This window comes from Thermostichus sp. MS-CIW-26 (genome assembly GCF_054059115.1).
This window is the reverse complement of sequence record NZ_JBSSBV010000007.1, coordinates 1-91,149: the sequence shown is the minus strand read 5'-3', so window position 1 is coordinate 91,149 and position 91,149 is coordinate 1. Positions and strand designations below refer to the sequence as shown.

Annotated in this window: 75 protein-coding genes, 1 tRNA gene and 1 pseudogene; 47 read left to right on the top strand and 30 right to left on the bottom strand. The window is 58.8% G+C overall.

Translation table 11 applies throughout. The annotated features are described in order from the left end of the window. From ACVWZU_RS04385 to ACVWZU_RS04375, 3 genes are all read left to right on the top strand, one after another. The coding region (locus ACVWZU_RS04385) for an RNA-guided endonuclease InsQ/TnpB family protein (RefSeq protein WP_457443557.1) at positions 1–738 on the top strand (738 nt) is incomplete at its 5' end. A 325-nt stretch (positions 739–1,063) separates the two neighbouring features. After that, the gene (locus ACVWZU_RS04380; RefSeq protein WP_457404329.1) at positions 1,064–2,779 is read left to right on the top strand and encodes a succinate dehydrogenase/fumarate reductase flavoprotein subunit; all 1,716 of its coding nucleotides are present in this window, start codon (positions 1,064–1,066) and stop codon (positions 2,777–2,779) included. Positions 2,780–2,918: 139 nt separating this feature from the next. Continuing rightward, positions 2,919–4,316, top strand: coding sequence for an aspartate aminotransferase family protein (locus ACVWZU_RS04375; RefSeq protein WP_011429583.1), 1,398 nt, complete (start codon positions 2,919–2,921; stop codon positions 4,314–4,316). 33 nt (positions 4,317–4,349) lie between these two features. Here the strand turns inward: ACVWZU_RS04375 and ACVWZU_RS04370 are convergent, their stop codons facing one another. Further along, positions 4,350–5,006: a hypothetical protein gene (locus tag ACVWZU_RS04370; protein WP_414342310.1), complete on the bottom strand. Its 657-nt coding sequence runs from the start codon at positions 5,004–5,006 to the stop codon at positions 4,350–4,352. Positions 5,007–5,351: 345 nt separating this feature from the next. On the opposite strand from ACVWZU_RS04370, the gene purF reads away from it, so the two are divergent. The 14 genes from purF (at position 5,352) to ACVWZU_RS04300 (ending at position 19,029) form a co-directional block, all read left to right on the top strand. Beyond that, the gene (gene purF, locus ACVWZU_RS04365; protein WP_457404326.1) at positions 5,352–6,980 is read left to right on the top strand and encodes an amidophosphoribosyltransferase; all 1,629 of its coding nucleotides are present in this window, start codon (positions 5,352–5,354) and stop codon (positions 6,978–6,980) included. 52 nt (positions 6,981–7,032) lie between these two features. After that, positions 7,033–7,560: a peptide deformylase gene (gene def / locus ACVWZU_RS04360; protein WP_457443555.1), complete on the top strand. Its 528-nt coding sequence runs from the start codon at positions 7,033–7,035 to the stop codon at positions 7,558–7,560. A gap of 10 nt (positions 7,561–7,570) precedes the next feature. After that, positions 7,571–7,993, top strand: a complete 423-nt coding sequence (locus ACVWZU_RS04355; protein WP_457443553.1) for a thiol-disulfide oxidoreductase DCC family protein — start codon at positions 7,571–7,573, stop codon at positions 7,991–7,993. Between the two features lie 230 nt (positions 7,994–8,223). Beyond that, complete coding sequence (locus tag ACVWZU_RS04350; RefSeq protein ID WP_457439328.1) at positions 8,224–8,598, top strand: DUF1257 domain-containing protein; 375 nt, start codon at positions 8,224–8,226, stop codon at positions 8,596–8,598. Positions 8,599–8,607: 9 nt separating this feature from the next. Further along, the gene (locus ACVWZU_RS04345; RefSeq protein WP_457439326.1) at positions 8,608–8,817 is read left to right on the top strand and encodes a DUF2997 domain-containing protein; all 210 of its coding nucleotides are present in this window, start codon (positions 8,608–8,610) and stop codon (positions 8,815–8,817) included. A 59-nt stretch (positions 8,818–8,876) separates the two neighbouring features. After that, complete coding sequence (locus ACVWZU_RS04340; RefSeq protein WP_457443551.1) at positions 8,877–9,509, top strand: helix-turn-helix domain-containing protein; 633 nt, start codon at positions 8,877–8,879, stop codon at positions 9,507–9,509. Beyond that, positions 9,506–11,035: an Hsp70 family protein gene (locus ACVWZU_RS04335; RefSeq protein WP_457443549.1), complete on the top strand. Its 1,530-nt coding sequence runs from the start codon at positions 9,506–9,508 to the stop codon at positions 11,033–11,035. Before ACVWZU_RS04340 ends, ACVWZU_RS04335 begins: the two co-directional genes overlap by 4 nt. An 8-nt stretch (positions 11,036–11,043) precedes the next feature. Continuing rightward, positions 11,044–12,372: a pentapeptide repeat-containing protein gene (locus ACVWZU_RS04330; RefSeq protein WP_457443547.1), complete on the top strand. Its 1,329-nt coding sequence runs from the start codon at positions 11,044–11,046 to the stop codon at positions 12,370–12,372. A gap of 57 nt (positions 12,373–12,429) precedes the next feature. After that, entirely contained in the window at positions 12,430–13,407 is a 978-nt protein-coding gene (locus ACVWZU_RS04325; RefSeq protein WP_457443545.1) for a pentapeptide repeat-containing protein, read from the top strand. 45 nt (positions 13,408–13,452) lie between these two features. Further along, complete coding sequence (locus ACVWZU_RS04320; protein WP_457443543.1) at positions 13,453–15,087, top strand: AAA family ATPase; 1,635 nt, start codon at positions 13,453–13,455, stop codon at positions 15,085–15,087. 341 nt (positions 15,088–15,428) lie between these two features. After that, entirely contained in the window at positions 15,429–15,818 is a 390-nt protein-coding gene (locus tag ACVWZU_RS04315) for a hypothetical protein (protein ID WP_148202750.1), read from the top strand. Between the two features lie 188 nt (positions 15,819–16,006). Further along, positions 16,007–16,243 carry a gas vesicle protein GvpG gene (locus ACVWZU_RS04310; protein WP_011433717.1) on the top strand — a complete coding sequence of 79 codons (237 nt, stop codon included), beginning with the start codon at positions 16,007–16,009 and terminating at the stop codon, positions 16,241–16,243. A 107-nt stretch (positions 16,244–16,350) separates the two neighbouring features. Continuing rightward, positions 16,351–16,956 carry a DUF3727 domain-containing protein gene (locus ACVWZU_RS04305; protein WP_011433718.1) on the top strand — a complete coding sequence of 202 codons (606 nt, stop codon included), beginning with the start codon at positions 16,351–16,353 and terminating at the stop codon, positions 16,954–16,956. Between the two features lie 243 nt (positions 16,957–17,199). Next, on the top strand, positions 17,200–19,029 hold the full coding sequence (locus ACVWZU_RS04300) for an Rqc2 family fibronectin-binding protein (RefSeq protein ID WP_457443541.1): 1,830 nt from the start codon (positions 17,200–17,202) through the stop codon (positions 19,027–19,029). Between the two features lie 47 nt (positions 19,030–19,076). Here ACVWZU_RS04300 and ACVWZU_RS04295 read toward each other — a convergent pair whose 3' ends face one another. The 5 genes from ACVWZU_RS04295 to ACVWZU_RS04275 form a co-directional block, all read right to left on the bottom strand. Further along, positions 19,077–23,879 (bottom strand): alpha-2-macroglobulin family protein, encoded by a 4,803-nt coding sequence (locus ACVWZU_RS04295; protein WP_457443539.1) that lies wholly within the window; start codon positions 23,877–23,879, stop codon positions 19,077–19,079. Between the two features lie 72 nt (positions 23,880–23,951). Further along, the gene (locus tag ACVWZU_RS04290) at positions 23,952–25,178 is read right to left on the bottom strand and encodes a type II secretion system F family protein (protein WP_457403363.1); all 1,227 of its coding nucleotides are present in this window, start codon (positions 25,176–25,178) and stop codon (positions 23,952–23,954) included. Positions 25,179–25,375: 197 nt separating this feature from the next. Further along, positions 25,376–26,518 (bottom strand): type IV pilus twitching motility protein PilT, encoded by a 1,143-nt coding sequence (locus tag ACVWZU_RS04285; RefSeq protein ID WP_414352159.1) that lies wholly within the window; start codon positions 26,516–26,518, stop codon positions 25,376–25,378. 131 nt (positions 26,519–26,649) lie between these two features. Further along, positions 26,650–28,713: a GspE/PulE family protein gene (locus ACVWZU_RS04280; protein WP_457443537.1), complete on the bottom strand. Its 2,064-nt coding sequence runs from the start codon at positions 28,711–28,713 to the stop codon at positions 26,650–26,652. A 156-nt stretch (positions 28,714–28,869) separates the two neighbouring features. Next, complete coding sequence (locus ACVWZU_RS04275) at positions 28,870–30,507, bottom strand: acetolactate synthase large subunit (RefSeq protein ID WP_457443567.1); 1,638 nt, start codon at positions 30,505–30,507, stop codon at positions 28,870–28,872. A 178-nt stretch (positions 30,508–30,685) separates the two neighbouring features. Here ACVWZU_RS04275 and ACVWZU_RS04270 point away from each other — a divergent pair, with 178 nt between their 5' ends. From ACVWZU_RS04270 to ACVWZU_RS04245, 6 genes are all read left to right on the top strand, one after another. Next, entirely contained in the window at positions 30,686–31,738 is a 1,053-nt protein-coding gene (locus tag ACVWZU_RS04270) for a dipeptide epimerase (RefSeq protein ID WP_414342327.1), read from the top strand. After that, a complete protein-coding gene (locus ACVWZU_RS04265; RefSeq protein ID WP_457410730.1) occupies positions 31,738–32,799 on the top strand; it encodes a DUF1611 domain-containing protein in 1,062 nt (353 codons plus the stop codon). Before ACVWZU_RS04270 ends, ACVWZU_RS04265 begins: the two co-directional genes overlap by 1 nt. Positions 32,800–33,363: 564 nt before the next feature. After that, complete coding sequence (locus ACVWZU_RS04260; protein ID WP_457443534.1) at positions 33,364–33,525, top strand: hypothetical protein; 162 nt, start codon at positions 33,364–33,366, stop codon at positions 33,523–33,525. Between the two features lie 157 nt (positions 33,526–33,682). After that, entirely contained in the window at positions 33,683–34,252 is a 570-nt protein-coding gene (locus ACVWZU_RS04255; protein ID WP_457443532.1) for a DUF2062 domain-containing protein, read from the top strand. Between the two features lie 195 nt (positions 34,253–34,447). Continuing rightward, positions 34,448–35,236 carry a type I methionyl aminopeptidase gene (gene map / locus ACVWZU_RS04250; protein ID WP_457384586.1) on the top strand — a complete coding sequence of 263 codons (789 nt, stop codon included), beginning with the start codon at positions 34,448–34,450 and terminating at the stop codon, positions 35,234–35,236. 7 nt (positions 35,237–35,243) lie between these two features. Beyond that, positions 35,244–37,115 carry a chloride channel protein gene (locus ACVWZU_RS04245; protein WP_457443530.1) on the top strand — a complete coding sequence of 624 codons (1,872 nt, stop codon included), beginning with the start codon at positions 35,244–35,246 and terminating at the stop codon, positions 37,113–37,115. Between the two features lie 16 nt (positions 37,116–37,131). Here ACVWZU_RS04245 and ACVWZU_RS04240 read toward each other — a convergent pair whose 3' ends face one another. From ACVWZU_RS04240 to ACVWZU_RS04225, 4 genes are all read right to left on the bottom strand, one after another. Next, on the bottom strand, positions 37,132–37,770 hold the full coding sequence (locus tag ACVWZU_RS04240; RefSeq protein ID WP_457443528.1) for an endonuclease III domain-containing protein: 639 nt from the start codon (positions 37,768–37,770) through the stop codon (positions 37,132–37,134). Between the two features lie 120 nt (positions 37,771–37,890). After that, entirely contained in the window at positions 37,891–38,994 is a 1,104-nt protein-coding gene (murG, locus tag ACVWZU_RS04235) for an undecaprenyldiphospho-muramoylpentapeptide beta-N-acetylglucosaminyltransferase (RefSeq protein WP_414356779.1), read from the bottom strand. Between the two features lie 30 nt (positions 38,995–39,024). After that, a complete protein-coding gene (locus tag ACVWZU_RS04230; RefSeq protein WP_414389242.1) occupies positions 39,025–40,014 on the bottom strand; it encodes a photosynthesis system II assembly factor Ycf48 in 990 nt (329 codons plus the stop codon). Between the two features lie 8 nt (positions 40,015–40,022). Then, entirely contained in the window at positions 40,023–40,328 is a 306-nt protein-coding gene (locus ACVWZU_RS04225) for a rubredoxin (RefSeq protein WP_457384587.1), read from the bottom strand. 338 nt (positions 40,329–40,666) lie between these two features. Here ACVWZU_RS04225 and ACVWZU_RS04220 point away from each other — a divergent pair, with 338 nt between their 5' ends. The 3 genes from ACVWZU_RS04220 (at position 40,667) to ACVWZU_RS04210 (ending at position 43,303) form a co-directional block, all read left to right on the top strand. Then, the gene (locus ACVWZU_RS04220) at positions 40,667–41,077 is read left to right on the top strand and encodes an FHA domain-containing protein (RefSeq protein ID WP_414342337.1); all 411 of its coding nucleotides are present in this window, start codon (positions 40,667–40,669) and stop codon (positions 41,075–41,077) included. 217 nt (positions 41,078–41,294) lie between these two features. Then, positions 41,295–42,092, top strand: a complete 798-nt coding sequence (tpiA, locus tag ACVWZU_RS04215) for a triose-phosphate isomerase (protein ID WP_457443565.1) — start codon at positions 41,295–41,297, stop codon at positions 42,090–42,092. A gap of 17 nt (positions 42,093–42,109) precedes the next feature. Then, positions 42,110–43,303, top strand: coding sequence for an RNA-guided endonuclease InsQ/TnpB family protein (locus tag ACVWZU_RS04210; RefSeq protein ID WP_457443563.1), 1,194 nt, complete (start codon positions 42,110–42,112; stop codon positions 43,301–43,303). A 44-nt stretch (positions 43,304–43,347) separates the two neighbouring features. On the opposite strand, the gene treY is transcribed toward ACVWZU_RS04210, so the two are convergent. Then, complete coding sequence (gene treY, locus ACVWZU_RS04205; protein WP_457443526.1) at positions 43,348–46,149, bottom strand: malto-oligosyltrehalose synthase; 2,802 nt, start codon at positions 46,147–46,149, stop codon at positions 43,348–43,350. A gap of 175 nt (positions 46,150–46,324) precedes the next feature. Between treY and ACVWZU_RS04200 the strand changes: the two genes are divergently transcribed. The 3 genes from ACVWZU_RS04200 (at position 46,325) to ACVWZU_RS04190 (ending at position 49,076) form a co-directional block, all read left to right on the top strand. Continuing rightward, positions 46,325–46,993, top strand: coding sequence for a hypothetical protein (locus ACVWZU_RS04200; protein ID WP_457443524.1), 669 nt, complete (start codon positions 46,325–46,327; stop codon positions 46,991–46,993). Positions 46,994–47,027: 34 nt separating this feature from the next. Further along, positions 47,028–47,897 (top strand): M48 family metallopeptidase, encoded by an 870-nt coding sequence (locus ACVWZU_RS04195; protein ID WP_011433741.1) that lies wholly within the window; start codon positions 47,028–47,030, stop codon positions 47,895–47,897. Between the two features lie 240 nt (positions 47,898–48,137). Further along, entirely contained in the window at positions 48,138–49,076 is a 939-nt protein-coding gene (locus tag ACVWZU_RS04190; protein ID WP_457443522.1) for a PfkB family carbohydrate kinase, read from the top strand. Here the strand turns inward: ACVWZU_RS04190 and ACVWZU_RS04185 are convergent. Both ACVWZU_RS04185 and ACVWZU_RS04180 read right to left on the bottom strand, forming a co-directional pair. Beyond that, a complete protein-coding gene (locus ACVWZU_RS04185; RefSeq protein ID WP_011433743.1) occupies positions 49,070–50,794 on the bottom strand; it encodes an ABC transporter ATP-binding protein in 1,725 nt (574 codons plus the stop codon). The genes ACVWZU_RS04190 and ACVWZU_RS04185 overlap by 7 nt on opposite strands. A 36-nt stretch (positions 50,795–50,830) precedes the next feature. Further along, positions 50,831–52,846 carry a diguanylate cyclase domain-containing protein gene (locus ACVWZU_RS04180; protein WP_457443520.1) on the bottom strand — a complete coding sequence of 672 codons (2,016 nt, stop codon included), beginning with the start codon at positions 52,844–52,846 and terminating at the stop codon, positions 50,831–50,833. Positions 52,847–53,521: 675 nt separating this feature from the next. Between ACVWZU_RS04180 and ACVWZU_RS04175 the strand changes: the two genes are divergently transcribed. From ACVWZU_RS04175 to ACVWZU_RS04160, 4 genes are all read left to right on the top strand, one after another. Continuing rightward, positions 53,522–53,881 (top strand): hypothetical protein, encoded by a 360-nt coding sequence (locus tag ACVWZU_RS04175; RefSeq protein ID WP_011433745.1) that lies wholly within the window; start codon positions 53,522–53,524, stop codon positions 53,879–53,881. Positions 53,882–54,130: 249 nt separating this feature from the next. Then, the gene (locus ACVWZU_RS04170) at positions 54,131–55,051 is read left to right on the top strand and encodes an L-lactate dehydrogenase (protein WP_414416634.1); all 921 of its coding nucleotides are present in this window, start codon (positions 54,131–54,133) and stop codon (positions 55,049–55,051) included. Between the two features lie 92 nt (positions 55,052–55,143). Further along, on the top strand, positions 55,144–55,863 hold the full coding sequence (gene trmB, locus ACVWZU_RS04165) for a tRNA (guanosine(46)-N7)-methyltransferase TrmB (RefSeq protein ID WP_414343030.1): 720 nt from the start codon (positions 55,144–55,146) through the stop codon (positions 55,861–55,863). A gap of 98 nt (positions 55,864–55,961) precedes the next feature. Next, the gene (locus tag ACVWZU_RS04160; RefSeq protein ID WP_457443518.1) at positions 55,962–57,545 is read left to right on the top strand and encodes a CPBP family intramembrane glutamic endopeptidase; all 1,584 of its coding nucleotides are present in this window, start codon (positions 55,962–55,964) and stop codon (positions 57,543–57,545) included. A 12-nt stretch (positions 57,546–57,557) separates the two neighbouring features. Here ACVWZU_RS04160 and ACVWZU_RS04155 read toward each other — a convergent pair whose 3' ends face one another. The 3 genes from ACVWZU_RS04155 to ACVWZU_RS04145 form a co-directional block, all read right to left on the bottom strand. Continuing rightward, a complete protein-coding gene (locus ACVWZU_RS04155; protein WP_457443516.1) occupies positions 57,558–58,619 on the bottom strand; it encodes a J domain-containing protein in 1,062 nt (353 codons plus the stop codon). Next, positions 58,577–59,434 carry an ABC transporter substrate-binding protein gene (locus ACVWZU_RS04150; protein ID WP_457443514.1) on the bottom strand — a complete coding sequence of 286 codons (858 nt, stop codon included), beginning with the start codon at positions 59,432–59,434 and terminating at the stop codon, positions 58,577–58,579. The genes ACVWZU_RS04155 and ACVWZU_RS04150 overlap by 43 nt, the downstream gene beginning before the upstream one ends. A gap of 437 nt (positions 59,435–59,871) precedes the next feature. Next, complete coding sequence (locus ACVWZU_RS04145; RefSeq protein WP_457443512.1) at positions 59,872–60,744, bottom strand: inositol monophosphatase family protein; 873 nt, start codon at positions 60,742–60,744, stop codon at positions 59,872–59,874. Positions 60,745–61,017: 273 nt separating this feature from the next. Between ACVWZU_RS04145 and ACVWZU_RS04140 the strand changes: the two genes are divergently transcribed. From ACVWZU_RS04140 to ACVWZU_RS04130, 3 genes are all read left to right on the top strand, one after another. Beyond that, the gene (locus ACVWZU_RS04140; protein WP_457443510.1) at positions 61,018–61,593 is read left to right on the top strand and encodes an FHA domain-containing protein; all 576 of its coding nucleotides are present in this window, start codon (positions 61,018–61,020) and stop codon (positions 61,591–61,593) included. 350 nt (positions 61,594–61,943) lie between these two features. Next, a tRNA-Gln gene (locus tag ACVWZU_RS04135) sits at positions 61,944–62,015 on the top strand. A 203-nt stretch (positions 62,016–62,218) separates the two neighbouring features. Further along, the gene (locus tag ACVWZU_RS04130; RefSeq protein WP_457443561.1) at positions 62,219–63,718 is read left to right on the top strand and encodes a cobyric acid synthase; all 1,500 of its coding nucleotides are present in this window, start codon (positions 62,219–62,221) and stop codon (positions 63,716–63,718) included. Between the two features lie 129 nt (positions 63,719–63,847). Here the strand turns inward: ACVWZU_RS04130 and ACVWZU_RS04125 are convergent, their stop codons facing one another. Both ACVWZU_RS04125 and ACVWZU_RS04120 read right to left on the bottom strand, forming a co-directional pair. Further along, positions 63,848–65,053 carry an RNA-guided endonuclease InsQ/TnpB family protein gene (locus tag ACVWZU_RS04125; protein ID WP_457443509.1) on the bottom strand — a complete coding sequence of 402 codons (1,206 nt, stop codon included), beginning with the start codon at positions 65,051–65,053 and terminating at the stop codon, positions 63,848–63,850. 331 nt (positions 65,054–65,384) lie between these two features. Continuing rightward, positions 65,385–66,695 (bottom strand): (Fe-S)-binding protein, encoded by a 1,311-nt coding sequence (locus ACVWZU_RS04120; RefSeq protein ID WP_457443507.1) that lies wholly within the window; start codon positions 66,693–66,695, stop codon positions 65,385–65,387. A gap of 173 nt (positions 66,696–66,868) precedes the next feature. Between ACVWZU_RS04120 and ACVWZU_RS04115 the strand changes: the two genes are divergently transcribed. Beyond that, positions 66,869–67,213, top strand: a complete 345-nt coding sequence (locus ACVWZU_RS04115) for a hypothetical protein (protein WP_457443505.1) — start codon at positions 66,869–66,871, stop codon at positions 67,211–67,213. A gap of 13 nt (positions 67,214–67,226) precedes the next feature. Here the strand turns inward: ACVWZU_RS04115 and ACVWZU_RS04110 are convergent, their stop codons facing one another. After that, a complete protein-coding gene (locus tag ACVWZU_RS04110; protein WP_457443503.1) occupies positions 67,227–69,107 on the bottom strand; it encodes an AMP-dependent synthetase/ligase in 1,881 nt (626 codons plus the stop codon). A gap of 623 nt (positions 69,108–69,730) precedes the next feature. Between ACVWZU_RS04110 and ACVWZU_RS04105 the strand changes: the two genes are divergently transcribed. Further along, on the top strand, positions 69,731–70,465 hold the full coding sequence (locus ACVWZU_RS04105) for a protein-L-isoaspartate(D-aspartate) O-methyltransferase (RefSeq protein WP_011433763.1): 735 nt from the start codon (positions 69,731–69,733) through the stop codon (positions 70,463–70,465). Here ACVWZU_RS04105 and ACVWZU_RS04100 read toward each other — a convergent pair. After that, positions 70,462–71,202 (bottom strand): glycerophosphodiester phosphodiesterase, encoded by a 741-nt coding sequence (locus ACVWZU_RS04100; RefSeq protein ID WP_457443501.1) that lies wholly within the window; start codon positions 71,200–71,202, stop codon positions 70,462–70,464. The genes ACVWZU_RS04105 and ACVWZU_RS04100 overlap by 4 nt on opposite strands. 447 nt (positions 71,203–71,649) lie before the next feature. On the opposite strand from ACVWZU_RS04100, the gene ACVWZU_RS04095 reads away from it, so the two are divergent. Continuing rightward, a complete protein-coding gene (locus ACVWZU_RS04095) occupies positions 71,650–71,835 on the top strand; it encodes a hypothetical protein (RefSeq protein ID WP_414344512.1) in 186 nt (61 codons plus the stop codon). 4 nt (positions 71,836–71,839) lie between these two features. On the opposite strand, the gene ACVWZU_RS04090 is transcribed toward ACVWZU_RS04095, so the two are convergent. The 5 genes from ACVWZU_RS04090 to ACVWZU_RS04070 all read right to left on the bottom strand — a co-directional run bounded on the left by ACVWZU_RS04090 (position 71,840) and on the right by ACVWZU_RS04070 (position 75,475). Beyond that, positions 71,840–72,325, bottom strand: a complete 486-nt coding sequence (locus tag ACVWZU_RS04090; RefSeq protein WP_414417500.1) for a peroxiredoxin — start codon at positions 72,323–72,325, stop codon at positions 71,840–71,842. Positions 72,326–72,541: 216 nt separating this feature from the next. Then, complete coding sequence (locus tag ACVWZU_RS04085) at positions 72,542–73,000, bottom strand: GNAT family N-acetyltransferase (protein WP_457384573.1); 459 nt, start codon at positions 72,998–73,000, stop codon at positions 72,542–72,544. A gap of 308 nt (positions 73,001–73,308) precedes the next feature. Next, positions 73,309–73,467, bottom strand: a complete 159-nt coding sequence (locus ACVWZU_RS04080) for a hypothetical protein (RefSeq protein ID WP_414329361.1) — start codon at positions 73,465–73,467, stop codon at positions 73,309–73,311. A gap of 825 nt (positions 73,468–74,292) precedes the next feature. Then, positions 74,293–75,048, bottom strand: coding sequence for a precorrin-2 C(20)-methyltransferase (locus tag ACVWZU_RS04075; RefSeq protein WP_414350039.1), 756 nt, complete (start codon positions 75,046–75,048; stop codon positions 74,293–74,295). A gap of 13 nt (positions 75,049–75,061) precedes the next feature. After that, complete coding sequence (locus ACVWZU_RS04070) at positions 75,062–75,475, bottom strand: STAS domain-containing protein (RefSeq protein WP_011433770.1); 414 nt, start codon at positions 75,473–75,475, stop codon at positions 75,062–75,064. 296 nt (positions 75,476–75,771) lie between these two features. On the opposite strand from ACVWZU_RS04070, the gene ACVWZU_RS04065 reads away from it, so the two are divergent. Next, complete coding sequence (locus tag ACVWZU_RS04065) at positions 75,772–80,625, top strand: translocation/assembly module TamB domain-containing protein (protein WP_457443498.1); 4,854 nt, start codon at positions 75,772–75,774, stop codon at positions 80,623–80,625. An 80-nt stretch (positions 80,626–80,705) separates the two neighbouring features. On the opposite strand, the pseudogene ACVWZU_RS04060 reads toward ACVWZU_RS04065, so the two are convergent. After that, a pseudogene (locus ACVWZU_RS04060) lies at positions 80,706–80,951 on the bottom strand (Mo-dependent nitrogenase C-terminal domain-containing protein); the annotation flags it as partial. 721 nt (positions 80,952–81,672) lie between these two features. On the opposite strand from ACVWZU_RS04060, the gene bchB reads away from it, so the two are divergent. The 4 genes from bchB to coaD all read left to right on the top strand — a co-directional run bounded on the left by bchB (position 81,673) and on the right by coaD (position 85,168). Beyond that, the gene (bchB, locus tag ACVWZU_RS04055) at positions 81,673–83,205 is read left to right on the top strand and encodes a ferredoxin:protochlorophyllide reductase (ATP-dependent) subunit B (protein WP_457403330.1); all 1,533 of its coding nucleotides are present in this window, start codon (positions 81,673–81,675) and stop codon (positions 83,203–83,205) included. 56 nt (positions 83,206–83,261) lie between these two features. Beyond that, a complete protein-coding gene (gene galE / locus ACVWZU_RS04050; protein WP_457443559.1) occupies positions 83,262–84,266 on the top strand; it encodes a UDP-glucose 4-epimerase GalE in 1,005 nt (334 codons plus the stop codon). A gap of 66 nt (positions 84,267–84,332) precedes the next feature. Further along, positions 84,333–84,668 (top strand): divalent-cation tolerance protein CutA, encoded by a 336-nt coding sequence (gene cutA, locus ACVWZU_RS04045; RefSeq protein WP_457403328.1) that lies wholly within the window; start codon positions 84,333–84,335, stop codon positions 84,666–84,668. A 20-nt stretch (positions 84,669–84,688) separates the two neighbouring features. Then, the gene (coaD, locus tag ACVWZU_RS04040; protein WP_011433776.1) at positions 84,689–85,168 is read left to right on the top strand and encodes a pantetheine-phosphate adenylyltransferase; all 480 of its coding nucleotides are present in this window, start codon (positions 84,689–84,691) and stop codon (positions 85,166–85,168) included. A gap of 29 nt (positions 85,169–85,197) precedes the next feature. On the opposite strand, the gene ACVWZU_RS04035 is transcribed toward coaD, so the two are convergent. Further along, positions 85,198–85,557, bottom strand: coding sequence for a pentapeptide repeat-containing protein (locus tag ACVWZU_RS04035; protein WP_414344503.1), 360 nt, complete (start codon positions 85,555–85,557; stop codon positions 85,198–85,200). Positions 85,558–86,044: 487 nt separating this feature from the next. Between ACVWZU_RS04035 and ACVWZU_RS04030 the strand changes: the two genes are divergently transcribed. Beyond that, positions 86,045–87,157, top strand: a complete 1,113-nt coding sequence (locus ACVWZU_RS04030) for an ATP-dependent 6-phosphofructokinase (RefSeq protein ID WP_457443496.1) — start codon at positions 86,045–86,047, stop codon at positions 87,155–87,157. On the opposite strand, the gene ACVWZU_RS04025 is transcribed toward ACVWZU_RS04030, so the two are convergent. Both ACVWZU_RS04025 and ACVWZU_RS04020 read right to left on the bottom strand, forming a co-directional pair. Then, the gene (locus ACVWZU_RS04025; RefSeq protein ID WP_457403325.1) at positions 87,109–87,504 is read right to left on the bottom strand and encodes an AtzH-like domain-containing protein; all 396 of its coding nucleotides are present in this window, start codon (positions 87,502–87,504) and stop codon (positions 87,109–87,111) included. The genes ACVWZU_RS04030 and ACVWZU_RS04025 overlap by 49 nt on opposite strands. Positions 87,505–87,945: 441 nt before the next feature. Then, positions 87,946–88,962: an FHA domain-containing protein gene (locus tag ACVWZU_RS04020; protein ID WP_457443494.1), complete on the bottom strand. Its 1,017-nt coding sequence runs from the start codon at positions 88,960–88,962 to the stop codon at positions 87,946–87,948. Positions 88,963–89,146: 184 nt separating this feature from the next. Here ACVWZU_RS04020 and ACVWZU_RS04015 point away from each other — a divergent pair, with 184 nt between their 5' ends. Both ACVWZU_RS04015 and ACVWZU_RS04010 read left to right on the top strand, forming a co-directional pair. Continuing rightward, entirely contained in the window at positions 89,147–89,632 is a 486-nt protein-coding gene (locus tag ACVWZU_RS04015) for a CGLD27 family protein (protein ID WP_457443492.1), read from the top strand. A 33-nt stretch (positions 89,633–89,665) separates the two neighbouring features. Beyond that, positions 89,666–90,598: a bifunctional riboflavin kinase/FAD synthetase gene (locus tag ACVWZU_RS04010; RefSeq protein WP_414384440.1), complete on the top strand. Its 933-nt coding sequence runs from the start codon at positions 89,666–89,668 to the stop codon at positions 90,596–90,598. 6 nt (positions 90,599–90,604) lie between these two features. Here the strand turns inward: ACVWZU_RS04010 and ACVWZU_RS04005 are convergent, their stop codons facing one another. Further along, entirely contained in the window at positions 90,605–91,063 is a 459-nt protein-coding gene (locus tag ACVWZU_RS04005; protein WP_457443490.1) for a molybdenum cofactor biosynthesis protein MoaE, read from the bottom strand. Positions 91,064–91,149 lie beyond the last annotated feature (86 nt).

The following is a 91,149-nucleotide window of genomic DNA, read 5'->3' as shown; positions in this document are numbered from 1 at the left end:
TCCTACTCCATCCAGATTTGTGTCGAGGCAGAGCCCCCCAAGCAACAGAACACCGACAAGGTGATTGGTGTTGACCTGGGACGGCGAGACATTGCCCATACCTCCGAAGGAGACAACTGGAATGGACAGCAGCTGAACAAAGTCCGAGATCACTACTGTCGGTTAAGAGCGTCTCTTCAGCGCAAGGCCAGTAAGGGCACCCGCAGTTGCAGGCGGCGATGCCGTCAACTGCTGCAACGGCTGTCTGGCAAGGAGAGACGCTTTCAAGCTTGGGTGAACCACAGTATCGCTAAGCGCATCGTTAAAGCAGCTCAATCTCTTTCTGCCTGCATTGGGATTGAGGACTTGAGCGGCATTCGAGAACGCACCAATCAACACCCCCGCAGTCGTGAGGAGCGGCGGCGTAGCAATAGCTGGGCGTTCTACCAGCTGCGGCGGTTTATCGAATACAAGGCTGTGAGGGCGGGTGTCAAAGTGGTAGCTGTCCCTGCGGCCTATACCTCGCAGATCTGCCACAAGTGCCTGCATATTCATCCCGACTCCGCTCAATCCTATCGCAAGGGTAAGCAGTTCAAATGCGGGCACTGCGGTTGGGAAGGGGATGCGGATTTTAACGGTGCGAAGGTGATTGCGCTTTTGGGGGCTGCCGTAAACCAGCCTAGAGGTTCGGGCCTGTTTTGTTCTCTGGTAGAGCAGAGCAGGCTCAGGGCTACTGAAAGCCTGCTCCGTACCGCTTAGCGGTCGGAGCCGGGTAGTTTACAGATCAGAGCTTTGCGGGATACTGCCATTCTGTTTGGCAACGAGCAGGATGCAATCGCTGCAGCCCTGGGCAACAGTGTATGGCTTCGCCATGCAAGCCATAGCCATTCCAAACTGGATTGGGACACTCCCCAAGCGTTCCGCGCTGCTTCCGCGACCACTCCCAGGGGAAGAGGGAAGTTAGGAAGCGATGCAACTTAAAGCTGTTCGTCAGCTGCTGCTGGAGAGGCTGCTGGGGCCGGCCATAATGGGAAAACGCCATCCTGGCTGTGGCGGAATCCTTTGCGAGAGCTTGCCTGCATCCATGCTGGAACACGACATTGTCATCATTGGGGGAGGGCTGGCCGGTTGCCGAGCGGCTTTGGAGGTTATGCGACGGGATCCCAGCCTCGACCTGGCCTTGGTGTCCAAAACCCATCCCATTCGCAGCCACTCGGTAGCAGCCCAAGGGGGCATTGCCGCCGCCTTACAAAATGTTGATCCGCAAGATTCCTGGGAGGCTCATGCCTTCGATACCGTCAAGGGATCCGACTACCTAGCGGATCAAGATGCGGTGGAGATTCTAGCCCGGGAAGCCCCTGAGGTGATCATCGACCTGGAACACCTGGGGGTCTTGTTCTCCCGCCTGCCGGATGGCCGCATTGCCCAGCGGGCCTTTGGGGGACACAGCCACCCGCGCACCTGTTATGCCGCCGACAAAACCGGGCAAGCCATTTTGCACGAGTTGGTGAGCAACCTCAAGCGTTTTGGGGTCAAGCTCTACAGCGAATGGTATGTGCTGGATCTGATCCTGGCAGAAAACCAAGTCCAGGGCGTGGTGATGTTGGAGCAGGCCAGCGGGCGGCTGGAAGTGCTGCGGGCCAAGGCGGTTATGTTGGCTACAGGCGGCTATGGGCGCATCTACAACTCCACTTCCAACGACTTTGCTTCCACCGGCGATGGCATGGCGATGGTGGCGCGGGCCGGCCTGCCTCTGCAGGATATGGAGTTTGTGCAGTTTCATCCCACGGGCCTGTATCCGGTGGGGGTGTTGATCTCAGAGGCAGTGCGTGGAGAGGGGGCCTATCTGATCAATGGGAAGGGGGAGCGCTTCATGGCCGCCTATGCCCCCAGCCAGATGGAATTGGCCCCACGGGATATCACGTCGCGGGCAATTGTCACGGAGGTGCGGGCCGGGCGCGGTATTGACGGCAAAGATTTTGTCTACTTGGATCTGCGGCATCTGGGGGCAGAAAAGATCCACACTCGGCTGCCCTTCTGTTGGGAGGAGGCCCATCGCCACTTGGGCATCGATGCGGTTGTCGATCCCATTCCGGTGCGACCGACGGTGCACTACTGCATGGGTGGGATCCCGGTGACGGTGGATGGGCAGGTGTTGCGGGATGTCCAAACCCGTGTGGAAGGGCTGTTCGCTGCCGGTGAAACGGCCTGTGTTTCGGTGCATGGGGCCAACCGGCTGGGCAGCAACTCTCTCCTGGAGTGCATTGTTTTCGGGCGGCGCACAGGGGCAGCCCTGGTAGAGGCCGTCAGAGGTCGAGCCTTGCCGAAAGTGGACGAGGGATCCCTACTCAAACAGGCCGCCAGCCGGATTGCCGGGCTCCTGGAACGATCAGGGAAGAGCCGCATTGATCAGGTGCGGCGGCAATTTCAAGATTGCATGACCGAGCATTGCGGCGTCTACCGCACCGAATCGGTTCTCCAAGAAGGGATCCAAACATGGCAACAGATCCGCCAGCGTTACGAGCGGGATTTGCATTTGGACGATCGGGGCAAGGTGTGGAACACCGAGCTGATCGAAGCGCTGGAGCTGGACAACCTCATGACGGTGGGGGCTTTGATCCTCGCCAGCGCCCTGGAACGGCGGGAAAGCCGTGGCTCCCACGCGCGGGAAGATTACCCCCAACGGGATGATCAACGGTTTTTACAACACACCTTGGCTGCCTTTCGCGAGGGATCCCCTCAGATCAGCTATCGCCCCGTGGTGATCACCCGGTTTCCCCCTCAGGAGCGAAAATACTAACTTTCCAGAGGCCTCCCAGGCCGATTAGGATTGCTCTATCGTTCCCGTTAGCAGGATGGAGCCCCTTTCAAAATTATCCAATATCTAGGGATTCTATCTTCGCCAGCTTGAAATCTCGTCTACTGCCGGAGGGCCAGCCATGCAAGAAACCCTGGAGAAAGCAGCCGTCGCCCTGCAAGCGGAGCTGAATCTGGAGCCTTTTTGGATGCCCTTTACGGCCAATCGGCAATTTAAAGCCAACCCGCGCCTGTTGGTTGCCGCCCGAGACATGTACTACACCAGCCACGATGGCCGCCAAATCCTAGATGGGACTGCCGGGCTGTGGTGTGTGAATGCTGGCCACTGTCGTCCCCCGATTGTGGAAGCAATCCAACAGCAGGTGGCCCAACTGGACTACGCCCCAGCTTTTCAAATGGGCCATCCCAAAGCCTTTCAACTGGCAGAGCAGCTCATCCAGCTCACTCCTGCCGGACTGGATCACGTTTTTTTCACCAACTCTGGCTCTGAGGCGGTGGATACGGCCCTGAAAATGGCCATCGCCTACCATCGCTTACGCGGACAGGGATCCCGGCAGCGGCTGATTGGCCGGGAACGGGGCTACCACGGCGTTGGCTTTGGGGGCATCTCGGTCGGGGGCATCTCCAACAACCGCAAGTTTTTTGGCAGCCTCATTCCCGGCGTAGACCACCTACCCCACACCCACAACCTGGAGCAAAACGCCTTTAGCCGCGGCCTGCCTCGCTGGGGATCCCACTTGGCAGAAGACTTGGAGCGGATCGTCGCTCTCCACGATGCCAGCACGATTGCAGCGGTGATCGTAGAGCCGGTTGCCGGTTCAACGGGGGTGTTGCTGCCGCCGGTGGGCTATTTGGAAAAGCTGCGGGCCATTTGCGACAAATACGGCATTCTGCTCATCTTCGATGAGGTGATCACCGGCTTTGGGCGTCTGGGATCCCCTTTTGCGGCCAATTACTTTGGGGTGGTGCCGGATCTGATTTGCTGTGCCAAGGGCCTCACCAATGGCACCATCCCGATGGGCGCAGTGATCGTCAAGCAAGAGATCTACAGCGCCTTCATGGAGGCTGCTGGTTCCGCTGATGACCTGCACCGTCCAGGGGACAACAGCAGGACGCTGTCCTGGAGCCCCATCGAGTTTTTCCACGGCTACACCTACTCCGGCCACCCAGTTGCCAGTGCCGCCGGCTTGGCTACCCTGAACCTGTATCGAGAAGAAGGCTTGTTCGAGCGGGCTGCCAACCTCGCTCCCCTCTGGGAGGAGGCTCTCCATTCCCTGCGCGGCTTGCCTCATGTCATCGATGTGCGCAACCTCGGCTTGGTGGGGGCAATTGAATTGGAAGGGATCCCTGGCCGACCGACAGCGCGGGCTTTTGAAGCTTTTTTGCGCTGCTACGAACGTGGGGTATTGATTCGCACTACAGGTGATACCATTGCCCTTTCCCCGCCTTTGATCATCGAGGAAGCCCATATTGAACACCTGATCGCCACCCTGAAGCGAGTTCTTCAAGAGCTACCTTAGTCCTGAATCGACAAGAGAGACTGCCTGAGGGAGTTAGAAGCTTCTGGGGCTGGGCGTCGGCGAAGGACTGGGAGAGGGACTGGGTCTGGGCGAAGGGGATACCGAGGGAAAGGGATTGGGGGTGCCGGTCGGCGTTGGCGAGGGGGAGGGACTGGGCGCAGGCAACACCCGCAAGGGAGCTTTGGCCGAAGCAATTCGGCCCTGGGTATCCGCCACCATTGCCGTCACCTCATAATCCCCGGTGGGAGCAGAAGTGGGAATGGTGATGGGGATGGTGCCAATGCAGGCTCTGCTGTTGGGCTGACAGCCGACGGCAGCGGCAGTGAAATCAAAGGTGAGGGTGAGGGGGCTTTGTCGGATTTCCACCCGGAAGCTGATGCCGGCCCCCAAACCTGCAGGAGTCGTCACGGCCACCAGCACGTTGAAGGGTACCGTCTGTCGCGCGTCCGTCAGGGCCACCACGGCAATCGAAGGCGGCTCTGCTGCAAAGGAAGCAGTGGGAGAGGGGCTGGGAGTGGGGAAAGGATTCAAGAGGGGAGTGGGGGTCGGGGTAGGCAGAGGGGTGGGCGGCGGCGTAGGGACAGGACTGGGGATGAGGAAAGGAGTGGGCGTTGGAGCCACCACCGCTATCGGCGTGATGGTAACCGCAGGCTGTTCGCCGGCATCTTCTTGGCAAGCCACCAGTGACAACGACAGAAGAGCGGCTACACTGGCCCTTATTACAGAGGAGGCTGCTAACGTCCAGCTCTGACGGAACCTATGGGGCTGCTGTCTCATGGGGTTTGACTCCTCACAACACAAAGCTTTGGGATCCTGCCGGTTCTGGGAGAGCCGAGCCTTGGTGGTGTCCAACTCAAAAACTCGGCCAGGCTGCTTCTCAGCCACAGCAGCGCTTACACGCTGCTAACACTATAGATAGAGTCTTAGCTTTTTGCAAACCCCACCTGTGGACTCCCCCTTTGGGGGTGAAGCCAGATAGAGGGGAATGACCTGGGCCGAGTTAGACTGGTAAGCGTGACAGCAAGACGAGGATCCATGGCAGCAAGGGCGGGAGCAGAACCATCTTCTGGCTGTGGAGAAGCAGAGGGGCAGACTGCCGTTGGCGTTGATGCCCTGTACCCCTCAGAAAACATCAGCGGGGCGGGGTATGCCCGGGAAGAGCTGCAAGAGGCTTGCGGGGTCTTTGGCATCCTGGCTCCAGGAGAGGAGGTGGCCAAGCTGGCCTACTTTGGCCTATTTGCCTTGCAGCATCGCGGCCAAGAATCGGCAGGGATCGCCACTTTTGAGGGATCCTTTTGCCGGGTTCACAAGGCGATGGGCTTGGTCTCCCAGGTCTTCGACGAGGTGAACTTGGCCCAACTGACCGGGGATCTGGCGGTTGGTCACACCCGCTACTCCACCACTGGATCCAGCCGCGTGGCCAATGCTCAGCCGGTGATCGTGGAGACTCGCCTGGGGCCGCTGGCTCTGGCCCACAACGGCAATTTGGTCAATGCGGAAGAGCTGCGGAAGGAACTGGAGGCCGCCGACCGGCACCTAACCAGCAGCACCGACTCCGAGTGTATTGCCCACGCCATTGCCCAGGCGGTGAACCAAGGTCAAGATTGGATCGCGGCCACTTGCCAAGCTTTGCGCCGCTGTCAGGGGGCTTTTAGTCTGGTGATCGGCACGCCAGAGGGCCTGATCGGGGCACGGGATCCCTATGGGGTGCGTCCGCTGGTGTTGGGGCTTTTGAGCAGCAACCCCGCTCTGGATGAGCTGCTGCAGTCAGAGATGCTGGAGATCATCTGCAGCGACGGCACCCTCAGCCACCCCGAGGCCGAGCCGCTGCATTACGTGTTGGCTTCAGAAACCTGTGCTTTGGATATCATTGGGGCCGACCCTCTGCGGCAGGTGGAGCCGGGAGAGTTGGTGTGGATCAGCCGTCAGGGGCTGCAATCGGTGCGTTGGGCGGAGGCCACCCCCAAGTTGTGCATCTTCGAGATGATCTACTTCGCCCGCCCCGACAGTTGGATGCATGAGGAAAGCCTCTACTCCTACCGGGTGCGTTTGGGAGAACAACTGGCCAAGGAGGCCCCGGCAGAGGCCGACTGGGTGATCTCCGTTCCCGATTCCGGCACGCCGGCAGCCATTGGCTATGCTCGCCAGTCGGGGATCCCTTACACCGAAGGGCTGATCAAAAATCGCTACGTGGGCCGCACCTTTATCCAGCCCACCCAATCCATGCGGGAGCGGGGCATTCGCATGAAGCTCAACCCCCTGGAGGACGTGCTGCGGGGGAAGCGGATTGTTATTGTGGACGACTCAATTGTGCGGGGCACCACCAGCCAGAAAATCGTCAAGGCCCTGCGCCAGGCGGGGGCTACCCAGGTCCACATGCGCATTTCCAGCCCCCCGGTCACCCATCCCTGCTTCTACGGCATCGATACCGATAGCCAGGATCAGTTGATTGCTGCCCAGCATTCCGTAGAGGAAATCGCCGAGAAGATTGGAGTGGATTCTTTGGCCTACCTGAGCTGGGAAGGCATGCTGGCTGCCACGGGCCGGGATCCCAACTCGTTCTGCTCCGCTTGCTTTACCGGCCACTACCCCATCCCCATCCCAGAAGGGCTGAAGCGCTCCAAGCTGGCCCTGGAACTGGTGGCTACTGGCAAGAGCCGCTAGGCTGCTCATGGATCCCCGCTAGACTGAGAAGAAGAATTGCTTGGGGCAAGCCATGACTTTTCGCCTACGCCAATTGGGGGATCCCATCCTGACGCAAGTGGCCGAGCCGGTGACGGAGTTCAAAACGCCGGCCTTGCAGGATCTTATAGAAGGTATGCTGGCTACCCTGAAAGAGGCGCAGGGGGTGGGCTTGGCTGCTCCTCAGGTGGGATTCCCCCTCCAGGTCATCATCGTAGCCTCCCGTCCCAACCCTCGCTATCCTGATGCACCCCAGATGGAGCCGCTGGTCATGGTTAACCCCCGCCCCCTAGCTTGCAGCGAGGAGCAGGTGCTGGGGTGGGAAGGGTGCTTGAGCGTGCCCAACTGCCGCGGCCTGGTGGCCCGTTCCCGCGAGGTGGAGGTGGAGTACCACACCCCTGAGGGATCCCGGCAGCGGGTGGTCTGGCGGGATTTTCCGGCGCGCATCTTCCAGCACGAATACGATCACCTCAGGGGCCGATTGTTCCTAGATCGGCAGCCGCAGCAACTGCTCTCTGAGGCCGACTACCAAGCCCAGATTTTGGCCCAGCCCCCTGCCTGAGGATCCCAACATGCCCTACCTGGTCATCTACGACGGCCTGTGCAACCTCTGCGCCAGTGGAGTCCAGCTCTTGGAGCGCCTGGATCGCGGCCAGCAGTTTCGCTACGCCCCCATGCAGGATGGAGCTACCCTGGCCCAGTGGGGGATCCCGCCAGAGCAGATGGAATTGGGGATGATCCTGATCGACCTGGAGCAGCCGCAGCGCCGCTGGCAGGGATCCGCTGCCATTGAACAAATTGCCGCCCTTTTGCCGAGCGGGGAGGTGTGGCTGGCTCTGTACCGCAACTTTCCTGGCTTGAAGTTTCTGGGGGATCGGGGCTACGAACAGATCCGGGATCACCGCTACGAGTGGTTTGGCCGCCGTAACACCCCATACCTATCTGTCTACCCTGCTTGTGTTTCCTGCCGGGATCCCTTGGCTGACAACCCATAATGCTTGGTAATGCTTGCCCTTATCCAGCTACCTGAACTGAAGGAGGCCGATAGGAGAGGGGCTGTACTTAAGGGATCCCTTGACGAGGGATACATTACTCCTGAGTGTTTAATAATTTTTAACTCACCTCATTGGTAAACAGGATGTGTTTGTGTGTCAGGAACACCTTTTCGGCCCTGAGAAAGCTGGCCTAGGATGGGGCTGTACCTCTTTGCCGAGGGATCCCTGCTGTGTCTCACTTTACTAGCATCAAAGTTCAGTTCAAAAACAAGGAAATCCTCAAAGATGTTTTGGTTGCCCAAGGCCACGAAGTCCTAGAGAACACCTACGTCCGGGGCTATCAAGGGAATCGCACCCGGGCAGACCTTGTGGTCAGGCGCAGCAACGGCTATGACATCGGCTTTCGCCAGCAAGGGGACAGCCTGGAAATGGTTGCTGACTTCTGGGGGCTAGGGATAAGCGCTGAGTCCTTCCTAGCACCGATCCGCCAAGAGTACACCCGTAGACAGCTCCTGGCAACGGCAGCAGAGAAAGGATTCACCGTAGAGTCGGAATCTGTGGATGAACAGGGTCAGATCAAGATCGTACTGGGGCGCTGGGCATAGGGAGGCATTATGGCTGAGTATCAACAGGTGGAATATACGATTGACAAGGAAGGCAATCTGATTGAGCGAGTGCTGAATGTCAGAGGGAAAGGTTGTCTTGAATTAACCGAAGAAATAGAGAAGGCTTTGGGTAGGGTCGAAAAAAGAGAGCTTCTGCCCGAATACAACCAGGTGCCCAATGTTGAGGAAATTGAAGAGCGCCAAAAGGAGTGGTTATGACCTTCTGGAACTCCTTTTTGCACTTTCGGAGTTTACTTACAAAGCTCAGCAGCCCTAGCATGAAGAGTCACGATGCTTTGTTGCGCAATCTAATGCAGAATGCTGGCATTACTGCCTGGAAAGAACTCCGAAAGAGGGCAAAGCTAGGTCAGGGTGCTCTTAATGCTTTACGCAACGGCCAAGCCGAAAAGCTAAAGCTGGCCGATCTGGATCGAGTGGCCACTGTCTTGGGTGTGCCGCTCTTGAGTCTAATTCAGGACTTTGGCACGACTGATACTCCATTCCCAGAATTTCAGGAAACCCTCCAGGAAGTACAGCGGCTGCGTAAACAGCTAGAGACGCAGGAAAAACATCTGCGCCATCAAATGCAGACTGAGCTTGTCGAGAAGCTTAAGCCCTTGCTGATACAATACCCCACCTTACAACAGGTTGTTGAGCGGCGACCAGATTATCCTGCTCAGCAAGTTTTGGCTTTGCTAGCCTCTCTTGGCAATTTGTTAGAAGATTGGCAGCTAGAACCCATTGGCCAGGTGTGGCAGCAGGTGGCCTACGATCCCGAAAGCCATCAAGCTGATGAAGATGATATTCAAGTGGGCGAGCCAGTTTATGTTCGATTTGTAGGATATCGGGCTAGGGATCAAGTTTTGGTTCGGGCCAAAGTAAGTCGCACCTTACCTTCCGTAGCAGTATGACGACACTCGCAATCGACTTTGGCACCTCAAACACTGTGGTCTGTGTCTATGAAAATCAAAAGCCTACCCTCGTAGATCTGCAGGGATTAACCCACCGCTACGACGGCAGCCCCCCTCTAACTCCCTCGGTTCTCTTTGTCGGCCAAAATCAGCAATTTTTGATTGGGGCACCTGCCCAGGCCAAACGGGATCCCAAGCGCCTATTCAAAGGCTTTAAGCGGGATCTCTCTCAACAATTCCAGCCGGCTCCAACCTATGTGGATGGACAGGCCTACACAGCCCAAGAGGCCACGCGGATCTTTCTGCAGCAGCTTCTTGCCAAACTCCAGGCAGAGGGCTGGCAGCCCGATAAGGTGATCTTGACCGTGCCGGTGGGAGCCTACGAGGGCTATTTGCACAACCTGCAAGAGGTGTTTGGCTCCCTAGGGATCCAACAGGTCGTGTTCCTCGACGAGTCCACCGCGGCTGCTTTGGGCTACGGGATCCAGGAGCCGGGATCCCTGATTTTGGTGATCGATTTGGGGGGCGGAACTCTCGACCTCTCTTTGGTCAAAATCTTGAAGCCAGAGCAGGGCACTGCTTACCGAGCTGAGGTCATTGCCAAAACTGACCGGGCCTATGGCTGTGGCGGCGTCGATATCGATATCTGGATTGCCGAATGGGTGCTGGAGCAGTTGGGCCGCAAGCGACAGCAGGTCCCGGCCAGCAGCTTCCAGGTTCTGTGCGAGGTTGCCGAGCGGCTCAAGATCCGCCTCTCCAGCCATTCTCAGGCCAGCGAGGCCTGGCTGGATGAAGACTCCTTTGAGACCCACACTTTAACGCTTCAGCGCGAGCAACTCCAGGAGCTGTTGGAAGAGCGCGGCCTGCTGACGCGGCTGAGAGAAGCCATCGATGAGGTCATCGAGAAAGCCCACAATAAAGGGATCTCTAAACGAGATATCCACCAGGTGGTGTTGGTGGGTGGCACCAGCCTCATCCCAGGAGTGCAGCATCAGGTCATTAGCCTCTTTGGCCGCGACAAGGTCAAGTACCACAAGCCGTTTGAGGCAGTGGCCCACGGCGCTCTGGCCTTCACCCAGTTTGCCCGCCTTCAAGATCATCTCCGCCATACCTATGCCCTGCGGCTCTGGAATCCCTATTTGCAGGCGCCCGACTTTTTCCCTCTCTTTAAGAGCGGCACGGCTTATCCTGCCACGGTGGAACTGCCTCCCTTGCAGGCCAACGCCAATGGGCAAAGCCACATCAACCTGGTGGTTGGTGAGATGGCCGAGGAAGGGGCAACTGAGGTTGTTTACGATCCCGACGGTCGGATGCAGATCCGCAACAGCACCGCAGCTTCTAGCTTTCGTCCCCTTGGGATCCACAACCAGCTTTCCATTCCCCTCAAGCCGCTAGGGCGGGTGGGAGTGGATCGTTTGCAGGTCACCTTTGCCGTCGATGCCGGGCGAACTTTGCGGGTAACGGTAGTAGATTTGCAAACTCAAAAGACCCTTATGCAGCAGCAGGTGGTTGGAAGGTTAACTTGAGGTTAGGGATGGCGGAAAACTTTGATCCTGTTCTGGGTGGACAGCAACCAGCCGGATCCGATCCGGTCATGGGAGGCTTGGTGGGCATTGAGCAAGCCCTGGGCAGTCCGAATCCCAAGGTGAGAATCCAAGCAATCAAGGGTGCTCTGAGGTACGGATCCAGAGGGGCCGAGCTTGTTATCCAAGCCCTGCGAAATGATCCCAACTGGGAAGTGCAGTTTGCGGCTTGGGAGACGCTGCTGGAATCGAAGGATCCGCAGCAGGTGCAGGTGGCAAAGTCCCATCGACTTCCCCTCCGACAGGTTGGAGGTGTCCGAGCAAGGTATAAAGCGGGAGAGCGGGATTTCCGCTGGGCCAAGCTGAGGGGGGCCAAGCTGAGGGGGGCCAACCTGAGCGGGGCCAACCTGAGCTGGGCCGACCTGAGCTGGGCCAACCTGAGGGGGGCCAACCTGAGCAGGGCCAACCTGAATGAGGCTGACCTAAGGGGGGCTGACCTGAGCGGGGCCGACCTGATTGAGGCCAACCTGAGCGGGGCCAACCTGAGCTGGGCCAACCTGAGCGAGGCCAACCTGAGCAGGGCCAACCTGAATGAGGCTGACCTAAGTGAGGCTGACCTGAGGGGGGCTGACCTGGGCAGAGCCAACCTGAACAGGGCCAACCTGAGCAGGGCCAACCTGATTGAGGCCAACCTGAGCCAGGCCAGCCTGAGCTTCTGGGCCAACCTGAGCAGGGCCAACCTGAATGAGGCTGACCTAAGGGGGGCTGACCTGAGGGGGGCTGACCTGGGCAGAGCCAACCTGAACAGGGCCAACCTGAGCGGGGCTAACTTGAGGGAGTCGGTTATTTCTGAAGCAACCCGGCTAGATCCCAAGTGGCGGTTAGTCTGGGAAATCGTCAACAGTCAGGCCGGCCTGAAGAACCTAAGCGGAGCTGACCTGAGCGGGGCCAACTTGAGCGGGAGCAACCTGAGCAGAGCTAGCCTGGGTGAAGCCAACCTATATGGAACCGACCTGCGCGACGCTAACCTAATTGAGGCCGACCTAAGCAGGGCCGATCTGCAAGAAGCTAACCTGGCTGGGGCTTACCTGATAGGCGCCAACCTGAGAGGTGCCAACCTCACTGGGGCCAACCTGAGCAGAGCTCGGCTCATTGGGGCTGATTTGGACGAGGCTAATTTGAGCCGGGCCAACCTAAGTGGGGCTGACCTAAGCTGGGCCAAGCTGTGGGGTACTCAACTTAGAGGGGCCAACCTAGCAGGTGCCAGGCTCAATCTTAGATGGGGATGGTTCAAAGATTTGACGGACACAATTCTCCCCGATGGGACACGCCATCCTTAGACTTTGTGGCCCCAAGGTTTGTAGAGAGTCGCTTGGAAGAATGAGGGAGGTGATTCAGTGGCCGAGAACTTCGATCCTGTTTTGGGGGGACAAGGGCCGGGTGGATTTGATCCAGTCATGGGTGGCCTGGTGGCTATTCAGCAAGCTCTAGCTAGCCCGGATCCCAAGGTGAGAATCCGAGCAATTAAGAGGGCTCTCCAATATGGCGCAAAAGGAGCGGATCTTGTCATCCAAGCCCTGCGAAATGATCCCAACTGGGAAGTGCAGTTTGCGGCTTGGGAGACGCTGCTGGAATCGAAGGATCCGCAGCAGGTGCAGGTGGCAAAGTCCCATCGACTTCCCCTCCGACAGGTTGGAGATGTCCGAGCAAGGTATAAAGCGGGAGAGCGGGATTTCCGCTGGGCCAACCTGAGGGGGGCCGACCTGATTGAGGCCAACCTGAGCCAGGCCAACCTGAGCCAGGCCAACCTGAGCCAGGCCAACCTGAGCCAGGCCAACCTGAGCGGGGCCAACCTGAGCTGGGCCAACCTGAGCGGGGCCGACCTGAGCGAGGCCAACCTGAGCGGGGCCGACCTGAGCAGGGCCGACCTGAGCAGGGCCGACCTGAGCTGGGCCGACCTGATTGAGGCCAACCTGAGCAGGGCCGACCTGAGCTGGGCCGACCTGATTGAGGCCAACCTGAGCCAGGCCAACCTGAGCAGGGCCAACCTGAGAAGGGCCGACCTGAGTGGGGCCAACCTGAGCGAGGCCGACCTGAGCCAGGCCAACCTGAGCTGGGCCAACCTGAGCAAGGCCAACCTCAGCGGGGCCAACCTGAGCGGGGCCAACCTGAGCAGGGCTGACCTGAGCGGGGCCAACCTGAGCGGGGCCGACCTGAGCAGGGCTGACCTGAGGGGAGCCAACTTGAGGGGAGCAAAGCTGGGTGGCACGAACCTAAAGGGGGCAAACCTATGGGGCGCAAAACTAAGTCCCGGCTGGGATCAATTCGCCGACTTGAAAGGGGCCATCCTCCCCGACGGAGCCATCCATCCCTAGCCTGATCCCTTGGCTACACTACCTACAGCCGCTCTCAGTGGATCCATGAGTCCCTCAGATCTCGCCTTTGCCAGCAATCACCAAGACATCCTCACACTGCTGGACTTAGTGGTTCGCGCCCGCTACCCTTTGATCTACCTGGTTACTCCCGAAGAAGCCCCGGCAGAGGAGCTCCTGCAAGTTCTAGCCGATTCCCTCAACCCCAAGCGCAAACTCCTAATCTGGGATATCGTCTCCGGCTGGTCAGATAACGGCCAAAACAAAGGCCAATTGATGCCTGCTCTGGGCCGCATCGGCGCCATCAAAGAGGACGAGGCGGTTATTTGTGTTCTCAAAGACCTAAACCCCACCCTGAGAAATCCGGAACGCTCGGACAATTACCCCGTCATCCGCTACCTGAAAACCCTGGCCAGAGAGAGCCGCCACAGCCGCAAGTCCATCATCCTCTTGGGCCAAGAAGCCGTTGTCCCTGCCGAGCTGCGCGAGGAAATTGTGGTCTATGATTTTCCCCTGCCCAGCATCGCCGAAATTGAGCGGATCATTACCCGCGCGATCCCTGCCCGTCAACTGGAGCTAAGCGGCCCGGCGCGGGAACAACTGGTTCGAGCCTGCCAAGGACTGACCCGGCAGCGCATTGAGCGGATCCTGGCCCGCGCCCTAGCCGCCAAGGGCAAGGTCAGCGAGGGCGATATTGACCTTGTTCTGGAAGAGAAAAAACAATACATCCGCCAGACGGAAATCCTGGAGTTTTACAACCCCTCCGAGACCTTGCAAAATGTCGGCGGCCTGGAAAACCTCAAAGCCTGGATTCGGCAGCGCCGCAACAGTTTTAGTGCCCAGGCCCGTGCCTATGGCTTGCCTAGTCCTAAGGGCATTTTGCTGGCCGGGATCCAGGGCACCGGCAAGTCTCTATGTGCCAAAACCATAGCCCGCGAGTGGCGCATGCCCTTGCTCAGGCTGGATGTGGGGCGACTCTTCGGCGGGATCGTCGGCGAAAGCGAAAGCCGCGTGCGCCAGATGATCCAAATTGCCGAAGCCATGGCCCCTTGTGTGTTGTGGATTGATGAGTTGGATAAAGCCTTTGGCGGCGTCAACAGCGAGTTTTCAGGGGATTCGGGCACCAGCAAGCGGGTCTTCGGCAACCTGATCACCTGGATGCAGGAAAAAACCAAACCCGTTTTTATTGTTGCCACCGCCAACAATGTCCGCGTCTTGCCCGCTGAGCTGCTTCGCAAGGGGAGGTTTGATGAAATTTTCTTTGTTAACTTACCCAACCAAAAGGAGCGGGAAGAGATTTTTCGAGTCCATGTCCAACGGCTACGGTCCAACCGAGTACGAGACTTCTCCTATACTGAGCTGGCCATGGCTGCAGAAGATTTCAGCGGGGCGGAAATTGAACAGACCATTTACGATGCCATGCACATGGCCTTTAATCAGGATCCACCCCGCGAGTTTACCCAAGAAGATATCCTGACCGCCATTCGCCAAACGGTTCCTCTAGCTGCCATCGCTCGTGAACAAATTCAAAGCTTGAAAGAATGGGCTGCCGAGTCAGGAGCACGTACCGCTTCCCAAGATCAAAAGTTGATTCAGGAGCTACGGACCATCGTCCAGAAGAGAGGGTTAGGCTACATTGAAGTTGATAGTCCCCCATCCTTTTCCTCTCCACCTCCTGCCTAAGCTGTTTTGGTCGGCTCGTTCCGAGTTGTGGCAGCTCCGTGGAAGTAGGCTTGCAAGCATTTTTTCCTGCAAGACGCGGAAAAACTCCGGTTGCCGCTCCGCTTGAATTTGCTGCCTGTGGATTAGCCCCCGTTAAATCCGTCCGGGGAAGCCGCCGATTGATCTGAGCTGCTCAGGTGGCCCCTTGTTGGATTAACTTCCGGCAGCTCCCAGGCAGGGCACTGGGATCGGATCCCGCACGTTAGCGTGCAGGACCGATGGTTTTGCACTTTTCGTATCCTTGACTACAGATTTTTTGGTAGGATTGATCGTGTAGAGGTACTGGTATGTAGAGCAGCCTTATGAGTGCAATCGCTGAAATGAGGGGGACAAGTCTCCTGGCCCGCCATCGCCAAAACATAGCAGCCTCCCTGGCCCGTCGTTTGGAAGCAGCTAGGGCGGCCAACAACACCCGCTTGATGGAGCTGCTGAAACAAGAAGAGCGGCAGCTGGCAGCCGAGTACGGCGGCAGGGATCCCTTCTCTTCAGCGCTCTTCAGAGGACTGCGCCATCTTTGGCAGAGCTTGAAGGAAGTCTTGGCGGCCTGCGATGAACTGCGGGTGCGGCAGTGGGTAGATGGCAGCGGCATGGTCTGGTGGTCTGTCCAAGACCCAATCACGGGAGAGCGCCTGTGTACCCATTCCGAGGGGGAGCTCATGGAGTGGATCGAGAAGCACCAGCGAGAGGATTAGTCTTCGCGGCTAGGACTTGCCTGAGCACCAATAGCCAGTGTTTCCCCTGGCGCTTCGTGCGTGTCCCAGTCTTTCCAGCTTGGGAGGAAGGGAACAAAAAGTTTCACGGCTAGGCCGGGGCAATGGCCACCTGAGAATCCAAATTGATAGGATTACGAAGACTCATCATCTGCTTTAGGGGTCCTGGGATGGTTTGGCAATTGTTGACTTGGCCGGCCCAAAGTTTGCTTTGGCTAGCAGAGCAGATCCAAGAACGCGCCGAAGCACAGCTGGATAGCAAAGAAAACCTGCAAAAAGAACTTACGGCCCTGCAAATTCAGCTAGATTTGGGAGAAATTGACGAAGAAACCTACGCCCGCCGAGAAGAGGAGATTTTATTGGCTCTGGAAGCCTTAACCCAAGCAGAAGGAGAAGCCGAAGCATAGAGTTCTGCCGGTGGGCCTGGAAGGGATCCCTCAGCATTGCAGGGGGGCAGAACATGGGAGAATGAGCTTCTGTACACCCCCGTCTTTCCTACCCTGGGCTGTTTTCAATGACTGAATCCCATGAAACCTTGGTGCTCCGCGACGAGCAAAACCAGCCTCTCAAGTGCGAGATCCTGCGGCAGGTGGTCATCGACGAGCAGACCTATGCTCTGGTGACTCCCGTTGATGCTGTGATCAAAGTGCTGGTTTGGGAAGGGGAAGAAGAACCCAGCCAAGCGGTGAACGGCGATGCCAACATGGAAGGGATCCTGGACGAGCCGGATCCCGAAGAGCTACAGGCTACCCTGCCCACCATCCAGGCTGTCTTGGGGGAGTTGAACCTCACCTTGCAGCAAAATGGCTTCGACATCCTCACGGTTCAGGGGGAATTGCCCCCAGTCGAAGAGGAAGATGTGTTCGAGCTGGGCGAGAGCGAGGAAGATGCCCAGGAGTTTCAACTGCTAGCTACCTTTTTCTACCAAGAGAAGAAATACGGCATCTTTACCCCCCTCGATCCCGTTTTGCTCTACGCCGCTCTGCCTGACGAAGGGGATCCCTACCTGCTCACCCCCGATGAGCCGCCAGAGCTTTTTGATCAGCTCTATGCCCTGCTGCTGGATCTCGATGAGGAATGGGAAGACGGAGATGACGAAGAAGATGAAGACGAAGATTAGGCGGTCAACCCCTTCTGTTCTGCCGAGTTGGATACTCCTGCCCAGCCAGTCGCCTCGGCGGTGCGGAGCACCATAGGGATAGAGGTGGTGAAACTACCCGGTAAAACTTGCCCAGAGTTTTTCACCAGCCACTCCAGACCCGTCTCAACATCTGTCGGGGGCGTCGGATCTGCGGGCCAAGGGTCAGAATAAGCCAGCCTCAGACCAGCCGCCTGAGCATTGCGTAGCGAAGGAGCAACAGGGATGCAGCCGGTTGATTTAACCACCCTGCGTGCTGTGCTGGCAGATCTAGCCCAGGGTAAGACAGGTCGGGATCCAGTGTTGCCTGCCCGCGTGGAATGGATCCAACAGACCGATCTGTGGACGGTGGTCATTGGCTTGCGCACCCTCACTGCCCGCCCCTGCCTGCTGTTGTGCTGGCATCCTCAGGCGGCCCGTCTCCACCTCTGTCAGCCTCCTCCCAAAGAGCCGGATGGCTTTCAATTTAGCCAGTTCCTCCAACGGCAACTGAAGGGTTTGGCTCTGACGGAGCTGGCTCTGCTGGAGGATTGGGAACGGGTGGTTGACTTGCGCTTTGCCCCTCGGCCCGGGGATCCCCCTTATCGCCATCTCTACCTGGAGGTGATGGGCAAGCACAGCAATGCCATTTTGGTGGACGAGGCGGGCATGATCTTGGCCAGTGGCCATGGGGTAAGCGAGCGCCAATCGCGAATCCGTCCAGTGCAGCCGGGCCTGCCCTACGAAGCTCCTCCGGCCCTAACCGACCCGATCCCGCAGCGATCCGAGCCCTTTTCCTGGTGGCAAGAGCGCGTCGCCCTGATCCCTGGCCCCATCGGCCAACGGCTGTTGCGCTGTTATCGCGGCCTCAGTCGGCATTTGGTGGAAGCGATGTGTCATCAGGCTGGGATCCCGCCGCAAACCCCCAGCGATCACCTCTCTGCCCAGGATTGGCAGGCACTGTTTGCCAGGTGGCAAGACTGGTTAACCCGTCTGGAAACAGGCCAGTTTGACCCAGCTCCCACTCCCCAGGGATACACCGTTCTCGGCTGGGCAAGCGGTGCCGTTCCCGTTAGCGGGACGGAGTCCCTGCAACAACCTTCTCGACTCAATCTGCACCAACTTCTGGAAGGCTACTACCAGGCTCAGCTTAACCGCGAACAGTTTGAGCGAGAGCGCCACCGTCTGCTGCAAAGGGTATCCACCCTGCTGAAAAAGCTCTATCAGCGGCGAGAGCAATTTGAGGCAATGCTGGCCGACTCCACCCAAGCGGAAGCCTCCAAGCAGGCTGCCGACTTGTTGATGGCCCACCTCCACCTCTGGCGGCCAGGGTTGCATCACATCGAGCTGCCGGATTTTGCCAGCGGCCAGACGGTCAAGATCCCTCTCGACCCCGAAAAAAATGCCATTCTCAATGCCCAAGCCTACTACCGCAAGCACCGCAAACAAAAACGGGCCCAGGATGCCCTCCGACCTTTACAAGAGGCGCTCGGCCAAGAGATCCTCTACCTCGAGCAGGTGGAAGCGTCTCTACAGCAGCTGGAAACCTATCGGGATCCCCAAGACTTGACCACCCTCAAGGAAATTGAGACCGAGCTGATTGAACAGCGCTACTTGGAGAGTCCCACTCGCAACAGCGGGACAGAGTCTCTGCGGGCGAGCTCAAAACATGCCTCACCGGCAACCTTCAACCCCCACCGCTTTACCAGCCCCAGTGGCTTCTCCATTTGGGTGGGGCGCAACAACCTGCAAAATGATCAGCTCACCTTTCGCGTGGCTCAGGAACACGATTGGTGGTTTCATGCCCAAGAGATCCCCGGCAGTCATGTGCTGCTGCGCTTGCCCCCCGGGGCTGTAGCAGAAAGCGAAGATCTGCAGGCGGCTGCTGATTTGGCGGCCCATTTCAGCCGCGGTCGCCTCAGCGAACAGGTGCCAGTAGTCTACACTCGCCCGAAACTGGTGTTCAAACCCAAGGGATCCCCGCCCGGCATGGTCGTTTACAAACAGGAGCAGGTGCTTTGGGGGCGGCCCAGCCATGCGCAGCTGCTCATTGCGTCAGCCCTTGGGCCACACTGACGCAACTGGTTACTTTGTTTCTGGCCAAGTGGGCAGGTTCGAGGCATTCAAGGGAGAACTTCGAGGGAGTAAGCGGCGCTGCGGCCATAGCGGCTGGGGTCGTACATTTCTTCTGCCAAAGCAGGAGCCACCTGGAATTGGCCGGGGATCTCCGGACGGAAGAGATAGACAAACTCATGGCGACCCTGCTTGAGCTCGGTGCTGAAAAAGGCCACGCGGTCATCCCGATTCTCTTGGCGGGTCCAAAACCAGTCCCACCAGTAGTCTGGGGCCAAGCCGGTGAACTCTCGCGGATCCTGGGAGGTGATCTCGGCGCCGCTGGGCAGGGGATCCTCGACCACCACGTAGTGGCTGTCCCGCTCGGCTTCCACCGTCAACCGGGCCAGGAGGATTTCTCCGGCCCTTACTGTGTCGCCAGGGCGCAGCGGCTGCTCTCGGTAGCGGATCTCCCCGTTGGGTTGGGGCTGGGGCTGTAGGCGGAAGTAGCTGCGGCTCACCGCAAAGCCTTGGGCTTGAGAGGGCAGAGGGTTGGGGACGAAGGCTTCTCCCCTCAAGCTGTAGTAAAGGGGGCCGGGGCCGGACTTTTCCAGGCGCAGGCTGCTCAGGTTCCCCACTTCTGCGTCAGCCCAATCCAGCCCATAGCGGGGATCCCCAGCGCCGGCCTGCCAGCGACCGAGAAGGGATCCGGTTGTCCCATCCAACACCCGCACCTCGCCGGGGCTGGGAAGCTGCTGCTGCTGGGCCTGGTAGTAGGCAGATAGGCCGAGGAGAGCATCGGCGGTGGCTTTGGTGGTGCGCCAGCGGTTGTTTTGCTGCTGCTGGAGAAGGGCCTCGGCAATCTGGGCAGCCCGGTCATCCTGCAAGCGAACGGCCAATTGCAAAAGCGGGCCGGCCACCTCCATGTCGTCGTAGGTGGAGCGCTCGTGGGTTGCCAAGGAAGAGGCAGCCGGGATAAACCAGCGCCCTTGGGGATCCTGTTGCCGCCGCTCCAGAACCTCATCCAGGGCTGCCTGGGCAAGATCCCTCTGGCCCAGTTGCAGGGCGGCCAGCCCTCGGTAGGCCAGGCCAAAGGTGGAGAGCCGCTCCGGCGGCGGCAGGTCGGCAGTTACCAAAGCGGGATCCCAGAGGGCCAGGCTGTAGGCGACAAAAGCCTGTAGATCCGGGGAGAGGGCTTGTGGCTGGGCCAGTTGAGCGGCCAGATAGTCCTGAGCGGCCAGATAGTCCAAGGCCTGCCGCACCCGCCACTCTTTGAGGGCATAGCCAGCAGCTTGGGCAAGGTGATACCCCTGCAGGATGTATCCGGTCAGATAGGGGTTGCTCCGGTCATAGGCCCACCAGCCCCAGCCCCCATCGAAGTTCTGGGATCCCTCCAGTCGCTGCAAGCCCGATCGAAGCACCTGGGGCAGCCGCTCCAGGGTTTGCGAGCGCAGGTTCAAGCCCAACTGCTTGCTGACTTGGGTGACGGCTAGGGCGGGCAAGAAGCGACTCAGGGTTTGCTCGGTGCAGCCGTAGGGGAACTCCACCAGGTAATCCAGCGGCCCCAGCAGGGTTGCTGCCGGGCTAGCGGCCAGTTCCAGGTGAAGCTGCCGGGATCCCGGCACCCAGGTGGCGGGCCAATCCAGCGATAAGTCAAGGCTGCCCTCCTGCACCCGACCCACCTGGGAGAACCGTTGCACAGCGCCGAAAGGCTGGCTGGGGATCCGCAGTTGCAACGCATCTTTCAGCCCATTCCCTTCCGCCCAGACCCGCAGAGAGGTATCTCCGGCCCCCAGAACCTGGAGAGGCCATTCCACCCGCCCCGCTCCTTGGGCCGGCACGGTGAGGCGTTGTCGTTCCGGGCCTTGCAATTTCAAGATCCCACCGGCAGGAACAGGAACTTCCAGCCCCACCTCCACCGCTTGGGCTTGACCCGTGCGGTTTTGCACAATGGCCGCCAAGGTGAGCTGATCCCCCACCCGGAAAAAGCGGGGAGCGGCCAAGCGCACCAACAGGTCTTTGCTGACTGAGACCGTGGCAAGAGCGGATCCCACCTGGGTGTCGGCAGTGGCAGCGCGGGCGGTCAAGCGCCAGGTGGTCAGGTTGTCGGGCCAGCGCACCTGCACCTGAGCCAGGCCATCGGCATCGGTGACCAGATCCGGGAACCAGGCGGCGGTATCGCGAAAGTCTTCCCGCACTTGGCCGGCCAGCTTGTCAGCACCGCCGGGATATTGCTGAGGGAAAGAGGTAGTGGTGGTAACTTGGTTGTACTGGCGCCCATAGAAGAAGCGGCGAATATCCGGGGTGAAGTCGGGTCGCAATAGGTAGAGGGCATTGTCCACAATCCCTAGGCCCACCTCGGCGCTCACCGGCTGCCCTTGGGCATCGCGGGTGCGGATTTGGATTTGGGCGGTCTCGCCCGGTCGATAGGTGGGTTTATCGGTTTGCAGCTCCACCTGCAAAAAGCGATCCAAGGGGGAGACCCGCAGCAGGGCCTCGCTTCGGTACAGCCGCCGCTCTGGGCCGATGGCAGTGGCAGTGACGTAGAGATTGGGACGATAGTCGCCGCGGATGGGCAGCCGCAGCGTGGCCGTATGCCCCTGGAGACGCAGCACCTGCACCTGGTGCAGCCGGGATCCCTCAATGCCCACCAGCACCGCCACATCCGGCAGCGGCGAGACTATCAGGATCTGGGCCTCCTCCCCCACCTGGTAGATCTGCCGATCCGCCACCACCTCCAGGCTGGGCAGGGATCCCCAACTTTGTAGGGGGCTGCCCGGCTCCACCACCCAGAGATAGTCCACCTCCTGCACCCGTTCGCGCCAGCGGTGCGGAGCACTTTGACGGCGGGGATCCCATGCCGTCAACCGCACCCGGTAGTCTCCCGGCTCCAGGTCGGCGGGCAGGTGGAGGTCGAGGCTGCCTTCCCCGTTGACAATCTGAAAAGGTTGCCGCAGCAGGGTATCTTGCCGTTGGTAGGTGCTGCTCTTGGGATCCCAGCGCCAGCGCTCCAGGCTCAACTCTCCGGTGGTGCTGACGGGGCGGCCATCGTAATCGCGGGCTTGCAGCCGGTAGGTGAGGGTATCCCCCGGAGCGGGCAGGTGGCGGTCGGCCTCGGCAAAGAGGGCAAATTCGCCAGCCGTGACCCAGGCCCGCGCCGTTCCGGTCACGGTGCGACGGCTGATATCGGTCACCTCCACCTCGATGCGCAACTGCTGCACCTCTTGGGGGCCCCAGTAGCTGTCTTCTTCCCAGTTGAGATCCTGCAGCAGGCGATCCAGGCGAAACTCCGCCCGCCCTTGGGCATCCGTCACCCCTTCTCCTTCCGCCACCAACTGGCCGTAGCCGCCGTAGTAGCCCTGCTCCTCTCCCAGGTCGTCGGCGAAATAGTCTTCCTCGGCAGAACGGGGCAACAGCCCATAGCGCAGGCTCCAGTCGGGGCTGCTGTAAACCCGGTAGCGGAGCTGGGCAGCGGCCACCGGCGCGCCGAAAAGATACTCGGCCTCCACCTGCACCTTCAGGGATCCCCCCCGCACCAGCCAAGGTCGGTCGGGCACCACCGCCACCTCAAACTCCGGCTTGCGGTAGGCTTCCACCTGAAAAGAGGTGTATTCGCGGCTGGATCCCTGAGGCCCTGACACCTGCCACTCCAGGCCGTAGCTGCCCAGGGACGCTTCTTCCGGCAGTTGAAACTCCCCATGGACACTGCCAAAAGCATTGGTGGCCAGGGTTTGTTCGCTCAACACATCCCCGTTGGGGGCCGTAAGGGTCAGTTGCACTGCTTGTCCTGGGGGGGGCGGCGTGAGGCGGGTTTGCTCTCGCACCAGGGCGCGGAAATAGACGGTTTGGCCAGGACGGTAGAGGGGACGATCCGTGTAGGCGTAGATCCGGTGGGGCTGGTTCCAGCCATAGGCATAGCTGCGGGACAAAGCCTGCAGGGTGTTGTCGGCGCTGCGGCCATAGACCACCAGGGAAGAACCCTCTCTCGCCGGCAGGCCAAAGCGGGCCAGCCCCTCTGCATCGGTGGTGGCCGTCAGGGGATCCCCCCACTCCCCGAAAACTTGGATCTGGATCCCGGCCAGGGGACGCAGCTCCCGCAGGTGCACCGCCTGCACCACCAACTGGCTGGCATCCTGCTTCTGGATGAGGCCGAGATCGCTCACCAAAAACCAATGGTCGGAACGGGGCAAGGGTGCAGCCGCATTCAGCGGCTCCCGGCCCTCCGCCTCCACCCAGTAGGCCCCCGGCGGCAGGATCCCCAGCTCCAAGGTTTGGGCTGTCCACCCCTCTCCCGCTCGTCGTGGCACCGGCTGCTGCCAACTGCGCACAAGCTCCCGCCGCAGGGTGGGATACAGAGCCGGATCCAAGGATCCATAGCCGGCATCCGCCAAATCTCGCAAGAGAGGGGATCCCTGCAGATCCGCCAGGGAAAAGCGATAGAGGCTAAGCTGCGCCGAGCCCAGGCTGGTGGCCCGCCACTGCAGCCGCGCCGGTTCTGCGGTCGTAAACACCTGGCTGGTGCTGTAGAGATAGAGACCGGGAGGCACAAGCTGAGGGCGCAAGGTGGGGATCCGAACCGTTGCCCCCTCCCGCACCAGAACGGATCCCTGGCTGCCCACCGTTTCCAGGCCGGATCCCTGCACCGTCACCTGGTATTCCCCAACAGGCAATCGATCCAAGCGATATTCGCCATCTGAGGCCAAGCTGGCGCTGCGCGTGACCGGGCCGGCGGCGATCACCCGGACGCTCTCCAGAGCTACCCCTGCCGGCAGCTCCACCCGTCCCGCCAGGGATCCCGTCGGCTGTTCGGAAAGCAGAACCGCCAGCCCTACCCCCAAAAACACCACCAGGGCCGCCAACCATCGCCTCAGCATGGGATCCCTCTCCTTTGTTGCTCCTACCCTGTGCCCTGGCCGCCCTGGGGGTTCAAGGGTCAGCCCAATCCACTACTTCACCAGCTCGAAGACGTTGAACATGGGCAGGTACATGGCCACGATAATGCAGCCCACCATACCGCCCAGGATCACGATCATCAACGGCTCCAGCAGGCTGGTGAGGGCGCGTACCGCCTCCTCCACCTCCAGCTCGTAGAAATCCGCCGTCTTCATCAGCATCGCGTCCAGCTCCCCTGTCTCTTCCCCCACGCTGATCATCTGAATGGCCATGACTGGGAAGACCTTGGCCTTGTCCAGAGCAGGGGCAATCTGCCCTCCCTCTGAGATGGATTGGCGGGCGGCGTCAATGGCGTTGGCCACCACCTGGTTGCCGGAGGTGTCGCGCACAATTTCCAAGGAAGTCAGCACCGGCACCCCGGAGCGGGTGAGAGCGCCAAAGGTGCGGCAGAAGCGAGCCACCGCCGACTTCTGGATCAGATCCCCGAAGATAGGGAGCTTGAGGGCCAGCGCGTCGATGGTCTCCTTGCCGGCAGGGGTGCGGTAAAAGCGCCGGAAAGCAAAATAGACGGCCCCTAGAAAGCCCACCAGCCCCAAGCTGTACTGGGGCGTGCGCAGGAACTTGCTGATGTTGATGAAAAACTGGGTAAAGGCGGGCAGCTCCCCACCCAAGTCGTTGTAGATGCTCTCAAACGTGGGCAAGATGAACAGCACCATGCCCAAGAAAATCAAGACAGCCAAGATCGTCACCACCACCGGGTAGGTCATGGCTGACTTGATCTGCTTCTGCAGGCGATCCATGTCCTCCAGCAGCTTGGCCAGGCGGTTGAGCACTTCGTCCAGCACGCCGCCCACCTCCCCCGCCTGCACCATGCTGCAGTAGAGGCCGTCGAAGGCGTCGGGATAAGGGCGGATGGAGTCGGAGAGGTTTTTCCCCGCCTCCACCTCCGCTCGGATAGCCCGCAGGTACTTTTTGAGTTTGGGGTTGCCGGTTTGCTCCTCCATGATGGTGAGAGAGCGCACCATCGACACGCCGGCGTTGATCAAGGCAGCGAACTGCCGGGAAAACACCGCCTTGTCGCGAATGTCGATGGATCCCAGCATTGAGAAATCGAAAGACGTATCCAAGGAGAAAAAGGGCTTTTCTTCCTGAATGTCCTCCTGTTTGGCGAAAATCCCATCTCGGCGCAGCCGTGCGCGGGCCTCGGTCAAGTTGTTGGCCACCACCGTCAGGCGTACCGGCTGACCGGCCTTTAACCCCCGAACCTTGTAGCGCGGCATGGCTGTACCCCCGGCTAGATCGCTCTAAATAACGAAATGGCTTTAAATGTTTCGCAGGTGCAAAAGAGAAGTCAGCCCAAACCTTGGGCAGATCAACAATCTCTCAGCTAGAGCTTAGCCACAAATCAAGTCAGCGGCTAGAGATCGGCAATGAACCCTCACCCCGGGATCCCAGCACTGCCTGGTGGCAACGAGGTTTAGCGACGGGTGGCAACTGCTGGTGGCCGCTGTTGCTGGGCAGCCGCGGCTGGCGAGGGCCCGGTAACGTTGCCCAAAAGCCGTTGCAACTCCTCGGGGCGAGAGGTCTTAGACATGGCCGTATCGAAGTCGATCTTGCCCTGTAGGTAAAGGTTAGCCAGATCTTGCTCCAGCGTTTTCATGCCCTGCTTGCCCCCCGTCTGGATAGCCGAGTAGATCTGGGCAGTTTTGCCCTCCCGAATCAGGTTGGCAATGGCCGGCGTCACCACCATGATTTCCTGCACCAGCACCCGTCCAGGCTCTCCTGGCTTGGGATTGAGGCGGCGGGCCAGAGTTTGGGAGAAGACGGCCTTGAGGGAGTTGGAGAGCTGCACGCGAATCTGCTGCTGCTGCTCGGGCGGAAACACATCCACCAAGCGATCCACCGTCTGGGCGGCAGAACTGGTGTGTACCGTGGCAAAGCAGAGGTGGCCCGTCTCGGCGGCGGTAATGGCCAACTGGATGGTCTCCAGATCCCGCATCTCCCCGATCAGGATCACATCCGGATCCTCCCGCATCGCTGCCCGCAGGGCATTGGCAAAACTCTTGGTGTCTTCCCCCAGTTGCCGCTGGTGGATGATGCTGCGAATGGGGGTGTAGATATACTCAATGGGATCCTCGATGGTGAGGATGTGCTCGGCCCGTTCGCGGTTGATCATGTCGATCATGGAAGCCAGCGTAGTCGATTTGCCAGATCCCGTTGGGCCGGTTACCAGCACCAAGCCCCGCGGCAGGCGAGCTGCTTCCTTACACACATCCGGCAGGCCCAGCTTGTCGATGTTGGGGATCTCAGAAGCCAGGGCCCGCATGGCGCAAGCATAGGTGCCGCGATCGCGGTAGACGTTCACGCGGAAGCGCCCGATCCCGCGCACCCCATAGGAGCAGTCCAATTCCCAGTTTTGCTCCAGCTGCTTGCGCTGGTTGTTGTTCAGCATGCTGAAGATCAACCGCTGCACCTCCTCTGCCGAGAGAGGCTCATGCTCTGTCGGCTCAAGGTGACCATTGATGCGGAAGTAGGGGGGCAAACCCGCCGAGATATGAATGTCGGAACCGCCCTTTTGGACGATTGCTTCCATGAGGTCTTCGATCATCAGTTGGGGCATAGGGTTGGGTTCTCCAAAGGCGAGTAGAACTGTCTATCAAAAGAGCCGCCGGCCAAAGCCATGTGAGAAAGGCAACTGTATAGGACTGTTATAGTCGGCACCCCAACATCGTCAAGTGCCAAGCCGACTTCCTAAAACTTCGGGGTCAGGCAATAGGGGCAGTCCATCCAGTCCACATGCAAGGCCGCGCCACAGTTGCGGCAGGTGCTGAGAGCCTTGGCACGGGCCTTCAGCTCGCTTTCCAGACCCTTGTCGGTGAGGGTCACCCGATCCACCTCCTCCAGCGTGGTGAGGCCCTGCTTCACCAGCATCAAACTGTAGGCCAGCAGGGTTTTCATGCCACTTTCCACCGCCGCTTCTTTGATCACCTCCGTGGGGGCCTCTTTGTTGATCAAGTCCGCAAGGCGGTCGTTCATGCGCATGAACTCGTATACCCCTACCCGACCTTTGTAGCCCACACCCCCACACTTCTCGCAGATGGGCTTGCCGGTGGCCTTGCGCTGCTCCACTTCTTTGGGGGAGAGCTTGTTGGCTTTGTAGAAGGTGAGCTGCTCGCCGTCGCCACTGAGGGTAAGGCCATAGCGGGCCAGCTCCTCCGGCGTGGGGTGGTAGGGGATCCGACATTCGGTACACACCCGGCGCATCAAGCGCTGGGCCAACACCCCCAGCAACGAGCTGGAGATCATAAATGGCTCGATCCCCATCTCCGTCAGACGGGCAATGGCGCCAGGGGCATCGTTGGTGTGCAGCGTGGTCAACACCAGGTGACCGGTAAGGGAAGCCTCGATGGCGGTTTTGGCCGTCTCGTGGTCGCGGGTTTCCCCCACCAGGATGACATCCGGGTCTTGCCGCAAGAAGGCCCGCAGGATCATGGCAAAGTCCATGCCCTTTTCTCGGATCACCTGCACCTGAGTGATCCCCGGCAGCGAGTATTCAATGGGATCCTCGGCAGTGCTGATGTTGATGCCCGGATCGTTCACCTCCGCCAGGGCCGAGTAGAGGGTGGTGGTTTTCCCGGATCCCGTTGGCCCGGTCACCAAGATTAGGCCAAAGGGTCGCCTGACAATCTCCTTGAAGCTTTCCAAGGTCTCTGGGTCGGTGATCAGCTTGTCCAGCCCCAGTTGGGTGGCGGAGTTGTCCAGAACCCGCAGCACGATCTTTTCCCCATAGCGGGAGGGCAGGGTGCTGACCCGAAAGTCCACCTTGCGCCCCTTGAAGACCCGCCGAATCCGCCCATCCTGGGGCATGCGCCGCTCGGCAATGTTCAAATTGGACATGATTTTGAAGCGAGCGGTGAGGGCAGGGACGATCTTCTTGGGAAAGTTTTCAAAAGCCTGCCGCAACACCCCATCTTTGCGGAAGCGGATGCGCAGGTATTCTTCTTGTGGCTCGATGTGGATGTCGGACGCCCCATCCTGCAGGGCCTTGACCAGGATCTGGTTGGACAGTTTAATAATCGGGGCATCATCTGCCGATTTGACCTGCTGCTCCAGGGATCCCTCGCTGGCCTCATCGGCAGCCACATCCTCAATAGCATCCAGATCGATTTCGGCAGTGTTGACCACCACCTCTTCTTCCTGTTGGGCAGCAGCCGCGTCGTTGATCCCCTTGATGGCCAGCAGCTCCGCCTGCGCATCCATGTAGCGGTTGATCAGGGTCTCGAAATCCCGCTGGGTGAAGACCCGCCGCTGCAGCTTCAGCCCCTGGATGCGGAAGCGCCGTTGAATGTCGTCCAGTGCCTGCAGGTTGTCTGGCTTGACCATCGCCACCGTCACCTGATTGTCTCGACGGCGAATGGGCAAGAACTTGTAGCGGTTGCAGATGTCGAGGGGCAAGATCGAGTCGATCAGCCCAATCATCTCGGAGATCTCCACCGGCTCCAGGTCGACATCCAGGGAGGGGATCCCGTAGATGATTTTCAGTTCAAAGAGCTGCTGCCGTTTGTAAGCCCGCTCCAGGTCAGGGGTGATCTCTTTGCCCACGATATCCTTGACCACCAGAGCCAGGGCCTTGCTGTTGCCCTCTCGATCCGCTTTGAGGGCGTTTTGGATGTCCTGGATTTGCTTATCGTCGGCAAAGCCCAGCTCCTTTAACTTGCGGCCAAAGGGGGTAATGCTGACGTTGGCGATGGCCAGAGCTTTGCTGGCAGCGCCGGCGCGGCGCGAGGTAAAGGGAGGGGAAGGAAGATCGCTCATGCTGGCGGGTCACCCACAATGCCTCTATTTCACTGCACTTGGCTGCTAAGGGTCAACGGTAAAGATACATAAGTCTGGACTTCCCAGAGGCCGCCAACCCTGGGCTTACTATGCCCCAACTCGGCTCAAATCTCGCATTCACATCCATCTCGTCCCCTAAGCCTCGCAGACCAGCGCTTGCGACCGCTGGGTCAAGTAAAGATTTTCGCCGTAATCGACAGGGCAGTCGATGAGGGTGGGCACCGGCTGCTCGAGGGCCTGCTTCAGGATGGGGATCAGGTCGGCAGCCTTTTCGACGCGGTAGCCCTTGAGGCCCATGCTCTCCGCCAGCTTGACGAAGTCTGGATTGCCGAACTTGACGAAAGCAGCCTCGTTGTATTGATTGTGTTGCTTCCACTCGATCAGCCCATAGCCGCCATCGTTGAAGATGAGAGTTACAAAGGGAGTGCCCACCCTGAGGGCAGTTTCCAGCTCTTGGCAGTTCATCATGAACCCTCCATCTCCGGTTACGGCCACGATGCGCCGGTCGGGATGCACCAATTTGGCGGCCAAGGCCCCCGGAATGGCGATGCCCATGGCGGCAAAGCCGTTGGAGATGAGACAGGTGTTGGGTTTGTCACAGTGGTAGAGGCGGGCCATCCACATCTTGTGGGCACCGACATCGGAGATGACGATGTCTTCGGGTTCCAGGACTTGGCGCAGGTCGTAGATCAGCTTTTGGGGCTTGATCGGGTAGCTCTGATCCTGGGCATAGCAGGTGTACTCGCGGACGATGTTCTGCCGCAGGCTGAGGCCATAGGGATCCGGCTTGCCCGTGCGATCGCAGCGGCGCAGGATCTCCATCAGGGAGTCGGAAATGTCTCCCACCACCTCCACTTGCGGAATGTAGCTGCTGTCGATTTCTGCGGGCAGGGCGGCGATGTGAACGATGGGGATGGTGCCGTCGGGGTTCCATTTCTTGGGAGAGTACTCGATGAGGTCGTAGCCGACGGCGATCAACAGATCGGTGCGGTCGAAGCCACAACTGATCAGATCCCGCTGTTGCAGGCCAACGGCCCACAAGGACAAGGGATGGGTGTAGGGGATCACCCCTTTGCCCATGAAGGTATTGGCGACGGGAATATTCAGGCGGGTGGCAAATTCGGTGAGGGCGTTGCTGGCTTGGGCGCGAATGGCTCCATTGCCGGCCAAAATCAAGGGGTTGCGGGCGCGGGAGATCAGGGACGCCGCTTCGTTCAGGCTTTGATAGGAGGCGTAGGTTTTGTCCAGGCGATCTCTCCTCAAGGGAGTGCCGCTGGCTTCCATGGCGGCGATGTTTTCCGGCAAGTCGATGTGGACGGCCCCGGGCTTCTCGGTTTGGGCCAATTTGAAAGCCTTGCGCACGATCTCCGGGGTGATGCTGGGGCGGACGATCTGGGCATTCCACTTGGTGACGGGGGCAAACATGGCCACCAAATCCAGGTATTGATGGGATTCGATGTGCATGCGGTCGGTGCCCACTTGGCCGGTGATGGCCACTAGGGGTGCTCCATCCAGGTTGGCATCGGCAACTCCGGTCATCAGGTTGGTGGCGCCCGGCCCCAAGGTGGAGAGACACACCCCCGCTCTGCCCGTCAGCCGGCCATAGACATCGGCCATGAAGGCGGCCCCCTGTTCGTGGCGGGTGGTGATAAACCGAATCGAGGAGCGGCGCAGGGCTTGCAGGACTTCCAGGTTTTCTTCGCCAGGAACGCCGAAGATGTACTGCACCCCCTCATTTTCCAGGCAGCGAACCAGCAGTTCGGCGGTATTCATGGTGGCAAGGGTATGGAGAACGGTGGATCTGGATCCCACCATAGACGGCGGACGGGGCAAGGGATAACTTGTTTTCTGGGCTTGGGGACGGGGGCAGGCTGGGCTGGGAACCAAGCTAAGCTCAAAGGGGCGGCCCAGGCCCAATTGCCCCTCCAAGCTTCCTCTTCTGGAGATGCCCATGCGGCTCTACGTCGAACCTTTCACCGTTCACAAGCGCTACGCCTTGACCATCAGCCGAGGTACCCACAGCGATACAACCTTGGCTTGGGTGCGAATTGAGGAGGAGGGAGTTGAAGGGTGGGGAGAGGCTTGCCCTTTTTCGGTGAGCGACGACTACCACCAGTCTCTGGACGACATCCTGATGGGCTTGGACGTGGCCAAAGGGATCCTGCGCCGCCATTCCCCCTGGGAGCGACAGCCAATCGAGGCAGAACTGCTGCGGGCCGGGATCCCTTCGGCAGCGCGGGCAGCGGTGGATATGGCCCTGCACGATTGGATGGGCAAACGGCTGGGGAGGCCCCTGTGGCAGTTGTGGGGGCTGGATCGCTCCCGCATTCCGCCCACGACGATGACGATCGGCATCTCCACCCCGCAGGCGGCCCGCCAGCGCGCCTTGGCCTGGATGGAACAGACCCAAGCGCGGGCCTTTAAGATCAAGCTGGGCAGCGGCTCAGGACTGATGGCGGATCAAAACATGCTGATTGCTGTACAAGAGGTGATCCCGCTGGGATCCCTGATTACAGTGGATGCCAACGGCGCTTGGACGGTGGAGCAAACCCTGAGCATGAGCAACTGGCTGGCGGGGCAAGGGGTGAGCTACCTGGAGCAGCCTTTGGAGAGGGGGCAGGAAGCGAAGCTGATCACCCTCTGGCACGAGTCGAAGCTGCCCATTTTTGTGGATGAGAGCTGTATGGACAGCCGCGATATCCCCCCTCTGGTGGATCGCGTCCACGGGATCAACATTAAGCTGATGAAGTGCGGAGGCCTCAGCGAAGCCTGGCGCATGATCCACACCGCCAAAGCCCACGGCCTGCAGGTGATGTTGGGCTGCTACAGCAACACAGCTCTGGGGAATACAGCGGCAGCCCACTTGGCTCCCCTGGTGGATTACCTGGACTTGGATAGCCACCTCAACCTCATCGACGATCCCTTTGCCGGGGCCATCCTGCAGGACGGCTGCCTGCTCCCCACCGACCGACCGGGTTTGGGGGTAGAGCTGCGGGAGGAATAATGGGAAGGCCGGAATCCCTGTCCAGCGAAAGTCGCGTGGCCATCCTGCTCCACGGGGGGTTGCTGGGGGAGCATGGGAAAACGGGGCTGGGGCTGCTGCGCTACGGCTCTTTCCCGGTGGTGGCGGTGATCGACCGGGAGCAGGCGGGGGGATCCCTGGCCCATCTGACCGGAATTGCCAAAGACATTCCCATCGTGGCCTCGGTGGAGGAGGCGCTGGCCCACCGGCCTGAAGTTCTGGTGATTGGGATTGCCCCTTCAGGGGGGCAGTTGCCGCCAGCATGGCGGGAGGAGTTGGGCCTGGCCCTGCGAGCTGGCCTATCTCTGGTGAATGGGCTGCACACGCCTTTGGCCGAGGATCCCCAGTTTCGGCAGTGGTTGCATCCGGGGGCCTGGATCTGGGATATTCGCCGCGAGCCCCCCAACCTGTCGGTGGGGAAAGCCCTGGCCCGCACCCTGCCCTGTAAACGGGTGTTGACGGTGGGCACCGACATGAGCGTGGGCAAAATGTCCACCAGCCTAGAGCTGCACCGGGCCAGCCTGAGGCGGGGCCTGCGCTCCCGCTTTTTGGCCACCGGGCAAACTGGGATCCTGATCGGCGGCGAGGGGATCCCTTTGGATGCGGTGCGGGTGGACTATGCCAGTGGGGCGGTGGAGCAACTGATCATGCGCTATGGCTCTGACCACGACATTCTGCACCTGGAAGGTCAGGGATCCCTGCTCAACCCCGCCTCTACGGCCACCTTGCCTCTGTTGCGTGGATCCCAGCCCACCCACCTTATCCTGGTACACCGCGCCGGCCAGACCCACATCAAGGGGATAGACTACGTGCCCATCTCGCCCTTACCCAAGGTGATTGAGCTGTATGAGCAGGTGGCAGCGGCTGCCGGGGCTTTTGCCCCCGCGCCCGTGGTGGGGGTTGCCCTCAATACCTTCGGCTGGGAGGAAGAAGCAGCCCTAGAGCAGATCCGCCGGGTGGAAGCCGAGACCGGACGGCCCTGTACGGATGTGGTGCGTTTTGGGGCGGATCCCTTGTTGGAGGCAATTTTGGCGGCAGGATAACTCAGTTTGCAGACAGCGGATCCACTCCCATTGTCCATCTGGGAAAAACTCATCATCTTCAACAGGTGAGCGATTCAGATGGTTCCCGGTGCCGTTGTCTTCTCTGAGATGCGATCTCCTCAGCCAGGTATTCTCGATCCAAGTCGCTCCCATTGGCCGGGGGCCAGGAACTGGGCTTGCTCCGTGTTCAGAGAAGAGCATGACTCTAGTCAATAATAAGCTCAACTATACTGAAAATAATGTATAATATGTTCAGTACGGATTACTACCAGTTGATCTTTCTGTTTACTTTCGAGTCTGCCAACATGGTAGCCAAAGCAAAGCAGAAAATTGGTAGTAAGACGACACGGAAACTGCGCTTTGGGTATTCTACTCAAAGCTTTGCGGGATACCGCCATTCTGTTTGGAAACAAACAGAATGCCATCGCTGCATAGTTGAACAGTGATGTTCAGCAGTGTTCAGCGTAAATGTATCAGGCCTTCAATCTTCGGAAAGTAAGCCGATGGGTACACCTGCACAGCCAAGATGGGATCCTAGATTCACAGTCTTCCCCAGAACTCCAGATGACAACTCCCCCCGAAAAGCCTGATCCCAAAATGAAATCGGGATCCCTGCCCTCTGCCCTGCGATCCGGGCTGAGCATTGCCCTGTTCCTGTTTTTGCTGGTGTTGGTTTCCTACTTGAGTCTTAACTTTCTGCTGGCCTTGGTGGACAAGCTCAGGTGACCACTCCGTAAACCGATCCCCCGGCGTCACCCCGTTGCTGCTGTCCCGGATTTGCCAATGGCCCTTTGTCGCCAAGGGCAGGAAAGATACACTGGATTTACAGGACTTAACACCTTCTCTCAGTTGCCCCCTTGCCACCATGAGCCCCCTCTTTTGGTTGAGGCTGCCCTCTTTCTCCTGGCCTTCGCCGGGATCCCTTAAGCTTTATTCCAGATCCTACTCTGGATCTCAACCAGGGCCGACCCTAGCCTGCCGGGATCCTTCCTGGAAGCGTTGGCTGCGCTATCTTTATCTGCGCCTGTTGCGGCTGCAATCGTCGCCAAAAGAAATTGCCCGTGGCTTGGCGGTAGGGGTTTTTGCCGGCTGTTTCCCCATCTTCGGCTTTCAAACGTTGGCCGCTCTGGTGTTGGCTGTTCCGTTTCGGGGCAACAAGCTGGCGGCGGCGGCAGGGACCTGGGTGAGTAATCCCTTCACCTATGTGCCCATCTATGCGTTTAACTACCAGGTGGGAGAATGGCTACTGGGATCCCGAACTGTCCTTCCCACCACAGAGCTGGTGGCGGCCACCTGGCAAAACTGGATGCAGTGGGGCTTGGAGATGTCGGGCACGCTGTTTGTCGGCTGTGCGTTTGTCGGTTTTTGGGGATCCCTCGTCAGCTATTTTCTGGGGCTGTGGTTGGTGCAGCGGATTCGTCGGCGGCAGAAAATGGCCGGCAGGGGTCTGTGAATGGGCGCAAGGCGATTCAGAATCCCAACTGAGAACCCAATCCTGGACAGTCTGCAGGTGCAGAGATCCATCCGTTTTCACAGAGCTTTTCACAGATAAGGTCTCATGATGGAAGACATGCGAGCGTTGTTGACAGACCTCAGCCGTCGCTCTCAGCGATGGGGGGAGCAGTTGGGATCCGCTTTGCAGACGGGTATGAACCAGCTCACGCAAGCCCCTCAGCCCATTGTGTTGCTCTCTTCGCGGGAACTGGAGAAAATGCGGCGGGCTTGTCGCCTGGCGGCAGATCTGCTCAAGCACTTGGAGCCGATGGTGCAGCCAGGGGTCACCACCCAAGAGCTCAACGACGAGGCCGAGCGATGGACGCGGGCGCATGGGGCCAGAAGCGCCCCTTTGGGCTACCATGGCTTTCCCAAGTCCATCTGCACCAGCGTCAACCACGTGGTCTGCCACGGCATTCCCAGCCCCAAGCAGATCCTGCGAGAAGGCGACATCATCAACATCGATGTCACCCCGGTTTTGGATGGCTACCACGGCGATACGTCCAAAACCTTCTTTGTCGGACAGCCTTCTGAGCGGGCGCGGCGCTTGGTGGAGGTGACCGAAGAATGTCTGCGGCGGGGCATTGCTGCCGTCAAGCCGGGGGGGAGAGTCGGCGACATTGGCGCTGCCATCCAAGAATATGCCGAGGCCCAGGGCTACAGCGTGGTGCGCGATTTTGTCGGGCATGGGGTGGGACGGCAATTCCACACTGCTCCCCAGATCCCCCACTACGGCGAACGGGGAAAAGGGGAGAAACTCCGCCCCGGCATGGTGTTCACCATCGAGCCGATGATCAACGAGGGCACCTGGGAGGTGAAGGTGCTCTCCGACGGGTGGACGGCGGTCACTTTGGATGGCAAGCTCTCGGCCCAATTTGAACATACGGTCGCCGTTACCGAAACCGGTGTAGAGATCTTGACCCTGCCTTCCCAAAGCCCCTGAGCCGATCATGAACAGCGCCCCCGCTCTCCGCCTGCGCCTCTCCTCCGAGAACCTGCTGCTGCTGCTGGCGGCGGCAGTGGGGTTGGCCACGGGGCTGTTGGTGGTTGGATTTCGCTACTTGATTGGCTGGTGGCGCTATCTGCTGCAGGACACCCTCGTGGATGGCCTCGGCAGGGCTGCAGAACACTATGGCCTGTGGCTGCTGGGATCCTGGCCGCTGGCTTTGGCGCCGGTGTTGGGGGGCCTGCTGATCGGCGCTTTGGGGGCAGTTGTGCCCTTTCCCAACTTGAGCCTCTCCAGCTTGGTGAGTCCTGCTCGTCCTTTGGCACTTCAGCCCTGGTGGATCCCGCTCAAGCTCTTGGCGGCTGCCATCTCGTTGGGCGCGGGAGCTTCCCTTGGCCCTGAGGCCCCCAGTGTGGAAAGTGGCGCTTTGCTGGGATCCCTGCTGGGGCAAAACCTACGCCTCTCGCGGGAGCGGGTGCAACTGTTGATGGCTGCCGGAGCAGCGGCTGGCCTGGCGGCAGGGTTTAACGCGCCCATTGCCGGGGTGTTTTTGGCGCTGGAGCTGGCTTTGGCCCGCACCTTCACCACTTCTGCTGTCAGTGTGGTGGTGTTGGCGGCGGTGGTCTCCGCCTTGATCGCCCAGGTGGGGTTGGGGGCACAACCCGCTTTTCTTTTGCCCACCATCACCCAGCCGGCTTTTGTCTTGCCGGACTACGAGATCCACAGCTTGCTGGAGGTACCTCTGTATCTCGGCTTGGGCTTTTTGGCCAGCCTGGTTTCTATGGCCTTCAGCTACACCCTGGAGTGGGGCAAGCACCTGTTCAACAGTGGCCCCCTGGCGGCTTGGCCGGCTTGGAGCAAGCCCATTTTGGGGGGCGGGATCCTGGGCTGCGCGGGCTTGGGGATCCCATTGGCGTTGGGGGTGGGCTATGAAACCATTGAGTCGATTCTGCAGGCCGTTCCCTTTTCTCTTGGCCATCTGGGCCTGCTCCTATTGGGCAAGCTGTTGCTGAGCGCTTTGAGCCTGGGCAGCGGCTTTGTGGGGGGAACCTTTGCCCCGGCTTTGTTCATGGGGGCAGTGCTGGGGGCAGGCTACGGTCAGGTGCTATCTCAAGCTTTGCCCTTGATTGCCTTGTCTCCCCCTGCTGCCTACGCCATGGTGGGCATGGCGGCGGTGTTGGCGGCCAGCGTGCGGGCTCCGCTAACGGCCATCTTGCTGCTGTTTGAGATGACGCGGGACTATCACATTGCGCTGCCGGTGATGGCGGCAGTGGGTTTGAGCATCTGGCTGACGGAGCAGTTGCATTCGCCGGCCATCTACCCTTCCGCCCGTCGCTATCGCCACGCAACGCTTGACGGAGTCCTTGGGCAGGAGCCTAGAGAGCTGACGGTGCAAGAGGTGATGGTGCCCCCATCTCTTTTGCTTCGGCAAGACACACCGCTGCGAGAAGCTCTGGAGAGTTTGCTGCAGCAAAAGTGCCATAGCGCGTTGGTGGTGGACGGACAGGAGCGGCTGCGGGGCATTCTCACCCTGGAAGATCTGGAGCGGGCCTTGGCCCATAAGGAGGCGGCGGAGTTGGCGGAGCTAACCGTACAGGAGGTCAGCCAATCCCCAGTTCTCACCACCTTCCCCGATGAGGCGGTGGCAGTGGCAGCCGAGCCGATGTACGAATACGATTTGCGCCAATTGCCAGTGGTCTCGCGGGAAGACCCGGAGCAGATCGTCGGCCTGTTGGATCGAGAGCGGGTGCTGCTCTCCCAAGAGATTCAATCGGTGCGGCAAGCCCTGGAGCCGGAAGTTCCCCCAGCAGAGCGAAATGTCGGCAGGAACGGACAAGAGGGGATCCCAGATGCTTCTACTGCGCCCGCAGAATAGAGCCCTGCTGTCGGGATCAACGCTGCCGCCCAGAGGGGCAGGTGGGACGCAGCGGGCAGCGGCCACATTCGGGCATACGGGCCTTGCAAATGCGCTTGCCCAGCCGGACAAAGTTGACGTGCAGGGAATAGGCTTTGCCTCTGGGGATCTGAGGGGAAAGCTGAGCAAAAGTGTCGTCGGGATGTTTGGCCCGCACCAAGCCCAGACGGTTGGCCACTCGATGCACGTGGGTATCCACCGGGCAGAGATCCCGACCCAGGCCGAACAACAACACACAGGTGGCGGTCTTCAGCCCCACCCCTTTTAACGAGAGCAGAAAGTCGAGGGCGCCGGCGTCGTCTAGCTCTCTTAGAAAGTCCAGACTCAGGGATCCCTGTCGTTCTTGAATGGCGGCCAGGATCTCCTGAATGCGGGCTGCCTTGAGGTGGGCTAAGCCGCCGGAGCGGATCACCTGGGCCAGATCTGCCGGGTCGGCGGCCAAGACCGCTTCCCAAGAGGGAAAGGTGGCTTTGAGGGCGCGGAAGGCACGGCTGCTGTTGGTGTCAGTGGTGTTCTGGGAAAGGATCGTGCCCACCAACTCGTCCAGGAGATCCGGGCGGGGGGAAAGGCCATCGGGAGCCCGCTGGGGGATCCCGAAGCACTGCTCTAGCCGCATCAACAGCGATTCCATCCTGTCAGCGGGCGGGAGTTCCGCCAGCAGGGTTGGGGACTCCGCCGCTTTGGCGGGCACAGGCGGGCGTTGGGAAAGGCTGTCCAATCTTGGCTGTACCACGGCTTAACGGGCAGAACTCTGGCGGATCTCCTGCAACAGGCGGGCAAGAACCTTGCTGGCATTGGGAGGAGCTGCGGCCTGCAAGCGAGCGGCCATTTGGGCAACCACCTGCGGCTGGGCCAACCAGGTCAACACCGTTTGCCGCAGCAAGTCCAGATTCTCTTCGGATTCTCGCATGACCACCCCCCCACCGCGCCCCACAAAGGCCAGAGCATTCTGATACTGATGATCCTCAGCGGCAAAGGGATAGGGGATCAAAATGGCTGGGGTGGCGGTGGTCAGCAACTCCGCCAGGCTCATGGCCCCGGCGCGGCTAATGGCAAAGTTGGCCCGCTGCAACAAGGCAGCTACATCTCGACGGAAAGGAAAGGGCCGGTAGCGGGGATGGCTGGGGATCCTGGCTTCCGGATCTTGAGCTTCGCTGCCGCCGGTCAAATGCACAATCCAGGCCCCCGCCTCCAACCAAGCTGGGGCACAGGTGGCCACCATGCGGTTGAGGCCCCGCGCCCCTTGGCTGCCCCCCATGACCACAATGAGGGGATCCCCGTCGGGAATGGGGAGGTCGGCAGGGAAAGGCTGGGGCGTGTAGAACTCGGCCCGCACTGGCGTGCCCACCACTTGGGCGGCCACCCCTGGCAAATGCTCTGCCGTCTCCGCCATGCCCAGCGCCACCACCTGACAAAATCTCCCCAGCCAACGGGTCACTTTGCCCGGGATCCGATTGGACTCGTGCAGCAACACCGGCACCCCCAGCGAACGGGCGGCCAAAATGGCCGGAGCGGCAATGTACCCACCGGTGGTCAGGACAATATCAAACCGTCCCGACATAAGGAGTCGGCGCACTTGTAGGGTCGCACGGGCCAGTTGGGCCAAGGCCTGCAGCCTGTGGAGAGGGGATCCCTGCCAGCCCGACATGACGACCCGGTGCAAGGGATACCGCTCCCGCACCAGCTTCCCTTCCATCCGATCCGGCACCCCCAGCCATTCGATCTGCCAGTCGGGCAACTGCTCGGCAATAGCCAAAGCCGGAAAAATGTGGCCACCAGTGCCACTGGCAGCAACCAGCAGCCGCGGGCGTGAAGCTGGATCCTTGGCGCGTATATCCACCCGTGTGCCGATTAGGGATCCCTGAGACCTTCAGGAGTTGTTGGAGCTGACATAGCGCAAGAGGGTGCCCCGTTGCCCCAGAATAAACCCTTGCTCGGGGCCGAAAAACTCAATGCTGTAGAAGTTGGCGGGGATGTTGCTGAGTTTCTTGGCCTGTTCCCAGGTTTTGCCACCATCAGGGCTGTGGATCAGGGTAGCGCCACCCCCCACCACCCACAGGTCGTGGTCGTTCTGGTAGGCGGCATTGAGGTAGCCAAAGCTGAGGGCCCGCCCTGGACGCAGCGGCGACGACCACTGGCCGGAGGTGAAGTCATCGGTAAAGGCGATCTCCGCCCCTTGGTTCAATTTCCAAGCGCTGCCGTGGGGGCCAAAGCCCATGTTTTGAATGCGGCGGGAGCTTTCCCGCGGGTAGGGCTTCCAGGTGCGACTTTCAGGAGTGTACAGAAAGTAGAAGCTGCCCCGCGACGACACCGCCAGATATTCGCCTTCAGGGCCGCGGGCAATGTTTTTGATGGCCCCAATCGGCTCATCCACTTGGGCATGCCAGGTCTGACCGCCATCTTCGGTGCGGTAGATGGCCCCCACATTGGTCACCATTTCGGCGGCGCCAGGGCCCAGAGCCTGGATCAAGAGCGGCTCCCCTGGCAGTTGGTTGTTGAGGCGGATGGAAGTCCAGTCGGATCCCTCGTTTAGGGTGTGGAGGAGGATCTTCGGCTGCCCGGCCACCCAGCCTTCTGCCCCAGCAAAGCTAATGGAGGCCAGGTAGGCTTCCGGCTCCAGACCCGGCAGCTCCCGCACCTGCCAGTGCAGACCCCCATCGCGGGATTCCAGCAGCGTCGCCTTGTCTCCCACCAACCAGCCATGGGAAGGAGTGGTGCCGGTGAAGGCAATGTCCAGCAGAATGTTCTGGGTGGGCACTTCCACCTGCTGCCAGGGGACCACCCGCATGTTGGGCATCCCCGCCGCCATCAGCAGCACCGAGACAGCAACCAGCAGCACCAGCCTCAGGGGTTTGAACATCTTGACCCTCACTCGACGAAATAAAAACTCATCAAAAATAAAAATCCCAGCGCCAATCCCAAAAAGATCAGCAGGTTCTTTTGGGCAGGGGTCATCACATTCACCCCCAGGCCGTAGCGCAAGTTCTCTTGAAAACCGGAAGGCTTGCCCTTGGCACCCACTGCTTGGAACAAGCGCTTGTCGGCTCGGCACACCGGACATTTCCAATCGGCTGGCAATTCCTCAAACGGCACGCCCGCCGGGATCCGATTGAGCTGATCCCCCTTGGCCGGTTCGTAAACATAGCCACAAGAACGACATTCGTAGCGCTGCATCCGCAGGGGATCGCTGAGCTGCGCATCGGTTTCATCTTCTGGCAACTCAATGAGCCTCGGTGTCTTGGGAGAACGGGGTTGAACACCGGGATCCGGTTGCGAGCCATTCATGGTCAGGGAGCCATCCGCATCGTCGATCCTATTATGAGAGGAATTGTTACAAAAATCTACTCAGACCCTTTCTTGTTGCTCAGGGGGATCCCGCGCCAGCTCAGAGTGATGGGCAGATTCCGCTGCTCTTGGAGAGGCTGATCTGGTGGACACAGGGATCCACCAGGGGGATCCTATGTTATGTTTTGGCTATCCTGCCCTCAGTGTTGTGCAAGCGGGTGCCTTTCATGACCACGCCCCCTCGCCGACCAGCCCTCAATCACGTGCTCATCGTCAAGGATCGTCATGGGCCAAAAGCCTACTGGTTGACGGCTGAGCTCTACTCCTTAGGCCGGGATCCACGCAACAGCATTCGCATCGACTCCCAGTACGCCTCTCGCTACCACGCCATTTTGGTCAAAACAGAATCCCCCTCTTCTCCCGATGGGTTCACTTACCAAATCATCGACGGAGACATTCAGGGCACCCCCAGCACCAACGGCCTTTACGTGCGTGGGCAACGGGTGGAATTTCGGGATCTGGAGGACGGGGACGAAATTCAGTTTGGCAACGATGCCACTGCTACCTACTCGCTGCAGAACAAAGATCTGGATGAAATTCTGGCTACCTTTGAAAACACCCAGATCGTTGGGCTGTAGGAAGCTGCCTTCCCTGTTGGGTCTTGGCCTGTCCCGTCTGCATGCTGGTTGAAGGGTTAACCGGCGCTTGGAGAGGGGATCCCGTCGCCGTATTTTCGGGATCGCTTGCTGGTAAACTGTGTCATACGAAAAAACAAAGCTGGGATCCCTGCTGTTTTATTGGGCTTTCTGCTTGCGGGATCCCTTCCTTCTGCTGTCTTTAAGGGAGGATCTCATCTTGCGCCCCATCCTCATTGCCGGCAACTGGAAAATGCACAAGACTCAGGCTGAGGCTCGCGAGTTTCTGCGAGAGTTGGGCCTGGCCCTACAATCATCGCCGTCAGGGTCAGCATCCCAGCGGCAGATCATCCTATGTGTGCCCTTTACAAACCTAGCGGTGGTGGCAGAGCAAAGCTGCGGATCCGACATAGCCGTGGGAGCACAAAACCTACATTGGGAGGATCAGGGGGCCTTTACCGGGGAAATTTCCGGCCCCATGCTGGCGGAATTGGGGGTGCGCTATGTCATCGTCGGCCACAGCGAACGGCGGCAGTACTTCGGCGAGACGGACGAAACCGTCAATCGGCGTTTGGCAGCCGCCCAGCGGCACGGGCTCACCCCCATCCTTTGTGTGGGAGAAAGCCAGCAGCAGCGGGAGCAAGGCTTGACCGAGTCTTGGATTGTGGGGCAGTTGGATCGCGCCTTGCCGGGGATCGATCTGGGGAACTTGGTGATTGCCTATGAGCCAATTTGGGCCATCGGCACCGGCCAGACTTGTGCAGCTCAAGAGGCCAACCGGGTCATCGGCTTGATCCGGCAACACCTGGGCAATACCCAACTGCCCATTTTGTATGGCGGCTCGGTGAAGGCCGGCAACATCGATGAGCTGATGGCCCAGCCTGAGATCGACGGCGTGTTGGTGGGAGGGGCCAGCCTAGACCCCCAAGAGTTTGCCCGCATCGTCAACTTTCAGCTTACTAGCGCAGGAGCCCCGCACTGTACCCGTAGGGTCAGTGCCGGGAGGAATGCGCTTTGATGAAGTACAATGAACTTATGAGCCAAGTCCTGACCATATCCTGCAAGCTCAAGGTGTCCCAGTCGCAAGCCGCTAAATTGGACGCGACGATGGATGCCTTTGTGCAGGCACTGAACTGGGTCAACCAGAACACGCCGGAGAAGATCGTTAATGCGGTCAAACTGCAATCCCTTTGCTACTACGAGATTCGAGCCCGATTCGGCTTGTCTAGCAACTTGGCCCAACAGGTCTGCAGGCGGGTGGCCGGCGCCCGCAAAGTGGCGAGACAGCGCAACCGTCCAGTTAAAGAGTTCAAGCGTAGGTTCGTTACCTACGACGCACGCATCTTCTCGTTCCGTCAAAAAGACTGGACGGTGTCGCTGACCACGGTGGAAGGGAGAGAACGCTTTGAACTGGCCATTGGCAACTACCAGCGTGGGATGCTGGCTGGTTCCAACCCCAAATCTGTCACCCTGGTCAAGCGCAAAGATGGCTCCTACTACATCCAGATTTGTGTAGAGGAAAAGCCACCCAAGCAACAAGATACCGACAAGGTGATCGGGGTGGACTTGGGGAGGACAGATATTGCCCATACGTCAGACGGGGACAACTGGAATGGACAGCAGTTGAACAGAGTCCGCGACCACTACTCCCGGTTGAGGGCGGTACTCCAACGCAAAGCCAGTAAGGGCACACGCAGTTCGCGGCGCAGATGCAGAGAACTGTTGCAACGGCTGTCTGGCAAGGAGAGACGCTTTCAAATGTGGGTCAATCATCGCATCTCCAAAGCTATTGTCTCTAGGGCAAAGACCACAAACAGCGCTATTGCTCTGGAAGACTTGACAGGGATCCGGGAAAGGGTCAATCAACAGCCACGCAGCAAGACAGAGCGTAGGCGGGCAAATAGTTGGGCGTTTTATCAACTCCGTCAATTTTTGGAGTACAAGGCTCTGCGTGCGGGGGTTGCTCTGATTCTTGTTCCGCCTGCCTACACGTCACAGACCTGCCACCGGTGTTTGCACATTCATCCCGACCCTGCGCAATCCTATCGCAGTGGAAAGAAGTTTAAGTGTGGACACTGTGGATGGGAAGGGGATGCGGATTTGAATGGTGCGAATGTGATTGCGCTCTTGGGGGCTGCTGTAAACCAGCCTAGAGGTTCGGGCCTGTTTTGTTCTCTGGTAGAGCAGAGCAGGCTCAGGGCTACTGAAAGCCCGCCCCGTACCGCTTAGCGGTCGGAGTCGGGTAGTTTACGCCCTAGCTCCCGCCTAGGCCGCTAGCGGGATTGTCCCCACAGCAGGGCTACCGGGAAGGATTTCAAGACAACGCCCACCGGCAAGGTTTCGCCGGCAGGGATCCTTTCCTGGGTTAGCCCATTCACCCAGTCCAGCCGCTTCCAGCGCGGCAGATGAATTTCGGTATCTGCCCAAACGGATTCTCCCAGAGGATCTTGGGTTTCGTCGATCAACTTTGTTAAAAAACGCGGCACTACCGTGAGCAATACCTGCTTGCCGTGCTGACGGGCAAAAGCCACAATGTGGGCGGCATGGGATCCGCTGATTTGCAGAGGAATGTAGCTGCCCTCGAGAAACAATTGGGGCTGTTCCTGGCGGGCCTTGAGCACATGATGAATCAGAAACAGCTTAATGCGTCCGTCGCTGCGGTGCAGGAGCAAATCCGCAATGAGTTGGAGAGGATCCTGTTTAACCCGCCGTTGAATTTCTTCTAGATAGGCGAGGCGACGGGAAAAATCCACAGGCCGACGATTGTCGGGATCCACCATGCTCAAATCCCACAGTTCCGTGCCTTGGTAAATATCCGGGATCCCAGGGCTGGTCAGTTTGATCAGCGTCTGTGAGAGAGAATTAAAAATGCCAAAGTGAGCAACTTTCCGTTGGAAAGGCAAAAAGGACTCCAAAAAGGGGTTAGGACCTTGAAGGATCCGTTCGATAAAGGCGGTAGTGGCTTCTTCGTACTCGGTATCGGGGCGAAGCCAAGCGGTGTGAACTTTAGCTTCCCGCACTGCTTTGATGGCATAGTCTTTGACCCGCTGTACGAACTGGGGCACCTCTTCCGGTTGGAAGGGATAGGAGCCGAGCAAAGTTTGGTAGAGCAAATACTCGTCATTGCGATCCGGCAGTTCTGAGCGCTTGGCTTGTTTGCTGCGGACTTTGTAGCCGAGGTTCAGTTCATGCCAAAGGTTGATGTGCTTTTCCCACTCGGCGGGGATTTCAGAAAGCACATTCAGCCGGGCCCGCACATCTTCGCCACGCTTGGTGTCGTGAGTGGCAGAAGCATTCATGGACAGAGGCCACCGAGCTGCCCGCTCTTGATTAAAGCGGTGAAACTCTTGCACCGAAAGGCCAAAGCGACAGGGATCCCCACCGACTTCATTGAGAGATAAAAGGCGGTTGTACACATAAAAAGCAGTATCTTCTACCCCTTTGGCCATGAGAGGGCCGGCCAACTGCTGCAAGCGCATGGCAAAATAGATCTGCTCATTTTTCTCCTGGTCTGATAAATTGTCCAGAGACTCCAGGCAGAGAAAGCGCTGAATAAAATTCAGCTCATTCACCAAAACGGGCAGGTTCTCCTTGGCCTTCTCCACAGCTTGACGAACCACCTGTTGACCTTCTGGACTGAGGATCCCTTCGTGGATATAGACGCGGTAGACCGGAAAGCACACCAAAACTTCTACCAAAGCTCGACGTAAACTGTAGAGGGTAAAGTCATTGGCATAGCGATGGTGGCTGGTGATCTGTTTGAGCAAAAAAGCAAGGTTATCCATATCTCCTGACAGGTTGCGCTCGATGATCAGGCGTTTTTTATCTTCGATAACCTGCTCTGGGGAATGCCGTAGATTTGTGAAATTTTGATAGAGAGAGTCAAAAGCCTCTGCATTTTCTTCTTGACAAAAGATGCCGTTGAGCTTAGCCAAAAAATCATAGCCCGTTGTGCCCTGAACCGGCCAGCTTTGGGGCAGACTTTCATTAGCCTCTAGTATTTTTTCTACTACGATGTAGAGATTTGGGCAGCGTTCCCGCAGGCGATGGAGATACTCTTCGGGATTGAACAACCCATCGATATGATCGATGCGCAAACCACTAAAACGCCCCTGTTCTGCAAGCTTAAAGATAAGCTGATGGGTTTTGCGAAACACCTCGCGATCTTCCACCCGCAGTGAGATCAGCTCGTTAATGGTAAAGAAACGACGATAATTGATCTCCTCAGCACCCACCTTCCAGAAGGAAAGGCGAAAATTTTGCCGCGCCAGAAGACTATCCAGCAGGTCAAAGCTTGACGGATCCCCTGGCTTGCCGTTAAAGATGGCAATGTTCTCGTCAAAAAAGCTCTGGATAGGTTGGCTAGACGTGTAGAGTTCCCACAATGAATGCTTGGCAAAGCTAATTTGATCGGTGCGCTCTAGGAGATCTTCCTTGCTGGGAATGAATTTCAGGCTGAAGAGGATCCCGAGCAACTTGACGTAGTCAGGGTGGCTGCGTCCCAATTTTCGCCGCAGTTTGCTCAGGTTGTAGGTAAAAACATCCGCATAGGTGTCAATATTGAGGGGGAACCTCAAGTTGTAGTAGTTAATACTTAGGCCATCGGCATCATAACGAAGCTGGATTTGACCCGACTCCAAACATTTGTCGTAGAAATCTCCCAAGAAAGGGGCTAAGATTCTGCCTTTGATCCCCAGGTAAGAGTGATTCCAATTCACATCAAAGTAGTCAACAAAATCTGAGTTGGGGCCGCTCTCCAGAACGTCCATGAGCATCTGGTTTTGGCCATCGTAGGCCATGTGATTGGGCACAATGTCCTGGATCCAGCCTATTCCCTGCTGATTGAGGGCTTCCCACAAGAGCTCAAACTTTTCGCTTCCCCCCAATTCCTGATTAATTTGCCTGGGATCCACCACGTCGTAGCCGTGGGTGCTGCCTTTGCGGGCTTGGAAGATGGGAGAGGCATACAAGTCACTGATGCCCAGCAACTTCAGGTAGGGAACAATCTGTCGTGCTGCGTCGAAGTCAAACCCAGCATGAAACTGAATGCGATAGGTGGAAGTCGGGATCCGCATGATGACCTTAGAACAATGACAAAGAAGCCGAGCTTGCCAACGGCATAGGGTCAAGAGAACAGATGTATCTAGGGTAGCGGCTAAGATCAAGGAGTCCTGCAGGGGAGAGGCGAGGTTAGTGAACTTGTCAAGGCCACAGAGGAGCGCTTCACCCCCGGTAAGGGGGCCGGCAAGGATGGCGAGGTGGGCAGGGATCCTGCTCGTGGGTGGGCTGATGGGGAGTTGGCGGAGTGAGGCAACCTGGGCAGAAAGCGAGTTTCGGGTGGGGAGTGAGCTGGTTTTGACCCTGCGCACCCCCGATGCCCCCGCTCGCCTCCGTCTGCTGAAGCAACGGTTGGAAGAGATTTTGCTACAGGCCAGCAGCCCTCAGGTGCAGGTCAGTCTGGATATCCCCAGTCCCAATCCCTCGACGACCGGCAGCGGGGATCCCCCAGCTCAAGCCGCTCGGATTCTTTTGAACCAGCAACTGCTGTTGGAGGTAACTCCAGCCGATGCAGAGGCTCATGCTGCTCCCCAACCGGCAGATCTGGCAAGGATCTGGGCGGATCGCCTGCAAACGGTGTTCAACCAGGAATCCAGTCGGCAGCAACTGTTTTTGGGATTGGGGCTGCCCCCGCACTTGACCTGGCAAGGGCGACTCTATCGCCGCGCTGAGCGTGCTGCCGCCGATACTGGGCGCTTTGTTACCGATGGCACTCGCATTCAAGATCATGTGGTCTACTGGGAGATCCCCTCTGGAGAGAACCCGTTTGACTTTACCAACAAGCCGACCCTGCCGGATCCGCCGCCGGAGCGGCTATTTTTGTTGAATCGCCACCGCCAGTTTGTGCCCTACGAGTTGTAACCGAAGTCCTTTCTCCCTCTGTTGTCTATTGTCTATGTCGTCCATTCAACGAGAACCTCGCATTCTGTTGGGCCTGCGGGCCGACCAATTTCGTCATCCCGTGGATCTGCAAGCCACCCGCTCTCTGCAGCAAGTGCCGGGGCTGGGCCTGCTGATTCAAAATTGGCTTGGCTCAACGGCAGGACAGATATTTTATCTGGACAACATTGCTTCCAGCATCCAAATTAACGAGCATCAGTTGCCGGAAATTCATCAGCTTTTGGTGCAGGCCTGTCGCATCTTGGATCTGGAGGTGCCCCAGCTCTACGTGCGGCAGAACCCCACGCCCAATGCTTACACCTTTGCCATGCAGGGGAAAAAGCCCTTCATTGTCTTGCACAGCTCTCTGCTGGATCTGTTGGAGCCGCCGGAAATTCAGGCCGTGATCGCTCATGAGTTGGGCCACTTGAAGTGCAATCACGGGGTCTACTTGACGATGGCCAACATTCTCATGCTCTCCACCAGCTTGCTCCCCTTCGGGGGGTTGTTTTATCAGGCGTTGCAGGATCAACTGATGCACTGGCTGCGGTGTGCCGAGTTTACCTGTGACCGGGCGGCGCTGTTGGTAGCCCAAGATGCCAAGACGGTGATCTCGGTGTTGATGAAATTGTGTGGGGGATCCCCGCAATTAGCCTCCAAGCTGAACGTGGACGCCTTTTTGGAGCAGGCCCGTACTTACGACGAGCTGGACGGGGATCTGTGGCAGATGGAGCTGAAGCAGATGCAAACGGTGGGGCGCACCCATCCGCTGCCGGTGCTGCGGGCCAGAGAAATCGAGCGTTGGTTCCGCAGCAACACCTATCAGCAGATCCTGGAGCTCCAGGGATTGGGCTCCGCACCGCGGACGTCAACGGCTGCTTCGTAAACTACCCGACTCCGACCGCTAAAGCAGTACAGAGCGGGCTTTTAGTAGCCCTGCAGTTGGCAAGCCAACCACGAGCCTCTGGGGTGGTTTACAGCACCCCCAATCGACCGTTACCAGTGCCTTAAACAACCGTTTCTGGTGTCCGCAGTACAATTATAACCATGGAGGCGGACTTTCCTCTCGACACTGATCCTACCGGTACAGCACGGGGCTCCTGCGATTTCTAGCTGAGTGCTCAAGATGGATCCCTCTCATGTGCCCCTGGGTTTGCCGCTCATCTTGGGGGAGGTGCTTTTCGACTGCTTCCCCACCGAGGTTGTGCTGGGCGGAGCAGCTTTGAATGTGGCTTGGAACCTCAAGGGGCTGGGATCCGATCCCCTCTTGCTCAGTCGTGTTGGCCAAGACGAGGCCGCCAGAGAGCTGCTGGGGGCCTTGCGACGGCAGGGGCTGCGCCTGGAGGGTCTGCAGCAGGATTCTGTTCACCCCACCGGCAAGGTTCAAGTAACCCTGGATGAGCAAGGGATCCCCACCTTCGCCATCTTGCCCGACCAAGCCTACGACTACATCCAGTTGGATATCGGGGCTCTGCAAGCTCTCCAGCCCAGCCTGCTCTACCGGGGCAGCTTGGCAGCCCGCCGGGAGGCAGCCCATCGCCACTTTCAAGAGGGGATCCCCGCTTTGGGCTGTCCCGTGTTTCTGGATCTCAACCTGCGGGATCCCTGGTGGCATCCAGACGCCATCCAGGAGATGCTGCGCACCTGCACTTGGCTGAAGCTGAACCAGGCAGAGCTGGAACAAGTAGCCCGGCTGGAAGGGATCCCTGCCGGAGACGTGCTGGAGCAAGGACAGATCCTCCAGGCTCATCTGAACCTGAAAGGTCTATTTCTGACCTTGGGAGCGGCAGGCGCGCTGCTGATCACCCCTACTCAGATCCATCGGGCCGACCCAGTGCCCGCGCCTCAGCTGGTGGATACAGTGGGGGCGGGAGATGCATTTAGCGCCGTGGCCATCCTGGGGCTGTTGCGGGGATGGCCGGAGGCGATTCTGGTGCAACGGGCCGTGCAATTTGCGGCGGCCATCTGTGGGATCCCGGGGGGAGCGCCTGCGGATCCGGAGTTTTACCGGCCCTTCCGGCAGGCATGGGAGATCCAGGAGATCCAGAGGCCAAGGGTTCAATGAAACTGGCGCAGGTGAAACTGGGCGTAGCGACCCCCTTTGCCCAGCAATTCTCGGTGATTTCCCTGCTCCAGCAATTGCCCCTGCTCCAAGACGAAAATGCGGTGGGCGGTGCGTACCGTCGAGAGGCGGTGGGCAATCACAAAAACGGTGCAGCGTTGCATCAGCCGTTGCAGCGCTTCCTGCACCAACGCTTCTGACTCGTTGTCCAAAGCCGAGGTGGCCTCGTCCAGGATCAAGATCTTGGGGTTGAGGAGCACGGCGCGGGCAATGGCCAGCCGTTGCCGTTGTCCACCGGAGAGGGTGACCCCGCGTTCTCCCACGCGGGTGGCGTAGCCATCGGGCAAGCTCTCGATAAAGGTGTCGATGTTGGCCACCTGGGCCGCCTGGCGTACCGCTTCCAGGTCAAAATGCTCTTGTCCGTAGGCGATGTTGCTGGCAATGGTTCCCGAAAACAGGGTGATCTCCTGCGGCACAATGCCGATCTGCCGGCGCAGGCTCTTGAGGGTGACGGTGCGGATGTCGATGCCGTCGATGCGGATGCAGCCCTGCTGGGGATCGTAAAAGCGGGGAATCAGGCTCACCAGGGTGGATTTGCCGGCGCCGGAGGATCCCACCAGGGCCACAATCTCGCCGGGAGACACCTGAAAGCTGATCTGTTTGAGCACCGGCTGATCCGGTTTGTAGGCAAAGGAAACTTGGTCGAACTCCACCCAACCCTGAATGGGAGGCATGGGGCGGGCCCCGGGCAGCTCCCGGATTTGGGAGCGGGTGTTCAGCAGCTCGAAAATCCGCTCCACCGAAGCCTCACCCTGTTTCAGCTCGCTGTAGTTGTTGGTGATGTGAACAATAGGGTCGATCAACATCGCAACACCGGCGATAAAGCCGAGAAACTGGCTGCCGGTCAGGTTGCCCTGGCTAATTTGCCAGCCGCCCACCCAAAACACCCCCAACACGCTCATGGCGTACAGAAAACCCACCACCGGGTCTTGAATGGCTTTCACCTGTTCGGTCTGAAACCGGGCCAGGCGGTTGCTTTCGGCAATGGCACTGAAGCGGCGAATTTCGTAGTCCTCAGCCGCAAAGGCGCGAGTGAGGCTGATGCCAGCAAACACTTCAGTCAAGAGGGCGGCCAAATCCGACATCTTCTCTTGGTTGAGGCGGGAGCGAAACAAAAGGCGATCCCCAAACCAACTGATCAAGGCTCCCATCAGGGGGGCGATCAGCAAGGTGGTCAAGGTGAGAATGCCGTTGAGATAGAACAGGTAGGCCACCACCGCCAAGATGGTGAGCACGCTGGGGATGAAGCGATGGAAAAACCGCTGCACCACCTCTCCCACCCGATCCAGATCCCCCGTGAGGCGATAGACCAGATCGCCAGTGCGGCTGCCGGAAAAATAGTCTACATCCAGTGCCTGCAGGTGGGCATAAATCTGTTGGCGCAATTCCAAAACCATTTGCAAGGAGGCCCTCGCCATCAGGGTGTCTTGGCCATACTGAAAAGCGCCGCGCACCAAGAAAAACACCACCCCAATCAAGGCCAGCATCCGCAATTGCCCCAGATCCCCGGCACCAATGGAGCGGGCCACCCACTCGATCAAGTAGGCGAGGGCGGGCATGGTTAGCACAAAGCCAAGGGTACAGGTTAGCCCCAGCAACAACATCCACAGATGGGGCCGAATGAAGGGAATGAGACGGCGATAGCTACGACCCGGATGCACAAATCACAAACCAGAAGGGCCTCTGACCCAACCAGCTTACAGGATAGTGTTGCGGACTGCTGCCGGGATCCCTGAAACTGGCCGGTAGAGCTGAAAGCCGCTGCGACCCTTTTCTTTGACCTGGTAGAGGGCCAAGTCGGCATGGTGCAAAAGGGTGGACACTTCTACGCCGTCTTGGGGGTAGAGGGCGACGCCAATGCTGCAGGTCACGGAAAGGGAATGGCCCTCGCAGGAGAAGGGAGTTTGAAAGGCATCGACAATCCGCTGAGCCAGACGCGCTGCCACTGTGGGGCTGCCAATTCGGGGCAGCAGCAGGGTAAACTCATCCCCTCCCCAGCGGGCGACGATATCTCCAGGGCGAACGCACTTGGTTAACCGTTCAGCTACCCCCTGCAACAGGGCATCGCCGACACCGTGGCCGAAGGTATCGTTGATGTCTTTGAAGTGATCCAAATCCACAAAGAAGAGGGCCAGAGATTCACTGTAGTATTGCTGCAGGGCCTGCTGCAGCCGCTCCCGAAAGGATTCGCGGTTCACCAAACCTGTCAGGGCATCATGATGAGCGCGAAACTCCATGTAGGCTAAGCTCTGCTTTTGGGCGGTGATGTCTTCGCAGATGCCTTCATAGCCGAGGATATTTCCGGCTTTATCTTTAACCAAACGGGCCTTTTCTCGGACCCAGATGATCGAGCCATCCCGCCGCCGCAGCCGATACTCAAAACCGCGCACGGATCCCTGCTCCTGCAATAGCCGCACAAATTCCTCCCACTGGCTGGGATCCACATAGAGCTGCCGCTTGCCCGCCTCTTTCGCTTCGCGCATCAATTCTTCGGGGGAGCTGTAGCCGCAGATCTGGGCCAGCATCGGGTTGGCGGAGAGATACCGACCTGCCGCATCGGTGAAAAAAATGCCCTCTACCGCATTCTCGAAAAAATTGCGATAGCGCTCCTCAGCCTGGCGCAGCTCCTCTTCCACTTGCCGGCGCTCCGAGATCTCGAGGGCCAGAGACACCAAATCCGCCAGGGATCCGGCGAAGTTTTGCTCTTCTAAGGTCCAGTGGCGAGGGGAGCCAATGTGCTCGTGGCAGAGAACTCCCACCATCCGTCCTTCCAGTCGAATGGGGGCATCCAGCATTGAGACCACTCCCATTGCTGTCAGGTAGGAATTGCCGAACTCGGCGGTGCGGGGATCCGCCACCACTCGGTCGGCGGCAATGGTGCGCTCTTGCTCCAGGGCTTGAAAATAACGGGGATAGTCTTTGGCCCAGATCTCCGCCCCTTGAGTATGGGATCCCTCGGGGTTGTCTGGGGTGATCTCGAATTGATTGATGCAGCGAATGCTGGAGCGCTCCGACGTGTAGAGCCAGACCCCCACCCGTGCCACCCCCAGGGTATGGGCGGCTGTAGTACAAATCTGTTGCAGAGCAGCTTGTAAGTCTCCTTGGCTGAGGGCTTTGTGCCGGGTGAGCTCCATCAGAGCCCGGTTGTGCTCCAACAGTTGCTTTTGGCTGCGCTGTAGCTGCCACTCCACTTGCTTGCGTGCTGTGATGTCCTGACAGGAGCCGACAATTCGGCTGATTGGCTTGTTCTCCTCAACTACTGGAGAAAGGGTAACGATTAGAACATGGGTCGACTCTGGGTCGGGAGCGGCAGAGGCCGTTAGGCTCAGCTCAAAGCTCACTTGCCGGCCATGGCTGAGGCAGTGTTCGGTGTGCAGTTGAATCTGCGCAGCCAGAGAAGGCGGTAGACAACTCTGGAGCTCTTCTCCCTCGATAGGTCGAGAGGAGAGAAAAAACATCCTGCGAAAGGCCGGGTTACCCACCAAAAACCGATAGCGCGGCTGGGGCGAGCCTTGTTCTGGCTCCGGGGGCAGGTACTCGAGGACAAACAACCCATCGCTGACGCTCTCGAACATGGTGCGCAGCACAGCCCGTCCCCGAGCCTGTACCGGGCGCCCACGGTACATGACCTGGGGATTCCACAGATCGGCCCGCGTCAGCGCATCATAAACGCTGCCAGCCTGGTCTGGCCCAGCAGTCCCCCTTTCAACCATAGGCTAGGAACACCCAGTAGACGCTCGGGCAACGGGGAGGGCAAGCCGAAAAAAACAGCTATGAATTCACGCTGTCTCTGCCATTCTACGGTCATCCTATGGAATTGTTGGGGGAGTTTGTGTGTCTCTCGATACAAAAGATCCCCGGGCTGGCACGGGCTTTTGGGTGCTCCGGAGGGGATATTCTTTGAAGCAACTCTTGAGGTTAATTAAAAGAATTATTAAAAAGCCTGTCCTGCCGACGTGAAGGGCTATGCGTCGCCGTTTTCAAGGTTAAACCGCTTCTGGCTCCCGAACTTGTTCTACCCGTACATCGACACGCTTGGGAAGGAACCAGGCTCCTATTAGTTAGAACTGCTCTCATTAGAAAGAACCTCAGCTAGCCCTGGAAAAGGGATCCCTGCCAGACCCAGGATGGCTAATTCCGCGGGCGTGGGATCCCCGATGCATCGAAGGCAAGAGAGGAAGACTGATGGATACAACTCCACCACTCAACCGAGTAACAGCATAGCTCTATTGAGATTAACTTTCAATAGCGTGCCGGCAAAGTAGGGATCCTCTTTGATAAAGACTTGCATTAAGCTTGAGGAGTCTGGTAGAGTGCTTACCCAAGTAGCAATTGCTAAAGATTTGCAGTTAAGTCTTCTCAGGAGAACAAGCTGCGGAGTGGCAAGCATGGCATGGCAACAGGTTCAGGCGGGGGTGTGGTGTAGGCAGTTGGGGCAATTGGCGCCTCAGTGGTGGTTGGGCTGGAGTCTGGAGCAGGGCTTTCGGCTCTACCGCAAAGAAGTTTCCTCTGCTCTGCCTTCTCTCTCTGCTTTGAGGATTCGCTACCAAGAGCGAGATGGCTGGCTGGACGTGTTTCTGGGAGAAGCCGAACAATGTAACCGACGACGGCGCAGCCTTTTGGATCCGGCAGCGCGGGTAGCCTTGCACTACATGCCGGAAGATTTAGCTCAGATTCAGTCCCTAAAGTGTCCTCACGAGCGCATTCCTCCGCAGCTTTGGCAGCGGCTAACCCAGCAGCCGGGTTGAGGACTGTTGAAGGTTAGAGGGCTATTTATTGTTTTTATTGTTTCAGATGGATCCAGTCCGCTGCGGCAACCGATCCTGCCTCTTCTCGCCTTTCCAGTTCTTCTGGAGAGCGGTAGCCTGTTTTTTTCTTCCTCTAGGCAGGCTTAAGCTGGAGAACGAAGAGTAGCGGCTGCAGCCATGACTGTTTCTAAGCACCAACCCAAGCAGCGCTCCCAGCAGCAGGTCGAGGGGCTGACTTCTTGCCGCCTTTTGAAGGGATCCATCATCGGCGCCGGCCAGGTAGGCATGGCCTGTGCCTACTCGATGGTAATCCAGAACACTCTGGATGAGCTGGTCCTTCACGACATCGACCGCAACAAGCTGGAAGGGGAAGTGATGGATCTGGTGCACGGGATCCCCTTTGTGGAGCCGACGCGGATACGGGCAGGGGAACTGGCTGATTGCGCCGGGTCAGATGTAGTGATTTTAACGGCAGGGGCCAAGCAGCGCCCTGGAGAAACCCGCTTGGATTTGGTGCAGCGCAACGTCGAGATCTTCAAAGGCTTGATCCCGGCCTTGATGGCGCATTGCCCTGACACACTCCTCTTGGTGGTGAGCAATCCCGTTGACATCATGACTTACGTTTCCCTGAAGTTGTCGGGGTTGCCGGCAGGGCAGGTAATTGGGTCGGGGACGGTTTTGGACACAGCCCGCTTCCGGTACCTTTTGGCGGAGCGCCTGGGGGTGGATCCGCGTAGCCTGCACGCCTACATCATCGGCGAACATGGAGATAGCGAGGTGGCCGTTTGGAGCAAGGTGAACATTGCCGGTACCCCGATTGGGGAACTCTCGCCGGACTGGGATCCCGCCCATTTGGGGGATATCTTCGAGCAGGTGCGCAATGCTGCCTACGAGATCATCCGTCGCAAAGGGGCCACCAGCTACGCCATCGGGTTGGGGGTGACGCAAATTGTCCAAGCCCTGCTGCGGGATCAACACCGCGTTTTAACCGTGAGCAGCCTCACCCAAGGGGAGTACGATCTGCCAGAGGTCTGTCTCAGCTTGCCCAGAGTGGTTGGGCGACAGGGGGTGGAACGCACGCTGGCCATGTCCCTCACCGAGAGCGAGCGCAAGCAGCTGCACCGCTCGGCCCAGATCTTGCGGCAAGTCATCGACAGCATCCGGTGGTAGCCTAGATCTCCTGGACTTTTGTCGCTCCCCTCCAAGCTGGGGGATCCCTTGGTCAGTGGGCGAGGGCCGCAGCTGGCGGCAGGAGGTGGTCTATGGAAGCAGAGGTGCAACAGGGGCAGCAATCGCCTGAGGGCCAACTGGAGAAGCGCCCCCCTTCTCCGCCTTGGGCCGGGATCCCCTTACAGAGGGGCCTCGGTCACCGGGTACGGCAGCACGTCAATCCCCTGCAGGCGCAGTATCAGCAGCCCACCCCCCCACCCCACTGGGAGCGGGTATACCGACGGCTGGGGCAGCCCTTTCATCTGGATATCGGCACAGGGAGCGGACGATTTCTGCTGCGCCTCGCTCAGGAGCAGCCCGACTGGAACTTCCTGGGGGTAGAGATTCGGCAGGCGCTGGTGGAACGGGCCAATGCCTGGCGGGACGAGCTGGGGCTGGATAACGTCCATTTTCTGTTTGCCAACATCAATGTCTCTTTGCGGCATCTGTTTGCGCCGGGGGATCTCAGCCGCGTAACCATCCTATTTCCGGATCCCTGGTTCAAAAAGCGCCATCACAAACGGCGGATCGTCCAGCCCCAACTGGTGGCAGATCTGGCTCTGCTGCTGCGACCGGGCAGCCCCGTCTTCCTGCAATCGGATATCCAAGAGGTGGCCGAAGAAATGGCAGCTCGATTTTTAGAGCATCCGCAGTTTTGGGATCCCCACCAGGGGCCTTTGGACTCCAATCCCCTCGGCATCCCCACGGAGCGGGAGTGGCACTGCCTACAACTGGGCCTGCCCATCTATCGCTATTGGCTGGAGCGACGGTGACAACAGGACAAATCCGTAATGCAGTAATAACAACTCCATTCCGCCAAGACAATACAGAAGATAGGATATAACCCGCTTGAGTTGGATCCGTCGCCGCAATGTCTCACTCTGAAACCACGGCCTCTGCCGACCCCTCCTCTGCTTGGTTTTCTGTTCGCCGTGGGATCCTCAACCTGCTGAGCCTATTGGCCATTGTGATTGTCGGGCTTTCTCTTTCCAGCAGTTGGTTTCAGCCGCCGCCCCAAACGCAGTTGGATTTGTTGCAAACCGATCTCGCCCTGCAAGCTTCCCGCACCCTCGATGATCCCCGCTATCAGGATCTGGCACGGGCGCTTTTGGGTCAGGATGTGTTCAAGGTGGCCCAAAATCGCTATCAGCAGACTGCCGATAACTACGCCGAACGCCTGAAACGTTTGAAACGGCTGGCCCGTTTAACTCCTGCTGGCGAATCTGAGGCGACCAGCCCAGAACCTGCCCAATCTCCAGAGGTGGATCCCGCCCTTCTGGCCTCCATGCAAGATTTGCAGACGGAGCTGGATGCACTGTGGCTGCGCCTTGGCTTGCTCTATGCCTACCAAGAAGATCTGGAGGCCGCTCAGCAGCAATGGCAGCAGATCATCGACCTGGAACGTCCCGTGGAGCTGGAATCGAGCCAAAAGGGGGCAGCGCGGGTTTTGCAAGGGCTGTGGGGAACACCGCGGCGCATCTTGCCAGAGGCGGAGGTGCAGATTCGCAATCATCTGGATGGTTGGTTTGAGGCGGTGGCCCTGCAACAGCTTTACCGACTGCAGCAGCGCAGCGATAGCCTAAATGCCCTCAACCAACAGCAGGAAAAATTGGCCTTGGCGGCTCTATTTCGACTGGCGGTGGTGGGCGGGATCCCCGTGCTGGGGGCGCTGCTGGGGTTGATGCTCTTGTTGGGCTGGCTGGGCTGGAGCCTTTGGCGCAAACGTCCGCTCCTGGGCCCTGCTTGGGAAGTGCCTTGGCCGGGGATCGGGGCGCAAGCGGTGCTGACCGGCTGGTTTTTGGGGTTTATCGCCCTCAACGCTTTGGTGCCTCGACTTTACATCATCATTCTCGGCCTGGGGGCAGAGCAGCTCAGCCCTTGGCACCAGGCGGTAGCCCTGTTTCTCACCTACAACTCCGGCGCTGTGCTGGGGGCGGGGTTATTGTACCGTCTCTTGCACACCTACCCCGGCTGGCAGAGGGTGCTGCAGGTGCGGTTGTGGGGTCCTTGGCTGCTGTGGGGCTTGTGTGGCTACTGGGTGGCCTTGCCTTTGGTGGTGCTGGCAGCGGCACTCTCGCAATTGCTGCTACCGCAGGCAGGGGGTGGGAACCCTATTCTGCCTCTGCTGCTGGATAGCCATGGTTGGGGGGCGCGGTTGGTGTTTTTGGCCGTGGTGTCTGTCTGTGCCCCTGTTTTTGAGGAGGTGCTGTTCCGGGGCTTTTGGCTGCCTACTCTAAGCCGCTACCTGCCTATGGGGGCCGCCATTGGGCTTAGCGCCTTCACCTTTGCCCTTGCCCACCTCAACCTCTCTGATCTGCTGCCTTTGACCATGCTGGGGGTGGTGCTGGGGGTGGTGTACAGCCACAGCCGCAACCTGCTGGCTCCCATCCTGCTGCACAGCCTCTGGAATACGGGATCCCTGGTGACGCTGCTGGTGCTGGGAGGAGCGCGTTAAGGGGGGCTCTGCCTACTTTTTCCTGCCGAAGAGGCGGCTAAAGAACCCGCCGTTGTCTTCTTTGCGGGGAGGCGGCACCACTTTCTGAGCCTGTGACGTTTGACGGCTGGCCACTCGCGTTGGCGGGACGGAGTCCTTGGGGACGGGAATGGGCTGTTGAGTGGTGACTTGCTGCAGCCAGCGGCGCACTTCTGCCATCAACTCGGCGTTGGCAGGTTCTAGGCGACTGGCTTGCATAAAGTCTGCTTTGGCCATGCCGGTATTCCCCTGCTTCAGGTGGGCAATGCCCCGGTGCAGGTAGTAGCGGGCCACGTTGGGCTCAGCGCTGATGGCAAAGTTCAGATACTGCACCGCATCCCGGTATTGCTTGCGCTCGATCATGTCCAAGGCTTGGATAAAGCGGGTTTCCCCAGGGCTGAACTTGGGGGCAGGCGGTGGGGTGGGAACAGGCTGAACAGGGGGACGGCTGGGCGGAGCAACGACGGGGGAGGCTGGGATCCCACCCACAGTGGTACGGCTGGGGGAAGGGGTTGGGATCCCGGTCGCGGTAGTGGTTCTAGAGGCAGGGGCTAGGCTCCCCTGGTAGCCGGCCTTGAGCAACAAATAGGCCAGGTTCAGCTCGCTCAATTGCTCGGTTTTCTCCAGCAGGGTTTCCATGGAGCTGTATTGTTCTTTGGCCAGCTTCTCCACCCGCCTGACATACTCTTCTTGCCAATCGGGGCGCTCGGCCAAGCCCTTGACGGCTTCCCCAGAGGGCCAAAGATCCGGGGGGGGCGTCTCCAAAAGGCGTTTAATCCGCATTTTGAGCACCGTTTCATATTCCCCTCGCTCCCGCTCTTTGGTCAGCACTTCGTTGGCCGGGTTGACCAGCTTGGCAAAGAGGATGTTGGCGCGCTCTGCACCTTCGGGATCCCCCACAAACCGATCCGGGTGGAGGGCCTTGGCCGCCTGCAGGTAGCCGCGCCGGATCCCCTTGGAGTCGGCGGTAAGGGGCACGCCTAAGATGGCGAAATGGTCAGTCTCGTAGCGGGCTAGCCCTCGGTTGAGGCGGGGGACATTAGAGTTGGATCCCATAGTTGCCACTTCTCTAAAATCTGCTGCAAGGTTCCGTTTTCGATCAGGCTGGAAATCGCCCCATCCACAGCTTCCTTCAGGGAAGGATGCTGAGAGGATACTACTCCCACCAGAGGCATGGGGAACAGGGGCGGCCCCACCAGGCGCAGCCGGGATCCAGCTTGGCGCAGGTTTAGGGCGGCAACAGGCTGATCAACCAGCACGGCATCCAACTGGCCGGCTTGTAGCTGAGCAAACAAGCGCTCAGGGTTGCTGGTGGCAAAGAGACGAATGGCGTTGCCCCTCCTCTCGTTATACGCCTCCAGTAGGGCTGCCCCCGTACTGTTAACTACAATGCCCACTTTGCGGCCAAATAATTGCGACAGTGCTTCAATGGCCGGTTCCTCTGGCCCGGAGGCGGGGGAGGGATCCCGTACCACCAAGCGCTGCGGGCTGAGATAGTAGGGCCGGGTGGCCAGAAACTGCTCCGGATCCAAGCCCAAAGCTTCCCGCGCCCCCCAGATCAAGTCCACCTCATCCGCTTGCAAGGCCGCCAACTGCTCGCTCCAGGCCACGTAGATGGGATCCACCTGCACCTGAAGGGTTTGGGCCAACGCCTCCAGGATATCCCACTCGAAGCCGGCGTAGGTTTGTCGCTCCAAGTCGGTATAGAGATAGGCCGGCCCCAAACTGGGATCCAAGCCAACCCGAATGCGCCCCCGGGCCTGGATCTCGGCCCAACGGGAATCGAGGGGCTGTGCCTGCTCGGTGGGGGCGACTTTCCCTTGTGCCGGCTGAGGGTAACCGGGGCCAGCAGTGGCAACCCCAAGGGCCATTGCTCCCAAGAGGAGAGCCAGGCCGAACTGTGCCGCCCGGCAGCAATGTCGCTGTTTTCCGGGGAGCATGACTCTAGTCAATAATAAGCTCAACTATACTGAAGATAATGTATAATATGTTCAGTACGGATTACTACCAGTTGATCTTTCTGTTTACTTTCGAGTCTGCCAACATGGTAGCCAAAGCAAAGCAGAAAATTGGTAGTAAGACGACACGGAAACTGCGCTTTGGGTATTCTACTCAAAGCTTTGCGGGATACCGCCATTCTGTTTGGAAACAAACAGAATGCTATCGCTGCATAGTTGAACAGTGATGTTCAGCAGTGTTCAGCGTAAATGTATCAGTCCGCTAACCCATCTCCTATCTACCCTGCCCAACATAGGGTTCTTGGAATCTTCTTGATTATTCCTCGATTATTCGTCAGCTACTTCTGTCTTCAATTCAACTCAACTGGGGAGCTTTCCCGGTTCTGATAAGCTGGGCGTGGATCCCGCCGCATGGGAAAGGAGACCGGCAAAGGCTGTACTTGGGCCAATTCTTCTTGCAGAGCAGCGTGTAACCAGCCATTGCTGGCCAACAGTCGGCCACTGTAAACATCCACCGGGCCGCCATCGTAAGCAGTCACCTTGCCACCCGCCTCTCGCACCAGAACGATCCCTGCGGCAATGTCCCAAGGGGAGAGGCCCCGCTCCCAATAGCCATCCAACTGGCCGGTGGCCACATAGGCCAAATCCAGAGCTGCAGATCCGCCGCGCCGTACTCCTTGGGTGAGATGGGTAAAGTGGCAAAACTCGGCGTAGTTGTTGTCAGGGGTTTCGCGACGATCATAGGCAAAGCCGGTCACCAGCAAGCTCCGAGACAATTCAGCCGTTGTGGAGACTCGAATGGGTTGGCGGTTGCGGGTAGCCCCCATCCCTTGGACGGCGCGAAACAGATCCCCGCGAAAAACATCACAAACAACCCCCAAAACTGGCTCCCGCCCCTGCAGCAAACCGATGGAGACGGCGGCAAAAGGGTAGCCATGGGCAAAGTTGGTGGTGCCATCTAGGGGATCGATCATCCAAGCGTAGGCGCCCTCCGGGGATCCCTGCTGGCCTGATTCCTCGGTCAAGATGACATCTTCGGGGAAGTGCCGCCTCAAGATTTTCAAGATGAGATCCTCAGAAGCGCGATCCGCCGCCGTCACCAAGTCGCCCGGACGTTTCTCCTCGATGGCGAGGGTGCCCCCCACATAACTGCGCAGCAAAGATCCTGCCTCCAGGGCAGCTTCTGTGGCCACATCCAACCGACGCAGCAGGGCCTCCGTCACACCCTCACCTCAAGGTTAAAAACCTGCTACTCAGAATAGCCCGCCTGAGGCTGTGGCTCCCAAGGGATCCCTGAAAGCCAAAATAGGCCCGACCCAAACCCAATTTTTTGGGAAAGGGGGTATCTCCAAGACTGCCTATAGTGTATAGTACAGTACACTGGGGCTTGTGGGTTTTCCGGCAGCCCGCCAAGACCAGGGTTTCTTTGAAAACAGCAGGGTTTTGGGGAACCATAGAGTTCAGGGCGTCAGGTTTGGAAAGCCAAGCTGCTGTGAATGGCGTTGAGCGTTGAGGGGGGAAGGCCGTTGTCACATAGCTACGACGATTTCTTTACCTCCACCACGGCGGTTGGTGGGGGGGATCCTCTTGCTTCTGGCTACAGCTTTGATCTGCCAGCAGATCTGTTCGATCGAGTCCCTGAGCAGCCGGTATCCCATCCGGAGTTCACCCTGTCCATCTGCCATCCTGTCCGGCCCTGCAGCTACATCCTGCGGGAGAGTATCTACACGGTTGGACGGGATCCCTCCAACGCCATCCAGATCGTCAATCGGTTTGTCTCGCGTCACCACGCTTACCTGGTGCGGGTGCCCACCAAGTCCAACCGGACAGGGTTTACCTATTGCCTGATCGACGGCAACCGCAAGGGCCAGTCCAGTACCAATGGGGTGTTTGTCAACGGCACGCGGGTGGCTACTCACTACCTGAGGAGCGGAGATGTCATCTATTTCGGGCCAGAGATCCGCGCCTATTTCTTCGAGGTGGCCCGCATTCTCCCTGTGAACCCCTTTGACATCGGCCCTGGCCTTGGCGAAGAGCATGCCTCTAACCCCCAAAACCCTGAACTTTGCTGAATTTAGTGAGCTTTAGGCGGTTTGGCAAAAGTCATTGAGAGGGATATAGTAGACCAAGTTTCCCCCTGATCCTTGAGTCCACCGCAACGGTTGCCGGGAAGTGAAGGGGGAAAGCGCTCGGGGGGTATTCCTCAGGGCTTTGCGGGATACCGCCTTCCTGTTTGGACTCCGTCCCGCTGACGCGAACAGAGATAGGCAGGATGCGATCGCTTCTTTCCTGAACCATGTTCAGGAGAGTTCAGCGTGAATGTATCAGCTTCAGCTTCCCCACGACACAGGAAGCCACCGCAACCGTTGACAGATCTAAAGCTGAATCGCTAAATTAATTAAGCCGGTTAAGCAATGTGAATTGGGGCATCGCCAAGCGGTAAGGCAGCGGGTTTTGGTCCCGCCATTCGGTGGTTCGAATCCATCTGCCCCAGCTCAAAATCCTGTCGAAAGCACAAAGCGCAAGCCCCTGGGACCCCGTGCAGACCGGAGGGTACGGCTCTGGGCATCAGCAGGGCGCGTTGCTCTGGGGAACTGAGGAATCATGGGGTCGCCTTTGCCAACGGAGGCCCTGGCTTGGCAGGACTGGCCGCGGAGAGAATGGCAACAACCAGAAACCAAGGGCGAGGGATCCGGGGTGAGCTGTTCAGGTCGATCCTTGATGGTGGTGGGAACTTCTTCCCACGTGGGCAAAACCCTTTTGGTGACAGCCCTTTGTCGCATTCTCAAGAAAGCGGGAAAAAGGGTTGCCCCTTTCAAAGCTCAGAACATGTCCCTCAACGCCTATGTCACCCCAGACGGCAAGGAGATTGCCTACGCGCAGGCTCTGCAAGCTTGGGCTGCCGGGATCCCCCCTGCGGTGGAGATGAACCCGATTCTTCTGAAGCCCCAGGGCAACCTGACTTCCCAGATCGTCTTGAACGGAGTGGCGGTGGGCACCTACCGCGCCGGAGAGTATTACGAGCGCTGGTTTGCGCCGGCCTGGCAAGCGGTCAAAGAAGCCCTTGCTCGCCTACAACAGCAGTACGACTGGATCCTTTGCGAGGGGGCAGGTAGCCCAGCAGAGGTGAACCTCAAACATCGGGACTTGGCAAATATGCGGGTTGCCTTGCATTTGGGATCCCCCACTTGGCTGGTGGCGGACATCGACCGAGGTGGGGCGCTGGCCCATGTGGTGGGCACACTCCAACTGCTGGAACCCGAAGAACGGGCCCTGATCCGGGGCATTGTCATCAACAAGTTTCGCGGCTCGCGGGAACTGTTGCAGCCCGGCCTGGATTGGCTGGAAAACTACACCGGGATCCCAGTTGTCGGGGTCTTGCCTTGGGTGGACTGGGTTCTGCCCCAAGAGGATTCGATGGGAATTGCAGCCAACCCCCTGCTTTGGGAAGATCGCCGCGACCGGGCCGGTGGCCAAGCCCTGAGGGAAGGGCGCCTGGAGATTGCTGTGGTGCGTTTGCCCCAGGTGGCCAATTTCTCGGATTTTGACCCCTTGTTGGCGGAGCCCACCGTCCATCTGCGCTGGGTTCACCCCGGCCAAAGTTTGGGATCCCCGGATGTGGTCATCCTGCCCGGCAGCAAAACCACCCTCAACGATCTGTTCGCGTTGCAAAAGACCGGCTTGGCCGAGCAACTGCGCCAATACTCCGGCCATATCGTCGGCATTTGCGGCGGACTGCAAATGTTGGGAGAGACCATCGCCGATCCCGAAGGCTGGGAGGGGATCGCCGGCACCTACCCAGGGTTGGGCTTTCTCCCTTTGACCACCGTTTTACAGCCCACCAAGGTCACCCAGCAGGTACAGACCCAAAGCCGATGGCCTGCCCTGGCCCCCATCCAGGGGTACGAAATTCATCAGGGATCCACCCAGGCGGATCCCTCTGGTTGCCTGCCGCTGTTCGAGCAAGAGAACCTGGGCTGGCGGGATCCCACGGGTCGGATTTGGGGCAGCTATCTGCATGGCCTGTTTGACAACCACCTGTGGCGGCGACAATGGCTGAACTGGCTGCGCCGACAAAAAGGCTGGGATCCCTTGCCGGATCTGGAGGGCCACTATGCTCAGCAGCGGGAGCAATTGCTGGAGCGCCTGGCCGATCTGTGGCAGCCTCACCTGGACTTGGGCCTGTTGATGGAATAGCCCATCGGCGATGGGGGAGAGAAGTGGGGTGGGAGGCTATGTTGCGCCAGGTTACGCCAGCGCGACCGGAAATCCAGGATCCACTCAACCGGTTGCCTCGGCTACCTCTGCCTGACCGCTCCGAAAGACTTATGCAACGCTGAACAAAACAGAACTTTGCCCAGCATCGCTGCTTTCTTCCTGCCTCAGCGACCCATGACTAGCGGCAGAGTTCACCCCCACCACCCCGCCAGAGGAGTCTCCACAGGCGTCACTTCCCCCAGAGCTTGGGGTAGTTCTGTACCACCGCAACAGGTTTAGGGCTGCATTCAAGTCGCGGTCTAGCTCCAGACCACAACACGGGCAGCAAAACACCCTTTCCTGCAGTGGCATCTTCTGTCGGTGCCCACACCCTGAACACAGTTGGCTGGACGGATAAAACCTATCCGCCACCACCACCTGACAGCCGTAGAGCCGGGCCTTGTACTCTAGCTGTCGCCGAAACTCGTAGAACCCACAGTCTGACAGCGCTCCTGCCAGTTTGCGGTTCTTGAGCAGGTTCTTCACCTGCAAGTCCTCAATCACCACCACCCGATACTTCTTGGCCAGGTAAGTCGTCAGTTTGTGCAGATTGTCTTGCCGAATGTCTGCCACCCGCTTATGGGCCTTGCCTAACTGCGCCACTGCCTTCTTACGGTTAGCGGATCCCTTCTGCTTGCGACTCAGCCGCCGTTGCAGTCTGGCCAGACGCTTCCTCGCCTTGCGGTAGGGCTTTGGATTCTCGAATACTTCCCCGTCGGAACAGGTGGCCAGGTGATGGATACCTAAGTCCACTCCCACAACTTCCCCGGTCTTCTCCACCTGAGGCGCTGGAGCTTCATATTTGAAGGAGATATACCAATGTCCGGCGCGAAGACTAATGACCACGTTCTTGGGTGTGGTCGCCGGAAGTAACTCTGCACAGCGCAGCCAACCGAAGATAGGCACCTTGATGCGGTCGCCAGAAATGCGGATGCTGCCTTCTAGGTAAAAGCTGTCTCGCACTCCCTTGCGTTTGAAGCGGGGGAACTTCCCCAACCCACCCCGCCAGCGCTTAAAGGCTTGCTCCAAGTTGCGTAATGCCTGCTGAGGAGCGCATTTGGAGACCTGGTAGTACCAGGGGTTTTCCTTCTTAACCTCGGATACTAGGCGCTTGTGCAGGTCAATGGCGGTGGGGAGTTTCTGCCGGTTCTCCAGGGCTTGCCGACAGATGGCCAGGCCCCAGTTGTAGGCGTGACGGGCTACCCCAGCGTGCTGAGCGGCTAGGGTCTTCTGCCGGTTATTCAGCTCTAAGCGGGTGCGGAATCCAAGCAGCATTCAGATAGAAATTGCAGGAGCCCCGTACGGTACCCGTAGGGTCAGTGTCGGGAGGAATGCTATAATGGTACTGCGGGCACCAGAAACAGCTTTTAGGGCACTGGTAACGGTCGATTGGGGGTGCAGTAAACCACCCCAGAGGCTCGTGGTTGGCTTGCTAACTGCAGGGCTACTAAAAGCCCGCTCCGTACCGCCTAGCGGTTGGTGTCGGGTAGTTTACATAGCCGCGGCCAACATGCTTAGTTTAATGGCTATTTCGGTTCCGCAAAGTAACCAATTGTTCAGCAGATCGGGGACTAGAGGCAGCCCCTGTAGCTTGTTCGCGAAAGCGTCACGCAGCGGTAAGGGCGCGATCCAACAATTCCATCGGGTGATAGATGGGGATCCTGGCCTTGCCTTGCAGGCGCAGGTGCTTTTGGATTTGCAAGCGGCAGCCGATGTTGGCGGAGACAATCCCCTGGGCGCCGGTGTTGAGGAGGTTGGCCACCTTCTGGGATCCCAGCTCATCCGCCACCTGGGGTTGCAACAGGTTGTAGACGCCGGAGCTACCACAGCAGAGGGCCGCATCGACGGGATCCCGCAGCTCCAGCCCTGGGATTTGCCGCAGCAGGTGTCGGGGTTCCTGGCTGAGCCGCTGCCCATGCAGCATGTGACAGGCATCCTGGTAGACCAGCACCAGGGGTTCCGGCTGTAGCGGGTGTAGGGGAGCCGTTAACCCCACCTGAGCGAGAAACTCCTGAATGTCCTTGACCTGGGCGGCAAATCGGGCTGCCTTCTCTTTGTAGTCGGGATCCCTGGCCAATAGGTGGCCATAGTCTTTCAGGGTATGTCCGCAGCCGGAAGCGGTGATCAGAATGGCATCTAACTCACAATTGGCAAAGGCATCGATCATCTGGCGGGCCAGGGTTTCCGCCTGCTGCAGTTGCCCTTGATGGTGGGGCAAGGCCGCACAACAGCCCTGGACAGGCGGGATCACCACCTCACAGCCGTTGTGGGTCAAGACGCGAATGCTGGCCTCATTTACCTGTGGGGCAAACAGGCGCTGCACGCAGCCCAAAATGAGTCCCACCCGAAAACGGCGTTCTCCCACCGCCGGGATCCGCTCAGGGTAACGCTTGGGCAGCAGTTGCTCCACCTCCAGGGGGGGCATCAGGGATTCCATGGCCGCCAAACGCGGGGAGACCTTTTCCAGCCCTTTTCGGATCCAAGCGCCGATCCCCATTTTTTGGTACAGCCAGAGAGGCCACAGCAGCGGTCGCAGCCGCTCCGGGTAAGGAAACACCGAGAAGATGAACTGGCGGTAAAGCCGATCCCAAAGGCTACGTGGGTAGTTGCGTTCGATTTGCGGGCGGGTGGCGGCAATTAAGCGGTCATATTGCACCCCCGATGGACAGGCCGTAACACAGGCCAAACAGCCCAAACAACTGTCGAAGTGGGAAACCGTAGCCGCCGAGAGGGAGATTTGACCTTGGTTGAGAGCCTCCATCTGATAGATACGCCCCCGCGGCGAGTCCGTCTCTTTGCCGATTACACGGTAGCTGGGGCAGGTGGTCAGGCAAAACCCGCAATGCACGCAGGCATCGATCAGCTTGGGATCCGGGGGATCCATTCCATCAAAACTCGGCCCCTGGGATAAACTCATCGGCTCTGACCTATCGTGCTCTCAGCCTTACATGGGCATGCGGGGAGACAATTAGCGGCTGGCGATCCCGCCCTCTTCTGCTCCCTTGATTCCTTTGCATCTTAGTCCCAGATCCGAGGAAGTTTGTCTACATCCAGACGCTCTCTTAGCTCGTACTACCCTAGAGAGAGGACTTGCCAACCCTTCCTTTGAAAGCCATGAACTTGCAACACCTCTTCACTCCTGTCTTTTGGACAGCGGCCCTCTCCAGCTTGAGCTTGGCCGGAGCGGCTCTGGCCCAAGCCAACCTGCGGGAACTCCCTCCAGACCTGGCAGAACAGCTAACCACAGAGCAAATTTTGCAAGCCTGCGCCAACAACCAAGCAGATACTTTGCCCAGCCCTTTCCCGGATGTGGTGCCAAGCGATTGGGCCTACAAGGCGGTGCTCACCCTCTACTACTGTGGAGCCTACCGAGGGGCGATTCCGCCGGAGCAGTTCCGGCGGTACTTGGAGCAACAACGGGGATCCCAAACTTAGGTGGGCCTGCACCTCAAGCCGGATACATCTCCTGGATCAGATGGGCATAGCGCTCGGCCACCGGGTTGCGCTTGATCTTCAGGGTCTGGGTCATGAGGCCGTTTTCCACGCTCAGCGGCTCCGGCAAAAAGCGAAAGTCGCTGACCTGCTCGTCGGGCCGGTAGCCAGGGCGTTCTTGGATGCGGCGGCGCACCTCCTGCAAAATCAAGGTGCGGGTCTGGGGCTGGGCCAGCAGCTCCGCATCCTCAGCCGGGATCCCTTGCTCGGCAGCCCAGGCTTTGAGGGCATCGAGGTTGGGGTAGATGAGGGCAGCCAATTTCTTTTGGTCTTGCCCGACGATCACGATCTGACTGATGTAAGGAGACTGCAGACAAGCATCTTCCAGCGGCTGGGGCTCAATATTCTCCCCGTTGAGTAGGACAATGACATCCTTGGCTCTGCCGGTGATCACCAGTTGCCCGTCGGGGGTGAGCCAGCCCAGATCCCCGGTTTCAAACCAGCCGTCGGAGCTGAGCACCTTGGCAGTGGCTTCCGGGTTGTTGTAGTAGCCCATCATCACCTGCGGGCCACGGGCCAGGATTAGTCCTTTTTCTCCAGGGGGCAGCGGCTGTCGAGTTTCAGGATCCACAATGCGAAACTCCGTCCCCGGCAGAGGGGGGCCAGCCGTACCGCGCACATTGTTGTCTGGACGCCGCGCGCACAACACCGGCGAAGTTTCGGTGAGGCCGTAGCCATTCAAGATGGAAATGCCCACCACCTCGTAGAACAGATCCAAGTAGGCAGGCAGGGATCCACCGCCGCTGATGGCATGTTGAAAATTGGGGCCCAACGCCCGTCGTACCTTGCGGTAGATCAGCACATCGGCCAATCGGTGCAGGGGCCAGAGCAGCCAATGTTGCAGGCGAGCCTGTAGGCACACCCAGGGGCTGACTCCGTAATGCAAAATCGACTGGTTGCGAGCTATCCGTCCAGAGAGCACATGGCTCTCACTCACGGCCATCAGAGCGCGGATCAGCCGCTGCATCAGGGGGCTTTTCTCTTTGAATTGCCGTTGGATCCCTTCATAAACGGTTTCCCAAATCCGCGGCACTGCCACCAGAAAATGGGGGTGCTCCTGTTGGAAATCTTGTTTGATAAAGCGAGGGCTGGTATAGACCAGCATGCAGGCACGGCTGAGGAGAAAATACTCGCAAGCCCGCTCATAAGAGTGCCAAGTGGGCAGAATGGTCAACACCTTATTCCCCGGTTGTGGCTGTACGACCACGCCCAAGTTCTCCACCTGGTGCATCAGGTTGCCGTGGCTGAGCATCACCCCCTTGGGCCGACCGGAGGTGCCGGAGGTGTAGATGATGGTGGCCAGTTGGGATCGCTCCAGCTTTGGGGGTTGGTAGGTGTGTTCCCGACCCTTTTGCAGCCATTGGGAAAAGTTCAGCACCCCTGCTTCCTGCTCATCGGAAAGCAACAGCAGCCGTTCCAGGCCCAGCTCCTGCACATCCGGCCGGATCCGCCTCAGGGTCTTCAGATCCTGAGCAATCAGGGCCGTGCTACCGGAGTGGCGCAAGATGTAGCCCAGCTCACTGGGATCCGCCACAGCGCTGCGGGGCACATTCACAGCTCCCGTGAACATCGTGGCCAGATCGGCCATCAGCCAGCGGGGGGAGTTATCGGCAAAAATGGCCACCCGATCCCTCGGGCAAATGCCCAAAGCCTGCAGGCCAGCCGCCAGGGTTTGAATGCGGCGAAACAGCTCTCCATAAGACATCTCGAAAACTGGCTGCGCGTGGGGATCCCGTAGGGCAACCTGACCGGCAAACTCTTCCGCCAGCACTTGCCAAACGTTCAGCAGCGTCGTCTCAGGGGCAGTGGGAGTAGCAGAAGCGGCAGCAGTTGTCATAGATCTGTACCGTAAATTACGTTTACAGTCTATTAAACCCAGCCTCTCTCCCCAGGTGTCGCTAGGACAGTTCCCAGCCTGTCACCCCATTCACCATCTTCCCCTTGCGGGGAAAAGGTAGGGATCAACACTATAAAATCTTGATCTTGCGCTGGCAGAACCAGGGTGGTGATTGCTCGCCCCGGCAGATTGCGCACAAAACTTTACAATTTTGATCAAACCGGATCCCATATCTCCCATGGGGATCCCGGCTGTAAGCTTTACCTGAGGCTCCAACGAAGTTCAAGAAAGCCCAGCAGAATCAAGGTAGGGGATCTTGGGGATCCCGTTTTTTCATCCTCCCATTCAGCAACAATCTCTTCATCAAGCGGTGAAGTCTTGCCGAAGGTGAGCCAGGATCGGGGTAGAGCTCTCCAGGCGCTTTTTCCCTCACCCCTGCCCCCCTTGCAACGCGAGAAATTGGGTTAACTCATCCTCTTCATGTCACGTGCAGCAAGCGTCTCCAGTCCTTCCTTCTCAGGGGGGAAGAGGGAGAGTGGAATCCATAGCCCCAAGCTCGACGGCCCAGCAGTTGCAGCGGAGAAAGATCTGAGCGGCTCATCGTTCCTGGAGGTTGTATGCCGGTGATCAACCCATTCTCATCCTTCCGGTGGAGACATTCTTCTCGCTCTCCAGCTGGGATCCCAGAAGTTGAACCTCAGCCCCCAGACGCTTCCGATCCTTTTGCTTCCCAACGGGAGCAGATGGTCAAGAAACAGCTCATCAAACGAGGGATCCGAGATCCACGGGTACTGGAAGCCATGGGAAAAGTGCCGCGTCACCTTTTTGTCCCCTCTGATCTGCGGGATCGGGCCTACAGGGATTGCCCTCTGCCCATCGGCTATGGCCAGACCATTTCTCAGCCCTATATTGTTGCTTTTATGACAGAAGCTGCTCGCCTCACGCCTGAATCGGTGGTGTTGGAAATCGGCACCGGCTCCGGCTATCAGGCGGCCGTTTTGGCAGAGCTGGCCCGGCAAGTGTATAGCCTGGAGCGTCTGTCCCCATTGGCTGCTCAAGCTCAACAAACCCTCGCTGCCCTGGGCTATCGCAACGTGGAAGTGCGTCAGGGGGATGGCTACCAAGGTTGGCCAGAGCATGCTCCCTACGATGCCATTCTGGTGACGGCAGCGCCCCCAACTGTGCCCATGGTGCTGCTGGATCAACTGGCGGTGGGGGGCACCTTGGTGGTGCCGGTGGGAGAAAGCCCTTCGGACTCCGGTGCCCAGGGATCCCAGTCCTTGCTGATCCTCTGCAAAACAGCCCAAGGATGGGTTCAAAAAGGGGCTTTTCCGGTGCAGTTTGTGCCCATGGTCTAGGGTTTTGCCCCCTCTACTCCTGCCAAAAGGTGGGCGCGAATTTGCAAAGCCAATTGGGGACGGTCGGTAATCAACCCTTGAACAACGGGATTTTGTCCTACTGAGCCGGCAGAGGGCTGCAAGCACAACTTCATCACTTCAGGATCGTTCACCGTCCAAACGTACAGAGGGATCCCGGCCTGTTCAGCTTCAGCCAAGAACTGCAAGTTCACCCAACTGTAGTGGGGGGCCAGAAAATCCGCTCCCAACTCCCGGCAACGGGTAAGTAAAGATCCCTTGGCTTGCTCCTCAGCCTTTGCCTCGATCAACAGGCCAACCTTGGGTTGCGGGGACAAAAGCGTTTTAACCCGCTGCACCACCTGAGGCAAAAAAGAGGTGATCACAAATTCTTCGGGGGTCAAAATATCGCTAACGAGGGCAAGGACTTGTTCCTCATAGCCTGCTTCTTTGAGTTCGATATCGAGGGTGATCTTGCCCTTGATATGTGACAGGGTCTCTTCAAGAGTGGGAATCGTGGGTTTGCGGGCCCGAATCTCGGCCCAAGTTAATGCGGCCAAAGGCTGTCCATCCAAATCGGCATCGTGAACAACCAGTGGGATCCCATCTCGGCTACAGCGCACATCCAGCTCAATTTGCTCGGCCCCCACCTCAATAGCGGCAGCAAAAGCGGCCAACGTGTTTTCCTCGGCGTGGGTGTGCTCCCCACGGTGGGCGACAATCTGGGTGTAGGGGAGCATGTCAGCACCTGATACATTTACGCTGAACACTGCTGAACATCACTGTTCAACTATGCAGCGATAGCATTCTGTTTGTTTCCATTCGCGTTAGCGGGACGGAGTCCAAACAGAATGGCGGTATCCCGCAAAGCTTTGAGTAGAATACCCAAAGCGCAGTTTCCGTGTCGTCTTACTACCAATTTTCTGCTTTGCTTTGGCTACCATGTTGGCAGACTCGAAAGTAAACAGAAAGATCAACTGGTAGTAATCCGTACTGAACATATTATACATTATTTTCAGTATAGTTGAGCTTATTATTGACTAGAGTCATGCTCTGAAGCGGGGTTGAGTGCCAGGTTGCGCAGCTCTATTATGATTGGCTCTCGGTGGTTCAGAAAGGGATCCCAGCAGGCGACACTCCCCCAGCGGAAGCGATAAGCTAGGAGAGTCAATTAGGTCTCTGAAGCTATGGACGCCGCCGAAATTGCCGCCTTGAAAGAGCGCATCAAGCTAATCCGCGAACGCCGGCCAGCGGTAGCCAAGCTGTTGGAAAAGCCAGACTTGGGCAGCTTGCGCGTGGATGTCAACCAAGCGCTGGAGGAGATCGACGAGTTGCTCTACGAGTTCGAGCAGACTTTTGGCCCGGAAAGCTAGAGGGCTAGTTCCTGATAAGCTGCTGCAACTGGGCCAGAACCTCAGCGCTGTGGCGGCTGGGGTTTACAATTGGGTCGATTTCTCGCAAAATCCCCTCCGGGTCGATCAAGAACGTATTGCGCAGGGCAACATCGCCCATCCAGGATCCGTAGGCTCGACTGACCGTGCCGTCGGGATCCGACAGCAAAGGAAACTGTAGCCCCTCTGCCGAGCAAAAGCGCTTGTGGGAGTCCACCGAGTCGGCGCTCACGCCCACAACCTGCGCCCCCATGGCCCGGAACTTGGGCAAATCTTGCTGAAAGCGGCGGGCCTCAATCGTACAGCCGGAAGTGAAGTCGCGGGGGTAAAAATACAACACCACCCACTCCCCCCGAAAATCCGCCAGCCGCCGTATTTGCCCGGCTTGATCTGGCAATGCGAACTCCGGTGCCGGAGAACCTATTGGCGGGAGAGGAGTAGTTCCCCACTGGGCCCAGGCAGGCTGAGTCATCCCAAAGCCCACAAGCAGGCCCACAACCAATCCCATGAAAACCCTGCCCAATTCCCTCACTGCCCCTCCGAGACCTCTCTAGAACCCATCTCTAGTTTACATAACTTTATTATGAGTCCAGGAACTCGCCTCACTGCGCAGAAGCAAGCCAGCGGGGTGGGAAGCATCTCCACTCTGCCAGCTCAATGTTGCCGCTTTGCCAATTCCTTTGCCAATTCAAGGTAACCACTTGCAGAGCAAAAGCTGCGGAGGGATCCCCAACCATCGCCAGAGTTGAGAGGTGCGTTCGATGGGGGTGTAGCGCAGTTGGGCGTACAGTTGCCGCGCGGGGAGATTGTCTTCCAATACGTGCAGATGCAAACAGCGGTAGCCCCACCCTTTCGCCACCCCTTCAGCACTGAGCAAAAGCAGACGAGCAATTCCTCGCCGCCGCCAGCCGGGCAGCACCGCCAAGTTGGAGAGGTAGGGATACTTCCCGTGGGCTGTGACCCGCAAAGAGATCTCGGCAGTGCCCACCACTTCGGATCCCACCGCAGCTGCCAGACAGCAGTAGTAGGGATCCCTTGCGGCCAGCCTGAGGCGCAACTCTTCGCGAATGCCCAGCTTGCGAATTGGGTAGATCCAGCGTTGCAGACCTGAGGGGGGATGAAAAACCTGGGCTAGAACTTCGGCCAAGGGATCCAGATCATTCGATGTAGCTGGGTAAACTACGGGGGAAGGCAACACAGGTTGAGATAGGGCAACCGCAAGCATTCTCCTTATTTTCCCAAACAACTTGCAAACAACAAAACAATAAGTGGTGACCCCCACGGGAAGCCACCACTGAACCGGTAGAACTTGGCCACAGGGAGGAAAACCACCCCTGCCGACGCGGACTAACCGCATCCAAGACTTAACTAAGACTTATTCAGTTGTCTTAACTTGTTTCCAATTTCTAGGCCAGCGCCAGTGGCCGCTCCGACACCAGAATCCGACTCTGAGGTTTACGATGAGATCTCCAGATCGCTAAAATGGCAGGCTGAGCCGTTGATGCGATAGATATCATCCGTGATGGGCTGGTAACCCACTTCCACCAGATCGGACTTGGCAGGAGCAAATATGCGGATAATTGCTCTAGCAATCTTTGAGAGAAAGGTAAACATAGCAACCTCCTGAAAGTGAGAGTGAAACTATGAACTGAGAGAACCTCGAATTGCTAAAGCCCGCAGTCCTTGTCCCACTGAGCGCTGGTTCCGACTCGCAGAGCTTGCAGGTTGAGAGCACCTGAACCTGATCACCGATTTTCCCACCCTGACTCGCTCATGAATGGAGACTCAAAATAGCCGGCTGAGCTTGTTGATCTGGCAAAACCACTTTTATTTGAGGATTATTTGAGGAACACCTAGAGCGCTCTCTCACTTTCCCAGTGGCTTGTGCAGCAAGCCCAACTGCTATCTGCCTAACTCCCCTTTTCTGCTTTGAGGAAAACCTGTCGTAGGTACCAGGTGCTCTGCTGAGCGAGACAACCACTTCTCAGGAGAGTCTGCCGAAGCAACGGATCGGAAGCTTGGATCAAAGCGTTGACCGACAGAGAATTTTGGACTTGAATTTTGGATTTGATTCAATCGAGAAGCGGTGCCTCGCGTTTGGAATGGGGATGAGATATTATCCTCCTCGCCTGAATCACCACATCCATAATCTAACCTATAGCCGATCTCTCCACCAAGGGCGGCAACCATTCTTAACAGGCTGGATCATTCCTTTAACTTGGTCTTTTCATCTCTTTTTGGTTCAGGTCAATGAGGGATCCCAGCATTCTGGATTCGGATTCCTCAGCCTCTTTCCGTCACAGGACACCTGATTTTTTGGGGAAACAAGCTGGCTCGGCGCGAGCCTTGAGCTAAACAGAAATAAACGCAAAAAAACAACGACCAACCCCTGCTTCGGGCTTAATCGCCGGAAGGAACTCATTCCCTATCCTAGAAAACTCATTCCAGCTGTAGCTCGTTTTCCAGGTTAAGAGAATCTTGATTTCGGGGCCGAGAACGCAGGATCAGCAGGGAAAAGTAGGGGGGCCGGTAGTCGGCCAGTCCTTCCAGGGTGGGGAAGAGGGTTTGCTGGGGCCAGCCGGCCCAGACCACCAAGCTGGCTTGTTGCAGCCAACCTCTTTCGGCCAGCCACTGCCAAACCTGAGGGTAGACAGAGGCCACTTTCATGAGGACGACTACCTCAGCCCAGGCACAAGCCTGCTCCAGTTCCGAGAGGGCAAACAGAGCCGGTAAAATCGCCAATTTCTCGGAGCCGAGCACCAAGGGGGATCCCAGGGCAGCAGCAGCGGCTAAGGGAGAGCACACCCCCGGTATGGCCTGGATGGGCAAGGCGGGGATCCGCTGCCGCAGGGCTTGGGCCACGTAGGCGAAGGTGCTGTAGAGGCCCACGTCTCCCTCACAGATAAAGGCGACATCTTCTCCCCTTTCTAGGAGTGGGGCTAGTTGCTGGGCAGCCACTCGCCAGGCAGCTTGCAGGACTTCCGGCTGGGTGACAAAGGGCAGGCGAAGCGGCAAGAGGGTTTGTTCCGGTCGCAGCCAAGGGCGCACAATCTGATAGGCCAGGCCCGGCTGGCCGGCGGCATTTTGGGGACAGGCCACCCAGTTGACCGTGCTGAGGATGCGGGCTGCTTTGACCGTTATCCAGTCGGGATCCCCTGCTCCAGCACTGATCCCCCAAAAGGTTCCCAGACCCATACTTAATTACGTATCAGGCGGTCTCTGTACTGCCCGTACTTCCTTCCTTCAGGCGATCCAAGGCTTCCTGCAAGGAGTTGCGCAAAGATAGGAACTTCTCCAGGCGCACCAGTTTCACCGTTTGGGTAATGCGGGGGTTGCTCACCACCTGAAAGATACCTGCGCGGCCCTGCACCAGCTTGGCCAATTGCACCAGGGCGCCGACGCCAGAGCTGTCGATGAAGTCGATCCCTGTCAAATCCAGGATCAGGTTAGGGGATCCCTCTTCCAGGTATTTGGTGACCACCTTAACAAAGACCGGCTCGGAAAAGGCATCCAGAAGGCCAGTCAGGTGAAAGACCTGGCAGTTTTCCAGCGCCTCGCGGCTGCCGCGCAAGCTGACCGTCAGAGATAGGGGTTCCGGAATGGCTCTTCTCCTTTCAACCATCTCGACAGAAGGGAACACCTGAGAGAGGCCCCAGGGTGGGTTCAATCTCGGGTGTGGAGATAGCTTAGCATCCCCGTTCTCCGCGGGAGACGGTATTTTTCCGCGGGGTCTTCGGGGGAATTACGCCTGGGAGCAGGGATCTCTTCTTTCTGTTCCCTCGTGGCAAGCCAGGAGTCCTTGGGTAGGATGGGGGCAACTGTGCCGGCAAGGTCGGCCCGCAGTGCACGAATGGCTTTTGGGAGCCTGTCAGGTTTTTAAGGGGTGGGCGGTTGGGAGAGGATCACCAAGATCCAAAGATGCAGCAGCGACAATTCAACCTTTCCCCCGGCGCTTTGGCTTGGGTGGGGGCAGGGCTGGGTTTGGGCTTAACGGCTGCCGCCTTTGGTGCCGCCTGGGGAACAGGGATCTACCTTCAAGATCACGTGCTGCCGCAGGTGGAAGCAACCCTCTCGCAAGCGATGCGGCGGCGCGTGGAATTGGGGGAGGTGAGGTTTCTGGCCCCCTGGCAGGTGAGCTTGGGAGAAAGCCGCGTTGAACATCTGGCCAGTATCGGCTCCATCGACCTCAGCCCTGATTTCTGGACTTGGCTGCAGACGGGTCAGTGGGTGCTGAATGTTACCCTAAACCAGCCGCAACTGCTGCTGATGGAAACGCTGGATCGCGGCTGGGCGGATGTGCAGTTTCAACTGCCCGAAGGGGAGGGATCCCTGCCCTTGCATGGGCTGAACATCCGTTTGCGCCAGGGATCCCTGACGGCCATCCCTTTGGTGGGGGAGCGACGCCAGTTTGATCGGCTGCAGGGCCAGGTGCAGGTGTGGCTGACTCACAATGCCCCGCCAGGAGAGGAGGATCTTTTCGGGGGGCGGGCCAGTTTCCAGGCGACGGCACGGTTGCTCCCTCGGGAGGGGGAGGGGGGGTACCCCCTGCAGCTCAGGGGGGTGGCGGATTTTGCCCAGGCTTCCGGTTCGGTGACGCTTTCTGCGGCTCGTCTGCCTTTGGATCTCTTGCCCAGTGTGGTGCCGGCGGCCCCTTTTGCGGAGGTGCAGGGGGAAACTGGCTTGGATCTCCAGGTGCTCTGGCGGCGGGATCAACCGCTGGAGTTGACGGGGCAGGCCCAGGTTCAACAGGCTCGGCTGGATCTGGAGATGCTGCCGCATCCCTTTGAAGAGGTGAACGGCTCCGTTGGCTTTACCTTGCAGGGGTTGGAGCTGCAGGGAGTCAGCGGTCGTTTGGGTCAGCTTTCCTTCACAGAGCTGAAAGGCCCTGTGGACTGGAGCCAGGGGCAGGGGTTTGGTTTGCAGGCGGAACTGGTGCCGGCCAGTCTTCAACAGATCCAAGAGACGTTTGACGTGACTGGCCTGCCGGTGGCGGTGGAGGGGGTGGTAGGGGGATCCGTAGCGGTCACTGGAGCCTTGGATCAGCCGCAGATCCGGGGACAGTTGCGGGGGCTTTCGCCGGGGCGGGTGGATCGCCTGCCGGTGTCGGAGTATGCCTTTGGCTTCCACTTTGCGGATCAAACCTTGACTTTTGAGGCAATCGACCTAAGGGCGGCGGGGGGTCGCATTCAGGGATCCGGCCAATTGCAATGGGCTGCCGGCTTGGCGGGCCAGTTCCAACTGCAGGTGACGGGGATGGATGCGGAGCAGGTGCTGGCTTTCTACGGGGGAGACTTGCCGCGCCGGGGCGCTCTTCCTTGGGTGGGGCCGGTTTCCGCTCAAGTGCAGGTGGCGCTGACGGGATCCCAACCGCGGGCGGAGGCCAGCTGGGAAAGTCTTGGGGGAGAGATTGCCGGAAGAGGGCAGCTGCAGGTTTTGCCGGAGGGTCGGGACTGGGTGGTGCAGGTGCCGCAGGCGGTGCTGGACGTGGGCGGAGGCCGGGTGGCGGTGGCGGGGCGGTGGGCGGGGGGACAGCTCCAGACGCAGTTGGCTCCTCAGGAGGTGCCGCTGGCCTTTTTCAACCCCCAATGGCCGGGATCCCTCTCTGGCGAGCTGACGGCGCAGCTGGACAGGGCGGCGGCAGCAGAAGTGGGCTTCCTGGGGGCGTTGCGGGCGCAAGGGTCGCTGGCTTTGTTGCAGCCTTTGGGAGCGAGGGGACGGCAGTGGGTTGAGGGCATCCGCGGCCAGGTGACTTGGGAGGGATCCGGACTGCATATCCAGGAGGCGGAGGTGTTGGCAGGTGGCACTCGCCTGGCCAGGGTCGAAGGGCAGATCCCCTTGGATCCCCAGACGCTGCAGGTGGGATCCCTGGATCTGAGCTTTACCACCGACGGGATTACGCTGGCAGAAGTACCCGGCCTGCCGCCGCTGGTGAAAGGAGTGCTGCAGGGATCCGGCCAGATCCGCGGACCTCTGGACACCTTGCAGGTGACTGGCAAGGCGCAGTTGCGGGGCTTGCAGGTGGGAGATGTGGCCTTTGAAGACTTGGCCGGGCCCTTTCAGGGGTCTGTTCAGGGGACGGAAGTGGATCTGCGGGGGAAGCGGGATCGACTGGCGCTGCAGTTGGATCCCCAGTTTCAGCCTTTGCAGTTTCAGGTGCAGCGGGGCGAGGCGGAAATTCGCGGCCAACGCCGGCAAGAGGAGCTCCAGGTGGCAGTGAACCAGTTGCCTCTGGCTTTGCTGGGGGGGGTGGCTGCCGGGCCGTGGGCCAGTCTGCAGGGAACCCTCGAGGGGGAGGTGGCAGTTGACCTGGCAAGCGGCGCCGCCCAAGGACGGGCTGCGGTGGCGGATCTGCAGTTGGGAGGGATCGAAGTACGGGGCTTTTCGGTGGATTTCGACTACCAGACTGCGGGCGACTCCGGCTCTCCCCGGCTGACCATTGCTCAAGCCCAACTGGATTTGTTCGAGAGCACCTATACGGCTAGGGGCACCTTAGAGCTGCCTGCAACTCTTCTGCAAGCCGGTTTGGATCCCACCTTGGCGGCTCTCGCTCCCCAAATTGACCTAGAGATCAGCACCCATCAAGGTCGGCTAGAAGATATCATCTCCGCCTTCAAGTGGCGGCAGTGGCGCGACCTCACCACCCGGGGTTTCCAATTGCCCCCCTTGGGCCCTGCCTCGGTGTTGGAGACCGATCCGGTTGGTTTGCCCAACCATCCTCTCCTGGAGCAGCTGGAGTACTATGCCCAGATCTTGGCCGTCCACCTGGAGACCTTGGCCAGCCGCATGGATCCGCTGTTCGCGTCAGCGGTGCGGAGCACTTTCCCGCCGCCCACAAGTCTGCGAGGGGAATTCCAAGCCAGCGTTAGCCTGGTCGGCAGCCTCAACCGGCCTAGCGTCAGCTTTCACCTTGAGGGCCAGAATTGGCAGGCAGAGGAGTTTGGCATCGAAAGCCTTACTGCCAGGGGCAGCCTGGCTGGAGATGCAGTTGTGTTGGAGCCGCTGCGGTTGCGCAGTGGCGAACGTCAAGCCCTTTTTGTGGGCAAGCTGGGCCTAGAGGAACAGTCGGGATCCTTGCAAATCCAAGGATTGCCTCTGGCTTTGCTGGACCGCTTCCTGCCAGAGGAGCTGGAGCTGCAGGGGGATCTCAACCTGGACGTGGAGCTGGCCGGCAACCTGCGGGATCCCCATGCCCGCGGATCCCTGACAGTGGTCAACGCCCAGATCAACCAGGTGCCGCTGCGGGAGGTGGCGGGACAATTCGACTACCAGCGGGGGCAGCTGCGCCTGGACGGCGCCCTGCTGGCCAATGGTGACGAACCCATTCGCCTCTTTGGCCTGGTGCCCTACACCCTGCCCTTTGCCGAGGTGCGGGCCGAATCCGACCAGATCGACCTCACCCTGCAAGCCAAGCATGGCGGTCTGCGCCTGATCAACCTCTTCACCGACCAGGTGCGCTGGGAAGGCGGCCAAAGCCAACTGGAGCTGGCCATCCGCGGCACCTTGCGAGAGCCCAGCCTGCAGGGGAACTTGAGCGTCAACTCGGGGATCCTCAAGCTGGCAGCCCTGCCGGAGCCCATTACCGACCTCACAGGCCAGATCGCCTTTAACCTCAATCAGCTGCAAGTCCAGGAGCTGCGGGGACAGTTGGGGGGTGGATCCCTTTTGGCTGAAGGCTTTTTGCCCGTCAACTCTCGCGGTGCCCTGCAGATGGACGAAACCTCGCCACCCTTAACTCTGCAACTCCAAGGGGTCCAGCTCAACCTGCCCAACCTCTACACTGGCCATCTGGACGGCGAGGTGGCTGTCAGAGGGCTGCTTCTGCAACCTTTGCTCGAGGGGCGGCTGGAGGTTTCTCAAGGGATCGTGGATGTCAGCCCCCGCCGGGCAGAACCTGAGGCCGCAACAGCTGCCGCCGGCTCGACTTCGCCGGATCCCTTCTGGCAGCCGCGGCTCAACGGACTGGAGCTGGTCTTGGGGCCAGGGATCCGCGTGCAGCGTCCCAATCTGTTTGAATTCAATGCTGCCGGCACCTTGCGCCTGTTTGGCACTCCTCAGGATCTGCGCCCAGCGGGCACCATTGCCCTAGAGCGAGGCCGCATCAACCTGCCCCTTGCCAACTTTCGCCTGGATCGCTCCCGCTCCAATACCGCCACTTTTGACCTAGACAACCCCTTCGATCCCTTCCTGAACCTGCGCTTGATGACCCAGGCCATCGAGGTCTATCGCTTTCCCCAAGAGCTCTCCCCCTTCGACACCAACCGCAACCTGCCGGGATCCCAGCAGAGCATCGAGATTTTCGCCACGGTCAACGGGCGGGCCAGCCAGCTGGCTGAGGCGGATCCCCGCAACGGGGTTCTGGCCCTTTCCAGCAGCCCCAGCCGCTCCCCCGAAGAGATCGTCGCCCTCCTGGGAGGCACAGCTCTGGCCCGCCTCAACCCCGAAGCGGGAGTGGCCGGCCTGGCCGGAACTGCCTTGCTCAACGATGTGCTGGACACGCTGCGGGACACCCTGGGCCTAGACGAGGTGCGCATTAGCCCCGTCCCCCAGGTCGATACCCGCGCTGCCAACCGCTCCTCGATAGGGCTAGCGCTGGAGGTGGCCCGCGATCTGGGGCCAGCCACTTCCATCTCGGTGCAGCGCAACCTAACGGATCCCTTTCAGCCCACCCGCTACAGCGCCCGCTACCGCCTCAACGAGCAAACCCTCACCCGCGCCAGCACCGACCTCGAGGGCAACAATGTCATTTCCATCGAGTTTGAGACCCGCTTCTAATGGGATCCGCTCCGGAGTTTGGCAGCAGGCTTTGGATGGCCAGGGATCCCTTGAAAAAAGATTTAGTGGAAAAAGCTGCCTTACAGGTAACGGCTAATGTCTTCTCCTCGCTCCGCCAAAAACGACAAGGCCCGGAAGCGCAGCCCTGCCACCTGGTCGTAGAAGGGGTTAAGTTTGCACATGGGCGGAATATGCATCACCTTGTGGCCAAACAACACCACATCTCGCTCGAAGGGACAGCGGGCCGGGATCCACCGGCAAAGGAAGTGGGCCAAGCGGGGATCGCGGATGCTGAAGTTATCGATAGCCGATTGGATGGGTCGCAATGGAGCCTGCAACCAGTCGCGCAGGTGAGTTGTAGGTTTGAAGTGCACGGAAGTCATGGAACCGGTCAGCTCCTGAGGAGCTCTGCGAGCACGTTGCCAAGAAATAGTTGTGGAACCCATAAGCTTTCACCTCACACCTTTACCTTTGAAGAAGGAGCAACCTTTGATCGATTACGGCGCATGAAATCGTCAATAATCGACAATTCTTATGCTTTGTGTCGAGTTTGTATTGAGGGAAACATCAGCCATCTCTCTTCCCTCTGTTAGTCTGCCTTCCTCAACAGAAAGCTTGCTTCTGTAAACAAGAATCTCTGCTCAATGTTGTAGAGCTACATGTTTTGTCTCCAAAAGTTAATATGTAACGAAAAATACAAAAACTCCTCTGCTCTTGTCCACCAGCCGATTCCCTGTCAGGATCCCTGAAGTTCCTCAGCTTGGGCTCTGGAGCCAGATGGGTATCCATCGCTCCTATTTCTAGGATGGAACAAGCCCTTTGGGCGGAGTAGAGGGATCCCCGTAATCACACTTGCCTTGGCAGGGTTGTTTTTCTTTTGATCGAGTTTGGCTTGGGAGCGTCTCGGTTGGGAGTTACGGAGGATAACAGCCAAGGGATGCCGGCTGCTGAGCGTTCTACAATGCCAGGAGAGATTCCCAGCGGGTGCACATCCGGCGGTGGGTTGGGATCCTTGATTTTGTCTCTGGCTTTCTTGAGAGGCTGCCCATGAAATTGGCCTATTGGATGTACGCTGGCCCTGCCCATATCGGCACGCTGCGGGTGGCCAGCTCCTTCAAAAACGTTCACAGCATCATGCACGCTCCTCTGGGAGACGACTATTTCAACGTGATGCGTTCCATGTTGGAGCGAGAGCGGGATTTTACTCCGGTAACCACCAGCGTCGTTGACCGGCAGGTGTTGGCGCGGGGATCCGACGAAAAGGTGATTCGCAACATCGTCCGCAAAGACGGCGAGGAGCAGCCGGATCTGATCGTCGTCACCCCCACCTGCACCTCTAGCATTTTGCAGGAAGATCTGCATCACTTTGTCCGGCAGGCCCAGTTGGCCAGTCGCTGCGATGTGGTGCTGGCAGATGTCAACCACTACCGGGTTAACGAATTGCAGGCAGCGGATCGCACCCTGCAGCAGATTGTGGAGTTCTATATCACCAAAGCTCGCAAAAGCGGGGAGTTAGACGGCCTGCCCCAAAAGACGGAGCGGCCTTCCTGTAACATCCTTGGCATTTCCACCCTAGGGTTTCACAATGCCCATGATCTGCGGGAGCTGAAGGTGCTGCTGCGGGATCTGGGGATCCAGCTCAACCTGGTGATCCCGCAAGGGGCCAGTGTCCACGATCTCAAACACCTGGGGCGGGCTTGGTTTAATGTGGTGCCCTACCGGGAGCTGGGGCCGATGACAGCTCGCTATCTGCAGCAGGAATTCGGCATGCCTTACATTGAGATCACCCCGATGGGGGTGGTGGAAACGGCTCGCTTCATCCGCCAGATCCAGCAGACCCTAAACGAGCAAGGGATCCCTGTCGATTATGAAGCCTACATCCAGGAGCAAACGCTTCACATTTCCCAAGCGGCCTGGTTTTCCCGCTCCATCGACTGCCAAAACCTAACCGGCAAAAAAGCGGTGGTCTTCGGGGATTCCACCCACGCGGCGGCCATCACCAAAATCCTGGCCCGCGAGATGGGGATCCACGTGGTGTGGGCGGGCAGCTATTGCATCTACGATGGGGAGTGGTTCCAGGCAGAGGTGGGGGAATATTGCGATCAGGTCTTGATGACAGAGGACCACACCCGCGTGGCGGATGCGATTGCCCAGGCGGAACCTGCTGCGATTTTCGGCACCCAGATGGAGCGGCATGTGGGCAAACAGCTGCGGATCCCTTGTGGGGTCATCTCGGCCCCCATCCACGTGCAGGATTTCCCTATCGGCTACCGGCCCTTTTTGGGCTACGAGGGCGCCAACCAAATTGTGGACTTGATCTACAACTCCTTTACCCTGGGCATGGAAGATCACCTGTTGGAGATCTTCGGTGGCCACGACACCAAGGAGGTGATTCACAAGAGCCTGAGCGCCGATTCCGACCTCATCTGGACGCGGGAAGCCCAGGCGGAGCTGAACAAGGTGCCCGGCTTTGTGCGCGGCAAGGTTAAACGCAACACCGAAAAATTTGCCCGCGAACGAGGCTTGACCGAGATCGGTGTGGAGGTCATGTACGCCGCCAAAGAAGCTTTTGGAGCTTGAAGGGATCCCGTTGACAACCTTTACCCTGGGTGGGATCTTCCATCTGACGTTTGCCTATGCGTCTCCTGGTTACCGGCGGGGCGGGCTACATCGGCAGCCACACCTGCAAAGCTCTGGCGGCCTCTGGCCATCTGCCCATCACTTACGACAACTTGGTTTACGGGCACCCCTGGGCAGTTCGCTGGGGGCCGTTGGAGATTGGGGATCTCGCCGACCGCCAGCGGCTTGATCAAGTCATCCAGCACTATCGCCCAGAAGGGGTGATTCACTTTGCTGCCTATGCCTATGTGGGCGAGTCGGTCAAGGATCCCGGCAAATACTACCGCAACAATGTGGCCGGATCCCTGAGTTTGTTGGAGGCCATGCGGGATCACGGGATCCCTTACATAGTGTTCTCCAGCACCTGTGCCACTTATGGGGTGCCAGAGCGGATCCCTATTCCCGAAAGTCATCCGCAACGTCCCATCAACCCCTACGGCCAGAGCAAGCTGATGGTGGAGCAGATCTTGCAAGATTTCCAGGTTGCCCACGGGATCCGATCCATTAGCCTGCGCTACTTCAATGCCGCCGGAGCCGATCCCGATGGCGAAATTGGGGAGGCCCATGACCCGGAAACCCACCTGATCCCCTTGGTGTTGGAGGCCGCCGGCGGCCAACGTCCTCACATCACGGTTTTTGGAGAGGACTACGATACCCCCGATGGCACCTGTATCCGCGACTACATTCACGTCACCGACCTGGCTCAAGCCCACGTGTTGGCGGTAGAAGCGCTGGCCTCTGGCCGGCCCATACAACCAGCCTACAACCTGGGCAATGGCCAAGGCTTTTCCGTCAAAGAGGTCATTGCCACCGCAGCAGCCGTGACCGGAAAGCGGATCCCGGTGCAAATGGGAGCGCGCCGCCCTGGGGATCCCCCGCGCTTGGTGGGCGATGCCGGCGCCATCCTTCGCGATCTCAACTGGAAACCTCTCTACACCGACCTGGCCGAGATCATTCAAACTGCCTGGCGCTGGCACCAGAAGCGACCCTACTTTGGGAAAGCCAAGCCCTCGGTGAGCTAGGAACGCCTAGCCCGGCGGGCGATAGGATAGGGAGAAACCGCCCGGCTAACAACTTCCCCGCCCCGCATGGACGACAAGATCACACCCGATACCCTCGCGGTTGTCATGACCACGGTGGGATCCGAAACCGAGGCCCATCGCTTGGCTCATACCTTGGTGGCCGAACGTTATGTGGCCTGTGCCCAGGTCTTGCCCGGGATCACGTCCTACTATCGCTGGCAGGGATCCCTGCAGACCGATGCCGAGTTCCTCATCCTGCTCAAATTGCCCGCAACTGCCTATCCCCGCCTGGAACAACGGCTGCGAGAGCTGCACCCCTACGCTGAGCCCGAGATCCTGGCCCTGACGGCCAACTTGGTGAGCACAACCTATTTGGCGTGGGCCCGCGACCAGGTAGGCTAGGGAATAGTGCACAGTTGGCCATGATCGCCCTCTACCCCGGCAGCTTCGACCCGATTACCCTTGGGCATCTCGATGTTATCGAGCGAGCCAGTCGTCTCTTTTCTAAGGTGATTGTCGCCGTCTTGAAAAACCCCAACAAAACCCCTCTGTTCAGCCCAGAGCAGCGGCAAGCCCAGATTAGCCTGTCCACGGCCCATCTCAAAAATGTTGAGGTTGATACGTTTTCAGGTCTGACGGTGGCCTACGCCCGTCAACGGGGGGCAAAGGTGATCGTGCGCGGCTTGCGAGTCTTGTCGGACTTCGATGTGGAGCTGCAAATGGCCCACACCAACAAGCTGCTGGCTCCCGAACTGGAAACCTTGTTCCTTGCCACCGCCAGCGAGCACAGTTTTGTCAGCAGCAGCCTGGTGAAGGAGGTCGCCAAGCTGGGCGGCCCCATCGATCATCTAGTGCCCGCTCCGGTGATTCGAGATTTGCGGGAGCGCTTTCCCTTGGCCTGAGGGCTCAGGGATCCCCTCTCCTTCCCCAATCAAAATTCAAAGGGCTGCATCCCTGCCGTCACCGGATCAAACCCCACCGGGAAGCAGGTGCTGTGATTGTAGAGGGATCCCCTCAAATTGGCCCCTTCCAAGCAGGCTCCCTCAAGGTCGGCATAGCGCAGGTCGGCACAGCGCAGGTCGGCCTTCGCCAGATTGCTGCCCCGCAGGTTGGCGTAGCGCAGGTTAGCCCCATGCAAATCGGATCCCTCGAGATTGGCCCCTCGCAGATCGACCCCCCTCAAGAAGGCATACTCCAAGCAGGACTGGGGAAAATGGCGCTCTCCCCGCTGGTAGCGGCTGAGCAACTCTGAGGCCCCTTGTAGAGCACACTGGGCAATGGTTTGAGTCATGGTACTGCTCCCAAATCAGACTGGATGCCTTATTTCTATCCTCATCCCTATCATCGGGTTGACCAGGTTTTGATCATCCCTGCTTAACAAATGATTTCAGTTTTTGAGTGGATTGTTGCCCCCAAGTTTTTTTGGAAAGATCTATCCTCAGAGATATAGAAGTCTTTCCTAATCGGCAGCTTGTGCAGCAATGTTTCTTAATCCTTTTTGTGAAGGATGCTTAACGGCTGGGCTTGATCGCCAACCCCAAACCCCACCGGGAACGCAAGCTGACCTGATCTTGCTGGGCTGTATGGATCCCTCAATTTCTTCTTTTTCAGCACTCCCCCAACCAGAAGGTGTTTCTCCAGAGCTGATTGAACCAAGATAATTGGGATAATGATCGACTGGATCACATCCGTAGTTTGCGATTGAGTAGGGATTCTCTGCAAGCGATATAGACCCTTATCTCTGTTCAGGATGTTCACCTTTCTTTAACTAGAGCTCTATGCCCAAACGTAAGCGAATCGGGATCCTCACCAGCGGCGGCGATTGTGGCGGCCTCAACGCCGTGATTCGAGCGGTGGTGCGGCGGGCCCGCGACTACGACATGGAAGTTTATGGCATCAAAGATGCGACGGCAGGGCTCATGGCTCGACCGGTGGAGGCGGAGCTGCTGGATGTGAAGCGGGTTTCCGGCATTTTGCGCTACGGCGGCACCATCTTGGGCACCGTGAACAAAGGCAACCCCTTCGCCTACCCTATGCCCGATGGCAGCTTGGTGGATCGCTCGGCAGAGGTGATCACCGGCTACCACCGGCTTGGGTTGGATGCGCTGATCGGGGTGGGGGATGATGGCAGCTTGGCCATTCTCCGGCAACTGGCCCTGCAGGGGGATTGGAACTTTGTCGGGATCCCCAAGACCATCGACAACGATGTCGGTGCCACCGAGTATTCGGTGGGGTTCAACACAGCTCTGAGCGTGGCTGTGGAAGCCCTAGATCAGCTCACCTACACGGCCATCAGCCACAGCCGAGTCATGGTCATGGAGGTGATGGGGCGGGATGCTGGCCACATTGCCATCAGCGCTGGCATTGCCGGGGGGGCGCATGTGATTTTGATCCCGGAAATTCCCTACAAGCTGGAGAATGTCTGCAAAAGAATCCGCGACCGCAAAGAGCGGGGCAATAACTTCAGCATCGTGGTGGTGGCGGAGGCAGTTCGCACCGAGTCGGGGGAGCCGGTGACCTACACCAACAGCCTGGGGCAGTCTCTCTACGGCGGCATCGGCCATTACATCGGCAACGAGATCGCCCTGCGCACCGGCATCGAGACGCGGGTTATGGTTTTGGGCCACCTGCAGCGGGGAGGTACGCCCTCTCCTCTGGATCGCCTGCTGGGAGCAGCCTTTGGGGTGGCTGCTGTGGACTTGATCGCCCAAGGCAAATACGACCGCATGGTGGCCTGGCAAAATCGGCGGGTGGTGGATGTGCCCCTGGCAGAGGCCATCTCCCAGTATCGGCGGGTGGAGGTGGACGGGGCTTTGATCGCCACGGCCATTGGGCTGAATACCTACGTGGGCGAGGTGGATCCGCAGCTTTTGCGCAGCATTTCCCCCTGATCTTCCGGCAAAAAGGACACGTGGGCAGAGACAATCTTCCAGCCGATATCGGGGAACCTGTACCCCATCTGGCTTTGGCGGCCCAAGCGAGGGATCCCGTTCACCGGACGGCGAAACTCTAAGGTGACCGAGCCGCAATCCGCCCCAAAGGTGACTACCTGCAAACGCAGCATCTCGCGGGCCAAATTCGTGGGAGGACGCCGTTGGCGAAAAGCCTTGATCTCGTCTCCCCCGTAGAGATTTTCCCCCACACCAAAGCGCACCACCTGGGGGCCATCCCAAAACAGGCGGTTCAGGGTGGGCACATCATTGCTCGTCAGGGCAGCTTCGTACTGATGGTAGAGCATGCCTCTAACCCCCAAAACCCTGAACTTTGCTGAATTTACTGAGCTTTAGGCGGTTTGGCAAAAGTCATTGAGAGGGATATAGTAGACCAAGTTTCCCCCTGATCCTTGAGTCCACCGCAACGGTTGCCGGGAAGTGAAGGGGGAAAGCGCTCGGGGGGTATTCCTCAGGGCTTTGCGGGATACCGCCTTCCTGTTTGGACTCCGTCCCGCTGACGCGAACAGAGATAGGCAGGATGCGATCGCTTCTTTCCTGAACCATGTTCAGGAGAGTTCAGCGTGAATGTATCAGTTCGGTTAGCTCTGCCACCACCTCGGGGCGATTCACCACACTCATGGGCCGGGCTCTCGTGCAATCGAAATGGGATCCTATCGGCTCCAGGAGCAGCAGGAGGTTCTGGAAGAACAGCGGGATCCCATCGTGCGGCAAGACATCTCTAGGATCTAGGGGCTGAGAACGGCTTGCAAAGACCGCACATCGCAGTAGTACACCTGATGGCGGTGGGCATACCCCTTCAGCTCCACAGCCTGATGGGAGAAGCAGGCGGCTGCCTGCCCCAGCTGTTTGGCCAAGCAGGTATAGGTGTCCTGGCTGATCGCCAGGTCGGCGTTGAGGGTGCGGGTAGCGCTCTCGATGCGAAAGGCCAAATTCACCGTATCTCCCAGAGCCGTATATTCTTGGCGGGTGTTGTTGCCCACCTGGCGCACGATTGCCGAGCCTGTGTTGACCCCTGCCCCCAGACGAATGGGAGAAGGCAGCGGAAACTCACTGTTCAGCTGCTCGGTCATTTGAAACAGCTTCGCTATGGCCTGCAAAACCGACTTCACATCGAGGTGAATTCCCGGCACTTCCGTGCCCAGAGAAGCAGTGTTGGCTTGGGGCACATGGAACCAAACGGCCATAATCGCATCGCCAATGTATTTATCGACAGTGCCCCCGTACTGCTGAATGATATCCCCACCCCGCCGGAACCAATCGCCCATCACCTGGGAAAGCAGGCGCTCGTCCAGTTGTTGAGTCAGTTGTCCGTAACCTCGCACATCCACCACCGCCACCGAGATCAGCCAGCGGGTTTGTAAAACCAGGGTGTCCGAAGGTTTGGCCGCAGGGCTGGGTTCCGAGCTGGCCAGGGATCCGCTGTGGAACTCCAGCTGGGATTGTCCAAGGGTGAGGTGATCCCCATCCTGCAGCAGGGTGGGAATGCTGACGCGGCGATTGTTGACAAACGAGCCGTTGCGGCTGCCCAGATCGATGAGATAGATGCTGTTGTTGTCGAGGTATTGCAGCAGGGCATGTTGGCGGGAAACGCTGGGATCGCTCAAGACGATGGCGTTGTCCTCATCACGGCCTAGGGTCCAAGCGGTCGCTCCCGAGAGAACGTGTTTTCTTTGGCTGCCATCCGGCTCTTTTAAGACTACATAGGGTGCGGCAGTGGCGGCAGATTCGCTCGTGACGCTCATGATGGGATAAGTTGTAGACGCGACCACACTTTAATAAATACGATACCCCGCTCCCCTTCGGTTGATCGGGAAGATGCCTGGGCTGGATTTCTAGGCTGTCTTCGTCGAGAGATGGAGGTCTGAGGATGGGCTTGGCGGGGGGCCAACCCGACCGATATCATTTTGTGTAGATACGTTAAGGCGTATGCTGGATCCCTTCCATCCCATTCCCGCTGAGCAACAGCCGCTCCGGCAGTATGCAGAGCTGAGGGAGGCCTTTCCTTTTTCCTGGCCCGCTTTGGAGTGGATCCCTTACTTAAAACGAATCTTTGGGGTTTGGGGAGCTGTTGTGCTGGCGGTTTCCCCGCTGGTTTGGAGCAGCTTTGCCGGAGATTGGGGCCACTTTGTCTCTGGGTCGGTGCTGGGGGCCAATGTCTTGCTCGGCCTGGTGTTGCTCCATCTCTACTTGGGATGGGCTTATGTGCGGCGGCGCTTGGTACAAGCCCAGATTCCCTATGAAGAAAGTGGCTGGTACGATGGGGCGATGTATGCCAAGTCAGAAGAGGAGCTGGCTCAGCATCGGCTGATTGTCAGGTATCAGATTGATCCTGTGTTGCAGCGCCTGCGACGGAGCTTGTGGGGCGTAGTGGGCTTGAGTGGGTTGGTGGCCCTGCTGTGGCCTCTGGGGTAGGCAGTTGGTTGGCTGTTTTTAGGATCCCGGACAGTGCACATCACTTCTGATCTGGCTCAAACCTTGCGACCCACCGCTGTGGCCATCGGGAACTTCGATGGCTTGCATCTGGGCCATCAGAAGGTGCTGCAGCCGATTCGAGATTCTCTTCAGGGGGTGCGCACTGTCCTCACCTTTCATCCCCATCCTCAAGAAGTCTTGACGAGGCGGCCTCAGCTGTTGCTCACTCCCCCTGCCGAAAAGCTGGATCTGTTGGCGCAAATGGGCTTTGAGCAGGTGGTACTGCTCCCCTTCACCCCTGCATTTGCCTGCCAGCCCCCCCAAGAGTTTATCCAAACGGTACTTGAACAGGGCCTGCGCGTTCGCCATCTCAGCGTCGGTTGGGATTTTTGCTTTGGTCACCGTCGCTCCGGCAACGCCCAAACGCTCCAGGCTTGGGGATCCGAGCGCTGCATTCCGGTGGAGGTGATCCCGGAGGCGAAACTGAACGGGGAACGGGTGAGCAGCTCTCGCATTCGAGCTGCCTTGGCGACCGGGGAGGTGTCCACTGCCGAAGCGCTCTTGGGTCGCCCCTATCGTCTGATGGGAGAGGTGGTGCAAGGGGATCAGCGGGGCCGACAACTGGGCTTTCCCACCGCCAACCTCCGCTTGCCTCCGGAGAAGTTTTTGCCCCGCGATGGGGTGTACAGCGTTTGGGTGGATGTGCCTGCTGCTGCGGCAGCTCTACCTGGGGTGATGAACATTGGCCATCGGCCCACCTTTGCCGGTTTACAGCACACCGTCGAGGTGCATCTATTGGATTGGACAGGAGATCTCTACGGGCAAGAGGTGCGGGTGGCGCTACGGGGCTTTATCCGCCCAGAGCGGAGATTTCCCACGGTGGCAGATTTGATTCAGCAAATTCAGCAAGATTGCCAAACAGCCCGCCAGCAATTGGGTTTGGCTGAGCAAGTGGGTATGGTGTAGGGGGATCTATGCCGAAGAGAGCTCGCAAGCACCGATGCTCACCCAGGCGCTGCTACCATCTCGCCAGTATTCTTTTTTCCAGATGGGGGCGTTGTGCTTGAGGGTGTCGATGGCAAATTGGCAGGCGGCAAACCCTTCGGCCCTATGGGGGGTGCCTACCGCCACCAAGACGCTGATCTCGCCAATGCGCAACTTACCGATGCGGTGGTGGATGACCACGCTGTTGGCGTCTGGCCAGCGCTGCTGAATCTGCCGGGCAATGTCGGCGAAGACCTTCAGGGCCATGGGCTCATAGGCTTGGTATTCCAGGTAATCGACAGGGCGGCCATTGGTGTTGTCTCGAACGGTACCGCTCATCACCATCACGGCCCCATTGCCCGGATGGGAGGCCTCTTGGTGGACACGGTCGATGGACAGGGGAGCCAGGGTGATCTGGAAGGAAGTCTTCAGGACGGTCAGGAGCATGACTCTAGTCAATAATAAGCTCAACTATACTGAAAATAATGTATAATATGTTCAGTACGGATTACTACCAGTTGATCTTTCTGTTT

Coding starts and splice junctions, on each gene's coding strand:
- ACVWZU_RS04380 (WP_457404329.1), top strand. CDS start 1,064: ATGCTGGAACACGACATTGTCATCATTGGGGGAGGGCTGGCCGGTTGC.
- ACVWZU_RS04375 (WP_011429583.1), top strand. CDS start 2,919: ATGCAAGAAACCCTGGAGAAAGCAGCCGTCGCCCTGCAAGCGGAGCTG.
- purF (WP_457404326.1), top strand. CDS start 5,352: ATGGCAGCAAGGGCGGGAGCAGAACCATCTTCTGGCTGTGGAGAAGCA.
- def (WP_457443555.1), top strand. CDS start 7,033: ATGACTTTTCGCCTACGCCAATTGGGGGATCCCATCCTGACGCAAGTG.
- ACVWZU_RS04355 (WP_457443553.1), top strand. CDS start 7,571: ATGCCCTACCTGGTCATCTACGACGGCCTGTGCAACCTCTGCGCCAGT.
- ACVWZU_RS04345 (WP_457439326.1), top strand. CDS start 8,608: ATGGCTGAGTATCAACAGGTGGAATATACGATTGACAAGGAAGGCAAT.
- ACVWZU_RS04340 (WP_457443551.1), top strand. CDS start 8,877: ATGAAGAGTCACGATGCTTTGTTGCGCAATCTAATGCAGAATGCTGGC.
- ACVWZU_RS04335 (WP_457443549.1), top strand. CDS start 9,506: ATGACGACACTCGCAATCGACTTTGGCACCTCAAACACTGTGGTCTGT.
- ACVWZU_RS04330 (WP_457443547.1), top strand. CDS start 11,044: ATGGCGGAAAACTTTGATCCTGTTCTGGGTGGACAGCAACCAGCCGGA.
- ACVWZU_RS04320 (WP_457443543.1), top strand. CDS start 13,453: ATGAGTCCCTCAGATCTCGCCTTTGCCAGCAATCACCAAGACATCCTC.
- ACVWZU_RS04315 (WP_148202750.1), top strand. CDS start 15,429: ATGAGTGCAATCGCTGAAATGAGGGGGACAAGTCTCCTGGCCCGCCAT.
- ACVWZU_RS04310 (WP_011433717.1), top strand. CDS start 16,007: ATGGTTTGGCAATTGTTGACTTGGCCGGCCCAAAGTTTGCTTTGGCTA.
- ACVWZU_RS04305 (WP_011433718.1), top strand. CDS start 16,351: ATGACTGAATCCCATGAAACCTTGGTGCTCCGCGACGAGCAAAACCAG.
- ACVWZU_RS04300 (WP_457443541.1), top strand. CDS start 17,200: ATGCAGCCGGTTGATTTAACCACCCTGCGTGCTGTGCTGGCAGATCTA.
- ACVWZU_RS04295 (WP_457443539.1), bottom strand. CDS start 23,879: ATGCTGAGGCGATGGTTGGCGGCCCTGGTGGTGTTTTTGGGGGTAGGG.
- ACVWZU_RS04290 (WP_457403363.1), bottom strand. CDS start 25,178: ATGCCGCGCTACAAGGTTCGGGGGTTAAAGGCCGGTCAGCCGGTACGC.
- ACVWZU_RS04285 (WP_414352159.1), bottom strand. CDS start 26,518: ATGCCCCAACTGATGATCGAAGACCTCATGGAAGCAATCGTCCAAAAG.
- ACVWZU_RS04280 (WP_457443537.1), bottom strand. CDS start 28,713: ATGAGCGATCTTCCTTCCCCTCCCTTTACCTCGCGCCGCGCCGGCGCT.
- ACVWZU_RS04275 (WP_457443567.1), bottom strand. CDS start 30,507: ATGAATACCGCCGAACTGCTGGTTCGCTGCCTGGAAAATGAGGGGGTG.
- ACVWZU_RS04270 (WP_414342327.1), top strand. CDS start 30,686: ATGCGGCTCTACGTCGAACCTTTCACCGTTCACAAGCGCTACGCCTTG.
- ACVWZU_RS04265 (WP_457410730.1), top strand. CDS start 31,738: ATGGGAAGGCCGGAATCCCTGTCCAGCGAAAGTCGCGTGGCCATCCTG.
- ACVWZU_RS04260 (WP_457443534.1), top strand. CDS start 33,364: ATGACAACTCCCCCCGAAAAGCCTGATCCCAAAATGAAATCGGGATCC.
- map (WP_457384586.1), top strand. CDS start 34,448: ATGAACCAGCTCACGCAAGCCCCTCAGCCCATTGTGTTGCTCTCTTCG.
- ACVWZU_RS04245 (WP_457443530.1), top strand. CDS start 35,244: ATGAACAGCGCCCCCGCTCTCCGCCTGCGCCTCTCCTCCGAGAACCTG.
- ACVWZU_RS04240 (WP_457443528.1), bottom strand. CDS start 37,770: ATGCGGCTAGAGCAGTGCTTCGGGATCCCCCAGCGGGCTCCCGATGGC.
- ACVWZU_RS04230 (WP_414389242.1), bottom strand. CDS start 40,014: ATGTTCAAACCCCTGAGGCTGGTGCTGCTGGTTGCTGTCTCGGTGCTG.
- ACVWZU_RS04225 (WP_457384587.1), bottom strand. CDS start 40,328: ATGCAGCGCTACGAATGTCGTTCTTGTGGCTATGTTTACGAACCGGCC.
- ACVWZU_RS04220 (WP_414342337.1), top strand. CDS start 40,667: ATGACCACGCCCCCTCGCCGACCAGCCCTCAATCACGTGCTCATCGTC.
- ACVWZU_RS04210 (WP_457443563.1), top strand. CDS start 42,110: ATGAGCCAAGTCCTGACCATATCCTGCAAGCTCAAGGTGTCCCAGTCG.
- treY (WP_457443526.1), bottom strand. CDS start 46,149: ATGCGGATCCCGACTTCCACCTATCGCATTCAGTTTCATGCTGGGTTT.
- ACVWZU_RS04200 (WP_457443524.1), top strand. CDS start 46,325: ATGGCGAGGTGGGCAGGGATCCTGCTCGTGGGTGGGCTGATGGGGAGT.
- ACVWZU_RS04195 (WP_011433741.1), top strand. CDS start 47,028: ATGTCGTCCATTCAACGAGAACCTCGCATTCTGTTGGGCCTGCGGGCC.
- ACVWZU_RS04190 (WP_457443522.1), top strand. CDS start 48,138: ATGGATCCCTCTCATGTGCCCCTGGGTTTGCCGCTCATCTTGGGGGAG.
- ACVWZU_RS04180 (WP_457443520.1), bottom strand. CDS start 52,846: ATGGTTGAAAGGGGGACTGCTGGGCCAGACCAGGCTGGCAGCGTTTAT.
- ACVWZU_RS04175 (WP_011433745.1), top strand. CDS start 53,522: ATGGCATGGCAACAGGTTCAGGCGGGGGTGTGGTGTAGGCAGTTGGGG.
- trmB (WP_414343030.1), top strand. CDS start 55,144: ATGGAAGCAGAGGTGCAACAGGGGCAGCAATCGCCTGAGGGCCAACTG.
- ACVWZU_RS04160 (WP_457443518.1), top strand. CDS start 55,962: ATGTCTCACTCTGAAACCACGGCCTCTGCCGACCCCTCCTCTGCTTGG.
- ACVWZU_RS04155 (WP_457443516.1), bottom strand. CDS start 58,619: ATGGGATCCAACTCTAATGTCCCCCGCCTCAACCGAGGGCTAGCCCGC.
- ACVWZU_RS04150 (WP_457443514.1), bottom strand. CDS start 59,434: ATGGCCCTTGGGGTTGCCACTGCTGGCCCCGGTTACCCTCAGCCGGCA.
- ACVWZU_RS04140 (WP_457443510.1), top strand. CDS start 61,018: ATGGCGTTGAGCGTTGAGGGGGGAAGGCCGTTGTCACATAGCTACGAC.
- ACVWZU_RS04125 (WP_457443509.1), bottom strand. CDS start 65,053: ATGCTGCTTGGATTCCGCACCCGCTTAGAGCTGAATAACCGGCAGAAG.
- ACVWZU_RS04120 (WP_457443507.1), bottom strand. CDS start 66,695: ATGAGTTTATCCCAGGGGCCGAGTTTTGATGGAATGGATCCCCCGGAT.
- ACVWZU_RS04110 (WP_457443503.1), bottom strand. CDS start 69,107: ATGACAACTGCTGCCGCTTCTGCTACTCCCACTGCCCCTGAGACGACG.
- ACVWZU_RS04100 (WP_457443501.1), bottom strand. CDS start 71,202: ATGCTCCCCTACACCCAGATTGTCGCCCACCGTGGGGAGCACACCCAC.
- ACVWZU_RS04095 (WP_414344512.1), top strand. CDS start 71,650: ATGGACGCCGCCGAAATTGCCGCCTTGAAAGAGCGCATCAAGCTAATC.
- ACVWZU_RS04090 (WP_414417500.1), bottom strand. CDS start 72,325: ATGACTCAGCCTGCCTGGGCCCAGTGGGGAACTACTCCTCTCCCGCCA.
- ACVWZU_RS04080 (WP_414329361.1), bottom strand. CDS start 73,467: ATGTTTACCTTTCTCTCAAAGATTGCTAGAGCAATTATCCGCATATTT.
- ACVWZU_RS04075 (WP_414350039.1), bottom strand. CDS start 75,048: ATGGGTCTGGGAACCTTTTGGGGGATCAGTGCTGGAGCAGGGGATCCC.
- ACVWZU_RS04070 (WP_011433770.1), bottom strand. CDS start 75,475: ATGGTTGAAAGGAGAAGAGCCATTCCGGAACCCCTATCTCTGACGGTC.
- ACVWZU_RS04065 (WP_457443498.1), top strand. CDS start 75,772: ATGCAGCAGCGACAATTCAACCTTTCCCCCGGCGCTTTGGCTTGGGTG.
- bchB (WP_457403330.1), top strand. CDS start 81,673: ATGAAATTGGCCTATTGGATGTACGCTGGCCCTGCCCATATCGGCACG.
- galE (WP_457443559.1), top strand. CDS start 83,262: ATGCGTCTCCTGGTTACCGGCGGGGCGGGCTACATCGGCAGCCACACC.
- cutA (WP_457403328.1), top strand. CDS start 84,333: ATGGACGACAAGATCACACCCGATACCCTCGCGGTTGTCATGACCACG.
- coaD (WP_011433776.1), top strand. CDS start 84,689: ATGATCGCCCTCTACCCCGGCAGCTTCGACCCGATTACCCTTGGGCAT.
- ACVWZU_RS04035 (WP_414344503.1), bottom strand. CDS start 85,557: ATGACTCAAACCATTGCCCAGTGTGCTCTACAAGGGGCCTCAGAGTTG.
- ACVWZU_RS04030 (WP_457443496.1), top strand. CDS start 86,045: ATGCCCAAACGTAAGCGAATCGGGATCCTCACCAGCGGCGGCGATTGT.
- ACVWZU_RS04025 (WP_457403325.1), bottom strand. CDS start 87,504: ATGCTCTACCATCAGTACGAAGCTGCCCTGACGAGCAATGATGTGCCC.
- ACVWZU_RS04020 (WP_457443494.1), bottom strand. CDS start 88,962: ATGAGCGTCACGAGCGAATCTGCCGCCACTGCCGCACCCTATGTAGTC.
- ACVWZU_RS04015 (WP_457443492.1), top strand. CDS start 89,147: ATGCTGGATCCCTTCCATCCCATTCCCGCTGAGCAACAGCCGCTCCGG.
- ACVWZU_RS04005 (WP_457443490.1), bottom strand. CDS start 91,063: ATGCTCCTGACCGTCCTGAAGACTTCCTTCCAGATCACCCTGGCTCCC.